100 protein-coding genes, 1 tRNA gene and 1 pseudogene (1 of these 102 only partly in view) are annotated in these 110,824 nt (G+C 70.5%); 41 read left to right on the forward strand and 61 right to left on the reverse strand.

Translation table 11 applies throughout. The features are described from left to right. Together AC07DC_RS29965 and AC07DC_RS29970 are read right to left on the reverse strand one after the other, a co-directional pair. On the reverse strand, positions 1-1,333 hold the 5' portion of the coding sequence (locus AC07DC_RS29965) for a 4-hydroxyphenylacetate 3-hydroxylase family protein (protein ID WP_478917610.1). The gene continues 125 nt to the left of window position 1, outside the view; 1,333 of the gene's 1,458 nt are visible here — the first part of the coding sequence; its start codon is at positions 1,331-1,333; the stop codon falls past the left edge of the window. 61 nt (positions 1,334-1,394) lie between these two features. Continuing rightward, the gene (locus AC07DC_RS29970; protein WP_478917611.1) at positions 1,395-2,360 is read right to left on the reverse strand and encodes an AraC family transcriptional regulator; all 966 of its coding nucleotides are present in this window, start codon (positions 2,358-2,360) and stop codon (positions 1,395-1,397) included. A 112-nt stretch (positions 2,361-2,472) separates the two neighbouring features. Between AC07DC_RS29970 and AC07DC_RS29975 the strand changes: the two genes are divergently transcribed. The 6 genes from AC07DC_RS29975 (at position 2,473) to AC07DC_RS30000 (ending at position 12,602) form a co-directional block, all read left to right on the forward strand. Further along, positions 2,473-3,390 (forward strand): SDR family oxidoreductase, encoded by a 918-nt coding sequence (locus tag AC07DC_RS29975; RefSeq protein ID WP_478917612.1) that lies wholly within the window; start codon positions 2,473-2,475, stop codon positions 3,388-3,390. 389 nt (positions 3,391-3,779) lie between these two features. Then, the gene (locus AC07DC_RS29980) at positions 3,780-5,765 is read left to right on the forward strand and encodes an alpha-1,4-glucan--maltose-1-phosphate maltosyltransferase (protein WP_478917613.1); all 1,986 of its coding nucleotides are present in this window, start codon (positions 3,780-3,782) and stop codon (positions 5,763-5,765) included. Next, positions 5,762-7,462: a maltose alpha-D-glucosyltransferase gene (treS, locus tag AC07DC_RS29985; protein WP_478917614.1), complete on the forward strand. Its 1,701-nt coding sequence runs from the start codon at positions 5,762-5,764 to the stop codon at positions 7,460-7,462. Before AC07DC_RS29980 ends, treS begins: the two co-directional genes overlap by 4 nt. 211 nt (positions 7,463-7,673) lie before the next feature. Beyond that, positions 7,674-9,134 carry a maltokinase N-terminal cap-like domain-containing protein gene (locus AC07DC_RS29990; RefSeq protein WP_478917615.1) on the forward strand — a complete coding sequence of 487 codons (1,461 nt, stop codon included), beginning with the start codon at positions 7,674-7,676 and terminating at the stop codon, positions 9,132-9,134. Further along, a complete protein-coding gene (gene glgB / locus AC07DC_RS29995) occupies positions 9,131-11,803 on the forward strand; it encodes a 1,4-alpha-glucan branching enzyme (RefSeq protein ID WP_478917616.1) in 2,673 nt (890 codons plus the stop codon). Before AC07DC_RS29990 ends, glgB begins: the two co-directional genes overlap by 4 nt. A gap of 103 nt (positions 11,804-11,906) precedes the next feature. Beyond that, positions 11,907-12,602 carry a helix-turn-helix domain-containing protein gene (locus AC07DC_RS30000; RefSeq protein WP_478917617.1) on the forward strand — a complete coding sequence of 232 codons (696 nt, stop codon included), beginning with the start codon at positions 11,907-11,909 and terminating at the stop codon, positions 12,600-12,602. On the opposite strand, the gene AC07DC_RS30005 is transcribed toward AC07DC_RS30000, so the two are convergent. After that, positions 12,599-13,975 (reverse strand): cation:dicarboxylate symporter family transporter, encoded by a 1,377-nt coding sequence (locus tag AC07DC_RS30005; RefSeq protein WP_478917727.1) that lies wholly within the window; start codon positions 13,973-13,975, stop codon positions 12,599-12,601. The genes AC07DC_RS30000 and AC07DC_RS30005 overlap by 4 nt on opposite strands. 127 nt (positions 13,976-14,102) lie before the next feature. Here AC07DC_RS30005 and AC07DC_RS30010 point away from each other — a divergent pair, with 127 nt between their 5' ends. From AC07DC_RS30010 to AC07DC_RS30020, 3 genes are all read left to right on the forward strand, one after another. Next, positions 14,103-15,725 (forward strand): sensor histidine kinase, encoded by a 1,623-nt coding sequence (locus AC07DC_RS30010; protein WP_478917618.1) that lies wholly within the window; start codon positions 14,103-14,105, stop codon positions 15,723-15,725. Beyond that, a complete protein-coding gene (locus tag AC07DC_RS30015; RefSeq protein WP_478917619.1) occupies positions 15,722-16,471 on the forward strand; it encodes a response regulator in 750 nt (249 codons plus the stop codon). Before AC07DC_RS30010 ends, AC07DC_RS30015 begins: the two co-directional genes overlap by 4 nt. Positions 16,472-16,596: 125 nt before the next feature. Then, on the forward strand, positions 16,597-17,622 hold the full coding sequence (locus AC07DC_RS30020; RefSeq protein WP_478917620.1) for a chitinase: 1,026 nt from the start codon (positions 16,597-16,599) through the stop codon (positions 17,620-17,622). A 67-nt stretch (positions 17,623-17,689) separates the two neighbouring features. On the opposite strand, the gene AC07DC_RS30025 is transcribed toward AC07DC_RS30020, so the two are convergent. Together AC07DC_RS30025 and AC07DC_RS30030 are read right to left on the reverse strand one after the other, a co-directional pair. After that, on the reverse strand, positions 17,690-18,175 hold the full coding sequence (locus tag AC07DC_RS30025) for a hypothetical protein (protein WP_478917621.1): 486 nt from the start codon (positions 18,173-18,175) through the stop codon (positions 17,690-17,692). 111 nt (positions 18,176-18,286) lie between these two features. Beyond that, a complete protein-coding gene (locus AC07DC_RS30030) occupies positions 18,287-19,570 on the reverse strand; it encodes a helix-turn-helix transcriptional regulator (RefSeq protein WP_478917622.1) in 1,284 nt (427 codons plus the stop codon). A 161-nt stretch (positions 19,571-19,731) separates the two neighbouring features. On the opposite strand from AC07DC_RS30030, the gene AC07DC_RS30035 reads away from it, so the two are divergent. After that, complete coding sequence (locus AC07DC_RS30035) at positions 19,732-20,655, forward strand: NADP-dependent oxidoreductase (protein ID WP_478917623.1); 924 nt, start codon at positions 19,732-19,734, stop codon at positions 20,653-20,655. A 35-nt stretch (positions 20,656-20,690) separates the two neighbouring features. On the opposite strand, the gene AC07DC_RS30040 is transcribed toward AC07DC_RS30035, so the two are convergent. Next, complete coding sequence (locus AC07DC_RS30040; protein WP_478917624.1) at positions 20,691-21,716, reverse strand: ATP-dependent 6-phosphofructokinase; 1,026 nt, start codon at positions 21,714-21,716, stop codon at positions 20,691-20,693. Positions 21,717-21,754: 38 nt separating this feature from the next. Further along, complete coding sequence (locus tag AC07DC_RS30045; protein ID WP_478917625.1) at positions 21,755-22,783, reverse strand: 2-hydroxyacid dehydrogenase; 1,029 nt, start codon at positions 22,781-22,783, stop codon at positions 21,755-21,757. 391 nt (positions 22,784-23,174) lie between these two features. On the opposite strand from AC07DC_RS30045, the gene pta reads away from it, so the two are divergent. The 3 genes from pta to pyk all read left to right on the forward strand — a co-directional run bounded on the left by pta (position 23,175) and on the right by pyk (position 27,938). Next, positions 23,175-25,262: a phosphate acetyltransferase gene (gene pta / locus AC07DC_RS30050; protein WP_478917626.1), complete on the forward strand. Its 2,088-nt coding sequence runs from the start codon at positions 23,175-23,177 to the stop codon at positions 25,260-25,262. Next, the gene (locus tag AC07DC_RS30055; protein WP_478917627.1) at positions 25,259-26,440 is read left to right on the forward strand and encodes an acetate kinase; all 1,182 of its coding nucleotides are present in this window, start codon (positions 25,259-25,261) and stop codon (positions 26,438-26,440) included. Before pta ends, AC07DC_RS30055 begins: the two co-directional genes overlap by 4 nt. Before the next feature lie 67 nt (positions 26,441-26,507). Further along, the gene (gene pyk / locus AC07DC_RS30060; RefSeq protein ID WP_478917628.1) at positions 26,508-27,938 is read left to right on the forward strand and encodes a pyruvate kinase; all 1,431 of its coding nucleotides are present in this window, start codon (positions 26,508-26,510) and stop codon (positions 27,936-27,938) included. Between the two features lie 104 nt (positions 27,939-28,042). On the opposite strand, the gene AC07DC_RS30065 is transcribed toward pyk, so the two are convergent. The 4 genes from AC07DC_RS30065 to AC07DC_RS30080 form a co-directional block, all read right to left on the reverse strand. Continuing rightward, entirely contained in the window at positions 28,043-29,302 is a 1,260-nt protein-coding gene (locus AC07DC_RS30065) for a hydrogenase expression protein HypF (protein ID WP_478917629.1), read from the reverse strand. Further along, a complete protein-coding gene (locus tag AC07DC_RS30070; RefSeq protein ID WP_478917630.1) occupies positions 29,302-29,874 on the reverse strand; it encodes a DUF6114 domain-containing protein in 573 nt (190 codons plus the stop codon). The genes AC07DC_RS30065 and AC07DC_RS30070 overlap by 1 nt, the downstream gene beginning before the upstream one ends. 91 nt (positions 29,875-29,965) lie before the next feature. Beyond that, the gene (locus AC07DC_RS30075) at positions 29,966-30,619 is read right to left on the reverse strand and encodes a DUF6230 family protein (RefSeq protein ID WP_478917631.1); all 654 of its coding nucleotides are present in this window, start codon (positions 30,617-30,619) and stop codon (positions 29,966-29,968) included. A 605-nt stretch (positions 30,620-31,224) separates the two neighbouring features. Continuing rightward, positions 31,225-32,199, reverse strand: a complete 975-nt coding sequence (locus tag AC07DC_RS30080; protein WP_478917632.1) for a co-chaperone YbbN — start codon at positions 32,197-32,199, stop codon at positions 31,225-31,227. 261 nt (positions 32,200-32,460) lie between these two features. On the opposite strand from AC07DC_RS30080, the gene AC07DC_RS30085 reads away from it, so the two are divergent. Then, positions 32,461-33,117: a TetR/AcrR family transcriptional regulator gene (locus tag AC07DC_RS30085; RefSeq protein WP_478917634.1), complete on the forward strand. Its 657-nt coding sequence runs from the start codon at positions 32,461-32,463 to the stop codon at positions 33,115-33,117. A 24-nt stretch (positions 33,118-33,141) separates the two neighbouring features. Here the strand turns inward: AC07DC_RS30085 and AC07DC_RS30090 are convergent, their stop codons facing one another. Together AC07DC_RS30090 and AC07DC_RS30095 are read right to left on the reverse strand one after the other, a co-directional pair. Continuing rightward, on the reverse strand, positions 33,142-34,146 hold the full coding sequence (locus tag AC07DC_RS30090) for an SDR family NAD(P)-dependent oxidoreductase (protein ID WP_478917635.1): 1,005 nt from the start codon (positions 34,144-34,146) through the stop codon (positions 33,142-33,144). After that, positions 34,143-35,273: a UDP-N-acetylglucosamine--N-acetylmuramyl-(pentapeptide) pyrophosphoryl-undecaprenol N-acetylglucosamine transferase gene (locus AC07DC_RS30095; protein ID WP_478917636.1), complete on the reverse strand. Its 1,131-nt coding sequence runs from the start codon at positions 35,271-35,273 to the stop codon at positions 34,143-34,145. Before AC07DC_RS30095 ends, AC07DC_RS30090 begins: the two co-directional genes overlap by 4 nt. A 64-nt stretch (positions 35,274-35,337) precedes the next feature. Between AC07DC_RS30095 and AC07DC_RS30100 the strand changes: the two genes are divergently transcribed. Beyond that, positions 35,338-36,036, forward strand: coding sequence for a response regulator transcription factor (locus tag AC07DC_RS30100; RefSeq protein ID WP_478917637.1), 699 nt, complete (start codon positions 35,338-35,340; stop codon positions 36,034-36,036). A gap of 14 nt (positions 36,037-36,050) precedes the next feature. Then, positions 36,051-37,460, forward strand: a complete 1,410-nt coding sequence (locus tag AC07DC_RS30105; RefSeq protein ID WP_478917638.1) for a sensor histidine kinase — start codon at positions 36,051-36,053, stop codon at positions 37,458-37,460. An 18-nt stretch (positions 37,461-37,478) separates the two neighbouring features. Here the strand turns inward: AC07DC_RS30105 and AC07DC_RS30110 are convergent, their stop codons facing one another. From AC07DC_RS30110 to murJ, 8 genes are all read right to left on the reverse strand, one after another. Continuing rightward, a complete protein-coding gene (locus tag AC07DC_RS30110; protein ID WP_478917639.1) occupies positions 37,479-37,670 on the reverse strand; it encodes a DUF397 domain-containing protein in 192 nt (63 codons plus the stop codon). Positions 37,671-37,783: 113 nt separating this feature from the next. After that, positions 37,784-39,484, reverse strand: a complete 1,701-nt coding sequence (locus tag AC07DC_RS30115) for an acyl-CoA mutase large subunit family protein (RefSeq protein WP_478917640.1) — start codon at positions 39,482-39,484, stop codon at positions 37,784-37,786. Positions 39,485-39,591: 107 nt separating this feature from the next. Next, positions 39,592-39,927, reverse strand: a complete 336-nt coding sequence (locus AC07DC_RS30120) for a DUF3817 domain-containing protein (protein WP_478917641.1) — start codon at positions 39,925-39,927, stop codon at positions 39,592-39,594. A gap of 69 nt (positions 39,928-39,996) precedes the next feature. After that, complete coding sequence (locus tag AC07DC_RS30125) at positions 39,997-40,509, reverse strand: MarR family winged helix-turn-helix transcriptional regulator (RefSeq protein WP_478917642.1); 513 nt, start codon at positions 40,507-40,509, stop codon at positions 39,997-39,999. Between the two features lie 112 nt (positions 40,510-40,621). Continuing rightward, the gene (locus tag AC07DC_RS30130) at positions 40,622-41,875 is read right to left on the reverse strand and encodes a L,D-transpeptidase (RefSeq protein ID WP_478917643.1); all 1,254 of its coding nucleotides are present in this window, start codon (positions 41,873-41,875) and stop codon (positions 40,622-40,624) included. A gap of 14 nt (positions 41,876-41,889) precedes the next feature. Then, positions 41,890-42,822 carry a hypothetical protein gene (locus AC07DC_RS30135; protein WP_478917644.1) on the reverse strand — a complete coding sequence of 311 codons (933 nt, stop codon included), beginning with the start codon at positions 42,820-42,822 and terminating at the stop codon, positions 41,890-41,892. Further along, a complete protein-coding gene (locus AC07DC_RS30140) occupies positions 42,815-43,324 on the reverse strand; it encodes a SigE family RNA polymerase sigma factor (protein WP_478917645.1) in 510 nt (169 codons plus the stop codon). The genes AC07DC_RS30135 and AC07DC_RS30140 overlap by 8 nt, the downstream gene beginning before the upstream one ends. Positions 43,325-43,413: 89 nt before the next feature. After that, the gene (gene murJ, locus AC07DC_RS30145) at positions 43,414-45,135 is read right to left on the reverse strand and encodes a murein biosynthesis integral membrane protein MurJ (RefSeq protein WP_478917728.1); all 1,722 of its coding nucleotides are present in this window, start codon (positions 45,133-45,135) and stop codon (positions 43,414-43,416) included. Positions 45,136-45,377: 242 nt separating this feature from the next. Here murJ and AC07DC_RS30150 point away from each other — a divergent pair, with 242 nt between their 5' ends. Next, complete coding sequence (locus AC07DC_RS30150; protein WP_478917646.1) at positions 45,378-46,562, forward strand: lipid II:glycine glycyltransferase FemX; 1,185 nt, start codon at positions 45,378-45,380, stop codon at positions 46,560-46,562. 168 nt (positions 46,563-46,730) lie between these two features. On the opposite strand, the gene AC07DC_RS30155 is transcribed toward AC07DC_RS30150, so the two are convergent. Beyond that, complete coding sequence (locus AC07DC_RS30155; RefSeq protein ID WP_478917647.1) at positions 46,731-48,029, reverse strand: MFS transporter; 1,299 nt, start codon at positions 48,027-48,029, stop codon at positions 46,731-46,733. A gap of 70 nt (positions 48,030-48,099) precedes the next feature. Here AC07DC_RS30155 and AC07DC_RS30160 point away from each other — a divergent pair, with 70 nt between their 5' ends. After that, positions 48,100-49,083 carry an ArsR/SmtB family transcription factor gene (locus AC07DC_RS30160; protein ID WP_478917648.1) on the forward strand — a complete coding sequence of 328 codons (984 nt, stop codon included), beginning with the start codon at positions 48,100-48,102 and terminating at the stop codon, positions 49,081-49,083. Between the two features lie 53 nt (positions 49,084-49,136). On the opposite strand, the gene AC07DC_RS30165 is transcribed toward AC07DC_RS30160, so the two are convergent. Together AC07DC_RS30165 and AC07DC_RS30170 are read right to left on the reverse strand one after the other, a co-directional pair. Further along, the gene (locus AC07DC_RS30165) at positions 49,137-49,430 is read right to left on the reverse strand and encodes an MTH1187 family thiamine-binding protein (protein ID WP_283464599.1); all 294 of its coding nucleotides are present in this window, start codon (positions 49,428-49,430) and stop codon (positions 49,137-49,139) included. Continuing rightward, positions 49,427-49,768 carry a DUF3817 domain-containing protein gene (locus tag AC07DC_RS30170; protein WP_478917649.1) on the reverse strand — a complete coding sequence of 114 codons (342 nt, stop codon included), beginning with the start codon at positions 49,766-49,768 and terminating at the stop codon, positions 49,427-49,429. Before AC07DC_RS30170 ends, AC07DC_RS30165 begins: the two co-directional genes overlap by 4 nt. Positions 49,769-49,952: 184 nt before the next feature. Between AC07DC_RS30170 and AC07DC_RS30175 the strand changes: the two genes are divergently transcribed. The 5 genes from AC07DC_RS30175 to AC07DC_RS30195 all read left to right on the forward strand — a co-directional run bounded on the left by AC07DC_RS30175 (position 49,953) and on the right by AC07DC_RS30195 (position 53,517). Continuing rightward, positions 49,953-50,762 (forward strand): DUF2127 domain-containing protein, encoded by an 810-nt coding sequence (locus AC07DC_RS30175; protein WP_478917729.1) that lies wholly within the window; start codon positions 49,953-49,955, stop codon positions 50,760-50,762. Between the two features lie 2 nt (positions 50,763-50,764). After that, positions 50,765-51,403 (forward strand): AIM24 family protein, encoded by a 639-nt coding sequence (locus tag AC07DC_RS30180; protein WP_478917650.1) that lies wholly within the window; start codon positions 50,765-50,767, stop codon positions 51,401-51,403. Next, positions 51,403-52,053 (forward strand): AIM24 family protein, encoded by a 651-nt coding sequence (locus tag AC07DC_RS30185; protein WP_138357144.1) that lies wholly within the window; start codon positions 51,403-51,405, stop codon positions 52,051-52,053. The genes AC07DC_RS30180 and AC07DC_RS30185 overlap by 1 nt, the downstream gene beginning before the upstream one ends. A gap of 5 nt (positions 52,054-52,058) precedes the next feature. Beyond that, the gene (locus AC07DC_RS30190) at positions 52,059-52,844 is read left to right on the forward strand and encodes an AIM24 family protein (protein ID WP_478917730.1); all 786 of its coding nucleotides are present in this window, start codon (positions 52,059-52,061) and stop codon (positions 52,842-52,844) included. 196 nt (positions 52,845-53,040) lie between these two features. Further along, complete coding sequence (locus AC07DC_RS30195) at positions 53,041-53,517, forward strand: MarR family winged helix-turn-helix transcriptional regulator (RefSeq protein WP_478917651.1); 477 nt, start codon at positions 53,041-53,043, stop codon at positions 53,515-53,517. 174 nt (positions 53,518-53,691) lie between these two features. On the opposite strand, the gene meaB is transcribed toward AC07DC_RS30195, so the two are convergent. Both meaB and AC07DC_RS30205 read right to left on the reverse strand, forming a co-directional pair. After that, positions 53,692-54,645: a methylmalonyl Co-A mutase-associated GTPase MeaB gene (gene meaB, locus AC07DC_RS30200; RefSeq protein ID WP_478917652.1), complete on the reverse strand. Its 954-nt coding sequence runs from the start codon at positions 54,643-54,645 to the stop codon at positions 53,692-53,694. 179 nt (positions 54,646-54,824) lie between these two features. Beyond that, positions 54,825-56,000 carry an acetyl-CoA C-acetyltransferase gene (locus tag AC07DC_RS30205; protein WP_478917731.1) on the reverse strand — a complete coding sequence of 392 codons (1,176 nt, stop codon included), beginning with the start codon at positions 55,998-56,000 and terminating at the stop codon, positions 54,825-54,827. Positions 56,001-56,163: 163 nt separating this feature from the next. On the opposite strand from AC07DC_RS30205, the gene mce reads away from it, so the two are divergent. The 7 genes from mce (at position 56,164) to AC07DC_RS30240 (ending at position 65,582) form a co-directional block, all read left to right on the forward strand. Further along, positions 56,164-56,592, forward strand: coding sequence for a methylmalonyl-CoA epimerase (gene mce, locus AC07DC_RS30210; protein ID WP_478917653.1), 429 nt, complete (start codon positions 56,164-56,166; stop codon positions 56,590-56,592). A gap of 177 nt (positions 56,593-56,769) precedes the next feature. Continuing rightward, the gene (scy, locus tag AC07DC_RS30215; RefSeq protein ID WP_478917654.1) at positions 56,770-60,321 is read left to right on the forward strand and encodes a polarized growth protein Scy; all 3,552 of its coding nucleotides are present in this window, start codon (positions 56,770-56,772) and stop codon (positions 60,319-60,321) included. Positions 60,322-60,424: 103 nt separating this feature from the next. Then, on the forward strand, positions 60,425-61,363 hold the full coding sequence (locus AC07DC_RS30220) for a coiled-coil domain-containing protein (RefSeq protein ID WP_138357149.1): 939 nt from the start codon (positions 60,425-60,427) through the stop codon (positions 61,361-61,363). A 115-nt stretch (positions 61,364-61,478) separates the two neighbouring features. Next, positions 61,479-62,498 (forward strand): ABC transporter ATP-binding protein, encoded by a 1,020-nt coding sequence (locus AC07DC_RS30225; RefSeq protein ID WP_478917655.1) that lies wholly within the window; start codon positions 61,479-61,481, stop codon positions 62,496-62,498. A gap of 2 nt (positions 62,499-62,500) precedes the next feature. Continuing rightward, the gene (locus tag AC07DC_RS30230; protein ID WP_478917656.1) at positions 62,501-63,274 is read left to right on the forward strand and encodes an ABC transporter permease; all 774 of its coding nucleotides are present in this window, start codon (positions 62,501-62,503) and stop codon (positions 63,272-63,274) included. Positions 63,275-63,393: 119 nt separating this feature from the next. After that, positions 63,394-64,692: an ATP-binding cassette domain-containing protein gene (locus tag AC07DC_RS30235; protein ID WP_478917657.1), complete on the forward strand. Its 1,299-nt coding sequence runs from the start codon at positions 63,394-63,396 to the stop codon at positions 64,690-64,692. Beyond that, entirely contained in the window at positions 64,689-65,582 is an 894-nt protein-coding gene (locus AC07DC_RS30240) for an ABC transporter permease (protein ID WP_478917658.1), read from the forward strand. The genes AC07DC_RS30235 and AC07DC_RS30240 overlap by 4 nt, the downstream gene beginning before the upstream one ends. 12 nt (positions 65,583-65,594) lie before the next feature. On the opposite strand, the gene AC07DC_RS30245 is transcribed toward AC07DC_RS30240, so the two are convergent. Beyond that, a complete protein-coding gene (locus AC07DC_RS30245; protein WP_138357356.1) occupies positions 65,595-65,921 on the reverse strand; it encodes an ATP/GTP-binding protein in 327 nt (108 codons plus the stop codon). A 184-nt stretch (positions 65,922-66,105) separates the two neighbouring features. Between AC07DC_RS30245 and AC07DC_RS30250 the strand changes: the two genes are divergently transcribed. Further along, complete coding sequence (locus AC07DC_RS30250) at positions 66,106-67,134, forward strand: LLM class flavin-dependent oxidoreductase (RefSeq protein ID WP_478917659.1); 1,029 nt, start codon at positions 66,106-66,108, stop codon at positions 67,132-67,134. 39 nt (positions 67,135-67,173) lie between these two features. On the opposite strand, the gene AC07DC_RS30255 is transcribed toward AC07DC_RS30250, so the two are convergent. After that, positions 67,174-67,566: an SCO5389 family protein gene (locus AC07DC_RS30255; RefSeq protein ID WP_138357354.1), complete on the reverse strand. Its 393-nt coding sequence runs from the start codon at positions 67,564-67,566 to the stop codon at positions 67,174-67,176. A 224-nt stretch (positions 67,567-67,790) separates the two neighbouring features. On the opposite strand from AC07DC_RS30255, the gene nucS reads away from it, so the two are divergent. Continuing rightward, positions 67,791-68,453: an endonuclease NucS gene (nucS, locus tag AC07DC_RS30260; RefSeq protein ID WP_478917660.1), complete on the forward strand. Its 663-nt coding sequence runs from the start codon at positions 67,791-67,793 to the stop codon at positions 68,451-68,453. Positions 68,454-68,496: 43 nt separating this feature from the next. On the opposite strand, the gene AC07DC_RS30265 is transcribed toward nucS, so the two are convergent. The 4 genes from AC07DC_RS30265 to AC07DC_RS30280 all read right to left on the reverse strand — a co-directional run bounded on the left by AC07DC_RS30265 (position 68,497) and on the right by AC07DC_RS30280 (position 73,365). Beyond that, positions 68,497-71,124 carry an ATP-binding protein gene (locus AC07DC_RS30265; protein ID WP_478917661.1) on the reverse strand — a complete coding sequence of 876 codons (2,628 nt, stop codon included), beginning with the start codon at positions 71,122-71,124 and terminating at the stop codon, positions 68,497-68,499. A gap of 171 nt (positions 71,125-71,295) precedes the next feature. Further along, the gene (locus AC07DC_RS30270; RefSeq protein WP_283464630.1) at positions 71,296-71,595 is read right to left on the reverse strand and encodes an STAS domain-containing protein; all 300 of its coding nucleotides are present in this window, start codon (positions 71,593-71,595) and stop codon (positions 71,296-71,298) included. Positions 71,596-71,725: 130 nt separating this feature from the next. Next, positions 71,726-72,574 (reverse strand): 3-hydroxyacyl-CoA dehydrogenase family protein, encoded by an 849-nt coding sequence (locus tag AC07DC_RS30275; RefSeq protein WP_478917662.1) that lies wholly within the window; start codon positions 72,572-72,574, stop codon positions 71,726-71,728. A gap of 80 nt (positions 72,575-72,654) precedes the next feature. Then, on the reverse strand, positions 72,655-73,365 hold the full coding sequence (locus tag AC07DC_RS30280) for a TetR/AcrR family transcriptional regulator (protein WP_478917663.1): 711 nt from the start codon (positions 73,363-73,365) through the stop codon (positions 72,655-72,657). Positions 73,366-73,444: 79 nt separating this feature from the next. Between AC07DC_RS30280 and AC07DC_RS30285 the strand changes: the two genes are divergently transcribed. From AC07DC_RS30285 to AC07DC_RS30310, 6 genes are all read left to right on the forward strand, one after another. After that, positions 73,445-74,230 (forward strand): ABC transporter ATP-binding protein, encoded by a 786-nt coding sequence (locus AC07DC_RS30285; protein ID WP_478917664.1) that lies wholly within the window; start codon positions 73,445-73,447, stop codon positions 74,228-74,230. A gap of 14 nt (positions 74,231-74,244) precedes the next feature. Further along, positions 74,245-75,042 (forward strand): ABC transporter permease, encoded by a 798-nt coding sequence (locus AC07DC_RS30290; RefSeq protein WP_478917665.1) that lies wholly within the window; start codon positions 74,245-74,247, stop codon positions 75,040-75,042. A gap of 14 nt (positions 75,043-75,056) precedes the next feature. Then, on the forward strand, positions 75,057-75,629 hold the full coding sequence (locus AC07DC_RS30295) for a cob(I)yrinic acid a,c-diamide adenosyltransferase (protein WP_478917666.1): 573 nt from the start codon (positions 75,057-75,059) through the stop codon (positions 75,627-75,629). Positions 75,630-75,771: 142 nt separating this feature from the next. Next, complete coding sequence (locus AC07DC_RS30300) at positions 75,772-76,986, forward strand: sensor histidine kinase (protein WP_478917667.1); 1,215 nt, start codon at positions 75,772-75,774, stop codon at positions 76,984-76,986. After that, positions 76,983-77,633 (forward strand): response regulator, encoded by a 651-nt coding sequence (locus AC07DC_RS30305; protein ID WP_478917668.1) that lies wholly within the window; start codon positions 76,983-76,985, stop codon positions 77,631-77,633. The genes AC07DC_RS30300 and AC07DC_RS30305 overlap by 4 nt, the downstream gene beginning before the upstream one ends. A gap of 150 nt (positions 77,634-77,783) precedes the next feature. Next, complete coding sequence (locus tag AC07DC_RS30310; RefSeq protein WP_478917669.1) at positions 77,784-79,805, forward strand: glycosyl hydrolase family 18 protein; 2,022 nt, start codon at positions 77,784-77,786, stop codon at positions 79,803-79,805. A 110-nt stretch (positions 79,806-79,915) separates the two neighbouring features. Here AC07DC_RS30310 and AC07DC_RS30315 read toward each other — a convergent pair whose 3' ends face one another. The 25 genes from AC07DC_RS30315 to AC07DC_RS30435 all read right to left on the reverse strand — a co-directional run bounded on the left by AC07DC_RS30315 (position 79,916) and on the right by AC07DC_RS30435 (position 106,007). After that, the gene (locus AC07DC_RS30315; protein ID WP_478917670.1) at positions 79,916-80,368 is read right to left on the reverse strand and encodes a DUF2550 domain-containing protein; all 453 of its coding nucleotides are present in this window, start codon (positions 80,366-80,368) and stop codon (positions 79,916-79,918) included. Positions 80,369-80,465: 97 nt separating this feature from the next. Beyond that, a complete protein-coding gene (locus AC07DC_RS30320) occupies positions 80,466-80,840 on the reverse strand; it encodes a F0F1 ATP synthase subunit epsilon (protein ID WP_187145018.1) in 375 nt (124 codons plus the stop codon). Positions 80,841-81,004: 164 nt separating this feature from the next. Then, entirely contained in the window at positions 81,005-82,447 is a 1,443-nt protein-coding gene (atpD, locus tag AC07DC_RS30325; RefSeq protein WP_478917671.1) for a F0F1 ATP synthase subunit beta, read from the reverse strand. 5 nt (positions 82,448-82,452) lie between these two features. Next, complete coding sequence (locus AC07DC_RS30330; RefSeq protein WP_478917672.1) at positions 82,453-83,379, reverse strand: F0F1 ATP synthase subunit gamma; 927 nt, start codon at positions 83,377-83,379, stop codon at positions 82,453-82,455. A 2-nt stretch (positions 83,380-83,381) separates the two neighbouring features. Then, a complete protein-coding gene (gene atpA, locus AC07DC_RS30335; protein WP_164293365.1) occupies positions 83,382-84,953 on the reverse strand; it encodes a F0F1 ATP synthase subunit alpha in 1,572 nt (523 codons plus the stop codon). Between the two features lie 123 nt (positions 84,954-85,076). After that, positions 85,077-85,892 carry a F0F1 ATP synthase subunit delta gene (locus AC07DC_RS30340; protein WP_478917673.1) on the reverse strand — a complete coding sequence of 272 codons (816 nt, stop codon included), beginning with the start codon at positions 85,890-85,892 and terminating at the stop codon, positions 85,077-85,079. Beyond that, positions 85,889-86,434, reverse strand: coding sequence for a F0F1 ATP synthase subunit B (locus tag AC07DC_RS30345; protein WP_478917674.1), 546 nt, complete (start codon positions 86,432-86,434; stop codon positions 85,889-85,891). Before AC07DC_RS30345 ends, AC07DC_RS30340 begins: the two co-directional genes overlap by 4 nt. A gap of 36 nt (positions 86,435-86,470) precedes the next feature. Next, entirely contained in the window at positions 86,471-86,713 is a 243-nt protein-coding gene (gene atpE, locus AC07DC_RS30350; protein WP_018563527.1) for an ATP synthase F0 subunit C, read from the reverse strand. Between the two features lie 75 nt (positions 86,714-86,788). Beyond that, complete coding sequence (gene atpB, locus AC07DC_RS30355; RefSeq protein WP_478917675.1) at positions 86,789-87,598, reverse strand: F0F1 ATP synthase subunit A; 810 nt, start codon at positions 87,596-87,598, stop codon at positions 86,789-86,791. Between the two features lie 222 nt (positions 87,599-87,820). Next, on the reverse strand, positions 87,821-88,234 hold the full coding sequence (locus AC07DC_RS30360; protein WP_478917676.1) for a hypothetical protein: 414 nt from the start codon (positions 88,232-88,234) through the stop codon (positions 87,821-87,823). Between the two features lie 261 nt (positions 88,235-88,495). Next, positions 88,496-89,800, reverse strand: coding sequence for an MraY family glycosyltransferase (locus tag AC07DC_RS30365; RefSeq protein ID WP_478917677.1), 1,305 nt, complete (start codon positions 89,798-89,800; stop codon positions 88,496-88,498). A gap of 160 nt (positions 89,801-89,960) precedes the next feature. After that, a complete protein-coding gene (locus AC07DC_RS30370) occupies positions 89,961-91,262 on the reverse strand; it encodes a serine hydroxymethyltransferase (RefSeq protein ID WP_478917678.1) in 1,302 nt (433 codons plus the stop codon). A gap of 108 nt (positions 91,263-91,370) precedes the next feature. Next, a complete protein-coding gene (locus tag AC07DC_RS30375; protein ID WP_478917679.1) occupies positions 91,371-92,009 on the reverse strand; it encodes an arsenate reductase/protein-tyrosine-phosphatase family protein in 639 nt (212 codons plus the stop codon). Next, positions 92,006-92,653 carry an L-threonylcarbamoyladenylate synthase gene (locus tag AC07DC_RS30380; protein ID WP_478917680.1) on the reverse strand — a complete coding sequence of 216 codons (648 nt, stop codon included), beginning with the start codon at positions 92,651-92,653 and terminating at the stop codon, positions 92,006-92,008. The genes AC07DC_RS30375 and AC07DC_RS30380 overlap by 4 nt, the downstream gene beginning before the upstream one ends. A 151-nt stretch (positions 92,654-92,804) precedes the next feature. Beyond that, complete coding sequence (gene prmC / locus AC07DC_RS30385) at positions 92,805-93,650, reverse strand: peptide chain release factor N(5)-glutamine methyltransferase (RefSeq protein WP_250977753.1); 846 nt, start codon at positions 93,648-93,650, stop codon at positions 92,805-92,807. Positions 93,651-93,706: 56 nt separating this feature from the next. Then, positions 93,707-94,795 (reverse strand): peptide chain release factor 1, encoded by a 1,089-nt coding sequence (gene prfA / locus AC07DC_RS30390; RefSeq protein ID WP_478917681.1) that lies wholly within the window; start codon positions 94,793-94,795, stop codon positions 93,707-93,709. A gap of 108 nt (positions 94,796-94,903) precedes the next feature. Next, the gene (gene rpmE / locus AC07DC_RS30395; RefSeq protein ID WP_138355974.1) at positions 94,904-95,131 is read right to left on the reverse strand and encodes a 50S ribosomal protein L31; all 228 of its coding nucleotides are present in this window, start codon (positions 95,129-95,131) and stop codon (positions 94,904-94,906) included. A 214-nt stretch (positions 95,132-95,345) separates the two neighbouring features. Continuing rightward, positions 95,346-96,473, reverse strand: a complete 1,128-nt coding sequence (locus tag AC07DC_RS30400) for an LCP family protein (RefSeq protein WP_478917682.1) — start codon at positions 96,471-96,473, stop codon at positions 95,346-95,348. A gap of 230 nt (positions 96,474-96,703) precedes the next feature. Next, a complete protein-coding gene (rho, locus tag AC07DC_RS30405) occupies positions 96,704-98,779 on the reverse strand; it encodes a transcription termination factor Rho (protein ID WP_478917683.1) in 2,076 nt (691 codons plus the stop codon). Between the two features lie 373 nt (positions 98,780-99,152). Further along, positions 99,153-100,076, reverse strand: a complete 924-nt coding sequence (thrB, locus tag AC07DC_RS30410; protein ID WP_478917684.1) for a homoserine kinase — start codon at positions 100,074-100,076, stop codon at positions 99,153-99,155. Positions 100,077-100,337: 261 nt separating this feature from the next. Next, a complete protein-coding gene (gene thrC / locus AC07DC_RS30415; RefSeq protein WP_478917686.1) occupies positions 100,338-101,429 on the reverse strand; it encodes a threonine synthase in 1,092 nt (363 codons plus the stop codon). A gap of 6 nt (positions 101,430-101,435) precedes the next feature. After that, the gene (locus tag AC07DC_RS30420; protein WP_478917687.1) at positions 101,436-102,728 is read right to left on the reverse strand and encodes a homoserine dehydrogenase; all 1,293 of its coding nucleotides are present in this window, start codon (positions 102,726-102,728) and stop codon (positions 101,436-101,438) included. Between the two features lie 112 nt (positions 102,729-102,840). Then, a complete protein-coding gene (lysA, locus tag AC07DC_RS30425) occupies positions 102,841-104,232 on the reverse strand; it encodes a diaminopimelate decarboxylase (RefSeq protein WP_478917688.1) in 1,392 nt (463 codons plus the stop codon). Between the two features lie 14 nt (positions 104,233-104,246). Further along, positions 104,247-105,365, reverse strand: a complete 1,119-nt coding sequence (nrtL, locus tag AC07DC_RS30430) for an ArgS-related anticodon-binding protein NrtL (RefSeq protein ID WP_478917690.1) — start codon at positions 105,363-105,365, stop codon at positions 104,247-104,249. Positions 105,366-105,557: 192 nt separating this feature from the next. Next, complete coding sequence (locus AC07DC_RS30435) at positions 105,558-106,007, reverse strand: response regulator (protein ID WP_478917732.1); 450 nt, start codon at positions 106,005-106,007, stop codon at positions 105,558-105,560. 232 nt (positions 106,008-106,239) lie between these two features. Here AC07DC_RS30435 and AC07DC_RS30440 point away from each other — a divergent pair. Then, a tRNA-Arg gene (locus AC07DC_RS30440) sits at positions 106,240-106,311 on the forward strand. Positions 106,312-106,542: 231 nt separating this feature from the next. Here the strand turns inward: AC07DC_RS30440 and AC07DC_RS30445 are convergent. From AC07DC_RS30445 to AC07DC_RS30460, 4 genes and pseudogenes are all read right to left on the reverse strand, one after another. Next, complete coding sequence (locus AC07DC_RS30445; protein ID WP_478917691.1) at positions 106,543-106,818, reverse strand: hypothetical protein; 276 nt, start codon at positions 106,816-106,818, stop codon at positions 106,543-106,545. A 10-nt stretch (positions 106,819-106,828) separates the two neighbouring features. Continuing rightward, the gene (locus AC07DC_RS30450) at positions 106,829-107,311 is read right to left on the reverse strand and encodes a hypothetical protein (RefSeq protein ID WP_478917692.1); all 483 of its coding nucleotides are present in this window, start codon (positions 107,309-107,311) and stop codon (positions 106,829-106,831) included. A gap of 19 nt (positions 107,312-107,330) precedes the next feature. Beyond that, positions 107,331-107,519 carry a helix-turn-helix transcriptional regulator gene (locus AC07DC_RS30455; RefSeq protein WP_478917693.1) on the reverse strand — a complete coding sequence of 63 codons (189 nt, stop codon included), beginning with the start codon at positions 107,517-107,519 and terminating at the stop codon, positions 107,331-107,333. After that, positions 107,516-108,218: pseudogene (locus AC07DC_RS30460) on the reverse strand (replication initiator); the annotation flags it as partial. The gene AC07DC_RS30455 and the pseudogene AC07DC_RS30460, both read right to left, overlap by 4 nt. Before the next feature lie 99 nt (positions 108,219-108,317). Between AC07DC_RS30460 and AC07DC_RS30465 the strand changes: the two are divergent. Both AC07DC_RS30465 and AC07DC_RS30470 read left to right on the forward strand, forming a co-directional pair. Further along, the gene (locus AC07DC_RS30465; RefSeq protein ID WP_478917695.1) at positions 108,318-108,875 is read left to right on the forward strand and encodes a GNAT family N-acetyltransferase; all 558 of its coding nucleotides are present in this window, start codon (positions 108,318-108,320) and stop codon (positions 108,873-108,875) included. A gap of 664 nt (positions 108,876-109,539) precedes the next feature. After that, positions 109,540-110,824, forward strand: a 1,285-nt coding sequence (locus tag AC07DC_RS30470) for an ice-binding family protein (protein ID WP_478917696.1), incomplete at its 3' end; no start/stop codon positions are given.

The following is a 110,824-nucleotide window of genomic DNA, read 5'->3' on the forward strand; positions in this document are numbered from 1 at the left end:
AGCGCTCGTACTGCTCGTGCCGTCCGGCGAACTCCGTACCGAGCGCGTCCCAGGCGAGCTTGAGCAGCTTGACGCGGTCCTGCGCCGGGTGTCCCGGCGAGCGGATGTACTTCGCGATGACGGGGCCGATCTCCGGGTGCAGCAGGTCCTGCGCGGAGGCGGGGAGCTGGATGACGCCGCCGCCGGCCAGCAGCTTGATCTCGCCGATCGCCCTGGGGTAGATGTCACCGGCCATGATCCGGTGGGCGTAGGAGATCTCCTTGTCGGGCATCACGCCGCCGCGTCCGCCGTCGACCTGCTGGAAACCGGCCTCTGCGGCCAGCACCATGGACCTGGCCTGGGCCACCCAGCCCATCAGCCGGCCGATCTGGGTCTGGACCGGCGGCAGCTGGTAGGTGTTGTTGGCCTTGGCGAGCAGGATCGCGACGCCGGTGAGGAACTCCAGCTTGGTCCAGAAGCGGGTGGCCGCCTGGTGGACGAAGTTGACGTACGCGGGGGTCTGCCACCACTGGCCGAAGCAGACGTCGACATTGCGGTACGCCAGGACGTTCTCCCACGGGACGAAGACGTCGTCGCAGACCAGCAGGGCGTCGTTCTCGTCGAAGCGCGAGGAGAGCGGGTTGTCGAAGACGCTGCGCGCTTGGGCCTCGTAGGAGGTGCGGGAGATGAACTTCAGGCCCGGGGTGTCGATCGGCACCGAGAAGCAGACCGCGTGCTCGACGTCCTGCGGGGCCAGCGGCTCGATGGTGCCGACGAGGACCTCGTTGCCGAAGACCGCCGCGGTGCCGATCATCTTGGCGCCGCGCACGACGATGCCGCCGTCGCGCTCCTCCACCACCCGGACGACGAGGTCGTCGCGCTCCTGCTCGGCCGCCGACTTCGTCCGGTCGATCTGCGGATTGGTGATGGTGAACGTCGGGTACAGATCGCCCTCCGACATCCGCCGGTGGTACGCCGCGACGTTCGGCGCGCCGTCGAACGTGTCCGTCGTGAAGAGCTGCGGCGCGGCCGCGAAACCCGCTATCCCGGAGGCCATGTAGTCGGGGGTGCGGCCCAGATAGCCGAAACTCGCCTCTGCCCAGACCTTGTGTGCCTTGCGGCGGGCGACCAGGTCCTCGTACGAACGGGGTATCAGGAAGGCGCGGTGGACGCCCCCTTCGGTGAGTACCGCGGAGTGCCCGGAGTCGTGCGACAGGTCGTAGAGCCCCGCGATGGAGTCGACGGTGTTGCGGAAGGCGGGGTGGCGGGTGATGTCCTTGACCCGCTCCCCGTCGATCCAGATCTCGCGTCCGTCTCGCAGCGAATCCTTGTACTCCTGGCCGGACCTGGTCACCGTGTCTCCTCAACGATCTTCGACGCGCCGTTGAAGAGACTGCCTCATACACGTGTGCTAATCAATGAACGTCCTGCCGGTCCCGTTTATGAACCGGCCAGTTGCCCCTGTATTCACCGGGCGTTGTCCCGAACCACTTGCGGAACGCCAGATGGAAGCCGACGGCGCTCTGGTAGCCGACCCGGGGCGGCACTGCGGCCTGCGGAACGGCCGTTTCGGTCAACAGCCGGGCGGCCTCCTGCATCCGACGACCGGTCAGATGCCGGGCCGGCGCCTCGCCGACCAGCTCCCGGAACGTGGCGGTGAACGCCGACCGCGACATGCCGACCTCGCGGGCCAGCGCCTCGATCGTCCACGGCTCCGAGAAGCGGGTGGAGACGATGACGAGCGCCCTGCTGATACCCGGGTGGCGCAGGGCGGGCAGCACCGCCGGGTTGTCGGACAGCTCGCGCAGCAGCGGGCGCAGCGCCAGCACGAAGGCCATCTCGAACGCCCGCAGGGTGACCAGTTGCGACCCCGGCTCGCCGCGCCGCTCGGCGGCGGCCAGCGAGGCCAGCGTGTCGCGCAGCAGCGGTTCCTTGTCGACCTGCGTCCGGTCCAGCACCAGGGACCACGGCAGCGCCCGGTACAGCGAGGTCGCGGCCGTCGCGTCGTAGTGCAGCCCGGCGCACAGGATGCGGCTCTGCTCGCCGGTGCCCTCCACGACGAGCACCCCGGACGTGCCGGGCTCGCGCTCCGGGAGCACCGCCCTGAGCGGGACGCCCTGCCTCCCGGGCAGATCCGACAGCCGGTGGGCGGTCCCGGTGGGGAAGACCGCCAAGTCCCCCTGGCGGAGCTGGATCGGTGGGCAGTCGCCCGCGCTGATCCAGCAGTCGCCCTCCACCATGTAGTGCAGGATCGCGCAGCTCTGCTCGGAGTCTCCCTCGATCGCCCAGGGCGCCCGCAGCGTCCAGAGGCTGTCGAACACGCCGGTCAGACGCAGCGGCCTGAGCAGTTCGCTGAGGAGGTCGTTCCCGCCAGATTCCATGGACGAACCCTTAATCCCCGTCCCGGTTTGCTTATTGCCGCCCCTGAGCGCCCCGTCCAGCCTGAGGTGAAGGCGGAATCGCTGATTCATTCTAGCGAAGGGCGACACACCGATGTCGGAGGAGATTCACCAGCGTTGCTTGGTCGTGGGAGCGACCGGCTTCCAGGGGGGCGCCGTGGCCCGGCTGCTCGCCGGACGCGGGCACCGGGTCCGGAGCCTGACACGGCGGCCGGCAGTAGCGCGCCCGGACATCGCGGGGGTCTCGTTCGTGGCCGGCGACCTGGGAAGTCGGGATGACGTGATGTGGGCGTTCAAGGGCGCCACGCACGCAGTGGTGACCATGCCATTGGAGTACGACCCGATACGTATTGAGACGTATGCGATCCACATCGCGGAGGCCGCTCTCGAATCCGGGGTGACCCGGATCGTGTACAACGCGAACACCCGCGTGCCGACGGACACCGCCGGAGTCGCCGCGTTCGAGACCCGCCGTCTCGCCGAGGCGGTGCTCGCCGACTGCGGGGTGCCGTTGGTCGTACTGCGACCGCCGGTGTACCTGGACAACCTCTTCAGTCCCTGGAACGGCCCTGCCCTGGTCGACGAGGGCGTGCTGGCCTACCCGCTCCCCACCCACCAGCGGGTCGCGTGGATCTCGCACGACGATCTGGCGGTCGCGGTGGCCGCCGCGCTCTTCAACGACGGCCTCGACGGCCGCGTCCTGGACATCGGCGGCGGACAGGCCGTCGACGGGAACGAGCTCGCCGACGCGTTCGCCGAGGGCCTCGGCCGGCCGGTCGAGTACCAGGCACTGCCGCCCGCCGCCTTCGAGGCCGCGCTGGCCAAGGCCATCGGCCCGAACGCGGCCGCCGGCGTCGCCGGGATCTACCACTACATGGCGGACGGCACGGACGAGCGGCTGATGGACGGCGACCCGCGGGAGGCGGAGCAGGCGCTGGGCATCAAGCTCACCTCCGTCGCCGACTGGGTGGCCACGCAGCCCTGGCAGACCTGGTCCAGCCGCCCCCTCTGACCGCCCCCCGACACGTTCACCGACCAGCCGCCCGGCCCCTCCCGTCCTGCGGGGCCGGGCGGCTTACGCCTTTGTACGCGAGGTCGATATCCAACTCCCCGCAAAGTACGCGCCAGTACCCCTTCACGGGAGCTTTTGACTGCCTTCCAATGGGAAGGCTCCCGGCAATGCGGAGTCTTCCGAACCCCTCGCGACTCCGCCATTCGCCCGACCCTCCAACCGAGTGAACGCGGACAGGAGCGGCCATGCACGCGAGAACACGTCCACAGGAGCAGATACAAAGAGCGGGAGCACGCAAGGAAGCCGCCCGCCGCGCCGCCGCCCGCCGGCGCAAGCAGCCTCCGGAGCATCCCCCTCCTGTCCATCCCCCAGCGCTCCCAGGTGAGGCAATGATCGGTCGCATCCCCGTCCTCGACGTCCGCCCGCTCGTGGACTGCGGCCGCCGGCCGGCCAAAGCGGTCGCCGGCGAGACCTTCCAGGTCACCGCCACGGTCTTCCGCGAAGGCCATGACGCGGTAGCCGCCAATGTCGTGCTGCGCGACCCGAACGGCCGCTCGGGACCCTGGACCCCCATGCGGGAACTGGCCCCCGGCACCGACCGGTGGGGCGCCGACATCACCCCGCCGGCGGAGGGCCGCTGGACGTACACGGTGGAGGCCTGGAGCGATCCGGTCACCACCTGGCGGCATGTCGCGGGCATCAAGATCCCGGCCGGTATGGACACCGCCCTGGTCCTCGCCGAGGGTGCCAGGCTGCACGAGCTGGCCGCCGCCGGAGTGCCCAAGAACGACGGCCGGGCCGCCGTACTGGCCGCCGTCGACCGGCTGCTCGACGAGAGCAGGACCGCGGCGGAGCGGCACGCCGCGGCAGTGACCCCCGAGGTCATCGCCGTCCTCGACCGGTTCCCGCTGCGGGAACTGGTCACCGCCTCCCGTCCGATGCCGCTGCAGGTCGAGCGCCGGCGGGCGCTCTTCGGCTCCTGGTACGAGCTGTTCCCGCGCTCCGAGGGCGCCGTCGTCAAGGAGGGCAGCCCGCCGCGGTCCGGCACCTTCCGCACCGCCGCCGAACGGCTGCCGGCCGTCGCCGCCATGGGATTCGACGTCCTGTACCTGCCGCCGATCCACCCGATCGGCACCGCCTTCCGCAAGGGCCCGGACAACAGCCTCGTCGCGGGCCCCGACGATGTCGGCTGCCCCTGGGCGATCGGCTCGCCGGAGGGCGGGCACGACGCCATCCACCCCGATCTGGGCACCATCGAGGACTTCGACTTCTTCGTGGCGCAGGCCCGCGACCTGCGGCTGGAGATCGCCCTCGACTTCGCCCTGCAGTGCTCCCCGGACCACCCCTGGGTCGACAAGCACCCGGAGTGGTTCGCCCACCGGCCCGACGGCACCATCGCCTACGCCGAGAACCCGCCGAAGAAGTACCAGGACATCTACCCCATCGCCTTCGACGCCGACATGCCGGGGATCGTGCACGAGACGCTGCGCGTCCTGCGGTACTGGATGGAGCACGGCGTACGGATCTTCCGGGTCGACAACCCGCACACCAAGCCGGTGGTCTTCTGGGAGAAGGTCATCGCCGACATCAACCGCACCGATCCCGACGTGATCTTCCTGGCCGAGGCGTTCACCCGGCCCGCGATGATGCACACCCTGGCGAAGATCGGCTTCCAGCAGTCGTACACGTACTTCACCTGGCGCACGGCCAAGGAGGAGCTGACCGACTATCTGACGGAGCTGTCCGGGGACGCGGCCAGTTACATGCGGCCGAATTTCTTTGTCAACACGCCGGACATCCTGCACGCGTACCTTCAGCACGGTGGCCGCCCCGCGTTCGAGGTGCGCGCCGTGCTGGCCGCGACGATGTCACCCACCTGGGGGGTCTACGCGGGCTTCGAGCTGTTCGAGGGCGACGCCGTGCGACACGGCGGCGAGGAGTACCTGCACTCCGAGAAGTACGAGCTGCGTCCCCGCGACTGGGCCGCGGCCGAGGCGGAAGGACGCTCGCTGGCCCCGTTCATCACGCAGCTCAACCGGTTGCGGCGCCGCCATCCGGCCCTGCAGCAGCTGCGTGAGCTGGCATTCCACCCCACGGACAACGACGCGGTGCTCGCGTACTCCAAGCGCAGCGGCGACGACGTCGTACTGGTGGTCGTCAACCTCGACGCGCACCACACCCAGGAGGCCACCGTCTCGTTGAACATGCCGGAACTCGGCCTGACCTGGCACGAGTCCGTCCCGGTGCGCGACGAGCTCACCGGCGAGACCTACCACTGGGGCAGGGAAAACTATGTGCGCCTCGAACCGGGCCGGACGCCCGCGCACATCGTTCACCTGCGACCGTCTCCTTCGATCGGAGGGTCACTCAGTTGATCGTCAACGAACCCGTTCCTGACACCTTCGAGGACACACCGGCAAAGGACCGAGATCCCGACTGGTTCAAGCGGGCGGTGTTCTACGAAGTCCTCGTGCGGTCCTTCCAGGACAGCAACGGCGATGGTGTCGGTGACCTGAAGGGCATCACCGCCAAGCTCGACTACCTGCAATGGCTCGGCGTGGACTGCCTGTGGCTGCCGCCCTTCTTCGCCTCGCCGCTGCGCGACGGCGGCTACGACGTCGCCGACTACACCGCCGTGCTCCCGGAATTCGGCGACCTCGCCGACTTCGTGGAGTTCGTGGACGCGGCACACCAGCGCGGCATGCGCGTGATCATCGACTTCGTCATGAACCACACCAGCGACCAGCACGAGTGGTTCCAGCAGTCCCGATCCGACCCGGACGGCCCGTACGGCGACTACTACACCTGGGCGGACGACGACAAGGAGTTCCAGGACGCACGGATCATCTTCGTCGACACCGAGACGTCCAACTGGACCTTCGACCCGGTGCGCAAGCAGTACTACTGGCACCGGTTCTTCTCCCACCAGCCGGATCTCAACTACGAGAACCCGCAGGTCCAGGAGGAGATCCTGGCCGCGCTGCGGTTCTGGCTCGACCTCGGGATCGACGGCTTCCGGCTCGACGCGGTGCCCTACCTCTACCAGCAGGAGGGCACCAACTGCGAGAACCTGCCGCAGACCCACCAGTTCCTGAAGCGGGTCCGCGCCGAGATCGACCTGCACTACCCGGACACCGTGCTGCTCGCCGAGGCCAACCAGTGGCCGGAGGACGTCGTCGACTACTTCGGCGACTTCCAGCGCGGCGGCGACGAGTGCCACATGGCGTTCCACTTCCCGGTGATGCCACGCATCTTCATGGCGGTGCGCCGCGAGTCCCGCTACCCCGTCTCGGAAATCCTGGCCAAGACCCCGGCCATCCCGCAGACCTGCCAGTGGGGCATCTTCCTGCGCAACCATGACGAGCTGACCCTCGAAATGGTCACCGACGAAGAGCGCGACTACATGTACGCGGAGTACGCCAAGGACCCGCGGATGCGGGCCAACATCGGCATCCGCCGCCGGCTCGCCCCACTGCTGGACAACGACCGCAACCAGATCGAACTCTTCACGGCACTGCTGCTGTCGCTGCCCGGCTCGCCGATCCTGTACTACGGCGACGAGATCGGCATGGGCGACAACATCTGGCTCGGCGACCGGGACGCGGTCCGCACCCCCATGCAGTGGACGCCCGACCGCAACGCGGGCTTCTCCTCGTGCGACCCCGGCCGGCTCTACCTACCGACCATCATGGATCCGGTCTACGGCTACCAGGTCACCAACGTCGAAGCGGCGATGAGCAGCCCGTCCTCGCTGCTGCACTGGACCCGCCGCATGATCGAGATCCGCAAGCAGAACCCGGCCTTCGGGCTCGGCTCCTACACGGAACTGCCCTCCAGCAACCCCGCTGTTCTGGCGTTCCTGCGGGAATACGGCGACGACCTCGTCCTGTGTGTGCACAACTTCTCCCGCTTCCCCCAGCCCACCGAGCTGGATCTGCGGACGTTCAGCGGCCGGCACCCTGTCGAGCTCATCGGCGGGGTGCGGTTCCCCGCCATCGGCCAACTGCCGTATCTGCTGACCCTGGCCGGCCACGGCTTCTACTGGTTCCGGCTGCGCCGCGACCCCGCGTAGCCCCCCAGCTGCCCCCGGGCCGCCAGGCTCTCCGGGCCGCGGGCCCGTCCGGAACATGCTCCGGGCGGGCCCGTACGGCGGTTTCCTGTCACCCGGCCGGGGCAGGCTCCCCGTGTCGCCGGACAGCCACCGCCCGTCATCCGGGAGGCTTACGCGCACTCCCCGCCGCACGCTCCGGGCAGGGTGCGCGATTCCCCGGGGAAAGGACGTCATGTCGGACAGCTCCTGGACCCGCACCTCTCCTACCACCGGCCGTTCACCGGCCACCGCCCCCGGGCTGCTGCACTCGCTCAGTCCACTGCTGCTGGAATGGCTGCCGCGGCAGCGCTGGTTCGCCGGCAAGGGCAGACCCATCACCGGCTTCGGCCTGGTGTCCGCGACCGAACTGCTGCCCGCGGGCGGCCGGCTGGGCACCCCCGGCCTGCTCCATCTGCTGCTCGACGTGGAGCAGACCGGCCGCCGCGCCGACTGCTACCAGCTACTGCTCGGCACCCGCACGCTGCTGCCGCCCTCGCTCGCACCGGCCGCCGTCGGCCAGGCGACCGGCGGACCGCTCGACGGTCTGACGATCTACGAAGGGCTGTACGACCCCCGGCTCACCGCGCTGCTGCTGGAACGTCTCCGCGCCCCGGGCCGCACCGGGCGGCTGCGCTTCCTCACCGAGCCATCGGCCACCGTCCCGGCCGGGCTGCAACCGCGGCTCTCCACCGCCGAGCAGTCGAACACCTCGATCATCTACGGCGACGAGTACATCCTCAAGGTGTTCCGTCGGGTCTCCCCCGGCGCCAACCCGGACCTCGAACTGTCCCTCGCCCTCGCCCGCAACGGATCGCGGCGGGTCGCGGCGCCGGCTGCCTGGTTCGAGGCGCTGGAACTGCCCGGACCGCCCGACACCCCGGACGGCATCGGCGCGGAACCCGCGACGCTCGGCGTCCTGCAGCGTTATCTGCCCGGCTCGGCCGACGGCTGGGAGTTGGCCCTGCGGGCCATGGACGACGGTGCGGAGTTCACCGCCGACGCCCGTGCCCTGGGCGCCGCCACCGCCGAGGTCCATTCCGCGCTGGCCCGCGCGCTGCCCACGAGTTCGCTGGACCGCCGCAGGATCCAGCTGATCGCGGCCACCATGGCGCAGCGGCTGGACACCGCCGCCGCCGAGGTCCCCGAGCTGCGCCCGTACCGCACCCGGCTGCGGGCGGCCTTCCACGACCTGTCCGAACTCGGCGCCACCGGGGCGCGGGTGGCCGCGCAGCGGATCCACGGTGACCTGCACCTCGGCCAGGCGCTGCGCACCACCGACCGGGAGTGGCTCCTGATCGACTTCGAGGGCGAGCCCTCGCGGCCGCTGGCGGAGCGCCGGCTGCCCGCGCCGCCGGTCCAGGACGTCGCGGGCATGTTGCGCTCCTTCGACTACGCCGCCCGGCACCGCGATCCGGCCGCACCGACGGCCGGCGCGTGGGCGGAGCGGCAGCGGGACGCGTTCTGCACGGGTTACGCGGTGACGTCGGGCACCGATCCGCGCGACCAACCCGTACTGATACGCGCCTACGAGACCGACAAGGCCGTCTACGAAGTCCTGTACGAGGCCCGGCACCGCCCCGCCTGGCTCCCCATCCCGATGTCAGCGATCGACCGTCTCGCTGCCAACCCCCCTCCGAGAAGGATCACACCGTGACCGAGCGTCAGCCGTCTCCCCTCACGTCGGGCGTGCCCGCCGCCGTGTCCCCCACCGCCGTACCTCCGGTGGAGAAGACGCCGGGCGAACCGCTCGGCCGGCCGCAGGATTCCGTGACGCCGGCCGCGCCGACGCCCGCGCCCAAGGCCGCCCCGGCGGCCGCGCCCGCCCCGGCCCCGGCTGCGGCGCCCGCTCCGGCCGTATCGGAAGCCGCCGCACGGGGATACGAGTCCGGGGTGAGCCGTCCGCCCGCCTCGGGGACCGCGCCCCGGCAGCCGGCGGACGCCGTGCCGCCGTCCCGTGTCGAGACCCGCGACCCCGGCGCCATCGCCGCCCCCCGGCCCGGCCCCCCGGCCGCCCCATCCGCTCCCGCGGCTCCCGTCGTGCCGGCCAGGCCGGTAGCGACCCCCGCCGCTCCGGCTCAGAACGCTGCTCCGGAGAACGCCGCTCCGGCCCAGGACCCCGCTCCGGCGCGGGTCGCAGTGCGCGGCGTACGGCCCGCCGACCCGCTGGAGGACGGCGAGCGCGGCAGGCTGCTGGACGGGGCGCACCACGATCCGCACGGCCTGCTCGGCGCCCATCCGGTGACCGGCGGAGTGCTGTTCCGGGTGCTGCGGCCGTATGCGCTGGGGGTGGCGGTCACCGCCAAGGGGCTGCGCGCGGAACTGCTGGACGAGGGGGACGGGCTGTTCGCCGGGGTGCTGCCGCTGCGGGAGATCCCGGAGTACGAGCTGCTGGTGCGGTACGAGGACGGTGAGCACGTCCTCCACGACCCGTACCGGTTCCTGCCCTCGCTCGGCGAGCTGGACCTGCACCTGATCGGCGAGGGCCGCCACGAGCAGCTGTGGCAGGCGCTCGGCGCCCGGCCGATGACGCACCAGGGCGTCACCGGCACCCGGTTCGCCGTGTGGGCGCCCAACGCCCGCGGGGTGCGGGTGGCGGGCGGCTTCAACTTCTGGGACGGCACCGGCTTCCCGATGCGCTCGCTCGGCTCCACCGGCGTGTGGGAGCTGTTCGTGCCGGGAGTCGGCGACGGGACGGCGTACAAGTTCGACATCGCCCGCCCGGACGGCGGTCGCACGCTCAAGGCCGACCCGATGGCGCGCAGCACCGAACTGCCGCCCGCGACGGCGTCGATCGTCACCTCCTCGCACCACACCTGGAACGACAGCGACTGGATGGCGCGCCGCGCGGCGGTCCCCGTCCACCAGGCGCCGTTCTCGGTCTACGAGGTGCATCTGACGTCCTGGCGGCCGGGTCTGAACTACCGCGAGCTGGCGGAGCAGCTTCCCCCGTACGTCGCCGACCTGGGCTTCACGCATGTCGAGCTGATGCCGGTGGCCGAGCACCCGTTCGGCGGCTCCTGGGGCTACCAGGTGACGTCGTACTACGCGCCGACCTCGCGGCTGGGCTCCCCCGACGACTTCAAGTTCCTCGTCGACGCGCTGCACCGGGCGGGCATCGGCGTGATCATGGACTGGGTGCCCGCGCACTTCCCGAAGGACGACTGGGCGCTGGCCAGGTTCGACGGCGTCCCGCTCTACGAGCACGGCGACCCCAGCCGCGCCGAGCACCCGGACTGGGGCACCCTGGAGTTCGACCTCGGCCGCACCGAGGTGCGGAACTTCATGGTGGCCAACGCCGTCTACTGGTGCGAGGAGTTCCACATCGACGGCCTGCGGGTCGACGCCGTGGCCTCGATGCTCTACCTGGACTACTCGCGTGAGCACGGCGAGTGGACGCCCAACCAGCACGGCGGCCGGGAGAACCTGGACGCGGTGGCGTTCCTGCAGGAGATGAACGCGACCGTCTACCGGCGCTGCCCGGGGGTCGTGACGATCGCCGAGGAGTCCACCGCCTGGGACGGCGTCACCCGCTCCACCGACTCCGGTGGTCTCGGCTTCGGCCTGAAGTGGAACATGGGCTGGATGCACGACTCGCTGGAGTACGTGGCGAAGGAGCCCGTCCACCGCAAGTACCACCACCACGAGATGACGTTCTCGATGGTCTACGCCTACTCCGAGAACTACGTGCTGCCGATCTCCCACGACGAGGTCGTGCACGGCAAGCGCTCGCTGGTCTCGAAGATGCCCGGCGACTGGTGGCAGCAGCGCGCCACCCACCGCGCGTACCTCGGCTTCATGTGGGCGCACCCGGGCAAGCAGCTGCTCTTCATGGGGCAGGAGTTCGCGCAGGGCGCGGAGTGGTCGCACGACCACGGGCCGGACTGGTGGCTGCTGGACGAGACGTACGCGGCGGCCGCCGACCACCGCGGGGTCCGCGATCTGGTCCGGGAGCTGAACCGCACCTACAACGCCACGCCCGCCCTGTGGCAGCGTGACACCGACCCGGGCGGCTTCGCCTGGATCGACGGCGGCGCGGCCGAGGACAACTCCTTCTCGTTCCTCCGCTACGACGCGGACGGCGAACCGCTGGTGTGCGTCAGCAACTTCTCGCCGGTGGTCCGCCAGAACTACCGGATCGGCGTTCCTGACCGGGCCTGGCAGGAGGTGCTCAACACCGACGACGCGCGCTTCGGCGGCAGCGGCACGGCCACCGGCAGCACCGGGCACCCGCTCAAGGCCGAGCCGGTGTCCTGGCACGGTCAGGAGCAGAGCATCACCCTGACCCTCCCGCCGCTGGCCACGGTCTGGTTGCGACCGGCCTGACCTCCGAACTCGTACGTTCCTCCGAACCGGTGGCGTATTCACGCGCCCCGGTTCGGCGGTCCGCACCATGGGGGTGCGGCACCGCCGCACCTACGCTGACCCCGTGCACCGACCCTCTTCTGATCCGCCCCGGCTGCCGTTCGACGCCTCAGCGATCAGACGGCTGCGTGCCCAGCTCGGGATGAACCACTCCCACATCGCCCATGCCATGTGGACCTCCTACGGCACCCCCGTCAGGCCCGAGACCATCGCTGCCTGGGAGCGCGGTGAACTCGTGCCGCGCGCCTCCGAGCTGCCCGCTCTGGCCGGCGCCCTGTGGTGCGACCCGTCCGATCTCATGAGCACGCCGACCACCTTGCTGGAACACCGCTGGGCCCGCGGTATCGCCCCTTCCGACCTGGCGCGGGCGGTCGGCATGCCGATCTCCGACTACGACCGCATGGAGGTCCAGGGCCGCTGGACCGGCAACGAGCGGCAGACCGCCGCACTGGCCGACGTACTCGGCCTGTCGCTGCCGGAACTCCTGACGGTCACCGGCGGCGACAAGCGGCTGGACGCGCTGCTGCGGGAAGCCGTGGCGACCCGCTGGCAGGCGTACATCAAGCCCGTCACCGCCCTGGTGCCGCTGCCGCGGCACCGGATAGAACCGGTGCTGCGCACCCTGCACTCCGAGTACCAGTCCGTGATGGTCGCGACCCTCAACTGGGGCAACGACGTACCCGCGTCGGGCGGCGCGGGCGGCCGGGCCTTCCTCGACACCGTCACCGAGCGCTTCTGGGCCGGACTGCAGAACCCCTAGGCCTGACCCGCTTGCACGGTTTCGTGCCCCCTGGGGGCGGGCAGCGCGTCGGCGGTGTCCTTGTCGGACGGGGAGCCGGCGTGGTCGTCCACGAGCGTGGACTCGTCGAAGGGCAGCTTCCCGGCGAAGACCTGGGTGGCGCGGTCCTTGTCGAACTCCTTGGTCCAGGTGCCGACGAGTACGGTCGCCACCGCGTTGCCCGCGAAGTTGGTGAGAGCGCGCGCCTCGCTCATGAAGCGGTCGATGCCGATGATGAGGCCGACACCGTCGACCAGCGCCGGCTGGTGCGACTGCAGACCGCCGGCCAGGGTGGCGATGCCCGCGCCGGTGACACCGGCCGCGCCCTTCGAGGCGATGATCATGAAGAGCAGCAGGGAGATCTGCTGGCTCACCGACAGCGGGTCGCCCATCGCCTCGGCGATGAACAGCGAGGACATCGTCAGATAGATGGCGGTGCCGTCGAGGTTGAACGAGTAGCCGGTCGGCACGGTGATCCCGACCACCGGGCGGCTGACGCCCAGGTGCTCCATCTTGGCGATCAGCCGCGGCAGCGCCGATTCGGACGACGAGGTCGACAGGATCAGCAGGAACTCACGGCCGAGGTACTTCAGCAGGTCGAAGAGGTTCACCCCGGCGACCAGCCGCAGCAGGGTGCCGAGCACCACGAACACGAAGAGCGCGCAGGTGACATAGAAGCCGATCATGATCACGGCCAGCGACTTCAGTGCGTCCGTGCCGGTCTCGCCGACCACCGCCGCCATCGCGCCGAACGCGCCCACCGGCGCCGCCCACATGATCATCGACAGCACCCGGAAGACGAGCTTCTGGATGTGCCCGACGCCCCGCAGCACCGGCTCCCCGGCCTTCCCGAGCGCCTGCACGGCGAAGCCGACCAGCAGTGCGACCAGCAGCGTCTGCAGCACCTGGCCCTCGGTGAAGGACGACACCATCGTCCTGGGGATGATGCCGAGCAGGAAGTCGACGGTCCCCTCGCTGCCCGCCGCCTGCTTGTGCCCGGCCGCCTTCGCCGCCGAGGTCAGATGCAGGGTGCTGCCGGGGTGCAGCACATTGCCGACCACCAGGCCGATGGCGAGCGCCACCGTCGACATCACCATGAAGTAGCCGAGCGCGAGCCCGCCCACGGCGCCGACCTTGGCGGCCTTACGGACCGATCCGATGCCGAGCACGATCGTGCAGAAGATGATCGGCGAGATCATCATCTTGATCAGGTTCACGAAGCCGGTGCCCAGCGGCTTGAACTCCTTGGCCACACCGGGCGCGGCCAGCCCCAGCACGATCCCGGCGAGGACCGCCGCGATCACTGCCAGATAGAGATAGTGCGTACGGTCCTTCTTGCGGATCTGCGGTGTCACATCGCGGCTCTGCGTTGTCACGTCTGCCTCCCGAGGTCTTCGTAACTTCGGTGACTATGCGCGGCCGCGTGACGGAGGTCACGTTTGCGTTCATTGAGTTCGCGGCGGGGCGTGCAGACTGTGGAGCATGCCGATAACCCGGCGCGCACCCTCGCGTCCCCGCAGCCTCGCCGGCCAGCTGTTCGCCATGCAGGTGGTGATCGTGGCCGTCGTGGTCGCGGGGTGCGCGGTGCTGGCCTACGTCCAGGCGCACAGCCGCGCCGAGGACGCGGCGGACGGCCGGGTGCGGGCGGCGGCCGCGTCGATCGCCGACTCCCCCACCGTCCGGCAGGCCGCCCTCGCGGCGCCCGGCACGGATCCGAGCACGGTGCTCCAGCCCTACGCGCAGCGGGTGGTCGCCGACGCCGGCGTGGACTTCGTGACGATCATGGCCACCGACGGCATCCGCTGGACGCACCCCGATCCGCGCCGGATCGGCGAGCCGTTCCTCGGCCACACCGCGCGCGCCGTGCGGGGCGAGACCTTCACCGAGACGTACACCGGCACGCTCGGCCCGTCGGTGCGGGTGGTGGCCCCGGTCCGCGACGGGTCCGGCGGCCGGGTCATCGCGCTGGTCAGCGTCGGCATCAAGGTGGACGCGATCAGCCATGAGGTGCGCGGGCAGCTGGCCGTACTCATCGGCGTCGCGGCCGCCGCGCTCGCCATCGGCGGCCTCGGCACGTACCTCGCCAACGCGCGGCTGCGCCGCCACACGCGCGGTATGGCCGCCACCGAGCTGAGCCGGATGTACGACTACCACCAGGCGACCCTGCACGCGGTGCGCGAGGGGTTGATCCTGCTCGGCGCCGACCGCCGGGTGCTGCTCTGCAACGACGCGGCCCGCGAGCTGCTCGGCCTCACCGGCGAGGTCGTCGGCGGCTACGTGGACGGCCTCGGGCTGCCCGCGTCCCTCACCGGCGCGCTGCTCGCCACCGAGCCACGGGTCGACGAGGTGCATCTGACCGCCGAACGGGTCGTGGTCGTCAACACCTCACCGGTGCTCGGCGGGGAGCGCCGCGGCACCGTCGTCACCCTGCGGGACCACACCGATCTGCAGGCGCTGACCGGCGAACTGGACTCGGTGCGGGGGTTCGCGGAGGCGCTGCGCTCCCAGGCCCACGAGGCCTCCAACCGGCTGCACACCGTGGTCTCGCTCATCGAACTGGGGCGCGCGGACGAGGCCGTGGACTTCGCGACCGCCGAACTGGAGCTGGCCCAGGCCCTCACCGACCAGGTCGTCGGCGCCGTCGGCGAACCGGTGCTCGCCGCGCTCCTGCTTTGCAAGGCGGCCGAGGCCAACGAGCGCGGGGTCGAGCTGACCGTCACCGAGGACAGCCGGATCGACGACGGCGTCCTGCCCGAAGGGTTCGCGGCGCGCGACCTGGTGACGATCCTGGGCAATCTGGTCGACAATGCCCTGGACGCGGCCGTCGAGGGCGCCGGTCGCCCGAAGGTCGCCGTCACCGCGCGGACCGAGGGGAACGAATTGCTGCTGAAGGTCACCGACACCGGCCGCGGCGTGGACCCCGAGGTGCTGCGCGAGGTGTTCCAGCGCGGCTGGACGACGAAGAGCGAGGGGCGCGGTCTCGGCCTGGCCCTGGTCGAGCAGGCCGCGCGGCGCGGCGGCGGCACGGTGGAGCTGGGACAGGACGACCGGGGCGGTGCGGTGTTCACCGTCCGCATGCCGCTGCTGAGGGAGGCACGGGCATGAGCGACACCGCGAACCTCGGCCAGGACCCCGCACACGGCGCCGGCACCAGCCGGGTCCTGGTGGTGGAGGACGATCCGATCGCCGCCGCCGCGCACCGGCTGTACGTCGAGCGGGTGGCCGGCTTCACGGTCGTCGGGACGGTGCACTCCGGCGGGGACGCGCTGCGCTTCTTCCGGCAGCACCCGGTGGACCTGGTACTGCTCGACCTCCATCTGCCGGACGGGCACGGTCTGCAGGTCGTCCAGGCGATGCGGGCGGCCGGTCACACCGCCGATGTCATCGCGGTGACCTCCGCCCGCGACCTGGGGGTGGTGCGGCAGGCGGTCTCCGCCGGCGTGGTGCAGTACCTGCTCAAGCCGTTCACGTTCCCCACGCTGCGCGACCGGCTCGACCGGTGGGCCCGGTTCCGCCGCGAGCTGGCCGGCGGCGAGGCGTCGGGGCAGGACGAGGTGGACCGCGCGCTGGCGTCGCTGCGCAGCCCGGAGTCGCCCGTGCTGCCGAAGGGGCTCAGCGCCCCGACGTTGGAGGCGATCACGGCCGCGCTGCGCGAGGCGGAGAGCGGGATCTCGGCCAACGCGGCCGCCGCCGCGGTCGGCGTCTCGCGGATCACCGCCCGGCGCTATCTGGAGCATCTGGTGGACACCGGACGCGCGGCGCGCAGCCCGCAGTACGGGCAGGTGGGCCGGCCGGAGCTCAGCTACCGCTGGTCCCCCGGACCCGGCCGGGACGGCCGCACCGGCGGCTGAGCGAGCACTCTTTCACGGCAATAGGAAACTTTCCTAACCAATCTCTTGTCGCGAGCATGCAGGACCACTAGCGTTCACGCAGCGTTCCCAGAGCCAACTCCCGTACACGCTAGGAGTTCTCCCCCATGCTCTTCTTCCCGCACTCCCGCCGCGGCCGCATAGCGCTGGCCGCGACCGCAGGGCTCGCCGCGGCGACAGCGCTCGGCGCGACCGCCCAGGCCACCCCCTCTCCCACGAAGTCCGCCCCGCAGGCCGTCGCCGCTCTCCCCAGCGGAATCGCCGCTCCGTACCTGTACCTCGGCTGGGGCACCCCGCCGTCCGCCACGTCCGTCATGTCGGCCACCGGCATCAAGCAGTTCACGATGGCCTTCATGCTCTCCGACGGCGGCTGCAACCCCAAGTGGGACGGGAGCCGCGGTCTCACCGGCGGCACCGACCAGTCGACGATCAACGCGATACGCAACGCGGGCGGCGACGTCACGGTCTCCTTCGGCGGCTGGAGCGGCAACAAGCTCGAAGAGAAGTGCACCTCGGCCTCCGCACTGGCCGGCGCCTACCAGAAGGTGATCACCGCCTACAAGCTGAAGTCCATCGACATCGACATCGAGGCTTCCGCGGTCGAGAACTCCACGGTCCGCAAGCGCACCGTGGACGCCCTCAAGACCATCAAGACCAACAACAGCGACGTGAAGGTCTACGTCACCTTCGGCACCACCCCCACAGGGCCAGACTCCAACGGCAAGGACCTGATCAAGAAGGGCGCCGCGGCCGGGCTGAACGCGGACGGCTGGGCGGTCATGCCGTTCGACTACGACCAGGGCGCCGTCGACATGGCCGCCACCACCAAGTCCGCGGTCGACGGCCTGAAGAGCGCCGTCGCCAGTGCCTACGGGCTCTCCTCGGACGCCGCCTACCGCAAGGTCGGCTTCTCCTCGATGAACGGCATCACCGACAGCGCCGGCGAGAAGGTCACCCTCGCCAACTTCAAGTCGATGGTCTCCTACGCGACCAGCCACCACCTGGCGCGCGTCAGCTTCTGGTCCGTCAACCGCGACCGCAAGTGCGGCTCGGGCAGCGACCCGGACTCCTGCAGCGGCATCAGCCAGAACGCCTGGGACTTCACCAAGGCGCTCGCCGTCTACACCGGCTGACCACTCCCGTTCCGCTCCTGAACTCCGCGCCCCGGCCCGCAGCCCCGAGCTGTCGCCCGGGGCGCGGTCATGCCGTGCCGGAGAGCGCGCCACGGAACCTCCGGCAGCCGCGCACCACCACGTGCGCGACGGCGGCCGCGGCCAGCGCGGGGACGAGCAGCATCGGAAGTCCCTGGCCGCCGGAGAAGAACTGCTCCACAGCGCCCTCGGAGGTGAAGGCGTCGACGGTGCCCAACTCCAGTACGAGCACCACCGCAGCGGCGGCGGAGGGCGCCGTCCACGGGGCGAACGCCCAGCCCGGCGGCAGGCAGACCAGCACCCCGCCGGCCAGACCACCCGAGACGGTGCCGAGCGCGCCGCCGACGATCGGTCCCAGGGCGAGATAGGTGTACTGCCCGTACTCGCTGAGTTCGAAGAGGGTGCCGCCCAGCGCGCCCCCGAGGAGACCCGCCGCCGAAAGGCAGAAGAAGAGCGTCCACCGCCAGCCGTCCGCTCCGTGGTGGGAACCGTGGCCGGAGCCGTAGCCGGGGACCTCGTCCGCTGTCGTCGCCACGCGGCGCGCCCTCCTTCATCCGCCCCCGCCGTCGAGTGGATCAGAGTGCACCGTGCGTGCCCGCCGGATCAAGTACTTGGTGCGTTCGGAGTACTTCTGCGGAATCGTGCGTCAAGCAGCCGTGATGTCCCCCGCGGAACGGGCCAGTGCGGCGGCCTCGCCGCGGGTGCCGACGTCGAGCTTGTTGAGGATGTTGGCGACATGGAACTTCACGGTGGACTCGCTGATGTGCAGGTCCTCGGCGATGGCCCGGTTGCGGTGCCCCTGAGCGAGGTGTTCGAGGACTTCCAGCTCGCGGGCGCCCAGCGCGGCGAGCGGGTGGGCGGCCGGCGCGGCGGGCGGGGCCAGCGGGACGGTGCCGGTGACGGTGGTGCCCCAGCCGGGCACGGCGTCGAGGACCAGTCGGCCGCCGAGCGCCCTGAGCCGGTCGGTGACACGGTGGACGGTCAGCGCCTCGGGGGCCAGTGACCCGGGGCCGTCGTCGCGGACGGTGACCCGCAGGACGTCGTCGTCGATCTGCCAGCCGGCGTGGATCCGGCGCAACTCGTCCTGCTCCAGCATGGCCAGCACGACCGCGCGGGTGGCGGCGCGGGCGGCGTGCGCCGTGTCGACGGGCAGTGTCCGCCCCGAGTCCGGTGCGCGCAGGTCGAGTTGGACCGGCCCGTAACGCACCAGCGGCTCCAGCTCGGCGGCGATCCGGGCGAACGCGGCGTCGGCGGGCTCCTCGTTGAGGTCCTGCTCGCGGTCGGCCGCCGAGCGCAGTTCGATCATCGCGGAGACGGCCAGGTCGGTGGCGGTGCGGCGGGCGGTGGCATCGTCCAGGTTCCTGGAGCGCAGAGTGCCGAGAAGCCCGGACAGGACCGCCGCCTGGGCCTCGCCGAGTTCGGCGATGACCCTGGCCCGCTCGCCTGCCGTGGCGCGGGACCGGGCGGCCATCTCGGGCGTCGCCTCGGCGGCCCGGTGGTCCAAGTGGACGCAGACCAGGTCCCACAGCCGCTGGACGACCCGGACGGCGGCCTCCGGCAGGGGCTGCGCGGGGGTGTCGACGAGGACCAGCAGCGCCCCGTTACTGCCCGCGGCGGCGGAGGCCGCCGCGAAGACCCGCCGGCCGGCGCCCGCCACGACGGCCTCGCCCTGCCACGGGCGGCCGACCGGAACGACGCCGGCCAGTCGGCTCAGCTCCGCGCTGGTGATCCGCTCGGCGACCTCGGCCGCACCCGACGTCTTCATCGGGTAGTGCGCGCAGTAACCGGTGAGCTTCGCCGCGGCCCGGTGCGGGATCAGGCCGTCCTGTGCCCCGGAGAGCGTCGGCAGGGTCTGGCCGAGCGGGGCCCGGATCACGTCCAGGGCCACCGTCAGGGAATGTTCCGGGTCGGACCAGGCGCTGGATTCCATAGCGTCAAAGGTACTGGGCACGGCGCGGGAACAGCCTGGCCTTTCGGACAGGTGGGACTGTCCGAAAGGCGGGGCGGGTTTCTCTTACACGGGGACCAGGCTGTGACCACGACGACGAGGCCTGCCACCGGCCGGCCCACCACTTTGAGGAGTGCGTTCCCATGACGAAGGCCATTGCGTTCGCGGCTTACGGCGACGCCGACGTTCTGCAGCCCACCGACATCGAGGTGCCCGCGCCCGGGCCGGGCCAGGTGCGTCTGACGGTGCACGCCGCCGGAGTGAACCCGCTCGACTACAAGATCCGCAGCGGTGCGGTGTCCGCCGTCTTCCCGGTGGAGCTGCCGCACGTACCCGGCCTGGAGGCGTCCGGCACCGTGGAGGCGGTCGGCGAGGGCGTCACCGGCCTGGCGGTCGGCGACGAGGTCTTCGGCCCGGTCGCCGGTGCCTACGCCGGGCAGCTGGTGGTCGACGCCGGCCGGCTGGCGGTCAAGCCCGCCTCGCTGTCCTGGGTGGAGGCCGCGGCGCTGCCCGTCGCCGCCGAGACCGCCTGGCGCACCCTGGAACTCCTGAACGTGACCGCGGGCGAGACCCTGCTGATCCATGCTGCGGCCGGTGGCGTCGGAACGCTGGCGGTGCAGTTCGCGGTGGCCCGCGGCGCCCGGGTCATCGGAACGGCGAGCGAGGCGAGTCACGAGTACCTGCGCTCGCTGGGCGCCACCCCCGTCACATACGGCGACGGCCTGGCCGAGCGGGTCCGCGCCGTGTCCGATGGTCCTGTCGACGCGGTCCTGGACGCGGCGGGCCGGGACGTGCTGGGCGTGTCGGTGGAGCTGGCCGGCGGCCCGGAGCGGGTGGTGACCATCGCCGACGCGATGCACGCCCCCGCCCACCAGGTGCGTTTCTCCGGCGGGGGTCCCGGCCAGGACCGCACGGAGGCGGCGCTGGCCGGCGCGCTGGCCCTGCACGCGGAGGGCTTGCTGCAGGTGCGCATCGCCCGCACGTACCCGCTGGCCGATGCCGCCGAGGCGCACCGTGCCAGCGAGCACGGTCACCACACCGGGAAGATCGTCCTGACCGTCGGCTGAACCGCGGTCCCGGCACCGGGCGGGGACCGGCCGGCTCAGAAGACCGACTCGGCCTCGTCCATCCGCTCGTCCGGGACCCGCTTCAGCTCCACGACCGCGTCCGCGAGCGGCACCATCTCGATCTGGGTGCCGCGCAGCGCGGTCATGTGCCCGAAGGCGCCCTTGTGGACGCCTTCGACGGCGTGCCAGCCGAAGCGGTTGGCCAGCACCCGGTCGTAGGCGGTGGGGACGCCGCCGCGCTGGACGTGGCCGAGGATGACGGGACGCGCCTCCTTGCCGAGGCGCCGCTCCAGTTCGACGGCGAGCCGGGTGCCGATCCCGGCGAACCGTTCGTGGCCGAACTTGTCGACCTCGCCGACGCCGTAGTCCATGGTGCCCTCGGCGGGGTGGGCTCCTTCGGCGACGCAGATGACGGCGAACTTCTTGCCGCGGGCGAAGCGCTCCTCGACCATCGCGACCAGGTCAGCGGGGTCGAACGGGCGCTCCGGGATGCAGATGCCGTGCGCGCCGCCGGCCATGCCGGACTCCAGCGCGATCCAGCCGGCGTGCCGGCCCATGACCTCGACGACCATGACGCGCTGGTGGGACTCGGCGGTGGTCTTCAGCCGGTCGATGGCCTCGGTGGCGACCATGACGGCGGTGTCGAAGCCGAAGGTGCGGTCGGTGGCCGAGATGTCGTTGTCGATGGTCTTCGGTACGCCGACGACCGGCATTCCGGCGTCGGAGAGCATCTTGGCGGCGGTCAGGGTTCCCTCGCCGCCGATCGGGATGAGGGCGTCGATGCCGTACTGGCGGCACAGTTCCTCGGCGTTGTCCGCGGCCTCGCGCAGTCGGCCGCGCTCCAGGCGCGCGGAGCCGAGGATGGTGCCGCCGCGGGCCAGGATGCCGCTGACCGAGTTGAGGCCGAGCGGGCGGTAGCGGCCTTCGAGCAGCCCGACGAAGCCGTCCTCGAAGCCGATGACCTCGTCGCCGTGCCCGGTGAGCGCGCGGTGCACGACCGATCGGATCACGGCGTTGAGGCCGGGGCAGTCGCCGCCTGCGGTGAGGACTCCGATACGCATGGGCTGGTCTCTCCTGGATGGTTACGGGGCCTGGGGTGTTACGGGGCGCCGGCCGGGCTCGTGGGGAGCTTCGGGGGCTTCGGCACCAAGGTGCCGGCATTGACGCGGCCGGCCAGGAAGTCGTCGACGTTGCGGACCGTGGCCGCGACGATCTGGTCGAGCGCGTCCACGGTGTAGTACGCCTGGTGCGAGGTGATCAGGACGTTGGAGAAGGTGAGCAGACGGGCGAGGGTGTCGTCGGTCATGATCTCCAACGATCTGTCGAAGAAGAAAACACCGGCCTCCTCCTCGTAGACGTCCAGGCCCACACCGTCGAGCCGGCCGGCCCGCAACGTCTCGACCAGGGCCGCGGAGTCGATGAGCCCGCCGCGGCTGGAGTTGATGAGGATCGCGTCGTCCTTCATCCGGGCCAGCGCCTGCGCGCCGACGAGGTGATGGGTGTCGGGGAGCAGCGGTACATGCAGGGTGATCAGGTCGGACTCGCTGAACAGCCGGTCCAGTTCGACATACTCCATGCCCAGCTCGACACAGGCTGGATCGGGTGCGATGTCCCAGCCCAGCAGCTTCATCCCGAAGCCGTGCGCGATGGTGGTGAACGCGGCGCCGATCCTGCCGGTGCCGACCACACCGACCGTACGGCCGTGGAAGTCGCGGCCGAGCAGGCCGTCGAGGCGGAAGTCGAAGTCGCGGGGGCGGGTGGCGGCGCGGACGATCCGGCGGTTGAGCGCGGTGGCCAGCGTCCAGGCGAATTCGGCCACCGAGTGCGGGGAGTAGTGGGCGACGCGCGAGACGCTGAGGCCGACGCGTTCGGCCGCGTCCAGGTCGATGTTGTTGAATCCGGTGGACCGCTGGGCGATCAGCTTGGTGCCGCCCTTGGCGAGCACCTCCAGGACGTCGGCGTCCAGCTGCGCGTTCACGCTGGTGCTGACGATCTCGTAACCTGCGGCGAGCGGCACGGTGTCGATGGTCAGGAAGGTCTCCAGGCAGCGCACCTGGTAGCGAGCGGCGAATTCCCGCTCCAGCAGGAGCCGCTCGTCCTTCTGCACCCCGGTCGCCAGGATCTCCACCGGCACTCCTCCCTCATCACCTTATTTCACCCTATGGGAACTGTGCAGGGATGCGTACCGCCCCGCGCCGCCCCGTGAGCGCGCTGCGGCGCCGAGCCGATTCGTACTTTCCCGCGCCGGGCTTGTGGAAGGGCAAAGCGTCTGCCCCATGCCACCGCCGGGGGCATTGTCCCCGGTGAGCGGGCCGATGGCATCGTGAGGCGGGCCGAAAGTCACCGCGGCGCGGGCCCGGTGTCGGCAAGCGACGGCACCGGCGTCGCGTTAGCGTCTTGGGGTAGGCACGAACCGGAAAGCGGCGGCGGGAATCGGCCGGATCGGGAAGCGGCGAGAACAGTAGTGATACAGCAGCGATGAAGAGCAACCCAGCGCGACGATGGATCGGAGAACGCGCGTGACGCGCAGCGTCTATGTAACGGGGATCGGCCGCGGCGACGGCCGCCAGGTGGTCGAGCTGGGGGTGATGGAGCTCCTGACCCGCCAGGTCGACCGGGTGGGGGTGTTCCGGCCCCTGATGCACGACGGACCCGACCGGCTGTTCGATCTGCTGCGCAGCCGGTACCGGCTGTCCCAGGACCCGTCCACGGTCTACGGCATGGGGTACGAGGCGGCGGCGGCCCTCCAGGCCGAGCAGGGGCGCGATGCACTCACCGCCCGGCTGGTGGACCGGTTCCACGAGGTCGCCCGAGAGTACGAGGCGGTGCTGATTCTCGGCTCCGACTTCGCAGAAACGAATCTTCCGGCGGAGCTGGGCATCAACGCCCGGCTCGCCAACGAATGCGGCGCCTCCGTGCTGCCGGTGGTCGGCGGCATCGACCAGACGGCCGAATCGGTGGTCGCCGAGGTCCGCAACGCCTACCTCGCCTACACCAACCTCGGCTGCGACGTCATCGCCGTGGTCGCCAACCGGGTGGGCTCGGCCGAGGCCGCCGAGGCCGGCCGGCGGCTCGCCCGCCGGCCCGAGGTGCCCGTCTACGTCATCCCGGAGGAGCCCGCGCTGTCGGCGCCCACCGTCGCCCAGATCGTCGAGGCGCTCGGCGCGGACGTCCTGCTCGGCGACGACGCCGGGCTCTCCCGCGACGCGCTGGACTTCGTCTTCGGCGGCGCGATGCTGCCGGCCTTCCTGCCCGCGCTGACCGCCGGCTGCCTGGTGGTCACCCCGGGGGACCGCGCCGACCTCATCATCGGCTCGCTCGCCGCGCACTCGGCCGGTGCCCCGCCGATCGCGGGCGTGCTGCTCACCCTCGACGAGCGGCCGGGTCCCGACATCCTGGCGCTGGCGGCGCGGCTCGCGCCCGGCACCCCCGTGATCGCCGTCGCGGCCGGCAGCTTTCCCACCGCCGCCGAGTTGTTCGCGCTGGACGGCAAGCTCGGCGCGGGCACCCCGCGCAAGGCGGAGACCGCCCTCGGACTCTTCGAAACCCACGTGGACACCGCCGAGTTGACGCAGCGGCTCTCCGTCGCGCGCAGCGAGCGCGTCACCCCGATGATGTTCGAGCACACCCTGATCGAACGGGCCCGCTCCGGGCGCCGCCGCATCGTCCTGCCGGAGGGCACCGAGGAGCGCATCCTGCGCGCCGCGGAGGTGCTGCTGCGGCGCGGGGTCTGCGACCTGATCCTGCTCGGCGACGAGGACGCGGTCCGCAAGAAGGCCGCCGATCTGGGCATCTCCCTCGACCAGACGGGCGCCACCGTCGTCGACCCGCAGACCTCACCGCTGCGGGAGCGGTTCGCCGAGCTGTACGCGAAGCTGCGCGCCCACAAGGGCGTCTCCTACGAGCTGGCCTACGACGTCGTCGCCGACGTCTCGTACTTCGGCACCCTGATGGTGCAGGAGGGCCTGGCCGACGGCATGGTGTCGGGCGCGGTGCACTCCACCGCGGCCACCATCCGCCCGGCCTTCGAGATCATCAAGACCGCGCCCGGCGCGGCGATCGTCAGCTCGGTGTTCTTCATGTGCCTGGCCGACAAGGTGCTCGTCTACGGCGACTGCGCGGTCAACCCGGACCCGGACGCCGAGCAGCTGGCGGACATCGCCGTCCAGGCCGCGGCCACCGCCGCCCAGTTCGGCGTGGAGCCGCGGATCGCGATGCTGTCGTACTCCACCGGCACCTCCGGTTCCGGCGCGGATGTCGACAAGGTCCGCAAGGCCACCGAGCTGGTGCGCGAGCGCCGCCCGGATCTGGCCGTCGACGGTCCGATCCAGTACGACGCGGCCGTCGAGCCGTCGGTCGCGGCCACCAAGCTGCCGGACTCGGCGGTGGCGGGCCAGGCCACCGTGCTGGTCTTCCCCGACCTCAACACCGGCAACAACACCTACAAGGCCGTCCAGCGGTCGGCCGGCGCGGTCGCCGTGGGACCGGTCCTGCAGGGCCTGCGCAAGCCGGTCAACGACCTGTCGCGCGGCGCCCTGGTCCAGGACATCGTGAACACGGTCGCCATCACCGCCATCCAGGCGCAGGGCGAAGGAGAGACCCAGTGAGCAACCCCGCCGGCCCGGCCGGCAGCCCCTCCCGCGTCCTCGTGCTCAATTGCGGCTCGTCCTCCGTCAAGTACCAGCTGCTGGACATGGCCGCCGGTCCCGGCGGGGACGCCCGGCTCGCCTCCGGGCTGGTCGAGCGGATCGGCGAGGGGGAGGTCGCCGACCACGACGCCGCGCTGCGCATCATCTCCGGCGAGCTGGGCGCGCAGGGCCTCGGCCTGGACTCCCCCGCGCTGGCGGCGGTCGGCCACCGCGTGGTGCACGGCGGTACCCGCTTCACGGAGCCGACCCTGATCACCGACGAGGTCGTCGCGGCGATCGAGAAGCTGGTGCCGCTCGCCCCGCTGCACAATCCGGCGAACATCACCGGCATCAAGGTCGCCCGCGAGCTGCGGCCCGACCTGCCGCAGGTCGCGGTCTTCGACACCGCGTTCCACTCGACGATCCCCGAGCACGCCGCCCGGTACGCGATCGACACCGCGACCGCCGACCGATTCGAGATCCGGCGCTACGGCTTCCACGGCACCTCGCACGCGTTCGTCTCGCGGGCCGCCGCGGAGCTGCTGGGCAGGGAATCGTCGCAGGTCAACGTCATCGTCCTGCATCTGGGGAACGGTGCGTCCGCCTCCGCCGTGGCGGGCGGGGTGTGCGTGGACACCTCGATGGGCCTGACCCCGCTGGAGGGTCTGGTGATGGGTACCCGTTCGGGGGATGTCGACCCGGCGGTAGTCTTCCACCTGGCGCGCGTAGGTGGAATGACGGTGGACGAGATCGACACCCTGCTCAACAAACGCAGCGGCCTGCTCGGCCTGTGCGGTGACAACGACATGCGCGAGATCGGACGCCGCATGGCCGAGGGCGACAAGGCCGCCCGGCTGGCGTTCGACATCTACATCCATCGCCTGCGCAAATACATCGGCGCGTACACCGCCGTCCTGGGCCGGGTGGACGCCATCGCCTTCACCGCCGGGGTCGGCGAGAACTCCGCCGCGGTGCGCGAGGCGGCCGTGCAGGGCCTGGAGACCCTCGGTATCGAGGTCGACGCCGTACGCAACGCCGTCCGCGGGCGGGCCGCGCGGCTCATCTCCACGGACACCAGCCGGGTCGCGGTGGCCGTGGTACCCACCGACGAAGAGCTCCAGATCGCCCGCGCCACCTACGCGCTCGCCAAACGTTGACCGCGCTTCATACCCACGACGCCCCAGGAATATTCCGGAGCGGAACAAACCCGATAGGATTGCGCCCATGCGCCGAGCAAAGATCGTTTGCACCCTGGGTCCCGCCGTTGACTCCTACGACCAGCTGAAGACGCTGGCCGAGGCCGGCATGAACGTGGCCCGTTTCAATTTCAGCCACGGAACACACGCCGAGCATGAGGAGCGCTACCAGCGCGTGCGCAAGGTGGCGGAGGAGACCGGCCGAGCCATCGGCGTCCTCGCCGACCTGCAGGGCCCCAAGATCCGGCTGGCCAAGTTCGCCGACGGACCCGTCGAGCTGGTCTCGGGTGACGAGTTCACCATCACCGCCGAGGAGGTCCCCGGCGACAAGACCATCTGCGGCACCACCTACAAGGGCCTGCCCGGCGATGTCAGCAAGGGCGACCCGATCCTGATCAACGACGGCAACGTCGCGCTGCGCGTCATCGAGGTCGACGGACCCCGGGTGCGCTGCCTGGTCGTCGAGGGCGGAGTGATCTCCGACCACAAGGGCATCAACCTTCCCGGCGCGGCCGTGAACGTCCCGGCACTGTCCGAGAAGGACATCGAGGACCTGCGCTTCGCGCTGGCGATGGGCGTCGACATGGTCGCCCTGTCGTTCGTCCGCGACGCCTCGGACGTCAAGGACGTCCACCGCGTCATGGACGAGGAGGGCCGCCGGGTTCCCGTCATCGCCAAGGTGGAGAAGCCGCAGGCGGTCGAGAACATGGAGGCCGTGGTCATGGCCTTCGACGCGGTCATGGTCGCCCGTGGCGACCTCGCCGTGGAGTATCCGCTGGAGAAGGTGCCGGTCGTCCAGAAGCGGCTCATCGAGCTGTGCCGCCGCAACGCCAAGCCGGTGATCGTCGCGACCCAGATGATGGAGTCGATGATCACCAACTCGCGCCCGACGCGCGCCGAGGCCTCCGACGTCGCCAACGCGATCCTCGACGGCGCGGACGCGGTCATGCTCTCCGCCGAGTCCTCCGTGGGCAAGTACCCGATCGACACGGTCAAGACGATGTCCCGCATCGTCGAGGCCGCCGAGGAGGAGCTGCTCAAGCGCGGCCTGCAGCCGCTGGCGCCCGGCAAGAAGCCGCGCACCCAGGGCGGCGCCGTCGCCCGCGCCGCGGCCGAGCTGGCCGACTTCCTGGACGCCAAGACGCTGGTCGCGTTCACCCAGTCCGGCGACACCGCCCGCCGGCTGGCCCGCTACCGCGTCCCGGCCCCCGTGCTGGCGTTCACCACCGACCCGTCGACCCGCAACCAGCTCGCGCTGACGTGGGGTGTCGAGACGTACGTGGTCCCGTACGTCGACAACACCGACGCCATGGTGGACGTCGTCGACTCCGAGATGCTCAAGCTCAAGGAGTACAACGCGGGTGACACCGTGATCATCACCGCCGGCTCGCCCCCCGGCGTCCCCGGCAACACCAACATGGTCCGGGTGCACCACCTGGGCGGCGACGCCCGCAAGTAGCCCCGCGGCACGCTGCTCCGCACCACGGCACCACGAAAAGCGCCGAGGGCGCCGACCCCACTGGGGTCGGCGCCCTCGGCGCTTGTGCGGCTCCCGGACGGGCTTTACGGGTACGTGCCCTGGGTGATCGTCGAGCGCATGTTGCTGATGTGGAGCGTGCCGCCGAACTGACCGGCCTGACGGATCTTGACGTTGGTGAAGACCGCCAGGGGCACGTTGATCGGGGGCGGGGTGTCAGGGCTGAAGGTGACCGGGATGAGGCCGAAGAGATTGCCCTTCAGCTCCTCGGTGTACATGGTCACCGTGCCGTTCTGAATCGTCGACGTCGTGCCGGGACCCTGGACGTGATAGAGGATCCCGTTCGCGTTGACGATCTGGTGCAGGTCCTTGATGTCCAGCGAGCTCGCGGTGAACTTCAGAACCTTCTTCACCACACCGCCGGCCGTCTTGACCTCGACGATGCCCTTGTAGTCCAGGCCCTTCAGCGTCAGCACGCTGGACTCCAGGTACCAGGGCTGGTCCGGCAGCGGCCCGGGGGTCTTCTCGTACTGGGCGTCGGCCAGGGCCTTGGCGTCGTGCGTCGGGCACGGGAACGGCGTCTTGCCGTCCGCTGTGCTCGGGGAGGCCGACGGCGTGGCGGTGGCGGACGTCTCGGCCTTGGTGACCGCGTCTGCCGCTGCCTTGACGGGCTTCTTCTCCGTCACGGCGGCCGGGGACGACGGCTTCGCCACCGGCGCCTTGGTGGGGGTGGTGCTCGGCGCCTTGGTCGGCGCCGTCGTGGGCGCGGTGGTCGGCGCGGTCGTCGGCGCCGTGGTGGGCGCGGTGGTGTTGTTCAGCCCGAGGACGTCCTTGATCGCGTCTCCGACGCCCAGCGGGTCCCACGGGTTGGTGGACTTCGTCGGGCTCGGCGTCGCCGTCGGGGTCGTGCTCGGCGTGGCCTTGGGCTCGCTCTTCGGCGCGGTCGTGGGCAGGCTCTTCGGCAGCGCCTTGACGGCGGTCTCCGGATCGACCGTGCTCGCGGACGGGCTGGGCGAGGAGCTCGGCTTCGTCGTCGGCGCGGAGCTCTCCGCCGCGGAGGGCTTCGTGGCCGGCTTCGTGGTGGTGGCATCCGGAGCCGGTGTGTCGGACTGCGAGACACACGGACCGGGAGCGTACGGGTTCTTCGGCATCTCGTCGGCGAGCGCGAGATGCGGTGTTATGCCCATGCCCATCAGCACCGCTGTGGGCATCGCGGCGATGGCTATCGCCTTGCCCGCGGGCATCTGCAGCTTGGTGAAGAGCGACTTTCTCGGCGCCGCGTGCCGCGGCACCAGTCTCGTACGGGGTCCGTCGCCGTGGGCCGGCAGAGCCTCGTCACCCCGCACTACGCCCTCCTATGGTCGTTGGTTGTCGCGTCGTCCGTTCCAGTGCCCGACGATGACGCGTGCTTCTCCAGCTGCGGTTCGTACGACTGCTGCGGTACCGCGGCGCCACCGTTGGCCGGCTCGCCGCCCGACAGCGCAGTGGCTGCGTCCGGCTCGGCCGTCACCGGAACGCCGGGCGCCCAGGCGACAGCGAGCGATCCGCCTATCAGTGCCAGCAGGAAGCCGATCAGGAACCCGCCGAAGTTGGACACCGGGATGGACACCAGTGCCAGCAGGATCGCGGCCACACCCGCGAAGATGCGCACGAGCGGCTGGAACCACATCGACAGGCCGAGCACCACCAGCAGGATGCCGATGACCAGCGAACTGGAACCGGTCGTCGTGGACATCCGCACGGTGAGCTGACCGAGGGTCATGTTCGCGTAGGGGAAGTACGCGATGGGGATACCACCCAGGAGGGTCAGCAGGCCCGCCCAGAACGGCCGCTGCCACCGCCAGTTGCGGAACGCCGTGTGGACGGTATGGAAGGCGTTTGGTTGGTGACCCTGCAGCCCTGGCGACTCGGCACTCATGGAACATCTCCCTGGGACTGACTTTTGCGCAAGAAAGTTGGAGAGGAACCGGGTGCGGGGCGCAATGCCCCGCACCCGACCCGTCAAGTGCCTAGTAGCACTCGTGGACGCCCGGCTTGACCGACATGCTGAGGCCCTTCAGCTTGAAGGTGCCCGCGCTGGTCGCCCAAGCGGTCTGCTTCACGTCGGTCAGGGTGGCCGTACGGGCCTCCTGCGCGAAGCTGTTCGGCAGAGCGGGCCCACCGTTGCCAGGCGTCGTCGCCGGGCCCTGGGCCTTGTTGGTCGACCCCGCCGCGACACCGATGTTGATGTCCTGGAACTCGGCGTCCGCATCGAGCTGGTTCAGGTCGATGTAGAGGTTGTCGGCCTCGACTCGCTGATCCTTGTTCGCGCCGTTGTCGCCCTTCATGCCCGCGTTGAGATTCAGCGAGACGCTGCCGAATCCGGGGACGGGAACGACGACGGACTGGCACATCTTGGTGATGTAGGCCTTCTTGAAGCCCGAGACGGCGACCGCCTCCGGGGCGCCCCCGCCGGAGTGGGCGTCAAGACCGCCGTACTGAACGAAGCCCTCACCGTCGAGACGCTCGGCGGAGACCTTGAAACTCTGGCCCGACACCGCGAACGACGCCGCGAGCGCGCCCTGGGCGAGCGCCATGCCGATCACTGCCGTGGCAGCAACGCTCGGCACCATGACAACGGCGAACCGCTTCCACTTGGTGCCGCCTCTAACGACCGACTCCATGACTTTCCTCCTGATCGGACGTACACATCCGGCCGGATATGGAGATCCGGGGCCGGGATGGGGAGAAGAGCTACGTCCTCGGGAAAGGGAGCGCCGTCATCGACGGCCGGCCCGCGGGTATGCGGACGGCACAGTCCGAATCATCAGCGATCACCCCCGAGCGACAACCACTGGCCACGCTCTCGCGCAACCTGCTGGACAGGCTCTGCTGGGTGGGCAGAGACCCCCCTGTCCGGAAGCGGCGGCAATGTGCGCCGTCCACTCCCACTCGGCGGGGACCCTCCCTCAGTGATTCCGAGGGTGCCCCCATCCGTGCCGACTGGCTGTCGGATGGTTGGGGGAACAGGACCGAGCTTGGCCGATGGTGGTCCATTCCCAGCCGCTGCACAAGAGGTCTCGTTACCAGCGAGTAACGGAAGGATGTCGAGAGCGCGATCATCAAACGTCGCGATCTCACGCAGCGTAGTTACGACGAGGGTGTGAATGTCCGACAAAGGAGAAGATTTCCGTAAGAAAAGGGGCCACTCTCTTACCGGAAGTAACAGCGACCGCACTTCATCACGATTGCGTAAAGTGCGGTCGCCGTATCGATGAATCAGCCGCGGTCAGAACAGCACGCGAGCCAGTGCGACACGCGCTGTAACCACCCGGGGGTCGTCGGTCCCGATGACGTCGAAGAGCTCCAGCAGTCGCAGCCGGGCCGCGTCCCGATCGTCACCGGCTGTGCGACGTACGGTCTCCACCAGTCGCCCGAAGGCGTCCTCGACATGTCCGCCGACGAGGTCGAGATCGGCCACGGCGAGCTGGGCCGCCACATCGGCGGGGTTGTCGGCGGCGGCCTTGCGCACCGCCTGCTGGTCGGTGCCCTGCACCCGCTGCAGCAGCTCGGCCTGGGCCAGGCCGAGCTTGGCCTCGGCGTTGGCCGGCTCGTCCGCCAGCACATTCCGGTACGCCTGGACGGCGCCGCCCAGATCGCCCGCGTCCAGCGCGTCGTGCGCGGCGGACAGTGCCAGCTCCTGCGGGGTGGCGGGCCGGGGCTCGGGGGCAGCGGCGGCGGCCGGAGCCGCGCCCGCCTGGACCGGAGCGCCGACGATGCCGAACCGCTGCTCGCCGACGGCGATCAGCTGGTCCAGCACCTCGCGGATCTGCTCGTCGGCCGCCGCGCCCTGGAAGAGCGGCATCGCCTGACCGGCGAGCACCGCGAAGACGGCCGGTACGCCCTGGGCGCCGAACTGCTGGAACAGCAGCTGGTTGGCGTAGACATCGGCGCGGGCGAGAAGGAACCGGCCGGCGTACTCGCCGACCAGTCGCTCCAGCGTCTCGTTGAGCTGCTTGCTCTGCTCGGCCTGTTCGGCCCAGAAGCTGATGACGACCGGGACCTCGGAGGAGCGCTGCAGGACGTCGCTCTCGAAGGTCTCCTCGGTGACATCGATGACGAGCTGGGAGGCGGCGGAAGGGGCGGGGGCGTCGGCGTCCTGCCGTTGCGCCCTGGCCTGCTCGGCCTTCGCCTTGGCCTCACCGGCCGCCTTCAGCGCGGCGAGGTCGACCACGCCGCTCATGGACATGTTCCGTGGCTGCATGAGGTCAATCCTCCCCCCTCGTCGTAAAAAAGTGTGAACGGCCCCGGCCCATCCGCTGGAACGCGGACCGCCGGGAGCCCCCACCGCTGTTCAAGAGTGTCCTTCTCGGCGTGGGTCCCCACCAACGCCAGTGATCATCGCTCTTTCGCTACGAGTCGTAGCGTAACTCCTCACTGTCCGGTCCCCGCAAGTCCCAATCCCGCCGAGGGGCGTGATCCCGGTCACTGGCGCGGCCGCGGGCGACCGGACGTACTGGCCGGTATGGTCCCAGCCATGCACAACGGCACCCCCCACGACACTCCAGCGAAGAAGACCGGCCGCCCCCGCAGTACCGACGCCGACCACGCGATCCTGGAAGCCACCCGGGACGCCCTGGTCGAACTGGGCTGGGGCCGGCTGACGATGGGCGATGTCGCCACCCGGGCCGGGGTCGCCAAGACCACCCTCTACCGCCGCTGGGCGGGCAAGAACGAACTGGTCGTCGACGCGGTCGCGGTGCTCTTCGACGAACTGGAGCTGCCCGACCGGGGATCCCTCCAGGCCGACATCGAGGACGTGGTGCAGCAGTTCGCGGCGCTGCTGGCGCTCCCCGAGGCCAGGACCGCCCTGATGGCCGTCGTCGCCGAGTCCACCCACGACGACGCCCTGCGGCTGCGGATCCGCGAGGCGATCGTGGACCGGCAGAAACGGCTCGTGGTCCTCGGCCGGCAGCGCGCCCAGGAGCGCGGCGAGCTCCCGCCGGACGGGCCGGAGGACGGGCCGGGCGGCACGGACGCCGCCACCCAGATCGACCTCATCTTCGACGTCATCGCGGGCGCCGTCGTGCACCGCACCCTGGTCAGCGGCGAACCGGTGGACGCGGCCTGGGCCCGGACCTTCACCACCCTGCTACTGGGCGGCCTGGCCGCGATCCGCTGACCCGGGCCCCCGCGCCGGGCGGCGCTACACCTGGTAGCGGTCCGCCGCGAAGAGGGTCAGGTTCTCCGCGACCCACTCCGAGGTGCGGCGCAGTCCCTCCTCCAGGGACACCTGCGGCTGCCATCCCGCCCACTGCCGGGCCCGCGAGTTGTCCGACAGCAGGCGCTGGACCTCGCTGCCCGGCGGGCGCAGCCGAGCCGGGTCCACCACGATCTGCGCGTCGCGGCCGGAGGCGGCGATCAGGGAGCGGGCCAGGTCGCCGATGGAGACCTCGTGTCCGGTGCCGAGGTTGACGACCTCGCCGAGCGCCCGGTCGCAGCCGGCCAGGGCCAGGAAGCCGGCGGCGGTGTCGGTGGCGTAGGTGAAGTCGCGGGTCGGCGCGAGGGATCCGAGGCGGATCTCCCGCGCGCCGGAGTGCAGTTGGGCGAGGATCGCCGGGATGACGGCGCGCGCGGACTGCCGGGGGCCGTAGGTGTTGAAGGGCCGGACGACCGTGACGGGTAGCTCGAAGGAGTGGAAGTACGAGAGCGCCGTCATGTCCGCGCCGATCTTCGAGGCGGAGTACGGGGACTGCGGCTGCAACGGGTGGCTCTCGCTGATCGGCACGGTCAGCGCGCTGCCGTAGACCTCGCTGGTGGAGGTGTGGACGAGCCGCCGCACTCCGTGCCGCAGGCAGGCCCCGGCGACGTTCTGGGTGCCGGCCACGTTCGTCTGCACGTAGGCCTCGGGGGCCTGGTAGCTGTACGGGATGCCGATCAGTGCCGCGAGGTGGAAGACGGTGTCGCAGCCCTCGACGGCGTCCATGACGCGGCCCGCGTCGCGCACGTCGCCCGCGACCATCTCGACGGGGCTGCCCGCCCGGAGATGGCGGGCGAGGTGGCCGCGCTCCCCGTACGGCTTGTAGTGCACCAGGGCGCGGACGTTCGCACCGCGCTCGACCAGCAGGTCCACCAGAGTGCTGCCGATGAAGCCTTCGGCGCCGGTCACCAGGACGGTACGGCCGGTCCAGTCATTGGTGTTCGTCGTCATGCGGCGTTCCTCACTTCGAGAGTCTTGGCGGCGAGCAGGTCGGCCGCCTGTGCGTGGGTACCGGGGTCGGCGGCGCCGCTCATCGCGGCGAGCCGGCGGGGATCACGCAGCAGCGGCTCGACCAGCGCCGCCAGCCGGTCGGCCGTCGCGTCGGCGTCGGGGAGCAGCACGGCGGCTCCGGCGTCGGACAGGACGCGGGCGTTGTGCGTCTGGTGGTCGCCGGGCGCGTGCGGATACGGGACCAGTACGGCGGGCACCCCGGTCGTGGCCAGCTCGGCGATGGTCGCCGATCCGGCCCGGCAGATCACCAGGTCGGCGGCCGCGTAGGCGAGATCCATCCGGTCCAGGTACGCGACGGCCTCGGCGACCGTGCTCCCGGCCAGCCGCGTCCTGGTCTCCGCGAGCGTGGCGGGGCCCGTCTTGATGAGCAGCCGCACGTCGTCCCGGTCCCGCCAGCGCCCGGCGAGTCCGACGGCCGCCTCCGTCAGCCGGGTTGCGCCCAGGCTGCCGCCGTTGACCAGGACCAGCCGGGCCCCGGCCGGAACGCCCAGTTCCGCGCGGGCCCGGCCGCGCAGCGCGGCCCGGTCCAGGCCGGCCAGCGGCCCGGACAGCGGCATGCCCACGGTCTGCGCGGTGCTGCCGGACGGCAGATGCGAGCGGCTGCGGTCGAAGGCCAGCGCGATGTGCGGGGTGAGCCGTGCCGCGAACCGGTTGGCGCGGCCCGGTACCGCGTTGGACTCGTGGACCAGGCTCGGGAGCCCGGCCAGCCGCGCCCCGAGGATCACCGGCGCGCTCGGATAGCCGCCCATCCCCACCGCGATCTGCGCGCCCTGCTCGCGCAGGATCGTCCGGCAGCGCACCGCCGAGCTCAGCAAGGCGGCGGGCAGCAGATAGCAGCGGGCGCCGAGCGCCCGGTCGAACGGGATCATGTTGACCGTGTGCAGCCGGTAGCCGGCTTCCGGTATCAGCCGGGTCTCCAGGCCGCGCTCGGTGCCGACGAAGGTGACGACCGCCCGTGGATCGGCCCGGCGCAGCGCGTCGGCGAGCGCCAGCCCTGGATAGATGTGCCCACCGGTACCGCCCGCCCCGATGACCACCGACAGTGGAATGTCCTGTGAGGTCCGCATGGCCGCAACGCTGACGGAACGGTCTAAGAGGGTTGTAAGAGCCCGGTTTGGGACCCTTGGGCCCATGGACACTGCACATCCGCCCGCCCGCATCCTGGTCGTGGACGACGAACCGGAGGTACGCGCCGCCGTCGAGGACGGCCTCACCGTCGAGGGCTACGCGGTGCGTGGCGCCGCCGACGGGCTCGCCGCGCTGTCGGAGGTGGCGGCCTGGCACCCGGACGCGATCGTGCTGGACGTGATGATGCCGGTGCTCGACGGGCTGGCGGTCTGCCGAAGGCTGCGCGGGCTGGGTGACCGTACGCCGGTCCTCGTCCTCACCGCGCTCGACTCGGTGAGCGAACGGGTCGACGGCCTGGACGCGGGCGCCGACGACTATCTCGTCAAGCCCTTCGCGCTGGACGAACTGCTGGCCCGGCTGCGGGCGTTGCTGCGCAGGGCCGCGTCGGGGGGCGGGGAGGAACCGGAGCTGTCGTACGCGGATCTGGTCGTCCAGCCCGCCACCCGCACCGGCAGCAGGGGCGGGCGCCCGCTGGAGTTCAGCCGGACCGAGTTCGCGCTGCTGGAGCTGCTCATGCGGCACCCGGGCCAGGCGCTGCCGCGCGAGGTGATCCTGGAGCGGGTCTGGGGCCATGACTTCGGCCCGGACTCCAACTCCCTGGCCGTCTACATCGGTTATCTGCGGCGCAAGCTGGAGGCGGGCGGTGAACCGCGGCTGGTGCAGACCGTGCACGGCGTCGGCTACCGGCTGGACCTGGGGTGACGGGGACCCGTGGGATGGCGCGCTGGCGCCGGAACCGGCCGCTGCGCACCCGGCTGGCGGTCGCGGCGTCCGCCGCCGTCGCCCTGGTCGCGGTCGGGGTCTGCGCGGCGGCGTTCATCGTCATCCGCTACGAGCTCGTCCACCAACTGGATCTGCATCTCACCCAGTCGGCGACGCTCGTCAAACAGCAGCACCGCGGCGAGAGCCCGCAGGTGGTGGCCGGCGAGTGCGTGTTCCTGTCGGCGCCCGCCTGCTCGCAGATCGTCCCGGCGGACCCGGCGGCCGATCCGCGCGACCCGTACCCGCTGCCGGTCTCGCCGGCGGTGCGGGAGGTCGCGGCGGGCCACCGCCCGGCCTACTTCAGCAACGTCACGCTCTCCGGGCACCCGGCGCGGATGTTCACCAGCGGCTTCGGCGGCGGCCGGGCGCTGCAGGTGGCGGTGCGCTCCGACACCGTCGAGCAGGGCGTCCGGCAGGCCGCCTGGCTGCTGGCGGGCGTCGGCGGCACGGGGGTGCTGCTGGCCGCGATCCTCGGCTACTGGGTCTCCCGCACGGGCCTGGCCCCGGTCGCCCGGCTGACGGCCACGGCGGAACGTATCGCCGCGACGCGGGACGCCCGGCACCGGATCGAGATCCCGGCCGGCCCGGCCCGCCGCCAGGACGAGGTGACCCGGCTCGCCACCGCGTTCAACACCATGCTCGGCGAGTTGGAGCAGTCCGTCGCCGCGCAGCGCCGGCTCGTCGCCGACGCGTCGCACGAGCTGCGCACCCCGCTCACCGCGCTACGGACCAACGCCGATCTGCTGGCCCGCGCCGACCGGCTCACCGGCGCGCAGCGGGACCGCGCCTCGGGCGCCCTGCAGCGGCAGTTGCGCGAGGTCACCCAGCTCGTCAACGACCTCATCGAGCTGGCACGGGACGAGGAACCGCTGCCACTGGTCGAGGACGTGGGCCTCGCCGACCTGGCGGAGCACGCCGTACGGGCCGCCCGCGGCCACTGGCCCGACGTGCCCTTCACCCTGGCCGCGGACCCGGCCACCACGGCGGCGCACGTCCCCGGCGTCCCTGCCCGGCTCAGCCGGCTGCTGACCAACCTCCTGGACAACGCGGCCAAGTTCAGCCCGCCGGGGGCACCGGTCGAGGTCGCCCTCACCCGGTCCGGCTCCGGCTCCGGGGCGGCGGTGGAGCTGACCGTCCGCGACCACGGGCCGGGGATCGCCCCGCAGGACGCCCCGTACGTCTTCGACCGCTTCTACCGCGCGGACTCCGCCCGCGCGCTGCCCGGTTCGGGCCTCGGCCTCGCCATGGCCCGGCAGATCGCCCACGCCCACGGCGCCACGATCACGGCAGAGCCCGCTCCGGGCGGCGGCGCCCTGTTCCGCGTGAGCTTCCCGGACCCGCCCGGGGGCACCTCCCAGCGGTAGCTGGGGGACGGAGAAGCCCTAGGCCGTGTCGGACTGGGCCGGGTCGGAGGCGCCGTCCGGCTCCTCCGCGAACGCGTCGAACTCCCCCGCCTTGACGCCCTTCACGAACGCCTCCCACTTGGCGGGACTGGTGACGGCCACGATCTCCGGCTCGTCCGTCTCGCGGATGTAGATCATCCCGTCGTCTCCGACGGTCGCCTCGAGTGCCACGGGCTGTGCCTTCCGGTGGTGCGGTACGAAGCGCCATCGTCACCCGCCCACCAGGGCGCACGCAACGGCGCGGGCCGTCGCGTGCGCCACCACTCCGAGGTACAGGAGGGGTCTCAGAAGCGGGCCGGCTCCGTGTACGTGCCCCATTCCTCGCGCAGGACACCGCAGATCTCGCCGAGGGTGGCCTCGGCGCGGGCCGCGGCGAGCATCGGGACGATCATGTTCGAGCCGTCCCGGGCCGCGGCGAGCATGGCGGCCAGCGCGGCCTGGACCGCACTGTCGTCGCGGGCGGCCTTGCGGGCCGCCAGGACGCGGACCTGCTCGCGCTCGACCTCGTGGCTGACGCGGAGGATCTCCAGGTCGCCGGTGACCGAGCCGTGGTGGCAGTTGACGCCGACGACGCGCTTCTCGCCCTTCTCCAGCGCGCGCTGGTACTGGAAGGCGGACTCGGCGGTCTCGCCGGTGAAGTACCCGTCCTCGATACCGCGCAGGATGCCGCTGGTGATGGGGCCGACGGAGTGCCGTCCGCTGGGGACCGCCTTCGCGCCGAGCGCCCTGATCTTGTCGAAGATCTTCTCGGCGTCGGCCTCGATCCGGTCGGTGAGGGCCTCGACGTACCAGGAGCCGCCGAGCGGGTCGGCGACGTTCGCGACGCCGGTCTCCTCCATCAGGACCTGCTGGGTGCGCAGCGCGATCTCCGCGGCCTGCTCGCTCGGCAGCGCGAGGGTCTCGTCGAGCGCGTTGGTGTGCAGGGAGTTGGTGCCGCCCAGGACCGCGGCCAGCGCCTCGACGGCGGTCCGCACGACGTTGTTGTAGGGCTGCTGGGCGGTGAGCGAGACACCCGCGGTCTGGGTGTGGAACCGCAGCCACTGCGCCTTGTCGGTCTTCGCGCCGTACTCATCGCGCATCCAGCGCGCCCAGATGCGGCGGGCGGCGCGGAACTTGGCGATCTCCTCGAAGAAGTCGAGGTGCGCGTCGAAGAAGAAGGAGAGCCCGGGGGCGAACGCGTCGACGTCCATCCCGCGCGACAGCCCCAGCTCCACGTACCCGAAGCCGTCGGCGAGGGTGTACGCGAGCTCCTGCGCGGCCGTGGAGCCGGCCTCGCGGATGTGGTAGCCGGAGACGGAGAGCGGCTTGTACGCGGGGATGCCCGTCGCGCAGTGCTCCATGAGGTCGCCGATGAGGCGCAGGTGGGGCTCGGGCGCGAAGAGCCACTCCTTCTGCGCGATGTACTCCTTGAAGATGTCGGTCTGCAGCGTGCCGTTGAGCAGGGCCGGGTCGACGCCCTGCCGCTCGGCGGCGACCAGGTACATGCAGAAGACCGGGACGGCCGGGCCGGAGATCGTCATCGACGTCGTGACGTCGCCGAGCGGGATGCCCGCGAAGAGCACCTCCATGTCGGCGGCCGAGTCGATGGCGACACCGCAGTGGCCGACCTCGCCCAGCGCCATGCTGTCGTCGGAGTCGCGGCCCATCAGGGTCGGCATGTCGAAGGCGACGGAGAGACCGCCGCCGCCGGCCTCCAGGATCATCTTGTAGCGCTCGTTGGTCTGCTCGGCGTTGCCGAACCCGGCGAACTGCCGGATCGTCCACGTCCGGCCCCGGTAGCCGGTCGGGTGCAGACCGCGGGTGAACGGGTACTCACCGGGCCAGCCGATCCGCTCGAAGCCGTCCACGGTGTCGCCGGGGGCGGGCCCGTACACGGGCTCGACCGGATCCCCGGAGAGCGTGGTGAAGTCCGCGTCCCGCTTGCGAGCCGCGTCGTACCGGGCCTGCCAGCGCTGGCGGCCCTCTTCGATGCCTTCGGCGTCCATACCCCCGAATTTACTAGGACGTCCTAGTAAATGTCGATGGCAAACCGCCCAACCCTTGCAGGAGGGGCGGTGCGATACGTCACGTGCAATGTGTCACACGCGGTACGTCATGCCTGAGCAGGCTCGCCCTCGGCGGCGATAAGCGGTGCGAGCTCGCGCGTCACCTTGCGCTCGACGAAGAAGGCGGCGGTCGGGACCGTGCCCGCCAGCAGCACCCACGCCAGCTTGCCCATCGGCCACTTCGCCTTGGAGCCCAGGTCGAAGGCGAAGACGAGATAGACCACGTAGAGCCAGCCGTGGGCGAACCCGACGGCGGTGACGAAGCCGGCCGCCCCGTTGACGTCGAGGAGGTATTTCGCGATCACGCCCACGGTGAGGAGGACCAGCAGGACACCGGTCACATAGGCCATCACGCGGTAGCGGGTCAGCGTGCCTTGTTTCATGACGTTGAGCGTAACCGTTGCGAATCCGGCGCCGTCACGCCCCTCCTCGCTGCGGTGCCCCTCCTCGCCTCAGTGCCCTTCCTCGAAGTCGCCCGCGGCTATCCGCAGCGGGCGCAGCAGCGCGAAGACCTCCGCGCACTCCTCGGAGTCGTAGACACCCAGGCCGAAGTCCATCGCCATCAGGTCCCGGGTGGCCGCGTCGACCACCTCGCGGCCCTTGTCGGTGATGGAGGCGAGGGTGCCGCGTCCGTCGTTCGGGTTGGGGCGCTTGGCGACCAGACCGGAGCCGACGAGGCGGTCCACGGTGTTGGTGACCGACGTGGGATGCACCATCAGCCGCTCGCCGATCTTCGACATCGGCAGCTCGCCGGCCTTGCTGAAGGTGAGCAGCACCAGCGCCTCGTACCGGGCGAAGGTCAGCCCGTACGGCTTGACGACGGCATCCACCTGGCCCAGCAGGATCTGCTGCGCCCGCATGATCGAAGTGATGGCGCCCATCGACGGAACGCGTCCCCAGCGCTGGGTCCACAGCTCGTCGGCGCGGGCGATGGGGTCGAAGGGCAGGCTCAGGGGCTTCGGCACGCCCATGAGCCTACCCGTCGGTCACATAGTGGGAGGGACTGTCTCGTCCATCGGAACCGGAGTCACTCGGACCGGTTCGGCACCGGGTTCCGGAACGGCTTCGCGGACAGGATCAGGACAGGGCGCTCAGCTTGGCCCACGCCTCGGGGGTGAGGTTCCAGTCGCCGTAGCCGTTGCCCTTGTCGACGGTGGCGCGGGTCGATCCGGAGACCTCGACGACATCACCGCGGACGGCCTTGTCGAAGAACCACTTGGCGTCCGCGTCCGACATCCCGACGCAACCGTGGCTGGTGTTCGCCTTGCCCATGTTGGCGTTGTTCCACGGAGCGGCGTGGACGAAGGTGCCCGAGGTCGTCAGGTGCACCGCCATCTTGACGTCCTTGTCGTAGAAGTCCGACGAGTCCTTGCTGGTGGCGATGCCCACCGAGGTGGACGTCATGTGGATCGTCGACTGCTTGCTCAGCACGACCATGCGGCCGTTCCACGTCGGGAAGTCCGCCTTGCCGGCCGAGATGTTGATGACCTTGACGGTCGTGCCGTCCTCGGTCACCGTCATCTTCTTGGCGCCGATGTCGACCTTGGAGACCCGGGCGGTGCCGATGGTGAAGGTGGAGGTGACATCGCGGCGCAGGTAGCGGCCGCCGCCGGTGTCGAGGCCGCTGAGCTTGGCCGTCATCGTGACCTTGGTGCCCTTGGTCCAGTACGCGGCGGGGCGCCAGTCGGCGCGCTGGGTGCCGGTCAGCGGGTCGGTGATCCAGCCCCAGCTGCCCTGCACGGCGGGCGTCGTCGTCACGGACAGCTGCTTCTCGACGGCCGCGCGGTTGGTGACCGGCTTGTCGAAGGCGATGGAGACCGGCTGGCCGACGCCGACCACCGCGTTGCCCACCGGGGTGACGGTGACGCCGTTGGTCTTGGCCGCGGTCAGCGTGGTGAAGGTGCTGGTCTGCTCCTTCTGAGCACCGGACTTGTCGGCCGCGGTGACCTTCACCGTGTACGCGGTGCCGGGGGTCATCGTGCGGTCGGACTGCCAGCTGTGCTTGGTGGCGTCCAGCTTGCCGGTGACCGCGACGGCCTCGACGCCGTCACTGCTCTTGGCCGCGGCGGTGACGGTCACCGCGCCGAGGGTGCCCTCGGTCAGCGACACCTTCACCGGGCTGCCGGGGTCGACCCCGGTCTTGCCGTTGGCGGGCGTCACGGTGATCGGCACGGCGGCCGGGGAATTGGCGTCCTTGCCGTTGCCGCCCTTGGCGGTGTCACTGCCACCGCCACCGCCGCCGCAGGCGGTCAGCGCGACGGCCAGCAGGGCCGGCACGGCCAGAGTACGTATACGGGCGAAAGGAAAGCGGGACGTACGTATGGGTTTCACGGTAAAAGTCCTCATCAGCAGCGGTCAGGAGAAGTCGGGGTGACGTAGTTCTGCGGAAACTTCGGATCGGGTGGCGGGTCCGTGGGAAGCCCGACCCCGGTGGCCGGTTCCGCACCGGCCGAGGTGCCGGTGCCCCCGGCGAGTCCGGAAGGTGAAGAGGGAGCGGTGCTGGGGGTGCCGACGACGGCCCCCGACGGGGAGGAGGGGGCGAGCCTGTCGAGGGACCGGGTCATGCACTGCAAGGGGCTCCCGTCGAGGAACGGCGGACTCGAGCCCGTGCCCGTCGGCGTGACCACCTGGAGGATCGTCATGAAACGGCCCTGGGCCGCCAGCCAGACCTGGCTCAGCTGACCGTCCCGCTTCTGGATCCCGTATCCGCGGAGCGCGGCCTTCATGTCCACACCATCCTTCCCGCTCCTATATGACTCCATAAGTCCACATTTACCCAGGAGGTTGCCTACACGGTCGAGCTCCGCGGCAGCCGCCGCCCCGTCGGGCAGAGCACGGATGACGTAGCGCGCGCTGCCGCTCTGCTTCCCCTGATACGAACGGACAGTCGCCGAGGCCGGATCGTACAGCGACGGGTCACACGTCAGGAGCGGGACCTTCCGCACAACCTCCGGCGCGACGGTCCTCCAGTGCCAGATGGAGTCCCAGGGCAGGGCGGTCGGCGGGAGCAGTTCGCCGGTCAGCCCCCCGGTCGGCAGCGGGTCGGGCGAGAGGGAGCCACCGACCGACGGGGTCTGCGCACCGGTCTCCAGCCGGGGCACGACCACCCAGGAAACGACGGCCAGCGCGGCCGCGGCCACCGCGGCCACCGCACCCACCCGGCGCCGGGCACGGCGGCGCTCCCCACGCCTGCGGACGTCCGCAGGACCGGCGAGGACGATCAGCGGCTCGGTGTCGCGGGCCAGGTCCCGCAGGCGGTCGTCGAGCGGGTCAGCCATGGAGGGGCACCTCCTCTTCCTCGGTCAGTCGGGCGCCCAGCGCCTTGCGTGCGCGGCTGAGCCGGGTACGTACCGCCGCGTTGGACACTCCGGTCTCCCGGGCGACCTCCTCGACCGGCAGGTCCATCAAGTGGTGCAGGACGACGGCCGTCCGCTGGTCCTCTCCGAGCTCGCGCAGGGCGGCGACCAGGGCGACCCGGTCGGGTGCCAGCGCGGGCGCGTCCGCCGGCACTCCGTACCTGAAGTGTGCCCGCACCCGGTTGCGCGTCTTGCGCCACGTGCTCACCGCCAGCCGCAGCGCCACCGTCCGCACCCACGGCGTCGGGTCGCCCTCGGCCGTGAGCTTCGCCCACCGCTGCCACGCACGCGCATACGCCTCCTGCACGGCGTCCTCGGCCTCGCCGAGATCGCCGGTCACCGCGTACACGGCGGCGACCAGGCGTTTCGCGGTGACCGCGTAGAACTCGTCGAAGTCGTCCTGCGGCGTCGCGTTCGGGCTCACACCCACCTCGGAGGTGCATGTGTCGTACGGATGTTCAATGTCCCTCCCGCTACCTACACGCTCGGCCGGCCCGAAAGGTGACAACGAAATCAGTAAAACTTTCCGCCGCCCGGCAGCCGCCGCAGGACCGGGGCGGCCAGGGATCGCACCTCGGTCAGCCGCAACGGTCCTGACAGCACCAGCACGGAGCAGCCGAGGGCGGCGGCGCCGACCAGCAGCCCGGCGCAGTCCCCCGCGAAGCCCGTGCCGAGCAGCCGCTCGCTGACCTGGGCGATCCCGTACGCGGCGGCCGCGCCCGGCAGGCACGCGGCGGCCAGCCGGACATGCATGCCCAGCACGTTGGGCCGCCACTGCAGCCGCCGGCGCAGCACCCACGTTGTGCACGCCAGCCCGGCGCAGCAGGCGATCGCGTAACCGCCCGCCATGCCGGCCACGGCCCAGCGGGCGGGCAGCACCGCGTACGAGACGAGGGCGAGCGAGGCGTTGACGGCCGCGATGACCACGTTGAGGAAGAAGGGCGTACGGGTGTCGCCGAGCGCGTAGAAACCGCGGGCCAGCAGGTACTGGCCGGCGAAGGCGGGCAGGCCGAGGGCGAACGCCGTCAGGATCCAGGCGATGGCCTGCGCGTCCGCGTCGGTGGTGCGGCCGTGCTGGAAGACGACACCGGTGATCTGCGGGCCGAGCGCCAGGAAGGCCAGGACCGCCGGCACGATCGCGGCGGCCGAGCCGCGCAGCCCGTACGAGAGGTCGGCGCCGATCCGCGCGTGGTCGCCCTCGGTGGCGGCCCGGCTCATCCGCGGCAGCAGGGCGGTGACGAGGGAGACGGTGATGATCCCCTGTGGCACGACCCACAGCAGGTAGGCGTTGCTGTAGGCGGCGAAGCCGACACCCACCGCGCTGCCCCCGGCCAGCGCGTGCGCACCGGCCGAGGTCGCGAGCCGGGTGACGACCCAGTACGCGATCTGGTTGACGAAGACCAGCAGCAGCGTCCACCCGGCAGCCCGCATGGGCTGCATGAGTCCGGAGCCGCGCCAGTCGAAGCGGGGCCGCCAGCGGAATCCGGCGCCGCGCAGCGCCGGGACCAGCGCCAGGGCCTGGACGGCGATGCCCGCGGTGGAGCCCAGCCCGAGGAGCAGCGCGTTGCCGCCGCTCATGGTGCCTGCGGCGGTCGTGTCGTGCGCGACCGCGAGGTACAGCCCGAAGACCGCGATGACGACGACGTTGTTGAGGACCGGCGACCACATCATGGCGCCGAACCGGTCGCGGGCGGTGAGGATCTGGCCGAGCAGGGTGAAGACGCCGTAGAAGAGGATCTGCGGCAGGCAGTAGCGGGCGAGCGCGATCGTGAGGTCGCGCTGCGCGCTGGTGAAGTCCGGCCCGTACGCGCTGACCAGCCAGGGGGCGGCGAGCGCGGCGGCGGCCGTGATCACCAGCAGCGCGGCCAGGCAGACGGTGAGCAGCCGGTCGGTGTAGGCGGCGCCGCCGTCGCTGTGCTCCTTGGCGGCGCGCACCAGCTGGGGGACGAAGACCGAGTTCAGCGCCCCGCCGATGAGCATGATGTAAAGGATGTTCGGGACGGTGTTCGCGACGCTGAACGCGTCACCGAGCAGCGTCGTGCCGAGCGCGGCCGTGATGATGCCGCTGCGCACGAAGCCGGTGGCGCGCGAGGCGAGCGAGCCCAGCGCCATGACGCTCCCGCTGCGTTTGAGCGAGGCCGCGGTGTCGGTGTCGGTTGAGCCGGTGGGGGTGACCGGAGCGGGAGGGGCTACGGCCTCCGGCGGGCAGGGCCCGCCGAAGGGGGCTCTCCGCACCCCGTCCGGGCCGCCGGGATCGTCGGTCCCCGCGTCATTGCCCACTGCTGATGTCACCCGTTGTGCTCCCCGGCCGGGCGCGGCCGGCCGCCGCGCAGTCGCCGAAGTCTGCCTGTCGCGGTGCCTCTTGGGAAACCGGTGGGCGCTGTCGCGAACATCTCTGTCACATCGGGGGTGGGTGGGGCGTGAGACAGGTGAGCGGGCCGCCAGGCCCACCGCACCGTGGAGGACGAGCCTTGACGATGACCACCCACCAGGACTCCGCCCGCAGCGTCTTCCCCGGCCCGGCGCCGCAGATCAGGCTGCGTCCCGTCACCGAGGACGAGCACCTCGCGTTCGTGCGGCGGCGCGGACCGCGCGCGGTCAGTTTCCTGCAGAGCCCGTCCTGGGCCCGGGTCAAACCCGGCTGGTCCGCCGAGAGTCTGGGCTGGTTCGACGACACCGGGGCGATGGTGGGCTCGGCGCTCGCGCTCTACCGGCAGCTGCCCGGCACCCGGAGATCCTTTGTGTACCTCCCGGAGGGCCCGGTGCTGGACTGGTCGGCGCCGGACCTGGAGCGGTGGCTGGAACCGCTGCTGGACCATCTGCGCGGCACCGGCGCCTTCGCCGTACGGATGGGGCCGCCGCTGCCGTACCGGCGGTGGTCGGCGCGCACCCTCAAGGAGGCGGTGGCGCCCGGCCGCCGGATGGGCGACGTCCTGCCGGACCTGGTGGACCCGCTGGGCGCCGCGGTCGCGGACCGGCTGCGTGAGGCGGGCTGGCGGCGCGGCGGCGAGGACGGCTACAACGGGGACGCCCAGCCCCGGCTGGTCTTCGAGATGTCCCTGGCCGGCCGCGGCCTGGACGACCTGTGGACCGGGCTGAACCAGGAGTGGCGGCGGAACATCAAGAAGGCCGCCAAGTCGGGGGTGGAGACCGGCATCGGAGGCGTGGAGGAGATGACGGCCTTCCATGAACTGCTGGGCGTCACCGAGCGGCGCGACGGCTTCCGGCTGGGGCGCGACCTGGCCTACTACCTGCGCCAGTACGAGGTGCTGAACGCGGAACGGCCGGGCTCCATGCGGCTCTACACGGCCCGCCACGGCGGCGAGATCCTCGCCGCGCACACCCTGCTCGTCTCGCCGGACGGCTCCCGGGTCTGGTACCAGACGGGCGCCTCCGCCGACCACCGCCGCGAGGTGCGGCCGAGCAACGCGCTGCAGTGGCGGATGATCTGCGACGCGCACGCGCTGGGCGCGTCCGTGTACGACATGCGGGGCGTACCGGACAGCCTGGACCCGGACACGCGCTCGTTCGGCCTGCTGCGCTGGAAGCTCGGCACCGGTGGCGATGCGGTCGAGACGCTCGGCGAGTGGGAACTACCACTGCAGGGCGCGGTCAACAAGACCCTGCACCGGGCGATGCACGCCTACCTGGCGCGACGTTGAACCGTGCGGCACTGAAACGCACAGCGCTGAACGTAGGGCGCCGGACCGTACGGCGCCGCTGAACGTACGGCGCCGGACCGTACGGCGCGGAACCGGCCGGAAGGGAACCGGCCGGTGCTCACGGGGGATGTTTACGCGCGTCGACCAGCGGCAAAGGTGTGGGGTCCGTCAGACCGCCTCCACGGCGCCGCGGCCGGTCGCCGCCACGGACCGCAGTACCAGCAGGGTGCTCACCGTGCCGAGCATCCCGGCCCCGGCGATCACCGCGAACGGCGGAGCCACCTCGGCGATCGCGCCGCCGACCGCCATGCCGAGGCCCTGGAGCGTCATCATGCCCGCGCCCAGCAGCGACATCGCCTGCCCGCGCATCTCCTCCGGCACCGCCTCGACGAACCACTTGTCCATGCCGAGCGCGTAGGCCGAGCACAACCCCACCACCAGCATGATGCCGATGGCCACCACGAGCGGAGGGTGGAAGGCGAACAGCGCCATCGGCACCAGGGCGAGGCCCGCCAGCGGCATCGCGATCCAGGTGCGGGCGGCCGGCGACAGCAGCGTGCCGGCCGCCAGCTCGCTGACCACCGTCCCGGCCGGCATCGCCGCCAGCAGCAGGCCGACCCCGGCGGAACCGGCGCCTGCCGCGGCGGCAAACGGGGTCGCCAGCCCCTCGGCCACCGCGAAGAACATCGGCGGCACCCACCACCACAGCAGCAGCGCCCGGATCCGGCGGTGGCTCAGCAACTGGCGGGCGCCGAGCAGCGACTGCCGCATCATCGAGCCGCTGCCGGTGACCCGCGCGGGCCGGTTCAGGGTGCCGAAGCGCAGCAGCGCGGCCGAGCAGAGGAACGTCCCCACAGCCACGGTGAGCGCGGCGCGCGGCGACAGCACCACCAGCACCAGGCCGCCGATCCCGAACCCGACGATCTGCGCGCTCTGCGAGACGATCCTGAGCAGCGAACGCCCCAGGACGTAGACATCGCCCTCCAGGATGTCGGCGAGGCTCGCGGCCCGCGTTCCCTGGAAGAGCGGCGTGATCATCGCGAGGACCGCGCGCAGCAGGAAGAGCAGCGCCAGCGGCGTGAACGGAAGCGCCAGAACGCCGACGCAGGCCGCGCAGAGCAGGTCGCACGTCACGAGTACCCGGCGGGCCGGGTACCGGTCGGAGACCCCCGACAGCAGCACGCCGCTGAGCGCGTACGGCAGCATGCCGAGCGCGAAGATCAGCGACGTCAGCAACGGTGACCCCGTCCGTTGGAACACCAGTACCGCCAGCGCGACCTCGGCGAAGAAGCTGCCGAACATGGACAGTACGTGCGCGACGAAGATCGGCCGGAACTCACGGACCGCGAATACCGTGCGATATCCGACGGGCTGCGGCGCGACGGGATCGGCCGTCGCCCCCGCTGTCCCGTCGCATGTCGGCTCGTCACTTTTCTGAAGTCCCGAGTCTGAGTTTTCCGTTGTCATGGACGCAGCCTGGCGGACATCGGGACATGGCTTCTACTGTTTCGGCTGAAAACGAAACTTGGGAGATGTCATGCCGTTCCACATGCACTTCCTGGCCGACGATCTGCTGTCCTCGCGGTTCGCGATCTCACCGCTCTGGGAGACCCAGGAGGCCATCCGCACCCTCCGGACACCCGCGCGCCAGGGGTGTCATCTGCCGTGGCTGCGCCAGGTCCGGTCGGTGGCCCGCGGGCTCGATCTCACTCCGTTCCAGCTGGTGATGCCGCGGCGCGGCCACAACCCCGATTTCCTGTGCCCGCCGCCCGACGGGGTCTTCGCGACGATCGACGAGGAACTGGCGCGGGTCCGCGGCACCGATCCGGCCGTGGCCCGCGCCGACCTGGCCAGGGCGCTGGCGGTCACCCCGGGCGCCGCCGACAGCGCGTGCGGCCGGGCGCTGCTCGCCGACCCGGCGCGGACGGTGGACGAGCTCGCGGAGCTGATGGCCCGGGTCTGGGACACGCTCCTCGCCCCGTTCTGGCCCCGGATGCGCTCCGTGCTGGAGGCCGATGTGGCCTTCCACTCCCGGCGGCTGGCCGACGGCGGCCCCGAGCGGCTCTTCGCCGATCTGCACCCCAAGGTCAGCTGGTCGGACGGCACGCTCACGGTGGACCGGCCAGCCGACCACGTCAGGGCGCTGGGGGGCGACGGCCTGCTGCTGGTACCCAGTGTCTTCGTCCGGCCGGACGTGGTGAGCGGCTTCGACCCGCCCTGGCAGGCCACGCTGGTCTATCCGGCGCGCGGCACCGCCACCTTGTGGACCGTGCCGGGGCCCGCGCCCGCCGAGGCGCTGATCCGGCTGCTGGGACCCAACCGGGCGGCGATCCTCACCAACCTCGACTCGCCCGCGACCACCAGCGCGCTGGCCCGCCGGCACGACCTGGCGCTGTCGTCCGTCTCCGCCCATCTGTCCGTACTGCGCGACTCGGGCCTGCTCACCTCGCACCGCTACGGCCACCGGGTGCTGTACGAAAGGACCCCGCTCGGGCTCACGCTCGCCACGGGCGGGGCGTAGCGGGCTCTTCGTCGGGCAGGGCCCTCGTCAGGGGGCTACGGGGCGAGAGGGCGTTACGGGGCGAGGTACCGCTCGACGGTCTCGACCTTCGACGTCATCCCGTCCGTCACGCCCGGCCGGATGTCGGCCTTCAGCACGAGGGAGACCCGCGGGGCGCGGGCCTCGACGGCGGCGACGGCGCGCTTGACGACGTCCATCACCTCGTCCCACTCACCCTCGATGGAGGTGAACATCGCATCGGTGCGGTTCGGGAGACCGGACTCCCGGACGACGCGGACGGCGTCGGCGACGTACTCGCCCACGTCCTCGCCGACACCCAGCGGGGAGACCGAGAAGGCGACGATCACGCGACGACGCCTTCCTGGCGGGCGCGGGCCGCGATGATCTCCGACTCGGCCTCGCGGCGCAGCATGCGCTCGGCGAAGAAGCCGCCGGTGGGCAGCACGGACAGCACCGCGTAGAGCGCGGCACGGCCGAAGGTCCACTTCGCCCGGTTCCAGGCGAACGCCCACAGGACCACATAGAGGACGAACAGCACCCCGTGGACCATGCCCATGACCGGGACGGCGTTGAAGTCGGTGGTGCGCTTGAGGATCGAGCAGACCAGCAGCAGCAGGAAGGAGACCGCCTCGGGGGCGGAGACCAGGCGGAGCCGGCGCAGGGCGGAGGCGGTCTTGATGTCCACAGATTCCTCATCATCGACGGGGGCGATTCTTGTGAACGTGATCACAAGGCCCGTCCATTATCGCCGCCGTCTCCCCCTGGCCCGCCCCGGGGGTCGAGAACCGGAGGGAGGGCGATAGCGTCCCCCTCCACGTAGAACACGCGAAAGACACCGACGGACGACGACAACCGGGGGAATGGCACCGATGAAGTTCGACTGGGACCGGCGCCACTGCTCGCGCCGGGGCCACATCACCTACGCGCCGGACGAGACCCACCTGCGCGAGCGGCTGCACGCCACCACGGCCGTCGGCGAGGTCTGGCGCTGCCTGCGCTGCGGCGACTTCGCGCTCGGCGAGCCGCACGGCTCGGGCCCGGCCGACCGGGCGCCCGAGGTACCGCGCGGGCGGGCGCTGCGCGATCTGTTCATCCTGCGCTTCCTGGCGGCCGAGCGGATGGTGCGCGGGGTCTTCATCGTGCTCGCCGCGTGGGCGGTGTGGAAGTTCAGCAACTCCCAGGACTCCGTCCGCAAGCTCTTCGAGGACCAGCTCTCGGTCTTCGGCCCGGTCGCGAGGCACTTCCACTACGACCTCGAGCACTCACCGGTCGTGGACACCATCCGCAAGACCTTCGACTACAAGCACTCGACGCTGGTGATCGTCGCCGTCGCGCTGCTCGTGTACGCGCTCATCGAGATCGTCGAGGCGTTCGGGCTCTGGTGGGGCAAGCGCTGGGCGGAGTACCTGACGGTCGTCGCGACCGCCGCCTTCCTGCCGCTGGAGATCTACGAGCTGACCGAGAAGGTCAGCTGGGTCAAGATCGCGACGCTGACGCTCAACATCCTCGCGGTGCTGTGGATCGCGCTGTCCAAGCGGCTGTTCGGGCTGCGCGGCGGAGTCGAGGCCTTCGAGGCCGAGCGGCGCGGCGCGTCACTGCTGGAGGTCGAGGTGGCCGCCGGAGAAGAGCCGGTTCATCCGAAGCCGGTGACGGCTCCCGTACGGACGGATAGTTTCTGACCGTGGCCATGTTCCGATTGCAGGGCAGCAAGGTACTCGCCGTGGAGATGACCGGCGATGCCGTCAAGGCGAAGAACGGCGCGATGGTGGCCTACGACGGCCAGATGGCGTTCAAAAAGATGTCGGGGGGCGGTGAGGGGATCCGCGGCATGGTGACCCGCCGGCTCACCGGCGAATCCATGGAGGTCATGGAGGTGAAGGGGCACGGCACGTGCTATTTCGCCGACCGTGCGAGTGAGATCAACCTGGTGCGGCTGAACGGCGAGAAGCTCTACGTCGAGGCCAGCAACCTGCTGGCGACCGACCCCGCGCTGCGCACCGGCACCACCTTCACCGGGCTGCGCGGCGCGAGCCAGGGCAACGGCCTGTTCACCACGACCGTCGAGGGCGTCGGCCAGGCCGCGATCACCTCGGACGGTCCGGCGATCGTGCTGCGGGTCTCGGCGGGCATGCCGCTGCAGGTCGACCCCGGCGCCTACGTGGCGCACACCGGCAACCTGCAGCAGCACTTCCAGACCGGCATCAGCTGGCGGACGGTGATGGGCGAGGGGTCCGGGGAGAGCTTCCAGATCCGTTTCGAGGGCGAGGGGCTGGTCTACGTGCAGCCCAGCGAGCGCAACACGATCGGGGGACAGCTCTAGTGCCGTTCACCAAGATCAATTCCAAGATGGTCGAGGCGCAGATCCTCCCCGGCCAGCGGCTGTTCAGCCAGCGCGGCGCGATGCTCGCCTACCGCGGCGAGGTCTCCTTCACACCGAACATCCAGGGCGGCCAGGGCGGTATCGCCTCGATGATCGGCCGGCGGGTCGCCAACGAGGCGACGCCGCTGATGACCGTCGAAGGCCAGGGCTCGGTGATGTTCGGGCACGGCGGCCACCACATCCACACCATCGATCTCAGCGGCGAGACGCTCTATGTCGAGGCGGACCGGCTGCTGGCCTTCGACGGGACGCTGCAGCAGTCCACGATGTTCATGGGCTCGCAGGGCGGTGTCATGGGCGTGATCCGCGGCCAGGTCACCGGCCAGGGGCTCTTCACCACCACCCTGCAGGGCAAGGGTTCGGTCGCCGTCATGGCGCACGGCGGCGTCATCGAGCTGCCGATCACCCACCAGGGCCCGGTGCACGTCGACCCGCAGGCGTACGTCGCGCACCGCGGCGACGTACGCAACAAGCTGTCCACGGCGCTGGGCTGGCGGGACATGGTGGGGCGGGGCTCGGGCGAGGCGTTCCAGCTGGAACTGTCGGGCCAGGGCACGGTGTACGTACAGGCGTCGGAGGACAAGCTGTGAGCGCGATGGCCGGTGGGCCCGTCATTCATGATCCGCACACGCTGCCGGTCGACGACAACGTCAACCCGTACGCGTTCAGCGTCGAGCTCAAGGGGCAGTGGTTCCTGCAGAAGGGGAAGATGATCGCCTATTACGGGCAGATCGACTTCCACGGCATCGGCCACGGCCGGCTCGACCGGCTGGTCGCCGCCAACTTCCACTCGCCGATGCACGCCGCGGACTGGGTGGTCGCCGAGGGCCAGGGCAAGCTGCTGCTCGCGGACCGGGCGTACGACATCAACTCGTTCGACCTGGAGGACGGCAACCTGACGATCCGCTCGGGCAACCTGCTGGCCTTCCAGCCCGGCCTGGCGCTCAAGCAGTCGATCATCCCCGGCTTCCTCACCCTGATCGGGACCGGCAAGTTCGTCGCCGCCTCGAACGGGGCGGTGCACTTCGTGGAGCCGCCGATCCGGGTGGACCCGCAGGCGCTGGTCGGCTGGGCGGACTGCCCCTCCCCCTGCCACCACTACGACCACGGCTACATGCGCGGCGTCCTCGGCGGCCTGCGGGCGCTCACCGGGATCGGCGGGACGTCGGGCGAGGAGCACCAGTTCGAGTTCGTCGGAGCGGGACAGGTGCTGCTGCAGTCCACCGAGGTCCTGATGCCGGAGACGGCGACCGGGGGCGTACCGGCCTCCGCGGGGCCCGGCGTGCCGGGCGCGGGCGTGCCCGGCCAGCAGGGACAGCAGGGACAGGTGCCACGGCTGCCGGGGCAGCTGGGCGATCTCCAGCGGCGCTTCGGGCTGTGAGGGGTGTGCTCGTTCGGGCCGCTCGCGGCCCGAACGGCGCGACCGTCCGGGCTGTGAACGGCGCGACCGTCCGGGCTGTGAACGGTGCGACCGTCCGGCCGCGAGCGGAGTGACCGGAGGGTAACAATGCCGGGCTGTGACCGGTTGACTACGGGGCCCGTTCATACGGGTTTCAACTACCTGTAGAATTTCTCCCATGGAGACTGAGAACGGCACCAAGTGGCTCACCGAGGACGAGCAATGCGCATGGCGCACCCATCTCGACGTCAGCCGACTGCTGATGCACCAGCTGGAACGTGACCTGCAGCCGTTCGGCCTCACCAACAACGACTACGAGATCCTGGTCAATCTCTCGGAGTCCGACGACCGGCGCATGCGGATGAGCGATCTCGCACGCGTCACTCTTCAGTCCAAGAGCCGGCTCTCCCACCAGATCACCCGGATGGAGACCACCGGCCTGGTCCGGCGGGAGAACTGCGAGTCCGACCGCCGGGGGCTGTACGCCGTGCTCACCGAGCTCGGCTGGGACACGATGCGCAAGGTCGCGCCTCATCACGTGGCATCGGTCCGGGAGAACTTCATCGACCTGCTGCCGGCGGAGAACCTGGCGGCGCTGCACAAGGCGCTGCTGCCGATCGCCGAGCATCTGCGCGCGGCGCGCGGCCGGGCGTAATTCCCTGCCGGAGGCGGGGGTCGTTGGTGCGGTCGGGGCCGGGCTCTCCGGCGTGGGGGTCCGAAATCGTATATTTACGTGCCTGGCGGCCCACAAATACACGGCAGCATTTCGGACCCCCACGCCTGCGATCCCGGCCCCCGCGTTGGAACCGGGCGGCCGCTTGGGACCGTGCTACGCCTGCGTGACGCTCTTGATCAGCTCGTCCGCCGCGCCGTACGGGTCGAGTTCGCCCGCCATGATCCGTTCGGCGAGGGCGTCCAGCCGCCTGTCGCCGTGCAGGTCGCCGATCCGCTCGCGCAGCGCGGTGACCGCGATGTTCTCCACCTCGTTGGCGGCCCGGCGCCGGCGGCGGGCGTCCAGGACGCCGTGCTCCTCCATCCAGGCGCGGTGCTTCTCCAGGGCCTCGACGACCTCGTCGATGCCCTCGCTGCGGGCCGCGATCGTCTTGATGATCGGCGGACGCCAGTCCCCCGGGCCGCGCGACTCGCCCAGCCCGAGCATGTGGTTCAGCTCGCGCGCGGTGGAGTCGGCGCCGTCCCGGTCGGCCTTGTTGACCACGTAGACATCACCGATCTCCAGGATCCCGGCCTTCGCGGCCTGGATCCCGTCACCCATGCCCGGCGCGAGCAGCACCACGCAGGTGTCCGCCTGGGCGGCGATCTCCACCTCGGACTGCCCGACGCCGACCGTCTCGACGAGGATCACCTCGCAGCCGGCCGCGTCGAGCACCCGGATCGCCTGCGGCGCCGACCAGGCCAGCCCCCCGAGGTGGCCCCGGGTCGCCATCGAGCGGATGTAGACGCCGGGGTCGGAGGCGTGCTCCGACATCCGCACCCGGTCACCGAGCAGGGCTCCGCCGGAGAACGGCGAGGACGGATCCACCGCCAGCACCCCGACCCGCTTGCCGCGCTTGCGGTACGCGGTGACCAGTGCGGACGTCGACGTGGACTTGCCCACGCCCGGCGAGCCCGTCAGACCGACCACGTACGCGCCGCCGGAGAGCGGCGCGAGCGCGGACATCACCTCACGCAGCTGCGGGGACGCCCCCTCCACCAGCGAGATCAGCCGGGCCACGGCCCGCGGCCTGCCCTCCCGCGCCTGCTCGACCAGCGTGGCGACGTCCATCGCTTCGCGCTCCTCATTTTTCGGGGCTCGGTTCGCCTCCGGGGCGCTCCAGCCGCTGTCGACAGTCGACCGTGCTCGGTCGCTCGTTCCTCGCGACCTCCGCGCGCTCTCCTTTTCGACAGCGACGCGCCCCTTCGGCTCACTCGCCGGAGGGTGGTGCCAGTTGCGCCGTTGTTCGACTACTTGCCGGGGACCCGGATGATCAGGGCGTCGCCCTGGCCGCCTCCGCCGCAGAGCGCAGCTGCGCCCGTTCCGCCGCCGCGCCGCTTGAGCTCCAGCGCGAGGTGCAGGACGACCCGCGCCCCGGACATCCCGATCGGGTGACCCAGGGCGATCGCACCACCGTTGACGTTCACCTTTTCAGGTGTCACGCCGAGGTCCTTCATCGACTGCACGGCGACCGCGGCGAACGCCTCGTTGATCTCGATCAGGTCCAGATCCTGCACGGTCAGACCGTCCTTGGCCAGCGCGTGCGCGATGGCGTTGGAGGGCTGGGACTGCAGCGAGTTGTCCGGGCCCGCGACGTTGCCGTGCGCGCCGATCTCGGCGATCCACTCCAGGCCCAGCTCCTCGGCCTTCGCCTTGCTCATGACGACCACCGCGGCGGCGCCGTCGGAGATCTGCGAGGAGGTGCCGGCGGTGATCGTGCCGTCCTTGGTGAAGGCGGGACGGAGTTTGGCGAGCGATTCCGTGGTGGTCTCGGCGCGGATCCCCTCGTCCTGGCTGAAGATCACCGGCTCGCCCTTGCGCTGCGGGATCTCGACGGGGGTGATCTCGGCCTCGAACAGGCCGTTCTTCTGCGCGGCCGCGGCGCGCTGGTGGGACTGGGCCGCGATCTCGTCCTGGGCCGCACGCCCGATGCCGAGGCGGGTGTTGTGCTTCTCGGTCGACTCCCCCATCGGAATGTTCTCGAAGGAGTCGGTGAGGCCGTCGTACGCCATCGAGTCGAGCATTTCGATCGCGCCGTACTTGAAGCCCTCGCGGGACTTCGGCAGCAGGTGCGGGGCGTTGGTCATCGACTCCTGGCCGCCGGCGACGACGATGTCGAACTCGCCGGCGCGGATCAGCTGGTCGGCGAGGGCGATCGCGTCGAGGCCGGAGAGGCAGACCTTGTTGATCGTCAGGGCCGGGACGTTCATCGGGATGCCGCCCTTGACGGCGGCCTGGCGGGCCGGGATCTGGCCGGCGCCGGCCTGCAGTACCTGGCCCATGATGACGTACTGCACCTGGTCGCCGCCGATCCCGGCGCGGTCGAGTGCCGCCTTGATCGCGACACCGCCGAGGTCGGCGCCGCTAAAGGATCGCAAGGATCCGAGCAGCCTTCCCATCGGAGTTCTGGCACCTGCGACGATCACGGACGTACGTGGCTGGCTCATGGTGCGGCCCCTTCAGCAGAGGAAGAGAGAAGTTAACGAGGGTTACCGTCAATGTACTGAGCGGTAAGCGCGCGGTCATCGGGCGGAACGTGTGATCGCGCGCACGTTGCGTTACCGGGTCCGGTAGCGGTGCACTGTTCCCATGCTGACTCGCATCGACCACATCGGTATCGCGTGCTTCGATCTCGACGCCACTGTCGAGTTCTACCGCGCCACGTACGGCTTCGAGGTCCACCACTCCGAGGTGAACGAGGAGCAGGGTGTCCGGGAGGCCATGCTCAAGATCAACGAGACCTCCGACGGCGGCGCCTCCTATCTCCAGCTGCTGGAACCGACCCGCGAGGACTCCGCGGTGGGTAAATGGCTGGCCAAGAACGGCGAGGGCGTCCACCACATCGCCTTCGGTACCGCGGATGTGGACGCCGACGCCGCGGACATCGCCGGGAAGGGCGTCCGGGTGCTCTACGAAGAGCCGCGGATCGGCTCCATGGGGTCACGGATCACGTTCCTGCACCCCAAGGACTGCCATGGTGTCCTCACCGAGCTGGTCACCGCCGCCAAGGACCACTGACCCCAGCCCCCCTTGGGCCGGTAGAGTGGCCCAGCCGACCGGGGTGGGCGTGGGGTACCGGCCCGCTCCACGGCGTGGATCAGACACACTTCTCCATAGGGCTCTGCTCAAACAGGGCTCCGGAGAGTCTCACCCGGTTGGCGGGTGAGAACGCCAGGGGACGGATGGGACCGCGGAGTGCGGGGCAACGACCGCTACGAGGCCGACGATCACCTCTCGCTGTTCGAAGCCGAGATGGAGCGGCTTCGCACCGAGCGGGGTAAGGCCGTCGAGCACGCCGACGACCTGGGCTACCAGGTCGAGGTTTTGCGCGCCAAACTTCACGAGGCACGCCGCAATCTGGCCTCCCGTCCCGCCTACGACAACATCGGCCACCAGGCCGACCAGCTGCTGCGCAACGCCCAGATCCAGGCGGACCAGCTGCGGACCGACGCTGAGCGAGAGCTGCGCGAGGCGCGGGCCGCCACCCAGCGCCTGCTGCAGGAACAGGCCGAGCGGCAGTCCCGCTTCGAGGCCGAATGGCACGCCGAGGCGGTGGCCAGGCGCCGCCAGCTCGACGAGGAGCTGGGCGAGCGCCGGGCCACCGTCGAGACCCATGTCAACGAGAACGTGGCCTGGGCCGAGCAACTGCGGGCCCGCAGCGAGTCCCAGGCCCGCCGGCTGCTGGACGAGACCCGCGCCGAGTCCGAGGCGGCGCTCGCCGCCGCCCGCGCCGAGGCGACGCGGATCGCCGAGCAGACCCGCGAGCGGCTCACCGCCGAGGCGGAGTCCGCGAAGTCCGAGGCCGAGCAGCTGCTGCGGCGCGCCAGGACCGACGCGGAACGGCTGCTCAACGCCGCCTCCAACCAGGCGCAGGAAGCCAGCAGCCAGGCCGAGCAGCTGCGGACGTCCACCCTCAGCGAGTCCGACGCGGCCCGCCAGGAGGCCACCGAGCTGACCCGGCTCGCCCAGGAGCGGATGCGCGAGGCCGACGACTCGCTGCGCGAGGCCCGTGCGGAGGCCGAGCGGCTGCGCGAGGAGGCCAACGCGGCCGCCACGAAGCGGCTGTCCACCGCCGAGGCCGAGAACGAGCAGCGCACCCGTACCGCCCGCGCCGAGATCGCCCGCATGGTGACGGAGGCGACCAAGGAGTCGGAGGCCGCCAAGGCCGAGGCCGAGCAGGTCCGCGCCGACGCGATCGCCGACGCGGAGCGGGTCCGCGCCGAGGCCCAGGAGAGGGCCAGGTCCGCCGCGTCCGAGGATGCCGCGGCGCAGCTGGCGCAGGCCGCCAGGAGCGCCGAGGAGGTGCTGACGAAGGCGTCCCAGGACGCCCAGTCCACCACCAGGGCCGCCGCCGAGGAGGCCGAACGCATCCGCGGCGAGGCCGAGGCGGAGGCCGAGCGGCTGCGCGGCCAGGCCGAGGCGTCCGCTCAGGAGCTGCGGGGCGCCGCGCAGGACGACACCGAGGAGTACCGGGCCAAGACCGTCGAGCTGCAGGAGGAGGCGCGCAGGCTGCGCGGCGAGGCCGAGCAGCTGCGGGCCGACGCGGTCGCCGAGGGCGAGCGGATCCGCGGCGAGGCCCGCCGTGAGGCCGTCCAGCAGATCGAGGAGGCCGCCAGGACCGCCGAGGGCCTGCTGGCCAAGGCGAAGGCGGACGGCGACGAGATGCGCCAGGGCGCGTCCACCGAGGCCGACCGGATGCGGGCCGACTCCACCGAGCGTGCCTCCCTGCTGAACAAGAAGGCCGAGGAGGCCCTGGAGCGGGCCCGCGCCGAGGCCGAGACGCTGCGCGGCGAGGCCGAGCAGCAGGCCGGCCAGGTCAAGGAGGACGCCGAGGCGGACGCGCTGCGCCAGCGCGGCGAGGCCGAGCAGACCGCGCTGCGGCTGCGCGCCGAGGCCGAAGCGGAGCTGGTGCGGCTGCGCGAAGAGGCCGAGCAGCGCGTCACCACCGCCGAGCAGGCGCTGCGCGACGCCCGCGGCGAGGCGGAACGGCTGCGCCGCGAGGCCGCCGACGAGGCGGAGCGGCTGCGGAACGAGACCGCCGAGCGGGTCCGGGTCCTGCAGGAGCAGGCCGAGGCCGAAACGGTACGGCTGCGCGACGAGGCCGCGGCCGACGCGTCGCAGACCCGTGCCGAGGCCGAGACGATCGCGGTGCGGCTGCGTACCGAGGCCGCGACCGAGGCCGAACAGCTGCGCGCCGAGGCGCAGGAGACCGCGGACCGGCTGCGCGCGGAGGCCGCCGCGGCCGCCGAGCGGACCGGCACCGAGGCCGCCGAGGCGCTGGCCGCCGCCCAGGAGGAGGCGGCCCGCCGCCGCCGCGAGGCCGAGGAGCTGCTCGAAGCCGCGCGCGGCGAGGCCGATCAGGAACGGGCCCAGGCCCGCCGGGAGAGCGAGGAGTTGCTCGCGTCGGCCCGCACCCGGGTCCAGGAGGCCGGGGTCGAGGCCGACCGACTGGTCGCCGAGGCAGAATCGCGTGCCACCGAACTGGTCGCCGCCGCCGAGCAGACCGCCCAGCAGGTCCGCGACGCCGTCGCACATCTGCACGAGCAGGCCGACGAGGAGATCGCCGGACTGCGCTCCGCCGCCGAGCACGCCGCCGACCGGCTGCGTACCGAGGCCCAGGGCGAGGCCGACCGGCTGCACGCGGACGCGAACTCCGAACGGGAACGGGCCGCCGAGGACGCCGCGCGGATCCGCCGCGACGCCAAGGACGAGACGGACGCCGCCAAGTCGCTGGCGGAGCGCACCGTTTCCGAGGCGATCGAGGAATCCGAGCAGCTGCGCACGGAGTCCCGTGACGACGCCAACCGCCGCCGTACCGAGGCAGCGGGCCAGGCCGACCAGCTGATCACCAAGGCCCGCGAGGAGGCCGAACGCCTCGGCATCCTCGCCAAGGACGCGCTGGACACCGCCGAACGCGAGTCGGAGGCGACCCGCGCGGAGGCCGACCGGATCCGCGACGAGGCCCGCGAGGACGCCAACCGCCGCCGCAGCGAGGCCGCCGAGCAGGCCGATGAACTGATCGCCAAGGCGCAGGCCGAGGCGGTACGGATCGGGGCGGCCGCCGAGGAGCAGTCCGACACCATGGTCGGCGCCGCCCGCACCGAGGCCGAGCGGATCTTCGCCGAGGCGACGTTGGAGTGCAACGGCCTGGTGGAGCGGGCCCGTACGGACGCGGACACCCTGCTCGGCGAGGCGCGCCGGGACGCCACGTCGATAAGAGAGCGCACCGAAGAGCTCCGCACGCGCGTCGAGTCCGAGGTCGAAGAGCTGCACGAGCGGGCCCGCAAGGAGTCCTCCGAGCAGATGCGGACGGCCGGCGAGCGCGTCGACAAGCTGGTGGCCGCCGCCACCGAGCAGCTCACCGAGGCCGAGGAGAAGGCCGAGGAGCTCAAGTCCATGGCCTCGTCCGAGGCGAGCAAGGTACGGATCGCCGCCGTGAAGAAGGCCGAGGGGCTGCTCAAGGAAGCGGAGCAGAAGAAGGCCGACGCGGAGCGCGAAGCGGAGCGGGTCAAGGGGGAGGCCCGGGCCGAGGCGGAGCGTACCGTCACCGAGGGGAAGCGCGAGTTGGAGATTCTGGTGCGCCGCCGACAGGACATCAATGCCGAGATCTCCCGTGTCCAGGACGTCCTGGAGGCGTTGGAGTCATTCGAGACCCCTGGAGCCGGGAAGAACGCGGTGACCGCCGGTGCGGGGGCCGGAACCACCCGTTCGGGGGGCAAGCGCAACGACGATGCTCCACTCGATTGAGCGGACATTCTCCATACCTAATAGGCAATGGCTCGGTGACACGCCGTCCGGGCCCCTAGGATTCCCTCTATCACCTCACCCGGTCTGAATTGACAGGAACCCCATGAGTGACACCTCCTCCCCCTTCGGCTTCGAACTCGTTCGGCGCGGATATGACCGCGGTCAGGTGGACGACCGCATCACCAAGCTCGTCGCCGACCGTGATAGCGCACTGACCCGGATCACCGCGCTGGAGAAGCGCATCGAGGAGCTCCACCTCGAGACCCAGAATGCGCAGGCGCAGGTCAACGACGCTGAGCCGTCGTACGCCGGCCTCGGCGCCCGCGTCGAGAAGATCCTCCGCCTCGCCGAGGAGGAGGCGAAGGACCTTCGTGAGGAGGCCCGTCGCGCCGCCGAGCAGCACCGCGAGCTCGCGGAGTCCGCCGCCAACCAGGTGCGCAACGACGCCGAGACCTTCGCCGCGGACCGCAAGTCCAAGGCCGAGGACGAGGGCGCCCGGATCGTCGACAAGGCGAAGTCCGACTCCACGCAGCTGCGTGGCGAGGCCCAGAAGGACGCCCAGGCCAAGCGCGAGGAGGCCGACGCCCTCTTCGAGGAGACCCGCGCCAAGGCCGCCCAGGCCGCAGCCGACTTCGAGACCAACCTGGCCAAGCGCCGCGAGCAGTCCGAGCGTGACCTGGCTTCGCGTCAGGCCAAGGCCGAGAAGCGCCTGGCGGAGATCGAGCACCGCGCCGAGCAGCTCCGCCTGGAGGCCGAGAAGCTCCGTACCGACGCCGAGCGCCGCGCCCGTCAGACGGTGGAGACGGCCCAGCGGCAGTCCGAGGACATCGTCGCGGACGCGAACGCGAAGGCCGACCGGATCCGCAGCGAGTCCGAGCGCGAGCTGGCGGCGCTCACCAACCGCCGCGACAGCATCAACGCCCAGCTGACCAACGTCCGCGAGATGCTGGCCACCCTCACCGGCGCGGCGGTGGCCGCGGCCACCGGCCCGGCCGACGAGGAGCCGATCTCCCGCGGCGTCCCGGCGCAGCAGAGCCGGTAACACCTGAAAGCGGGCACACCCCACCCCGCTGATCCCCCATCACCAGAAGCCCCCGTCCTCCTCGGATGGGGGTTTTTGGCGTGACGGACGCCAATGCGGACATTACATTTGACAAATGATCGAACTGCAGGGGCTCACGAAGCGGTACGGGGACAAGACCGCTGTCGACCACCTCACGTTCACCGTGCGCCCCGGCGTGGTGACGGGCTTCCTCGGGCCGAACGGCGCGGGCAAGTCCACGACCATGCGGATGATGCTTGACCTGGACAACCCGACCGCCGGCACCGTCCGCATCGACGGCAAGCACTACCGGGACCTGAACGAGCCGTTCAAGTACATCGGCGCCCTCCTGGACGCGAAGGCGATCCACGGCGGCCGCACCGCCTACAACCACCTGCTGTGCCTCGCGCAGTCCAACCGCATTCCGACCGCCCGGGTCGACGAGGTGCTGGAGACCGTGGGGCTGTCCTCGGTCGCCAACAAGCGGTCCAAGGGGTTCTCGCTGGGTATGGGGCAGCGGCTCGGCATCGCGGGCGCCCTGCTCGGCGACCCCGAGATCCTGATGTTCGACGAGCCGGTCAACGGGCTCGACCCCGAGGGGATCCACTGGATCCGCAATCTGATGAAGGATCTGGCCGCCCAGGGTCGTACGGTCTTCGTCTCCAGCCATCTGATGAGCGAGATGGCGCTGACCGCCGAGCATCTGGTCGTCATCGGCCAGGGCCGGCTGCTCGCGGACACGTCGATGGCCGACTTCATCGCGACGAACTCCCGCTCCTACGTCCGGGTCAGGACCCCTGATCCGGAGCGGCTGCGGGACGCGCTGGCCGCCGCGCAGATCACCCCTGTGGTCACCGGCGACGGCTCCTTCGAGATCGAGGGCGGCGATCCCGCGCGGATCGGCGAGCTGGCCGCGAAGCACCAGCTGACCCTGCACGAGCTGAGCCCGCAACGGGCCTCACTGGAAGAAGCGTTCATGCAGCTCACTGCGGACTCGGTGGAATACCACGCGGGCGGGCACCTCGCCGCCGACCCGGCCGGTGTGGTACCCGTCACGGGCGCCGCCGCCCCGCAGTGGGGCGCCGGCTGGTCTGCCGGCGCCGACAACGCTCCCCGTACCGGAAAGGAGTCCTGACCATGGCGGCTCCCGGCGCGGTCCTGCAGTCGGAATGGACCAAGATCAGGACGGTACGGTCCACGGTGTGGACCCTGGCGCTGGCGTTCATCGTCACCGTCGGGATCAGCGCACTGATCTGTCTCGTGTTCAACAACACCTTCGACAGCTTGGACGAGAACGAACGGCGCACCTTCGACCCGACGAACGCCAGCTTCTTCAGCATGCAGTTCGGCCAGCTCGCACTGATCGTCTTCGGTGTGCTCGTGATCTCCTCGGAGTACAGCACCGGCATGATCCGTACGTCGCTCGCGGCGGTACCGCAGCGAGCCGCGTTCTACATCTCCAAGGTCGCCGTGGCCGGCGTGCTCGCGCTGGTGGTCGGGATGGTCACCAGCTTCATCACGTTCTTCCTCGGCCAGGCGCTGCTCGGCAGCCATGGTGCGGCGATCGGCGACCCGGGAGTCCTGCGGGCGGTCTTCGGCGCCGGCCTCTACATGACGCTGCTGGTGCTGTTCTGCGTCGGCGTCGCGACGATGCTGCGCAGCCCGATGCTGGGTCTCGGCCTCCTGATGCCGTTCTTCTTCCTCATCTCACCGATCCTGTCGGCGGTGCCGAAGGTGAAGACCGTGGCGAAGTACTTCCCGGACCGCGCCGGCCAGCAGATCATGACCGTCGTGCAGTCGAGCGACAACGCGGCGCCGTACGGCCCCTGGGCCGGGATCGGGATCATGGCGGCATGGGTCGCCGCCGCCCTCATCGGCGGATACGTCGTCCTGAAGAACCGCGACGCGTAAGCGGTACCGGCGCTACCGGCAGGGGTACCGGACGTACACCCCTGCTGGAACCGTTCATGCCCCTGTACCCTCCTAAACCTCACGGGGGCACGTGCCCCGGTTGAAGGCGAGGGGCAAGCATGATCGAGGCAACGGGCCTCACCAAGCGCTATGGCGCGAAGACGGCTGTGTACAACCTGTCGTTCCAGGTCCGATCGGGTGCCGTGACCGGCTTCCTCGGACCGAACGGCTCCGGCAAGTCCACCACCATGCGGATGATCCTGGGCCTGGACGATCCGTCGGCGGGTCACGTCACCATCGGCGGCCAGCCCTACCGGCAGCTGACGAACGCCCCCCGCAGAGTCGGCGCACTCCTCGACGCCAAGGCCGTGCACGGCGGCCGCAGCGCTCGCCAGCACCTGCTGTGCCTGGCGCAGTTGTCCGGTATCCCGGCCCGCCGGGTGGACGAAGTGCTGGGCGTCGTCGGGCTGCAGGACGTCGCGTCGCGCCGCTCCAAGGGCTTCTCCCTCGGCATGGGCCAGCGGCTCGGCATAGCCGGCGCCCTGCTCGGCGACCCCGAGGTGCTGCTCTTCGACGAACCGGTGAACGGCCTGGACCCCGAGGGCATCCTCTGGGTCCGCAACCTCATGCGGAAGCTCGCGTCCGAGGGCCGCACGGTCTTCGTGTCGAGCCACCTGATGAGCGAGATGGCGCTGACCGCCGACCACTTGATCGTGATCGGACGCGGGCAGCTGCTCGCCGACATGAGCGTCAAGGACTTCATCTCCCGCAACTCGACCGCCCACGCCACGGTCCGCACCCCCGACGACGCCGGGATGCGCGAGAAGCTGTCGAAGGCGCTCAGCGAGGCCGGCGGCCACGTGCAGCCCGAGCAGGACGGCGCCCTGCGCGTCACCGGCCTGGAGCTGCCGCGGATCAGCGACCTCGCCCACGAGATCGACGTACGCCTCTGGGAGCTCTCGCCGCACCAGGCCTCGTTGGAAGAGGCGTACATGCGGATGACCAATGGCGCGGTGGACTACCGCTCCACGCAGGACCTGCGCCAGGGACTGCAGCAGCCCGCCCCGCACCCGCAGCCGGGTTACCAGCAGGGCGGCTACCCGCCGCAGGGCCAGTACCCACAGGGCGGCTACCCGCCGGCCGGTTACCAGCAGCAGGCGCCCGCCGGCTGGGGCCAGCCGCCCACGCAGCAGGCCCAGCAACAGCTGTACACGCAGCCGCCGGCGCAGCCCGCCCAGCCCTACGCCCAGCCGTACGGCCAGCAGCCCGCGGGACCGCCGCCGCAGCCGTACGCGGCGACCCCCGCCGTGCCCGCGCAGCCGCCGGCCGCTCCGGTCGCGCCGACGGCGCCGCCCGCTCCGCCCGTGACTCCCCCCGCTCCCAGCCTCAACAAGTCCGACAGCGAGGACGCCCGATGACCGCCCCCGTCCCCGCCCCCGGCGCCCCCTACGCGTACGCCCAGCAGTACACGTCCCCGATCCCGGTGCAGACCACCACGCTCGCGCACGCCCTGAAGTCCGAGTGGACGAAGATCCGCACGGTGCGCTCCACGGTGTGGACGATCAGCGTGATGCTCGCCGTCGTCATCGGCATCGGCATGCTGGTGACCCTGGCGATGAGCCACAGCGACTACGTCGGGGCGCCGCTGCTCAGCGGCGGCCTGTTCGGGCTGATGCTCGGCCAGCTCGCGGTGATCACGCTCGGCGTCCTGGTGGTGACCTCCGAGTACAGCACCGGCATGATCCGCACGACGTTCACCGCCTGCCCGAGCCGTTCGCGCGTGCTCACGGCCAAGGCGATCGTCTTCTTCGGCCTGTCGTTCGTGACGACGACCGCGGCCTGCGGGATCACCGCGCTCATCAACTCCGCGGCCCTGTCGGACCAGAAGGTCCCGTCCTCCGCCCTCGACGACTCCGCCATGCAGGGCTCGATCGAGGCCGGCAAGGTCGTCGCCCACGGCGGCCAGTGGCTGGGAGCCACCGTCGGCGCCGGTCTGTTCGTGGCGCTGCTCGGCCTGCTCTCGCTGGCCGTCGGCACCCTGCTGCGGCACTCGGCGGGCGCGATCACGGCCATGATGGGCGTGGTGCTGCTGCCGCTGATCCTCGCGCTGTTCATGTTCGCGGAGAGCATGCACTCGCTGCGCGACTTCCTGATCAAGTACTCGGCGCTCAACGGGCTGGCGTCGATGTACCGGATCCCGATGGACGGCGGCACCAGTACCGGCTGGCCGGGCCTGGGCCTGCTCGCGATCATCACCGCGCTCGCCCTGGCCGGCGCCTACGCCGTACTGGCCAAGCGCGACGTCTGACGGCGCTTCTTTCTAGTAGCGCGGCGCGTTACGGGACCGCTGCACCCTCGTGGTGCGGCGGTCCTTCGCGTTCCAGCACGCCCGGTGCCAGTGCCGGCGGTCGTCGACGCCACCGCCGTACTCCGGCCAGGCCACCAAGTGGCCGACTGCGGGCGGGATCTCCTGGTCGCAACCGGGGCACCGGTAACTCTTGCCCGCGGCACTTCCGGCGATTGGTCTGACGGACCACTCCTCACCCTGCCAGGTCTCGGTACGCTCAGGACCACGGCCGGAACCCGATTCCCCGGGACGATCGGCGGGGCTGTCACCACCGCGCGGGTGGTTTCGACGCGGCGACATGGGACACCTCGCGGTTCGGTCGGATCGGGGCAGCTCGTCCCAGAATACGCGGCGGGTCACCAGGCGGGCGTACCGCCGATTACGCCCTGGTCCGCACCCGTTGCCGAAAATCATGAAATCGCTGCGGGAGGCCGTGCCTTTGGCACGTGTCAAGCGTTAGTGCCTGTAGAGGAGGGAGTGACCAATGCGTGTTGGGACTTTTGTTCTCGCGGCTCAGTTCCCCGGTCAGGGCCAGGGGGAAGTGCTGCACCGGGCGGTGCGATCGGCGGAGCTCGCCGAGTCCGCGGGGCTGGACGCCGTATGGCTGGCCGAACACCACTTCGTTCCGTACGGCGTCTGTCCGTCCGCGGTGACGCTCGCGGCGTTCCTGCTGGGCCGTACCAGCAGGATCGGGGTCGGCACGGCGGTGAGCGTGTTGCCGACCGCCCATCCGGTGGCGCTCGGCGAGCAGGCGGCACTGCTGCACATAGCCTCCGGCGGCCGGTTCACCCTCGGCGTCGGCCGCGGCGGCCCCTGGGTGGATCTGGAGGTCTTCGGCGGCGGTCTCGAAGCGTACGAGCACGGCTTCCCGGAATCACTCGACCTGCTGACGCGCTGGCTGCGCGAGCCCAGCGTCGGGGCGGACGGGCCGCGCTACTCGTTCCGCGAAGTGCCCGTCGTACCGCGCCCCGACGAGCTCGACGAGCCGGGGCCGCCGGTCGTGGTCGCCTGCACCTCCCCGAACTCCGTCCGGTTGGCCGCGGAGCGCGGCCTGCCGATGCTGCTCGGCATGCACTGCGGCGACGAGGAGAAGGCCGGGATGGTCGAGCTCTGGCAGCTCACGGCGCGGGCCACGGGGCTCTCCCCCGAGGTCATCGCGGCAGCCGGCGCCGAACATGTGTCGGCGGGCGTCGTCCAGATCGCGGACAGCCGCGCGGACGCGGTCGAGGCGCTGGTGAAGGCGATGCCCGGCTGGCTGCAACGCGGGCTCGCCGCACATCAGACCGTGGACGGCAGCGCCCGCGCGATGCGGAACCCGCTCAGCTACACGGAGTTGCTCTGCGATCTGCATCCGGTGGGTACGGCGCAGCACTGCGCCGACCGGCTGGCGGCCACCTCCGAGCGGACCGGGATCACCCGCTTCGCGCTCCTGGTGGAGGGTTCGGGAGATCTGGCCGTCACCGAGGAGAACGTCGTGCGACTGGGCAGCGACGTGCTCCCGCAATTGGCCTGAACCGGAGGCGGGAGCACGTGAACCGCTGCCACATGAGAATCAGCAGTCCCTGAACTCCGGTGACTGGTTGAGCAGTTGGGAGCGAACGGACGTAAACTTCCCGTAACTCCCGTCAACGGCCGGGTCGAGCGGGAAAACCGCTACCCGGTGGCAGTTCTGGAACGCGAGTCGGACCCCGAAATGGCGCTGCAGGGCACCGCGTATCGCGTCACTCGCCAGCGCGCGCAGCAGCTGACCACGCGCCTGCTCGTCCGGCGGCGGCACCTGGTTGTCGGCAAAGGAACCACCGTCAACCTTCAGTTGCGCCACCAGTGAACTGATCATCTCCCATGCGTACGGCAGGGAGGTCCGGACGCAGTCGACGAATTCCTTCTCGTCGACCTCGCCTCGCTCGGCCTGTTCGAGGAGGGCCGGTGAGACGTCGAGCGACATGGGTACTCCTCTCGTGACCCCGCGACGTGCGGAGCCAGACGGACATGGACCGGAAACCGGCCGAGCTTCTCCCGCACGACGGCTTCCACATACAACGGTAGGCGGCACGGTCCTGGCGCACCAGGAGGTAGCGCCCACAACCGGCCAATTTTCAACAGTCGCCCGGACCCTCCTCTTGAGGGCGAATCGCGCGCGGGGCGGGGCGTCGAGTAGCGTTGCCGACCATGCGCCTCGTCATTGCCCGCTGCTCCGTGGACTACGCGGGCAAGCTCTCCGCCCACCTTCCGTCGGCGACCCGTTTGCTCCTTGTGAAGGCTGACGGTTCGGTCTCCATCCACGCCGATGACCGCGCCTACAAGCCGCTCAACTGGATGTCCCCGCCGTGCACCCTCAAGGTGGGCGACGACGGTGTCTGGACCGTGGTGAACAAGGCCGGTGAGCAGCTGATCATCACCATCGAGGAGGTCCTCCACGACTCCTCGCACGAACTCGGGATCGACCCCGGCCTCATCAAGGACGGCGTCGAGGCCCACCTCCAGGAGCTGCTCGCGGACCGCATGGAAGTGCTGGGTGCGGGCTGGACCCTCATCCGGCGCGAGTACATGACGGCGATCGGCCCGGTCGACATCCTGTGCCGGGACGCCGAGGGCGCGACGGTCGCGGTCGAGCTCAAGCGCCGCGGCGACATCGACGGCGTCGAGCAGCTCACCCGCTACCTCGAACTCCTCAACCGCGACCCGCACCTCGCCCCGGTGAAGGGCGTCTTCGCCGCCCAGGAAATCAAGCCCCAGGCCCGCGTCCTGGCCACCGACCGCGGCATCGGCTGCGTCGTCCTCGACTACGACGCAATGCGCGGCATCGAGGACGACAAACTCCGCCTGTTCTGATCGCAGGCCGTTCCGCTCACGAGCGGATACGGGTAGGCCCCTGCTACCCCCCGGTGCCGCCGGTGGTGGTGCCGGTCGTCGTGCCGCCGTCAGTGCCGCCGGTGGTGGTTCCGGTCGAAGTGCCGCCGGTCGTGGTACCGGTCGAGGTACCGCCGGTGGTGGTGCCGGTCGTCGTGCCGCTGTCAGCACCGCCGGTGGTGGTTCCGGTCGAGGTACCGCCGGTGGTGGTGCCGGTCGAGGTGCCCGTCGACGTACCGCCGGAGGTGCCCGTCGAGGTGCCCGTGGACGTACCGCCGGAAGTGCCCGTCGACGTTCCGGTTGAGGTACCGCCGGACGTGCCCGTCGATGTTCCTCCCCCAGCGGTCCCCCCGGCACTGCCGGACGTTCCGCCGGATGTTCCGGTGGAGGCGGATCCGCTGGTTCCGCCGGAGCCAGGCGTGCTGGGCTTGACCGTGCCCGGTCGGCCCGACGTCGCGGGCGCGCCGCCCGGGGTCGTCGGGGCGGTGCCCGTTGTGGGGGTGCCCGGCTTCGGGGAGGTGCTGCCGTCCGTGGTCTGCTGGTCTGCCGGGAGGCCGGCGTTCTGGTCGTCCGGCTGGGCGGACTCGACGGGCTTCACATTGTTCGGCACATTGCGGTTCTCGCTGTTGCCGGCCGAGGTGCCGAGCGTGACGACCGTGCCGACGACCGCCGCCAGGACGGCGCCCGCGCCCGCGGCGAGGAGGTTGCGGCGGGAGTTGCCGAAGACGGTCCGTGCAGTCCTGCGGGCCGGCGGGCCGGCCGCGGCGAGCCGCTTGCTGATGACCGTGACGGGAGGTTCGTGGGAATCGCCGCCGGAACCGGCCGGCAGCGCGAGGTGCAAGTCCGGGCCCGCGCCGGGTATCTCCACTCCGAGGCCGGGCACGGTGAGGGCCCCGGAGCCGGTGGAGCGGTCGTTGACGAGCGCGAGGGTCCGTCTGCCCACCAGGGTGCCCTGGCGGTCGGCGAGCGCCCCGCGCAGGGCTATGGAGGCTTCCAGTTCGGCCCGGGCCCGGTCGAGATTGCCGGTGCAGAGCGCGAGGACTCCCAACTCGTGATGGAAGTACGCCTCTTCGGCCACTTCGCCGGCCAGCCGGGCCGATTCCTGACCGATCCGCAGCGCCCGCTCCCAGGCGCTCCAGTGCAGCGCGCCGGCGAACGCGGGGGCCGCGGTGCGGGCGAGGAGGACGGCGTTGCTGGGGTGGCCGGCGTCGCGGCAGGCGGCCATCGCGGCGAGGATCGCCTCGGCCTCGGTGGCGGCCCGCGCGGGGGCGACCGAGGGGTGTCCCGCCCACCAGGTGTAGTGCTGGGCCGCGGCGAGCGCGCGGGCGGCGTCCTCGGCTTCCGTGGCCAGTCCCACGGACAGCTGCTGGCGTACGCCGGCGGCGAGCCGGTAGTGCGAGGCGACGGGGACGGCGAGGCCGCAGGAGGCCATCTCGCCGAGCGCGGCGTCACCGTGGGTGTCGCCCACGAGCGCGGGCAGGTGCGAGGGGTGCGGGCATTCGCCGTCGAGGGCGACGGCGAAGTCCAGCGCCAGCTGGGCCGCCTCGCTCAGCCGGGACGCGAGCAGTTCGGCGGGCGCGGCGCTCTCGGCGAGCGAGGGCAGCGGTATGCGGCCGGCGGGCTCGGCGTCGAACGGGCCGTCCGAGTCGGGGCCCGAGGTCCAGACGGAGTCGTCCCACTCCCGCTCCGCGTCGATCGGGTTGCGCAGGACGTCGCGCTGCCGCAGCAGCGCACCGGCCTGGAAGAAGCGCAGTGGCAGGCCCTCGGACTCGAACCAGAGGTCGGCAGCCCAGGCGGCCTCCTCCTCGTCGAGCGGGCGCTCCACGACGTGCTCCAGCAGGGCCAGGCACGCGACGCGGGTGAGGCCGGGCAGGAAGACCTCTTCGATCAGCGAGTCGGACGCGGGGGCGGCAACGTCCGGGGTCGCGGTGATCAGGAAGGCGCACTCCGGCACGGCGTTCAGCAGCTCTTCGAGCGCGGCGCCGCCGAATTCCAGGTCGTCCAGGACGACGATCGCGCCGACGTCGCTCAGCAGCTCCAGCAGCCGCGGGCGGTCGGGGCGGTACCCGTCGGCCTCGTAGACGAGGGTGAAGAGGTCCTGCAGCAGGTCCGCGGAGGTGCGGCGGTAGCCGGACAGCCGCAGTATCCCGTCGGGCGCGAGATCGGCACAGGCGGCCGCGACGACGTCCAGCAGCGAGCTGCGGCCGGCGCCGGAGGGGCCGGTGACCCGGACCGAGCGGCCGCGGGCGAGCAGCCGGACGAGCCGCTCCCGCTCCTCGTCACGCTCCAGCAGGGGCAGCTCGGGCGCGCGCGGGCCCGGGGGCAGCTGCGGACGGCGGGCCTCGGCGTGCCGCTGCCGGTCCTGCGGGGTGCGGCGCACCGGGGTGCGCCGCTCCTCCGGCGGGCACTGCGCGACCTCGCTGCCGTCCACCGGATTGACGGTGAGCAGGAAGTCGCCCGCGACCACCTGGACGACCCGGGCGGGGCCGGGGCGACCCGCGTCCGTATCGGGCCACAGGGTCTCGCCGCCGAAGACGGGGGCGGGTTCGCGCTGCGGGCGCGTGACGCGCGCCAGCGCCTTGGTCTGGTCGGCGGCGCCGGCCTCGGGCTCTGGCGTCGCGAGATCGTCTGGTCGACCGGAGTGTGGGTCCATTGTTTCCGCCCCCCATATGCGTCGCGTACGGGGTCGTGTCGGACCACCGTAGTCCGCGTGTCGGACCGGTCCGGTTCCCCTGCCTCGACCCGCCGTGTGGCGGGCCGGAAACCGAACTCTAAAGCCCCGGACAGTATTGCCGAAGGGCAGGGGCATTGCGCTGCCCTTACATCACCTTTCAGCCTCGATCGCCAGGATTCTGTGCAGTCGTGTGGCTACGAGCAGCCGCTGCATCTGCGGCGGCACGCCCCGCAGCACGAGCCGTCGGTTGACCCGGCCCGCCCTTCGGTGCGCTCCCATGATCACGCCCAGTCCCGCGGCGTCCCACGAATCCAATGCTGTCAGGTCCAGCACAAGATCGCCGCGACCGGAGTCCACGGCGGTGTGCAGGACGGTGCGGGCGTCCGCCGCGCTGCGGACGTCGAGACGGCCTCCGACGACCAGCTCGGCATGGTCGCCCTGGATATGCATAAATCGCTCCCGGTGGAGTGATGGTGTGATGGGATCCGCGATGACTCACCACAACTGACGGTTCGTCGCATATAAACGTTGCCGTCTGTGAGCGAACCGATACGGAATTCACTCGTGGGAGTGAAGCGGCTTAGTACGTGTAGAAGCCCTGTCCGCTCTTGCGGCCCAGGTCGCCGGCGTCGACCATGCGACGCATGATCTCGGGGGCGGCGAACTTCTCGTCCTGCGTCTCCGCGTAGATGTTGCCGGTGGCGTGCAGCAGGATGTCGACGCCGGTCATGTCCGCGGTGGTCAGGGGCCCCATCGCGTGGCCGAAGCCGAGCTTGCAGGCGATGTCGATGTCCTCGGCCGACGCGACCCCGGACTCGTAGAGCTTGGCCGCCTCGACGACGAGCGCCGAGATCAGCCGGGTGGTGACAAAGCCCGCCACGTCACGGTTGACGACGATGCAGGTCTTGCCGATCTCCTCGGCGAAGGCCTTGGCCGCGGCCAGCGTCTCGTCACTGGTCTTGTAGCCGCGCACGAGTTCGCACAGCTGCATCAGCGGCACCGGCGAGAAGAAGTGGGTGCCGACGACGCGTTCCGGGCGCTCCGTGACGGCCGCGATCTTGGTGATCGGGATGGCGGAGGTGTTGGAGGCGAGGATGGCGTCCTGGCGGGCGATCTTGTCGAGCGCCCGGAAGATCTCCTGCTTGACCTCGATCTTCTCGAAGACCGCCTCGACGACGATGTCGGCGTCGGCGACGGCTTCCAGCTCGGTGGTGGTGGTGATCCGGGCGACTGCCGCCTCGGCGTCCTCGGCGGTCATTCTGCCCTTGGCGACGAACTTCCCGTACGACGCCCGGATGCCGCCCAGACCGCGGGCGAGCGCCTCGTCCGTGACGTCACGCAGCACCACGTCGTAACCGGCTGCCGCCGATACCTGGGCGATGCCGGAGCCCATGAGACCGGCTCCGATGACGGCGAGCTTCTTCGCCACGACACACACCTTTACGTTCGGGGATTCTGGCCGGACCTTAACGCCCGCTCACACCCCGGCGCAGTAGGAAGAGAGGCGGGTCACTCTGTGTCTTTCGTCGCATAGTTGAGGGTCTCGTCGCTCAGCAGGGCTTCCATGGCGTCCAGTTTGACCAGAACCACCCGCGAGACCTGGTTGGGCTCGCCGCCCTCGGCCATCGCGCGGCCGATGGTGCGCATCACGGTGTTCTGCAGCCAGGCGATCTGACCGGCAACCAGTTCGGGCATCAGATCGCCCCGGTCCGCGCCGGTTTCCAGCTCCAGGGTGCGCGTCAGGTCGTCCTGCGCGAGGTTCTGCATCCGCCAGACCTTGGCCATCAGGACGGGCGAGGAGTGGCAGATCCGCATGAAACCGGCATAGCCCGGAATAAGGCCGAGCGCGGGCGAGACCATGACCAGCTCGTCGCGGAGCGCGCGGATGACGGCCCCCGCCGCGGACTCGCCTGGCCGCCGGCCCCGCACGATGCCGGAGAGCCGTTCCACGACCTCGTCATGGCGGTCGAAGAACAGGTCGGCCTTGTCCGGGAAGTAGTTGTAGACGGTGTTGACCGACACGTCGGCCGCGTCGGCGATCTCGGCGATCGTCACCTCGTCGAAACCGCGCTCGAGGAAGAGCCCGGTGGCCACGTCGGAGATGTACTGCCGGGTCCGCCGCTTCTTGCGCTCCCGCAGCCCCTCGGCCCGCCCTTCTGCCGACCCCTCGGTCAGTCCCCCGGTCCGCCGCTCGCCGGCCCGCGCTGTCCCGTCGTCCATGCCCACATCCTAGCTTCGGTGGCGCTATGGCAATTTTGGAGTCATTGCAATTTTTCCATCACTCTGATTTTCTGGGGCCATGCCGACCCCGATCATCAGGACCGCCGGGCTCACCCGGACCTTCCAGACCAAGCGCGGACCCGTCGAGGCCGTCCGCGGCATCGATCTCACCGTCGAACGCGGCGAGATCATCGGCTTCCTCGGGCCCAACGGCGCGGGCAAGACCACGACCCTGCGGATGCTCACCACACTCCTGGCGCCCACCGGCGGCAGCGCCACCGTCGCCGGACGCGATCTCGCCCGCGACCCCTCGGGGGTCCGCGAGCGGATCGGCTACGTCGCCCAGTCCGGCGGCGTCGACCCGGCGATCTCGGTCCGCGAGGAGCTCGTCACCCAGGGCCGGATGTACCGGCTGGCCAAGGACGAGGCCGCCGCCCGCGCCACGGAACTCGCCGGCCAACTCGGCCTCGACGGACTGCTCGACCGCAAGTGCGCGGCCCTGTCCGGCGGCCAGCGCCGCCGGCTGGACCTCGCCATGGGCCTCACCCACGGACCCGAGATCCTCTTCCTCGACGAGCCGACCACCGGACTCGACCCGGGCAGCCGCGCCGACCTGTGGGACCTGGTGCGCACCATCCGCGCCGAGCACGGCACCACGGTCTTCCTCACCACCCACTACCTCGACGAGGCGGACGCGCTCGCCGACCGGCTGGTCGTCGTCGACCATGGCCGGATCGTCGCCGAGGGCACCCCGCAGGCCCTCAAGGCCGAGTACGCCGGCGCGCCCGGCGCGACGCTGCAGGACGCCTTCCTCGCCATCACCGGGCGCAGCGCGCCCCAGGACACCACGCCCGTCGCCGTCTGATCCGGAGCCCCGCCATGTCGTCCACCACCGTCACCGCACCTGCCGCCGCTTCCCGTCGCTCGCACCTGTTGTCCGACACCGCACTGATCTTCAACCGCTACCTCCGACAGACCGTGCGCTCCCGCCTCGGGCTGGTCTTCGGGCTTCTCATGCCGCTGCTCTATCTGTTCTTCTTCGGGCCGCTGCTCCGGGACCTTCCGCTCGGCGGCGAGGGCGACGCCTGGCAGACCCTGGTACCGGGCCTGATGATCCAACTCGGCCTGTTCAGCGCCGCGTTCTGCGGATTCGCCATCCTGATCGAGAAGCAGAACGGCATCGTCGAGCGGATGCGGGTCACGCCGGTCAGCCGGCTCGCCCTGTTGCTGGGGCGCACGCTGAAGGACGTGCTGCTGCTGCTCGTCCAGTCGCTGGTCCTGGTGCTGGCCGCGGTGGCGCTGGGCCTGCGGACCCCGGTCCTGGGCGCGGTCGTCGGCTTCCTGTTCACCGGGGTGCTGACGATCTCGCTGGCCTCGCTGTCGTACGCCTTCGCGATGCGCGTCGACACCCCGCAGGAGTTCGCCCCGGTCATCAACGCCGTCAACATGCCCGCGATGCTGCTCTCCGGGCTGCTGCTCCCGATGTCGCTGGCCCCCCAGTGGCTGAACGTCGTCTCGCACTTCGTGCCGTTCCGCTATCTGGTGGACGCCGTCAGGGCCGCCTTCGTCGGCGACTACTGGACGGGGACGGTCGGCGTGGGCGCGCTGGTCGCCGTCGGTTTCGCGGCGGTGTCCGTGACGGTGGGCACACGGGTCTTCACCAGGGCCGGTGCGTGACTACGCTCGGTCGTATGGTCAATCTGACGCGCATCTACACCCGCACCGGGGACACCGGCACGACCGCCCTCGGCGACATGAGCCGCACCGCCAAGACCGATGTCCGGATCTCGGCCTACGCGGACACCAACGAGGCGAACGCCGCCATCGGGGTGGCCATCGCGCTGGGCTCGCTGCCTGCGGAGGTGTCCGCGGTCCTCACCCGAGTGCAGAACGATCTCTTCGATGTCGGCGCCGACCTCGCCACACCGGTGGCCGAGAACCCGGAGTACCCGCCGCTGCGCGTCGAGCAGTCGTACATCGACAAGCTGGAGGCCGACTGCGACCGCTTCCTGGAGGACCTGGAGAAGCTCCGCAGCTTCATCCTGCCCGGCGGGACGCCGGGGGCGGCCCTGCTGCACGCCGCCTGCACGGTGGTGCGGCGTGCGGAGCGCTCGACCTGGGTGGCGCTGGAGCAGCACGGCGAGATCATGAACGCGCTCACCGCGACGTACCTCAACCGGCTCTCGGACCTGCTGTTCATCCTGGCGCGGACGGCCAACAAGGAGCAGGGCGACATCTTGTGGGTGCCGGGCGGCGAACGCTGACCGCCGCGGAGGACGGCGGGATCGAGGGCGCCGGAGGGTGAGGGCCCAGCCGCGGACCGGGTCCGCGGCTGCATCCTTCGATGTACCGGCCTCCGCCCGGCAGACGACGCCCGGACCCCCTGCGGCGTGCTGTGATGGACGCATGTCGCTCGCCGCCCTCCCCCGCCCGCACCGGGACGATGTGCGGATCGCCGCCGCCGGCCTGCTCGGCGGCCTGGTGATGTGGTCGTTCGGCCTCTACACGTATTCGGGCCGGGCGGCGCATGTCCCGGCCTGGGTGACGCTGGTGCCGCTGACGGTGATGGCCGGCTGCGAACTGCTGCGCCGGGTCGCGCCGCCCCGGGCGATCATCATCGGCGTCATCGCCCTGACCGCCGACATGATCCTCGGATCCCTGCTGGTCACGGTGTTGATGTTCACCGACATCGTCTACGCGTCCGTGCTCTACGGGCCGAAGCGCATGACGCGCTCCGTGCCCGTCGTGAGCGTCATCGTCACGGCGGCGATCACCATCACCCTCGCGCTGACCCAGCGCAACGCGCAGGCGCTGTCGGGCGGCCTGATCTGTGCGCTGATCTCGGTGGCTCCGGCCTGGAGCGGGATCATCGTCCGCCAGCACCGCGACACCGCGGACGCGGCGACGCTGCAGGCCGAGCAGACCTCCCTGCTGGCCGAGTTGGACCGGCGCCAGGCGGTGACGGCGGAGCGCGCCCGGATGGCGCGGGAGTTGCACGACATGGTCGCCAACCATCTCTCCGCGATCGCCATCCACTCCACCGCCGCGCTGTCGATCGACAGGCGCGAGGGCCCGGCCCGTGACGCGCTGGGGGTGATCCGGGAGAACAGCGTCCAGGGGCTCTCCGAGATGCGCCGGCTGATCGGGCTGCTCCGGGACACCGAGGGGGACGCGGCGCCGGCCGCCGCGCCCACGTTGGGGGCGTTGGACGCGCTGCTGGAGCACGCGCGTGCCGGCGGCGCCGAGAGCGGGCAGACGTTCGCGCTGCGGGACGACCGCCCGCCCAACGCTCCGCCCCTGGCGACGCCCGTCGAGCTGGCGGCGTACCGGATCGTGCAGGAGTCGCTCACCAACGCGCTCAAACACGCGGCGCCCGGCGAAGTCCTCGTCGTCCTGGAGCAGGACGAACGGGCCCTGATCGTCGCCGTCAGCAGCCCGTTCGGCGACCGGGACGGGCCGCGGGCGCCCGGCTCCGGATCGGGGCTGATCGGGATGCGGGAGCGGTCCGAGCTGCTCGGCGGCTCCTTCGAGGCGGGCCTGGAGCAGGCGGCGGACGGCGACGGCAAGGTGTGGCGGGTGCGGGCGGTACTGCCCGTCGACGGCGGGGGAAGAGACCGATGATCCGTGTGGTGGTCGCCGAGGACCAGAGTGCCGTGCGCGCCGGGCTGGTGATGATCCTGCGTTCCGCCCCCGACATCGAGGTGGTCGGCGAGGCCGCCGATGGCGAGGAAGCGGTGCTGCTCGCCCGCGAACTGCGGCCGGACGTGGTGCTGATGGACATCCAGATGCCGCGCCTCGACGGCGTCGAGGCGACCCGGCGGGTGGTCGCCGAGCAACTCGCGGACGTTCTGGTGCTGACCACCTTCGACCTGGACGAGTACGTCTTCGGAGCGCTGCGCGCGGGCGCCGCCGGCTTCCTGCTCAAGGACACCGACGCGGATCGGCTGCTGGAGGGGGTGCGGCTGGTGGCGCGCGGCGACGGGATGATCGCCCCGGCGGTCACCCGCCGGCTCATCGGGGCGTTCGCCGGGCAGCCGGCGAAGCGGACCGCCGACCCCGCCGTTCTGGACGTACTGACGCCGCGCGAGCGCGAGGTGCTGGCGTGTCTCGGCAGCGGCCGCTCGAACGCCGAGATCGCGGTGCGGCTGGAGATGGCCGAGGCGACGACGAAGACGCACGTCAGCCGGATCCTGGCGAAGCTGGAGATGCGCAGCCGGGTCCAAGCGGCCGTACTGGCACAGGAGTTGGGTATGGTCCAGACCTCTTGACCTATGGTCCAGACCTTTCTACTCTCACCATCACAACAGATGGTGAGCGGACCATGACAATCACGCGATGAACAACCGTCGGAATGACTGTCGGGCGTGCTCTCCGGGCGGCGCAGGTTCCCCCCTTCCCCCCAACCTCGAGGAGCACCCTTGAGAACAGGAACCGCACAGCTCTTCCGGCGCAGACTGGCCGCGGTCGCCACCGCGCTGCTGCTCCCGCTGGCCGCGATCGTGGGTCTGGCCACCCAGGCGAGCGCGGCCGCGGCCGCCACCGCGACCTACGCCAAATCGTCCGACTGGGGCACCGGCTTCGGAGCCGGCTGGACCATCAAGAACACCGGCACGACGACCATCACCTCCTGGACCGTCGAATGGGACTACCCGACCGGCACCTCGGTCACCTCCTTCTGGGACGCGACCGTCACCCACTCCGTCAACCACTGGACCGCCAAGAACGCGGGCTGGAACGGCACTCTCGCCCCCGGCGCCAGCGCGAGCTTCGGCTTCAACGGGGCCGGCTCCGGCAGCCCGAGCGGCTGCAAGGTCAACGGCGGTTCCTGTGACGGCGGTACGGTGCCCGGCGACAACCCGCCCTCCGCCCCCGGCGCCCCCACCGCCAGCGGCATCACCAACACCTCCGCCACCCTCTCCTGGACGGCGGCCACCGACGACAAGGGCGTCAAGAACTACGACGTCATCCGCGACGGCAACACCGTGGCGACCGTCACCGGCCTCACCTACACCAACACCGGTCTGACCGCGGGCACCGACTACGTCTACACCGTCAAGGCCCGCGACACCATCGACCAGACCGGCCCGGCCAGCAACGCGACCATCGTCCACACCACGGGTGGCGGCGGCGGCGACCCCGGCGGCACGTACGCCAAGGTCGGCTACTTCGTGCAGTGGGGCATCTACGGCCGCGGTTACACCGTCAAGTCCCTCGTCAGCACGGGCGCGGCGGCCAGGCTCACGCACATCAACTACGCCTTCTCCAACATCGACCCGACCAACCTGACCTGCATGAACGGCGTCACCAAGGCCACCACCAGCAACCCTCAGGACCCCAACCAGGGTGACGGCGCGGGCGACTCCTGGGCCGACTACGAGAAGGGCTTCAGCGCCGGCGAGTCCGTCAACGGGACCACCGACACCTGGGACCAGCCGCTGGCCGGCAACTTCAACCAGATCAAGCAGCTCAAGGCCAAGTACCCGAACCTCAAGGTCAACATCTCGATCGGCGGCTGGACCTACAGCAAGTACTTCTCGGACGCCGCCAGGACCGCGGCCTCCCGGCAGAAGTTCGTGCAGTCCTGCCTCGACATGTACCTCAAGGGCAATCTGCCCTTGAGCAACGGACGCGGCGGTCCCGGCTCCGCGGCCGGCGTCTTCGACGGCGTGGACATCGACTGGGAGTGGCCAGGCTCGCCCGACGGCCACCCGGGCAACCACTACGCCGCCGCCGACAAGGCCAACCTGACCGCGCTGCTCGCCGAGTTCCGCACCCAGATGACCGCCCTCACCGCGACCACCGGCAAGAAGTACCTGCTCACCGCGTTCACTCCGGCCGACCCGGCCAAGGTCGACCTCGGCTGGGACATCAGCGCCAACGGCATCTTCAAGTCGATGGACTTCGCCAACGTCCAGGGGTACGACTTCCACGGCTCCGGCAGCGACAACAGCTGGGAACCGAACCGCACCGGCCACCAGGCCAACCTCTACGCCGACACCCAGGACCCCTACACCACTCACTTCAGCGTCGAGGGCGCCGTCAACAAGTACCTCGGCGCCGGGGTCAACCCGCGCCAGCTCACCGTCGGCCTCGCCTTCTACGGGCGCGGCTGGCAGCAGGTCACCGACGGTGGCGTGCACGGTGAATGGCAGGCGGCCAACGGGGCCGCGCCCGGCCAGTTCCCCGAGGAGTCCGGCACCCGCGGCTACAGCAACCTGATCGCCTCGGTCGGCGGCCTCACCGTCTACCACGACGAACAGTCCGTGGCGACGTATGGCTACACCGGCGCCAACGGCCAGTGGTGGAGCTTCGACGACACCTGGTCGATCGGCAAGAAGAGCGCCTGGATCAAGTCCAAGAACCTGCTCGGGGCGATGATCTGGGAGATGTCCGGTGACACCGGCACGCTGATGTCCTCCGTGGACAGCGGGCTCAAGTAGAAGCCCCCCGGCCGGGGAGGACACGCCGCCCGTCGCCCCCGGCCGGGGACAGACAGAAGCCCTCGACTGCCGCGCGCGGCAGTCGAGGGCTTCCTACGTATGACGAGGCTCTACGCCACATTCACCCGCTGGCCGGGAGGCGCTGCCTCCAGCCAGGCCAGGAAGCCCGTCAGGGCGTCCTCGCTCATCGCCAGCTCCAGCCGGGTGCCGCGGTGCGCGCACAGCAGCACGGTGGCGTCGGAGAGCAGTGCCAGCTCCTCCTGGCCCTGCGGGGGCCGGCGGCTGAGCACCTCGATCGCCGGACGGTCCAGCACGCGGCGCGGCCGGGGCGAGTAGGAGAAGACCCGGAACCACTCGACGCGGTCGCCGCTGTAGCGGGCCACCCCGTACACCCAGCCCTTGCCGGTGGACTCGACCTCTTCCCCGTCGGCCGGGGCCGGTCGCAGACTGCAGTCGAAGGTGCCGCCGGGGCGCTGGATCAGCCGCCGGCGGAGCCCGAAGACGAACAGTCCCAGCAGCAGCGCCGCCACAATCCCGCCGCACACCTGAAAAGCGAGGATCACGCCCACCGACCTCCTCGCCTAGGAATGGCTACTGCCCTTACTGTGCCGGAGCCGCGGACCGCCCCATGGGCTGTCCGCGGCATCCAGGTGTATCCGCTCAGTGACCGCTCGAAACGGCGGCCAGCCGGACCTCGGCGCGCCTTTCGGCGGCAGCGTCGGTGTCGGCCTTGGAACGCTCCAGAGCCCGCTCGGCGCGCGCGACATCGATCTCGTCGGCGAGCTCCGCGATCTCGGCGAGCACCGAGAGCTTGTTGTCGGCGAAGGAGAGGAATCCACCGTGCACGGCGGCGACAACGGTGCCACCGTCGCTCGTACGGATCGTCACAGGACCGGACAGCAGCACACCAAGCAGCGGCTGGTGGCCCGGCATGACGCCGATGTCACCGGACGGGGTGCGCGCGATGACCATGGTGGCTTCGCCGGACCAGACACTGCGGTCCGCTGCGACCAGCTCGACGTGCAGCTCAGCCAAGACGGCTCCTCGGTTCGGCACCCACCGCTTCCGGCGGGTGTTGGGTCAAAGAATAGTGGAGGTTTCCCCGGCGTTACCGCCAAGGACCCGCTCCCGCGGGTGCGCGGAGGGTGAAAGGTGCTGTCCTACGCACCGTCCACCCCCCGCGCGATGTGCCGCCGGGCTCAGCTGACGCCGAGCTCCTTGGCGTTGCGCACCAGGTCCTCGATACCGCCGCACATGAAGAACGCCTGCTCGGGGAAGTGGTCGTAGTCACCGTCGGCGATGGCGTTGAACGCCGTGATCGACTCGTCGAGCGAGACGTCGGAGCCGTCGACACCGGTGAACTGCTTCGCCACGTGGGTGTTCTGCGACAGGAAGCGCTCGATCCGACGGGCGCGGAAGACGGTGAGCTTGTCTTCTTCACCCAGCTCGTCGATGCCGAGGATCGCGATGATGTCCTGGAGGTCCTTGTACTTCTGCAGGATCCCCTTGACGCGCATGGCGCAGTCGTAGTGGTCCTGCGCGATGTAACGCGGGTCCAGGATGCGGGACGTCGAGTCCAGCGGGTCGACCGCCGGGTAGATGCCCTTCTCCGAGATCGGACGCGACAGAACGGTCGTCGCGTCCAGGTGGGCGAAGGTCGTCGCCGGGGCCGGGTCGGTCAGGTCGTCCGCGGGAACGTAGATCGCCTGCATCGAGGTGATCGAGTGACCGCGGGTCGACGTGATGCGCTCCTGCAGGATGCCCATCTCGTCGGCCAGGTTCGGCTGGTAACCCACCGCGGACGGCATACGGCCGAGCAGGGTGGACACCTCCGAGCCCGCCTGGGTGTAACGGAAGATGTTGTCGATGAAGAAGAGCACGTCCTGGCCCTGAACATCGCGGAAGTACTCCGCCATGGTCAGACCGGCAAGCGCCACGCGAAGACGGGTGCCCGGGGGCTCGTCCATCTGGCCGAAGACCAGCGCGGTCTTGTCGATGACGCCGGACTCGGTCATCTCCTCGATGAGGTCGTTGCCCTCACGGGTACGCTCACCGACACCCGCGAACACCGACACACCGTCGTGGTTGTTGGCGACGCGGTAGATCATTTCCTGGATCAGCACGGTCTTGCCGACACCGGCACCACCGAACAGACCGATCTTGCCGCCCTTGACGTACGGGGTCAGCAGGTCGATGACCTTGACGCCGGTCTCGAACATCTCGGTCTTGGACTCGAGCTGGTCGAAGGACGGGGCCTTGCGGTGGATCGGCCAGCGCTCCGTGATCTCGACCGTGGACGGGTCCACGTTCAGGATCTCACCGAGGGTGTTGAAAACCTTGCCCTTGGTGACGTCGCCGACGGGGACGGTGATGCCCGAGCCCGTGTTGATCACCGGGGACTGGCGGACCAGACCGTCGGTGGGCTGCATCGAGATGGTGCGGACCAGGCCGTCACCCAGGTGCTGGGCGACTTCCAGGGTCAGCGTCTTCAGCTTGCCGTCCTCGGCCGGGTCGGCGACCGTGACGTGCAGAGCGTTGTAGATCTCCGGCATCGCGTCGACGGGGAATTCCACGTCGACGACCGGGCCGATGACCCGAGCGACGCGGCCAGTAGCCGTGGCCGTTTCAACAGTGGTGGTCATAGTGGTTAGTCACTCCCCGCGCTAGCGTCGGCGAGGGCGCTCGCGCCACCGACGATCTCGCTGATTTCCTGGGTGATTTCGGCCTGGCGGGCCGCGTTGGCAAGCCGGGAGAGCTTCTTGACGAGGTCTCCGGCGTTGTCGGTCGCCGACTTCATCGCGCGACGGCGGGCAGCGTGCTCGGAAGCCGCGGCCTGCAGAAGCGCGTTGTAGATCCGGCTCTCGACGTACCGCGGCAGCAGGGCGTCGAGGACGCCCTCAGCCGACGGCTCGAAGTCGTACAGCGGCAGGATCTCTCCCTTGCCGTGCGACTCCTCCTGCGCCTTCAGCGCTTCCGCGTCGAGGCTGAGCGGCAGCAGACGGTTCTCCACCGGCGACTGCAGCATCATCGAGACGAACTCGGTGAACACGATGTGGAGCTCGTCCACACCGCCCTCGGCCGTGTCCTGCAGCACCGACGCGATCAGCGGTGCGGCGATCGCCTTGGCGTCCCCGTAGGACGGCTGGTCGGTGAAGCCCGTCCAGGACTCCACGACCTTCCGCTCACGGAAGTTGTAGTACGCGACGGCCTTGCGGCCGACGAGGTACGAGTCGACCTCCTTGCCCTCCGAGCGAAGCCGCTCGGTGAGCCGGTCCGCAGCCTTGATCGCGTTGGACGAGTACCCGCCCGCCAGGCCGCGGTCGCTCGTGATGAGCAGAACCGCGACCCGGGTGGGCGACTCGACCTCGGTGGTCAGGGCGTGCTTGGTGTTGGAGCCCGTGGCGACCGCGGTCACCGCGCGGGTGAGCTCGGTCGCGTACGGACCCGATGCCGCCACCTGACGCTGCGCCTTGACGATGCGCGAGGCGGCGATCATCTCCATCGCCTTGGTGATCTTCTTGGTCGCGGTTACCGACTTGATGCGACGCTTGTAGACCCTGAGCTGGGCTCCCATGCTCAGCCCTCACCCAGGAGCTTGCCGTCCGACGTCTCAAACTGCTGCTTGAAGGTGGCAACGGACTCGGCAAGCGCCTGCAGCGTGTCGTCGGACATCTTCGCGCCCTCGACGATGCTGTTCATCAGGCCCTTGTGCTCGCGGCCCATGTAGTCGAGGAGCTCCCGCTCGAAGCGGCGGATGTCCTCGACCGGGACGTCGTCCATCTTGCCGGTGGTGCCGGCCCAGATGGAGACGACCTGGTCCTCGACCGAGTACGGAGCGTACTGGCCCTGCTTCAGCAGCTCGACCATCCGCTTGCCGCGCTCCAGCTGCGCCTTCGAGGCCGCGTCCAGGTCGGAACCGAAGGCGGCGAACGCCTCCAGCTCGCGGTACTGGGCGAGGTCGACACGGAGTCGGCCGGACACCTGGCGCATGGCCTTGTGCTGCGCGCTGCCGCCGACTCGCGAGACCGAGATACCGACGTTCAGCGCCGGGCGCTGGCCCGCGTTGAACAGGTCGGACTCCAGGAAGCACTGGCCGTCGGTGATGGAGATGACGTTGGTCGGAATGAACGCCGACACGTCGTTCGCCTTGGTCTCGACGATCGGCAGACCGGTCATCGAACCGGCACCCATGGCGTCCGAGAGCTTCGCGCAACGCTCGAGGAGACGGGAGTGCAGGTAGAAGACGTCACCCGGGTACGCCTCGCGGCCCGGCGGGCGGCGGAGCAGCAGGGAGACGGCGCGGTAGGCGTCGGCCTGCTTCGACAGGTCGTCGAAGACGATCAGGACGTGCTTGCCCTGGTACATCCAGTGCTGGCCGATGGCCGAGCCGGTGTACGGGGCGAGGTACTTGAAGCCGGCCGGGTCGGACGCCGGAGCCGCGACGATCGTCGTGTACTCGAGAGCGCCCGCCTCCTCCAGCGCACCGCGCACGGACGCGATGGTGGAGCCCTTCTGGCCGATGGCGACGTAGATGCAGCGGACCTGCTTCTTCGGGTCGCCGGAACGCCAGTTGTCGCGCTGGTTGATGATCGTGTCGACAGCCAGCGCGGTCTTGCCGGTCTGGCGGTCGCCGATGATCAGCTGACGCTGGCCACGGCCGATCGGCACCATCGCGTCGACGGCCTTGAGGCCGGTCTGCATCGGCTCGTGCACCGACTTACGCACCATGACGCCGGGAGCCTGCAGCTCCAGGGCGCGCCGGGCGTCCGTCTCGATCTCGCCGAGGCCGTCGATCGGGTTGCCGAGCGGGTCGACGACCCGGCCCAGGTAACCCTCGCCGACTGCGACGGACAGGACCTCTCCGGTGCGTCGCACCGGCTGGCCCTCCTCGATACCGCTGAACTCGCCGAGGACGATCGCGCCGATCTCGCGCTCTTCGAGGTTCAGCGCGAGACCGAGGGTCCCGTCCTCGAACTTCAGCAGTTCGTTCGCCATGGCCGAGGGAAGACCCTCGACCTTCGCGATGCCGTCACCGGCCTCGCTGACCGTGCCGACCTCCTCGCGCGAGGCGGCGTCCGGCTGGTACGACTGGACAAAGGTCTCCAGCGCGTCCCGGATCTCCTCCGGCCGGATCGTGAGCTCCGCCATCTGGGTTCCCTGCTCTCCTTGTTGGGCCCGAAGTTTCATGCGGGTGCCTGGGGGTCGTCCCCCGGCAGGCACCGCGCTACGGCCCAACTCGGGCCGCGGTCATGCTCTTGAGTTGGTGGCTTCTCAGCCGGCCATCCGCCGCGACGCCTCTTCGAGGCGGTCGGCGATGGTGCCGTTGATGATCTCGTCACCGACACGCACCTGGATCCCGCCGAGGACCGTGGGGTCCACGTCGAGGTTGAGGTGCACCTGCCGGCCGTACAGCTTGGCCAGCGCGGCGCCGAGGCGCTGCTTCTGCTGGTCGGTCAGCGGAACGGCCGAGACCACCACCGCGACCATCCGATTACGGCGGGCGGCTGCCAGCTTGGACAGGGCTTCGAGCCCTGCTTCCAGGCTACGTCCCCGCGGGTGGGTGACAAGCCGGCCGACCAGCCGCTCGGTGACCGGGTTGACCCGGCCGTCGAGCAGCGAGCGCAGCAGGCCGGCCTTGGCCGGGGTCGTGGCGACCTTGTCGGTCAGTGCGGCCCGCAGCTCGCTGCTGCCGGAGACGATCCGGCCGAAGCGGAACAGCTCGTCCTCGACGTCGTCGAGAGCGCCGGTGCGCTGGGCGGCGACCAGGTCGGCGGCGTAGGAAAGCTCCTCCACCGCGTCGGTCAGGTCACGCGACCGGGACCAGCGGGAGCGGACCAGGCCCGACACGAGGTCGAGGGTCTCTCCGCCGATCTGGCTGCCGAGCAGCTGCTCGGCCAGTCCCGCCTTGGCCTCGCCGGTCTTCGCCGGGTCGGTCAGGGCGCGCCGCAGCGATCCCTCGCGGTCGAGCAGCCCCGTGACGGAGGCCAGCTCTTCCCCGAGCTTCGCCGCGTCGACGGACGTGTTGTCCGTCAGCGCGTCGAGCTGCTCGCGTCCGGCGGCCAGTGCCTCGCGGCTCGCGCCGTTCATCGCGTGGCCTCGGCCTTCTCCTCGAGCTCGTCGAGGAAACGGTCGATGGTGCGGCTCTGCCGGGCGCTGTCCTCGAGGGACTCACCGACGAGCTTGCCGGCCAGGTCGGTGGCGAGCTTGCCCACGTCCTGGCGCAGCGACTGCGCGGCGGACTTGCGGTCGGCCGCGATCTGCGCGTGGCCGGCCGCGACGATGTCCTCGCGCTGCCGCTGGCCCTCTGCGCGCATCTCGGCGATGAGCGCGGCACCCTGCTCCTGCGCCTCCTGGCGCAGTCGCGCGGCTTCGTGCCGGGCCTCGGAGAGCTGCTCGCGGTACTGCTCGAGCGTCTGCTGCGCCTCAGCCTGGGTGGCCTCGGCCTTCTCCATGCCGCCTTCGATGGCCTCGCGGCGCTCGTCCAGAACCTTGTTGATGTTCGGGAGGAGCTTCTTGGCGAGGAAGCCGAAGACGATGGCGAAGGCGATCAGGCCGATGATGAGCTCGGGGATCGGCGGGATGAGGGGGTTTTCCGCCTCCTCGGCCGCCATCTGTACCAGGGCGATCACATCAGTGCCTTCCGTCGAAAGGGGCTAGTGCCGTAATCAGCTGGTCGGGTAGACGAACGGCATGACCAGACCGATGAGGGCGAGTGCCTCACAGAAGGCGAAGCCGAGAATCTGGTTGGCGCGGATCAGGCCGGCAGCCTCAGGCTGACGAGCGAGGGCCTGGGTACCGTTACCGAAGATGATGCCGATGCCGACGCCGGGGCCGATCGCGGCGAGGCCATAGCCGATGGAGCCCAGGTTGCCCAGGATCTGAGTAGCGGCGAGGTTCACAGCGGACATGCTGTTTCTTCCTTCTCTTTCACGGACCGATGGGGGTTGGCCACCGGACATCTTTTGGCGGGAGGCGCGGGTGCGTCAGTGGTGTTCGGCTAGCGCGCCCTGGACGTACGAGGTGGCCAGGAGCACGAAGACGTACGCCTGAACGGCCTGGATGAAGAGCTCGAAAGCGGTCATGACGATCGTCATGACGAACGAGACGCCCGCGTACGCGATGCCGATCCCGTTGAGCAGGTACCAGCTGGCGATCGTGAACAGCAGCAGCAGGGTGTGGCCCGCGAACATGTTCGCGAAGAGCCGGACCGCGTGCGTGAACGGACGGACCAGCACGTTCGAGAAGAACTCGATCGTCATCGACAGCGGCAGGACCTTGCCCAGCGTCGGGTCGTAGCCGGTGATGTTCTTCAGGCCGCCCATGAAGCCGTGCTTCTTGAACGTCAGGTACATCCACAGCACGTACACGATCGCGGCCAGGCCGACCGGGAAGGCGATGATCGCCGTCACCGGGAACTGGGCGATGGGGATGATCGACCAGAGGTTCATGACCCAGACGACGAAGAACAGCGAGACCATCAGGGGGACGTACTTCTCGCCCTCCCGCTTGCCCAGCGTCTCGTAGACGATTCCGCGGCGGACGAAGTCGTAGCCCGCCTCGCCCACCATCTGGAGCTTGCCGGGGACCAGCTTCGGCTTGTTGAAGGCCGCCCAGAAGAACCCGACGATGAGCACGGTGCTCAGCAGAGCCAGCAGCATCGGCTTGTTGAAGTCAAAACTGCCGATGCTGAAGATCGGCTCGAAAAGGAAGGAGTGCAGGCCGGGAGCCGGGAAGCCGCACCCGTCGAAGATGTGGCAGTTGGTCTCGAAGGCGAGAACCTGGTCAGCACTCACCGCGAGCTCCTTCAGCGTGGCGCATGGGTACGGCAACCTCGATGTGTCGGCGCGGCGTACAGCCACGGAACGGCACTGGACTGGTCTGGCAGAAATGGGGGCGGCTCATCGGCTTGACGCCGAGAGACTGTGCAGGCAGCTCCGCCACCCGCGCCAGCTGTGCCGCAGTTGAGACCGGACGATAGCAAATGAGCGGGGACGTCTTTACACCGGCCCTACGATTCACGACGTGGACCCGGCGGAGTCGGGCTCGACGTACAGGATCTTCGCCTTCATATGGGCTCGGGCCTGTGCGGCGATCCAGACAAGGGTGGTACCGAGGAGCGCGAAGGCGAAGGCTCGCAGGTTGAACAGCGAGGTGTTCTTGAACACCGCGAGGACCACCGCGAGCAGCAGAATCTGGGTCGTGTACAGCGCCAGCCCCATCATCTGGAACAGCGCCGGGTACGACTTCGCCACTCGCTGCAGCACCAACAGGCCGATCGACATGAACGCGATCACCACGAACGTGCCGAAAGCGGCGCCGAGCGCTCCCTTGCCACCGGCGACCACGCTGCTGACAACGACGGCGATGACACCGGCGGCGGCAGAGGGGACAGCACAGTTGAGGAACATTCGGACGTCGTTGGACTGCATGGTGGCAGCTCCTCCGGCGGGAGTTGGGGGAAAGCGGCTGGTCGTCGGAGACGAGCGTAGACCCGGACCGAGGACGTGCCTCACGCCGGAAGACCGTCGCACTAGGGTCTTTCGGCTTGTTTCCCGGGTTTCGTGAACGGTATCACAAAGTATTTGATCCGGTCTTTACCTTGTTCGTGTGCTGCCTGTCACACGGACGGAGTAGTCGGCGTGTCATTCCGCTGACGTCCAACTCGGCGTCTGCTAGAGGCGAACAGCTGCTTACCTGCGGCTGTCGACCGGGCGTCGGTCGGGCAGCCGGGAGCGGTCGCCGATGGCTGTCGAGCCATGGACGCCGGCGGCCGCGCCGGAGCTGATCAGCTGCTCGGCGGCGAGCTGCGCGGCCTGCGTCGCCCGGCGCTTGCGGCGGTAGCGGGGCGGTACGAACGACTCGGCCCAGCGCGGTGCGCGCGGCCGGAACCGCGGCAGCAGCAGCACGACCAGGCCGACCGCGCTGAGGACCATGATCACCAACACGATCCACAGGCTGGAGGAGTTGAGCGAGAAGGCGACCGCGCCGAACGCGATCAGCGCCGACCAGAAGTACATGATCAGCACCGCCCGGCTGTGCGAGTGCCCGATCTCCAGCAGCCGGTGGTGCAGGTGGCCGCGGTCGGCCGCGAACGGCGACTGCCCGTTCCAGGTGCGGCGCACGATGGCCAGCACCAGGTCGGCGGCCGGGATCGCGATCAGGGTGAGCGGCAGCAGCAGCGGCATGTAGACCGGCACCATGAAGTGCACGGTCTCCCGGGTCGACCCCGTCATGTCGGTGATCGCGTCCGGGTCGACCTGGCCGGTGATGGAGATCGCGGACGAGGCGAGGACCAGGCCGATCAGCATCGAGCCGGAGTCGCCCATGAAGATCCGGGCCGGGTGGAGGTTGTGCGGGAGGAAGCCCAGGCACATCCCGATGAGGATCGCACTGAAGAGCGTCGCGGGGGCGGCGGCCTCGACTCCGTAGCCGTACCACATGCGGTACGCGTACATGAAGAACGCGATGGCGGCGATGGCGACCATGCCGGACGCCAGGCCGTCCAGACCGTCGACGAAGTTGACGGCGTTGATGGTGATCACGACCAGCGCGACGGTGAGCAGCGTGGACTGGATCGGCGACAGCGAGACCGTGCCCACACCGGGGACCGGCAGCCACAGGATCGTCAGACCCTGCAGCACCATGACGCCCGCGGCGATCATCTGGGCGCCGAGCTTGATCAGGGCGTCCACGCCCCACTTGTCGTCCAGCACGCCCAGCAGCCAGATCAGGCCCGCCCCGGAGAGCAGCGCGCGCGGCTCGTTGGAGAGTTCGAAGACGCTGCTGAGGTTCCACAGATGGGAGGAGACCAGCAGGCCCGCGCAGAGGCCGCCGAACATCGCGATTCCACCGAGCCTGGGTGTCGGCTCCCGGTGCACGTCCCGCTCACGGATCTCCGGCATGGCGCCGGCCGCGATGGCGAACTTCCGCACCGGGCCCGTCAGGAGGTACGTGACGGCGGCGGTCACACACAGCGTCAGCAGATACTCGCGCACAGGGCTGCCTCCGGCAGGGTCGGCCGGACGAAGCGGTGCTTCATGGGCGTCGGGCAGGTCCTCACAGCGTCACACCTTAGTGGCGTCCTACTCCCAGCTGCGAACATCTGCAAAGACTCACAGGGACCGGCCCGTGGTTCCAGCGCCCCGGGACGGCCCGTCACGCCGGGTACGGCGGGAAGCCTCCGACGAGTTCCGCGACCTCGGCGGCGAGCCCCTGCTCCTCGCGCAGCGCTCGGGCGATCAAGGGCGCGACCTGCGACATCTCCGGTTCCGTCATGCCCTGGGTGGTCACCGCGGCGGTACCGATCCGGATCCCGGACCCGATGTCGGACGGCTGCGGGTCGTACGGCAGCGCGTACTTGTCGAGGACGATTCCGGCGGCGGCGCAGCGCCCTCTGGCCTGGACTCCGGTGACACCCAGCGGAGTGACATCGGCGGTGATCAGATGGGTGTCGGTACCGCCGGTGGTGATCACCAGCCCCTCGGCGGCGAGCGCGTCGGCCAGCAGCCGCGCGTTGGCGACGACCTGGTGGGCGTAGACGGAGTACGCCGGGGTCGCGGCCTCCGCGAAGGCCGCCGCCTTCGCGGCGATGGAGTGCAGATGCGGGCCGCCCTGCGAGAACGGGAAGACCGCCCGGTCGATGCGCTGCGCGAGATCGGCGCCGCACAGGATCAGCCCGCCGCGCGGTCCGCGCAGCACCTTGTGGGTGGTGGCGCACACCACGTCCGCGTACGGCACCGGGCTGGGCGCGGCACCTCCCGCCACCAGGCCCAGGGTGTGCGCGGCGTCCACGATCAGATACGCGTCGACCTCGTCGGCGATCTCCCGGAACACCCGGTAGTCGATGTGCCGTGGGTAGGCGATGGCACCGCACACGATCGCCTTGGGGCGGTGCTCCAGGGCCAGCGACCGCACCTGGTCGTAGTCGATCAGACCGCCGCCGTCCGGGGACCCGGGCGGCGTCACCCCGTAGCCCACGAAGCGGAACCAGCGGCCGGAGAAGTTCGCCTGCGAGCCGTGCGTGAGGTGGCCGCCGTGCGGCAGCGCCATCGCGAGCACCTTGTCACCGGGGACCAGCAGCGCCGCGTACGCGGCCAGTACGGCGGAGGAGCCGGAGTACGGCTGCACATTGGCGTGCGCGGCGCCGAAAAGGCCGGTGGCGCGCTCCACGGCCAGCCGCTCCGCGACGTCGACCAGCTCGCACCCGGAGTGGTGGCGGCGGGACGGATAGCCCTCGGCGTACTTGTTGGCGAGGGGCGAGCCGAGCGCGGCCAGGACGGCCGACGAGGTGAAGTTCTCCCCCGCGATCAGCTGCAGCGTCGTGCTCTGCCGCTGCAGTTCGGCGAGGAGCGCTCCCGCCAGCTCGGGGTCCTGCCGACGCAGCGCGTCAAAATCCGGTTGCCACGTCTGGGCGGCGGGCCGCAGCGAGGTCATGGAGGGGGTTTCGGCGACCGGCATGGCAGGACTCCCGCAGGAGGGTCGGGTAACTGCACCCAACTGTAGGGGCGCTGCTGCCACGGCGCCCGGCGAGCGTGGCAGCACGCGCCGGATCCAGCCGCGCCCGGTCTACCGGGGGGTCGGGGTGCGGATTCCGGTCAGCGCGGTGACGACCGGGTCGAGGGAGCTGTGGATCTCCTCGCCGATGTTGCGGAAGAAGCCGATGGGGGCGCCGTAGGGGTCGTAGACCTCGTCGGCCTCGGCGCTGGGGGCCAGCAGCCAGCCGCGCAGCGCCGCGGCGGCACGGACCAGCGCGCGGGCGCGCTCGGTCACGCTGCCCTCGGGGAGGGTCGCCGGGTCTATGGCCCGCACCAGCCGGGTGAACTCCTTCAGCGTGAAGGTGCGCAGCCCGGCGGCGTGCCCCATCGAGATGACCTGCGCGCGGTGGTCGCGGGTCGCGGTGAGCACCAGGTCGGCGTCGATGACGTGGTCGTCGAGCAGTTCACGGCCGATGAATCCGGACGCGTCGGCGCCGTACTCGGTGAGGACGGCGGCGGCGTGCGCTTCCATGGGCGCGCCTTCGTGCCCCCAGGTGCCGGCGGACTCGACGAGGATGCCGTCGGCACCGTCGCCGAGGCGCAGCGTCAGCTCGTGGCGGGTCAGCCGCTCGGCGATCGGCGAGCGGCAGACATTGCCGGTGCAGACGTGGAGGATGCGGAAGCGGTCATCGCGCTGACCCGGTATGCCACGCCTTTCGGGCGCGGTCAATTGCGCTCCTCCAGGTCGGGTACGACCTCTCGGAGCTGGTCGGCGCTGATCGCGCCGGCCCGCAGCAGCACCGGGATCTTGCCGGTCACGTCGACGATGGACGACGGGACCGTGGCGGGCGTCGGCCCGGCGTCCAGGTACACCGCGACGGAGTCGCCCAGCATCTCCTGCGCGGCGTCACAGTCCTCGGGGGAACGGTGACCGGTCAGATTGGCGCTGGACACGGCGAGCGGCCCGGTGGCGGTCAGCAGTTCGATCGCGACGGGGTGCAGCGGCATCCGGACCGCGACGGTGCCGCGGGTGTCGCCGAGGTCCCAGCTCAGGGACGGCTGGTGCTTGGCGACGAGGGTGAGCGCGCCGGGCCAGAAGGCGTCGACGAGCTCCCAGGCCTGCTCGGAGAAGTCCGTGACCAGGCCGTGCAGCGTGTTCGGGGAGCCGACCAGCACCGGTGAGGGCATGTTGCGACCGCGGCCCTTGGCCTCCAGCAGATCACCGACTGCCTGCGCGTCGAACGCGTCCGCGCCGATGCCGTACAGGGTGTCGGTGGGCAGCACGACGAGCTCACCGCGCTTGATGGCGGACGTCGCCTCGCGCAGTCCGGCGGCGCGGTCGGTCGCATCCGAGCAGTCGTAACGCCGTGCCATTAGCTGACCTCCAGGCTGTGCGCCGCTGCGGCGCCGTGCGTGCAGTTGACCCGCGTCATCATGGCGTCGCCTTGCGGGCAGTCGTGCTGTTTTCTCCCGGGGGACGACCCCCGTACCCCCGGCAACAGGCCCCCGGCGCGAGCCACGGTCATCATGGCGTCGCCTTGCGGGCAGTCGTGAAGCGGGGCCGGTTGTTCAGGTCGGGGTGGTCGGCGGCGTCGGCCCAGCCGGCGTCCTCCTTGAAGATCCACGGAACCTGACCACCCTGGGAGTCGGCGTGCTCGATCACGACGACGCCGCCCGGCCGCAGCAGGCGGTGCGCGGTGCGCTCGATGCCGCGGATGGTGTCGAGGCCGTCCTCACCCGAGAAGAGGGCCAATTCGGGGTCGTGGTCACGCGCCTCGGGCTGCACGTACTCCCACTCGGTGAGCGGGATGTACGGCGGATTGCTGATGACGAGGTCCACCTGGCCGTTGAGCTCGGGGAACGCGGTGAGCGCGTCGCCGTGCTCCAGCTGGACCTTGCTTCCTTCGATGTTCTTGCGCGCCCATTCCAGGGCCGCCTCCGACAGCTCCACGGCGTGCACGCGCGACCGCGGCACCTCCTGGGCCAGCGCCAGCGCGATGGCGCCGGAACCGGTGCAGAGGTCGACGATCAGCGGCTCCGCCACGTCCATGGCCCGGACGGCGTCTATCGCCCAGCCGACGACCGACTCCGTCTCCGGGCGGGGCACGAAGACGCCGGGCCCGACCTGCAGCTCCAGATACCGGAAGAAGGCGCGTCCGGTGATGTGCTGCAGCGGCTCACGGGCCTCGCGGCGGGCGACCGCCTCCCAGTAGCGCGCGTCGAACTCGGAGTCGGCGACCGAGTGCAGCTCGCCGCGCTTGACGCCGTGCACGTACGCGGCCAGTTCCTCCGCGTCGAAACGCGGGGACGGCACGCCGGCGTCGGCCAGCCGCTGGGCGGCCTGCGCCACCTCGGCGAGCAGCACGTTCACTGATTGCCCTCCTGTTAGCTCGCGCTGTGGCTGGTCAGCCGGCGCTTCGACCGGTGTCAGCCGGCGTCGCCGGCCGCGGCCAGCTTGGCGGCGGAGTCGGCATCGACACACGCCTGGATCATCGCGTCGAGGTCCCCGTCGAGGACCTGGTCCAAGTTGTACGCCTTGAAGCCGACGCGGTGGTCCGAGATGCGATTCTCGGGGTAGTTGTACGTCCGGATCCGCTCGGACCGGTCCACCGTGCGGACCTGGCTGCGGCGCGCGTCGGAGGCTTCCTGATCGGCTTCCTCCTGCGCGGCGGCCAGCAGCCTGGAACGCAGGATACGCATCGCCGACTCCTTGTTCTGGAGCTGGCTCTTCTCGTTCTGGCAGGAGACGACCAGACCGGACGGCAGGTGCGTGATGCGCACCGCGGAGTCGGTGGTGTTGACGGACTGGCCGCCGGGGCCCGACGAGCGGTACACGTCGATGCGCAGGTCGTTCGGGCCGATCTCGACCTCGACGTCCTCGGCCTCGGGCGTGACGAGCACGCCGGCCGCGGAGGTGTGGATCCGGCCCTGCGACTCGGTGGCGGGCACCCGCTGTACGCGGTGCACGCCGCCCTCGTACTTCAGCCGCGCCCAGACGCCCTGGCCGGGCTCGGTGGCACCGTTGCCGCCCTTGGTCTTCACCGCGACCTGGACGTCCTTGTAGCCGCCGAGGTCGGACTCGTTCGCCTCGATGATCTCGGTCTTCCAGCCGACGCGCTCGGCGTACCGCAGGTACATCCGCAGCAGGTCGCCGGCGAACAGCGCGGACTCCTCGCCGCCCTCTCCGGCCTTGACCTCGAGGATGACGTCCTTCTCGTCGTGCGGGTCCCGGGGTACGAGCAGCAGCCGCAGCTTCTCGGTCAACTCGGCGCGCTGCTTGTCCAGCACCTTGAGCTCGGCCGCGAAGTCGGGATCGTCCTGCGCGAACTCGCGGGCGGTCTCGATGTCCTCGCCGGTCTGCTTCCAGGCGCGGTAGGTGCCGATGATGGGCGTCAGTTCGGCGTAGCGCTTGTTGAGCTTGCGGGCGTTCGCCTGATCCGCGTGGACCGCGGGATCGGAGAGCCGCTTCTCGAGGTCGACGTGCTCGCCGATCAGTTCCTCGACTGCCTCGAACATTGCTGTGCCTCTCCTGAACAACCCTGGACTGCTATCGGTACCGGACGACAAAGCGCCGGTCCGGTCCCCCGAAGTGTCGGGAGACCGAGAACCGGCGCTTTCGGGTCGCTACTTCTGGGCGGACCCGGCGGCCTTCTTGCCGAAGCGGGCCTCGAAGCGGGCCACGCGGCCACCGGTGTCGAGGATCTTCTGCTTGCCCGTGTAGAACGGGTGGCACGCGGAGCAGACGTCGGCGCGAATGACGCCGCTCTTCTCGGTGCTGCGGGTCGTGAACGACGCGCCACAGGTGCAGGTGACCTGGGTCTCGACGTACTCGGGGTGGATTTCGCGCTTCAAGGGATGCTCCTAGGTTCGGGAGGGCGCCGGGTCGTGGAGCGGGTTTGCGTCACGTGAACCGGGGCCAGCGGTCCAGTCTGCCAGGACCGGCCGCATCTCCCAAAACGAGCGACGGCCGGATTTCATTCCCGGTGCCCCCGCGAGGCCCGCAAAGGGCCCGGGAAGGGCCCAGGACCCGTGCGGGAGCCCGTGACGGGGCGCCGGGGACCGGTTTTCAGGAACTGACTCCGACGACGCCCTTGGCGTCGGTCTCGTCGGCGGCGGAGCCCTTGGTGGCGGCGGCCGGTATCGGCAGGTCCGCCTTGAGCGCCTGCCAGACCAGCGCGGCCTGTGCGTCCATCGGCTCGACGCGGTTCGCGTCGCTCTTGGCGTACTGCACCGGCAGCGTCACCATGTCGATGTTCTGGGACTTGAGGCCCTTGAGGCTCTCCGCCAGGCCCTTCAGGCCGCTGATCGAGGCCAGGTCCGAGTCGGTCGTGATGGCCTTGGTGGCCCGGTCGGCGACCTTGTAGAGCTGCGTGGGGCTGGAGAGCACGCCCAGGCCGTTCACCCGGTCCATGAGCGCCTTCATGAACGCCTGCTGCAGCTGTATTCGGCCCAGGTCGCTGCCGTCGGCGACGCCGTGCCGGGTGCGGACCAGGCCGAGCGACTGCTCGCCGTCGAGCGTGTGGGTGCCGGCCGCCAGGTCCAGGTGGCTGGAGGTGTCGTGGATCGCCTTGGTGGTGGTGACGGGAACCCCGCCCAGGGCGTCGATCAGGCCCTTGAAGCCGGTGAAGTCGACCTCGATGTAGTGGTCCATGCGGATCCCGGTCATGGACTCGACGGTCTTGACCGCGCAGGCCGGGCCACCGACCGAGTACGACTCGTTGAACATCACCTTGTGCACCTCGGGAGAGGTGCCGCCGCCGGTCTTGGCGCACTCCGGGCGGGTGATGAGGGTGTCGCGCGGGATGCTCACCACGCTGGCCTTCTTGTGGCCCTCGTAGAGGTGCACGATCATCGCGGTGTCGGAGCGGGCGCTGCCCTCGTCGGTGCCGTACTTGTCGTTCACACCGGCGCGGGAGTCGGAACCGAGGACGAGTATGTCCTCCGAGCCGTTGTCGACCTCGCTGGGCCGGTCGTCACCGAGCGCCTGGTTGATGTTGACGCCCTTGATGTTCCCGCTGAACTTGAAGTACAGGTATCCGGCGCCGGCGCCGCCCACCACGACCAGTCCCGCCACGGCCCAGACGGCTATTCGCAGCAGGCGGCGGCGCGGGGCCGTCCGCCGGCGGCGGCCGGAGGCGCGCGTTCCGGCGCGCCCGCCGTTCGTCCCCCGCGTATCGCTCGTGTCGTCCGCCATGGCCCCTCAGTCCTCGTCCGTCGTCGGTGTGGCTGCTACCCCCAGCTGTGTCGCTCAGGCGTGGCTTGTCTTGAATGTCAGACGGTGAATCGCCTGACGTGGTTCCTGGCGAGTGTGCACGCCGAAAATAAGAACGGGCTCTCAGGTGCCCCTTTCGGGGAGCCTGAGAGCCCGTTCTCCGCTTCCTGAGGCCCCCTCTGTGACATACGTCTCAGCGGGGCCCGAACCCGTCAGTCGTTGCTGTTGCCCGGGGTCGTCTTCGCGATCTGCATCAGGAACTCGGCGTTCGACTTCGTCTGCTTCATCTTGTCCAGCAGCAGTTCGATCGCCTGCTGGGAGTCGAGCGCGTGCAGCACCCGGCGGAGCTTCCAGACGATCGCGAGCTCGTCGCGGTCGAGCAGGATCTCTTCCTTGCGGGTACCGGACGGGTCGACGTCCACCGCGGGGAAGATGCGCTTGTCGGCGAGCTTGCGGTCGAGCTTGAGCTCCATGTTGCCGGTGCCCTTGAACTCCTCGAAGATCACCTCGTCCATGCGCGAGCCGGTCTCGACCAGCGCGGTGGCCAGGATGGTCAGCGAGCCGCCGTCCTCGATGTTGCGCGCAGCACCGAAGAAGCGCTTCGGCGGGTAGAGCGCGGTCGAGTCGACACCACCGGACAGGATGCGGCCGGAGGCCGGCGCCGCGAGGTTGTACGCGCGGCCCAGGCGGGTGATCGAGTCCAGCAGGACGACCACGTCGTGACCCAGCTCGACGAGACGCTTGGCGCGCTCGATGGCCAGCTCGGCGACGGTGGTGTGGTCCTCGGCCGGGCGGTCGAAGGTCGAGGAGATGACCTCGCCCTTCACCGACCGCTGCATGTCGGTGACCTCTTCCGGACGCTCGTCGACCAGGACGACCATCAGGTGGCACTCGGGGTTGTTGACGGTGATCGCGTTGGCGATCGCCTGCATGATCATGGTCTTACCGGTCTTCGGCGGGGCCACGATCAGACCACGCTGGCCCTTGCCGATCGGCGCGACCAGATCGATGATCCGGGTCGTCAGCACACCCGGGTCGGTCTCCAGTCGGAGCCGGTCCTGCGGGTACAGCGGGGTCAGCTTCTGGAACTCGGGACGGCCGCGGCCGGAGTCCGCCGCCATGCCGTTCGCCGAGTCCAGCCGGACCAGCGCGTTGAACTTCTCGCGGCGCTCGCCGTCCTTGGGCTGGCGGACGGCGCCGGTGACGTGGTCACCCTTGCGCAGGCCGTTCTTGCGGACCTGGGCGAGCGAGACGTACACGTCGTTCGGACCCGGCAGGTAGCCGGACGTCCTGATGAACGCGTAGTTGTCGAGAATGTCCAGGATGCCCGCGACGGGGATCAGGACGTCGTCGTCGTTGACCGTCGGCTCGTTGCCGAACTGCTGCTGCTCCTCGCGGCGGTTGCTGCCCCGCCCGCGGCGGTCGCGGTAACGGCCCCGACGGCGGCCGCGGCCATCGCCGAACTCGTCGTCGTCCTGCGCGTTCTGGCCCTGACCCTGGTCGCGGCCCTGACCGCCCTGGCCCTGGTTCTGGCCGCCCTGGCTCTGACCCTGCGGGCTCTGACCGCCCTGGCCCTGGCCGCCCTGGCCGCCGCCGCGGTTCTGGCGGTTGCCGCCGTCCGCGCCACCGCCGGTACCGGCCGCGCCGTTCTCGTCGCCACGGTTGTTGCGGCGCTCGCGCTGCCGCTCCTGCCGCTCGCGGCGGTCGTTCTGCCGGTCACCACGCTGGCCGCGCTGCCGGTCCTGGCGCTCCTCGCCGGACGCGGACTTGCCGTCGGTGGCGGGCTTGCCCTCCACGACGTCGGCAACGGCCTCGGCGCGCTCGCCGGCCCGCTCGTTCCTGGCAGCCTTGGGCTGCTCACCGGCGGGCTGGCCGGGAATTTCGATCTGCTTCGCCTCGGACGGCGCGGCGGCGGCCGGAGCCGCGGCAGCGGGCTCGGAGCTCTCCACCGTGCGGGCCCGGGAGGTCGCCCGGCGCTTCGGCTTCTCGGCAACGGCCTCGGCAGTCGCCGTACCGGCGACCGCGGCGGCCTTGGGAGCACTGGAGGCAGCGCCCTTACCGGCCTGCGTCTCCTTGATCGTCTCGATCAGCTGGCTCTTGCGCATCCGCGCGGTGCCCTTGATACCGAGACCGGAGGCAAGCTGCTGCAGCTCTGCCAGGACCATGCCGTCGAGGCCGGTCCCCGACCGGCGGCGCTTGGGGGCAGCACCGGTGGCAGGCGCGGCAGCGGCGTCCGGAGCGGGCGCGGCGTCTGCACGCACGCCCATCAGATCGGTGGTGTCGCTCACGAAGGGTCCTTCCCTGGAGCGGACGTCGGCCTGTCTGGCTCGGCGACCGGTTGTGCTGTCCGGATCTGGGCGTTTCCGCTGCTCAGAGCCGGGGCGATGGTCCGCCTTGTGGCGGCAGAAATACATACATGGTTCCGGCGCGAAGGGTAAAGGAGATAGTTCGCGCCGACTCCGGAGCGTGCTCGCCACTGCTTAGGCAGGGTGCTGAGGCAGGGTGGGAGGCTCCCGGAAGAGTGGCGGTCCCCAGAAGGGACACAGATCACTTCTGCGTGCACTTCGGCACCATTCATATGCATGGTCCGTCGAGTGCAGGCTTGACATTAACACTACCGGATCCAACAAACATTCCCCCTCTCTCCAACCGGCAATCGTGTCACTGCTCCACTGTCAGAGGCAGTACACAGGCCCCTGCCGCGTCGAGGGCCAGACGGTTGGCCGCCCATCCCTCGCCCGCGAGCCGGGAGACTTTGTCCGCGGCGCCCTCCTCGGTGAGCGCGAGGACCGTGGGCCCCGCTCCCGAGATGACTGAAGGGACGCCGTCAGCACGCAGCCGGTTCACCAGAGCCACACTTTCGGGCATGGCGGGAGCGCGGTAGTCCTGGTGCAGCCGGTCCTCGGTGGCGGGCAGCAGCAGCTCTGGGCGGCGGGTGAGCGCCTCCACCAGCAGCGCGGCACGGCCCGCGTTGACCGCGGCGTCCACATGCGGGACGGTGCGCGGCAGAAGTCCGCGGGCGACCTCGGTCAACACCGCCTTGGCCGGCACGAAGACCACCGGGACGACGGAGGCCGCCGGATCCATCCGGATCGCGTGGGCGGCACCGGATTCGGTCCAGGCGAGGGTGAAGCCGCCGAGCAGACAGGCGGCGACGTTGTCGGGGTGGCCCTCGATCTCGGTGGCCAGTTCCAGCAGTGCGGCATCGTCGAGACGCTCCGGGCCGCCTATCGTCACCGCGCGGGCGGCCATGATCCCGGCACAGATCGCGGCGGACGAGGAGCCCAGGCCGCGGCCGTGCGGGATGCGGTTGGCGCAGACCACCTCGAGGCCGCGGGGCTGTCCGCCGAGCAGGTCGAAGGCGGTCCGCATCGAGCGCACGACCAGGTGCTTCTCGTCGCGGGCCAGGTTCTCGGCGCCCTCGCCCGCGATGTCGACATGCAGCCCGGAGTCGGCGACCCGGACCACGACATCGTCGTAAAGGCCCAGCGCCAGGCCGAAGGCGTCAAAGCCGGGGCCGAGGTTGGCGCTGGTCGCGGGGACGCGCACTCGGACAGCGGCGGCGCGGAACGCGGGACCGGCCATCGTTCGACGATTCTCCTTGTGCTGGTGCTTGTTCTTGTGCAGAAGTGCGGTTCTGCCCCGGAATGCCGAGCCATCGGCGGAGTACGGCGGGGCTGTGGTGTGGCAGGAGCGGCAATGCCTGTGGCATGAGCCGGATCGGCGCGCTACGGCGCCGGTGGGGCCAGCCTATCGAAGGAAGGTTCTGCTGCGACATAGGGCGCACGAACAGCGCGTGATGCGTGTCGCGAGCTTCTTCGTGCGCCCCTTCGCCACGGCGCCGCGTCAGACCAGCCCGAGCTTCTCGGCTGCGGCGTCGGCGTCGACCTCGACGGTGACCGGCTGGGGCGCTCCGGCGACCGCCCAGTCCGGGTCCTTGAGGCCATTGCCGGTGACCGTGCAGACGATCCGCTGGCCGGGATCGACCTTGCCCTCTTCGAGCGCCTTGAGCAGACCCGCGACCGAAGCGGCCGATGCGGGCTCCACGAAGACGCCCTCCTTGGCGGCCAACAGCCGGTAGGCGGACAGGATCTGACGGTCGGTCACCGCTTCGATCAGACCGCCGGACTCGTCCCGCGCCTCCTCGGCGAACTGCCAGGAGGCCGGGTTGCCGATCCGGATCGCGGTCGCGATGGTCTGCGGGCTGCGCACCGGAGCGCCGTTGACGATCGGCGCCGAACCGGACGCCTGGAAGCCCCACATGCGCGGCTTGCGGGTGGAGACACCGTCCGCCGCGTACTCGCGGTAGCCGCGCCAGTACGCGGTGATGTTGCCCGCGTTGCCCACCGGAAGCAGGTGAATGTCGGGCGCGTCGCCGAGCGCGTCGACGATTTCGAACGCCGCGGTCTTCTGGCCCTCGATACGTACCGGGTTGACCGAATTGACCAGCGCCACGGGGTACTTCTCCGACAGTCCGCGGGCCAGCTCCAGGCAGTCGTCGAAGTTGCCGTCGACCTGCAGGATCTTCGCGCCGTGGATCAGCGCCTGGCCCATCTTGCCGAGCGCGATCTTGCCCTGCGGCACCAGAACGGCGCAGACCATTCCGGCGCGCACCGCGTAGGCGGCCGCCGAGGCGGAGGTGTTGCCGGTGGACGCGCAGATGACGGCCTTGGCGCCCTCCTCCTTGGCCCGGGTGATCGCCATGGTCATCCCGCGGTCCTTGAAGGAGCCGGTGGGGTTGGCGCCCTCGACCTTGAGGTAGACGTCGCAGCCGGTCAGCTCTGAGAGCAGCTGGGCGGGAACGAGCGGTGTGCCACCCTCCAGGAGCGTGACGACCGGGGAGTCCGCCGAGACCGGCAGCCGGCTGCGGTACTCCTCGATGATGCCGCGCCACTGGTGGGTGCCGGACATTCGGGGATGGTCGGTGACAGCGTTCATAGTGGGTTACTCCCCTTCCACGCGCATGATGCTGGCGACGCCGCGTACGGTGTCGAGCTTCCGCAGCGCTCCGACGGTCGCCGAGAGGGCGGCGTCGGGCGCACGGTGAGTGACGACGACGAGGGACGCTTCGCCGTCCTTGCCCTGCTGGCGGACCGTGTCGATCGACACGTCGTGTTCCGCGAAAACAGTGGCGACCTGGGCGAGAACGCCAGGTTTGTCCGCCACGTCAAGGCTGATGTGGTAGCGGGTGACCACATCGCCCATCGGGCTCACCGGCAGTTGCGTGTACGCGGACTCGCCGGCGCCTGTGGTGCCTGCCAGTTTGTTGCGGCAGGCGGCCACGAGGTCGCCGAGTACGGCGGAGGCGGTGGGTGCGCCGCCCGCGCCGGGACCGTAGAACATGAGCTGACCCGCGGCCTCCGCCTCGACGAAGACCGCGTTGTACGCCTCACGGACACTCGCCAGCGGGTGGCTGAGCGGGATCATCGCCGGGTGGACCCGGGCGGTGACGGACCTGCCGTCGGCGGTGCGCTCGCAGATGGCCAGCAGCTTGACCGTGCAGCCCATCCGCTTGGCGGACGCGATATCGGCGGCGGTGACCTCGGTCAGGCCCTCGCGATACACATCGTCCATGGTCACGCGGGTGTGGAAGGCGATCCCGGCCAGGATCGCGGCCTTCGCGGCGGCGTCGAAGCCCTCCACGTCGGCGGTCGGGTCGGCCTCGGCGTAGCCGAGCGCGGTGGCCTCGTCGAGCGCCTCGGAGTAGCCGGCGCCGCTGGAGTCCATCCGGTCCAGGATGAAGTTGGTCGTGCCGTTGACGATGCCCATCACCCGGTTGATCTTGTCGCCGGCCAGCGACTCGCGCAGCGGGCGGATCAGCGGGATGGCACCGGCCACGGCGGCCTCGTAGTAGAGGTCGACCTTGTGCGCGAGGGCGGCGGCATGCAGCGTCGCACCGTCCGCGGCGAGCAGCGCCTTGTTGGCGCTGACCACGGACGCACCGTGCTCGAAGGCCGTGGTGATCAGCGTGCGGACCGGCTCGATGCCGCCGATCACCTCGATGACGACGTCGATGTCGCCCCGTTTGACCAGGGCGGTGGCGTCGGTGGTGAGCAGCTCGGCGGGCACGCCTGCGCGCACCCGGTTCGGGCGTCGCACCGCGATTCCGGCCAGCTCGACCGGGGCTCCGATCCGCGCGGCGAGATCGGCGCCCTGCGTCGTCATGATGCGCGTCACCTCTGAGCCGACCACACCACAGCCCAGCAGCGCCACCTTCAGCGGACGCGTACGCATCATCCGACCTCGTTTCTCACAGCTCTCGGGGTGGGACCAGTCTCACGCACCGGACGCGAGAATCCATCTCCTGTCCGGTGTGTGAGACCAGCCCCGCTATTTTTGAGATTTCACGTCAGCCGACGTCGAGACGCAGGAGATCGTCCTCCGTCTCACGTCGCACGATCACCCGCGCTCCGCCATCATTCACGGCCACCACCGGCGGCCGCAGAGCATGGTTGTAATTGCTCGCCATGGAACGGCAGTACGCCCCGGTCGCCGGAACGGCGAGCAGATCGCCGGGCGCGAGATCGGCGGGCAGGAACGCGTCCTTCACGACGATGTCGCCGGACTCGCAGTGCTTGCCGACGACCCGCGCGAGCATCGGCTCGGCCGTGGACGTCCTGGACACCAGGGAGACGCTGTACTCGGCGTCGTACAGCGCGGTGCGGATGTTGTCGGACATTCCGCCGTCCACGCTCACATACGTCCGCAGCCCCTCCAGTGGCTTCACGGTGCCCACCTCGTACAGCGTGAACGCCGTCGGGCCGACGATCGCCCGGCCCGGCTCCACCGACAGCCGCGGCACGCCCAGGCCGTTCGCCTCGCACTCACGGGTGACGATCTCCCGCAGCGACCTGGCGATGTCGTGCGGCTCGGCCGGGTCGTCCTCCGAGGTGTACGCGATGCCGAGGCCACCACCCAGGTCGATCTCGGGCAGCTCCACGCCGTGCTCGTCGCGGACCTCGGCGAGCAGGGCCACCACGCGGCGCGCCGCGACCTCGAAGCCGGCCATGTCGAAGATCTGCGAACCGATGTGGGAGTGGATGCCGACCAAATCCAGCGCATCGAGCTTCAGGACCCGGCGCACCGCCTCGGCCGCCTGCCCGCCGGCGAGCGCCAGCCCGAACTTCTGGTCCTCGTGCGCTGTCGCGATGAACTCGTGCGTGTGCGCCTCGACACCGACGGTGACCCGGATCTGCACCCGCTGGCGCTTCCCCAGCCGCTCGGCGATGTGCGCGACCCGGACGATCTCCTGGAACGAGTCCAGAACGATCCGCCCGACACCCACCTCGATGGCGCGCTCGATCTCCTCCAGCGACTTGTTGTTGCCGTGCAGCGCGATGCGGTCGGCCGGCATGCCCGCCGACAGCGCCACCGCCAGCTCACCGCCGGAACACACGTCGAGGTTGAGCCCCTCCTCGAACAGCCACTTCACCACCGCCCGGGACAGGAACGCCTTCCCCGCGTAGAACACGTCCGCTTCCTCGCCGAACGCGTCGCGCCAGGCGTGGCAGCGGGCCCGGAAGTCCTCCTCGTCGAGGAAGTAGGCGGGCGTGCCGAACTCCTCGGCGAGATCGCGTACGTCCAGCCCGCCGACCTCGGCCGCGCCGTCCGCGTTGCGGGTGACCGTACGGGCCCACACCCGCGGGTCGAGGACGTTCAGGTCTGCGGGGGGTGCGGTGTAGTGCCCCTCGGGCATGACATCGGCGTAGCGGGGCCCGGCGGGGTGGGCGGATCTACTCACGGGACTCTGTCTCCTCAGAGGTGTTCTGGCGCGCTGATGCCGAGCAGGTTCAGGCCGCCCGCGAGCACCGTGCCGGTCGCTTCGGCGAGCGACAGCCGGACACGGTGGGCGGCCAAGGGTTTCTCGTCGCCGCGCGGCAGCGGCGGGCACTCGTCGTGGAAGCGGAGGAAAGCGTCGGCGAGCCGCTCCAGGTGGCGGGCGACCCGATCGGGGGCGCGGTGCCGGGCAGCGGTCTCGATGACACGGGGATAGTCGGCGATCAGGCCGAGGAGGTCCGTCTCCGCGGGATGGTGAAACGTACCGTCCGAAGCGTCGGAGGAGGGTTGGATGCCCAGATCGTGGGCGTTGCGGAGCAGCGCGCGGGTGCGGGCGTGGGCGTACCGGACCCGGAAGAGCGGATTCGCGGCGCGCTGCGAGAGGAGAACGGCCGGGTCCAGCGACGGCGTGTCGTCGGCCGGGGGGCGGAGCAGCGCCCAGCGGGCGGCGTCGGGGCCGAGGCGCTCGCAGAGCTGGGTGCGGGTGAGGCCGGCGGGACGGACGACGACGGGTTCGGGGGGGCCGGGGTGGGCGGGGTCGGGGACTTCGGCGTCGCTCGGGTCGGCGGCTTCGGTTTGGCCGGCCGCTGCGGTGTCGGTTGAGTCGGCCGCTCCGGTGTCGATCACTCGCACCCCGGCACCTGCTGGGACCCCGGCGCCGCAGGCGCGCAGCAGCCGCTCCAGCACCTCCGCGGTGACCGCCGCGCGCGGCTCGCCGTCATGGACGGGTGTCACGTACGTGCCGGCGAGGGCGTCGCTGTGGCCGTACGCCGCCCCCTGCTCCAGCACCTTGCGCACGACGTCCCCGTACGCCGCCGCATCGAGCGTGATGTTCAGGAAACCGGGCCCCGCGATCACCACCTGCGCGATGCCGGGTTCCGTCGCCAGCCGCTTGCGCAGCACCTCCGCGACCTCCCGCGGCGGGCACCCAGCGGCGCCCGCGAGCTGCAGCGCGACATTGGTCGCGTAGTCGCCGCACCCGGGGCGGGGCGGGCGCTGCACGCTGATCCGGTCCGGCACCTTCACCCGCAGCTCATCGGCCGCGACGGCGCGGCGGACCGTGCTCAGCACAGCACGGGAGAGCTCGGCAGGGGTCACACGGAAAGGGTAGGCGAGGAGAGGGGTACCCATGCGACCGGGTTTCGGCGCCCTCCACCCTTCCGCGAGGGGTGGGAGCGGCGAGCGGGGCGGCGAGCGAGGCAGCTGACAGGCCGGTGCGCAGGGCTTGCGGGCGGGGCCAAGATCACCCTGGTCGGAACCCCGGGAGCAGCCTGCGCGGCAACCTCGGTCTCAGCCGCAACCGGTGCCCGGCGCCGCTGCCGCCTGGTCCTCGGTGGGCGCGCCGGCGGACGGCTCGACGCCCGTGGCACCCGATCCGCTGTGAGCCAGCCGCCGCACCATGTTCACCAGATCGGAGGGCTCGAACGGCTTCCCCAGGAACGCGTCCACCCCGGCCGCCACGCCGCGCTCGACCTCGAGCTGCGTGCACGCGCTGACGATCGCGATCCGTATGTCCCGCGTCCGCGCGTCCGCCCGCAACCGGGCCGCCGTACGCAGCCCGTCGAGCCGTGGCATCACCACATCGAGCGTGATCACATCGGGCCGCACCCGGTGCACGATGTCCAGGCACTCGACACCATCGGCCGCGGTCACGACCTCGAAGCCCTCCAGCTCGAGATTGACCCTGATCAGCTGCCGGATGACCTTGTTGTCGTCGACGACAAGGACCCGGCCGGACATGCCCGGCACATCTCGAAGAGTAGGCGGGGCCATCGCGATCCGTCCGCGTTTTGCCCACTTCTTCCCCGTGAGAGGGAGCTTTCCGAACCCGCTCCCGCCCACCGCACCCCATGCGCTAAAGCCCTCTCCCCACCACCCCCGCCCCCTCCGGGCCAACACCCCAAAACCCTGTACCCAGGCACCATGCACAAGCTGGTAGGGTTTCACCCGTCACCGCTACAGCGGACGACACGCCCCCGTAGCTCAGGGGATAGAGCATCGGCCTCCGGAGCCGGGTGCGCAGGTTCGAATCCTGCCGGGGGCACCTTGTAAGAGGTGTCCGAGGACCCCGTAACCAGCGGAAACGCTGGGGACGGGGTCTTCGCGTATCTACCGTCATATGCAGCCGAACGCCCCTCTGTGCAGCCCTATGTCGGATGCTGCGGCGTATTCGCGGGATGGATCTTGCGACGTTTTCGCAGGTCAACACCCGGAAATGACGAAGGCCCCCGGAAGACTCCAGGGGCCAGGCTACGACGTTCATCTCACCTGTCACTCACTCATACTCACGCAACAGATCCTCGATCCGACGGTTGGCCACCTCCTGCCGCCCGTCGATGCACTTGGCGTACCGGCTCAGCAGCACCTCGACACTGTTGCCCGCGCGTTCGGCGACCTCCGTGGCGTCCACCCCGGCGTTGAGCCACGTCGACAGCGCCGAGTGCCGCAAGGCGTACGGGACATCTGCGAGCGGCGACGCGACCGCGGCCGGCGACAGGGCCAGGAGCCGAGCCTCCCGCCACACCCGGGAGTACGTAGAAGCGCCGACCACTCCCCCGCGCTCATTGGTGAACAGCCGCCCATCCTTGGCCGCGCCGAACGTCTCCAGGTGCTCGCGATAGATGTCCACAAGCTGTGGAGGAATCGGCACGGGCCGGACCTCTTCCACGGGCCGGTTCTTCAATCCACCGGTCGTCGTGCGTGAGCGCCTTGCGCAGAAGCTCATCGGACGGCCGGCCAGGGCGGTCGGCCAGGTGCGCCATGGTCACGACGACCAGGGATTCGTTCATCTCGTCGCGCGTGTTGGGAGCGGCATGCGGCCACTTCATGGCGAGGTAGCGCAGAGCGAAGGCGTACCAGGTCACCGACGCGGTCTTTTCGACCAGGGAACCGGGAAGGCCGATCTCGGTGTCGAACTCCTCGCCGTCGCGGGTCGCGCGTAGCAAGTTCGAACGGAATTGGTCCGCCAGAGCCTTGGTTCTACGCGTCTGAGAGAACGGATTACCGGCGACCATCCAGCGGACTTCATCTGCCGGATCGACCACACGCGTACGTCCGTTGACTTCATGCGGCAGCCCTTTCCAGCTTGTTGAGCCACGCAGTGAAGTCGGAACGCCACACGCGAAGTTCACCGTTGGGGAGCTTGAAGGCGGCAGGCCCGTGTCCGAGTTCGCGCCAGCGATAGAACGTCCGACGCGACACCTTTCCCAGTTCGTCAAGGATCTGCGGAACGGTCATCAGCTCATCTCTCATGCCGCCTCCCCCATCGAGTCACGGAGATCCGCCAGAGCCTCGCGAGCGGTTTCGCGGTTGATGCGCAGGTCCCGGGCGACGCTGGCAGCGAGGAGGGATTCACCGGGGGTGTGGCCTTGGCCGGCGTACTGCCAGTCGGCCATGACGAGCACGGTCGGATCGTGGGTGATGTCGGGCAGGCCGAGGGCTTCGCGTTGTTCGGCGGCGCGGTAGTCGGCTCGGACCTGGCGCAGGGCGCCGAGGGTGGTGGAGTAGCGGCGGGACTTGGACGAGAAGTGCCCCCGGAAGCCGAGCATGTGCGCCCACGCTCAGAGCCGCCGCTCGGGATAGATCGAGTCCAGGTCCCAGCAGGGCCGGGATCAGCCGCTGAGCGTGATCGGGCACGCCGTGCCGGTCGAGTTCGTGCAGCTCCCCGATGCGCCGGTCCAGGGTGCCCGTGGTCTCGGCGGCTTTGGTGGCGTACTTCGCCACGTAGGAAGCGACAGCCTTTCCACTCACGTCCTCTCCGGCGCCGAATGCCTAGATGGGCCGGATGTCGAGCTGGGTGCCCCATCGCAGTACCCAGGGATCCGGGTGTCCGGCGTCGGGCTCGGCCGGCACGGTGATGGTGGTGTACCGGTGCACGGCCGCAGTCCGGATGCAGTCGGTCATCGACACCAGCGGTCTGCCGACCGAGAGCCGGACCAGGCACCACCTGGGGCGTCAGCCGGCGAAGGCCCAGCCAACCCAACCGCAAACTGGCTCCGCGCCTTTGGAAATCACTTCCGCTTGGGATGTTCGATCCGTAGCGTGCAGTCCGTGCACACCAGCTACCAGCGTCTCGTTGCCTCCGACGTCGACTTCCTGGCCAGTTTTCTGATCGACGAGCCATGGCCGTTTCACGGACCCGTAGCGCTCGACCGCGACACCGTGCGGCGGCGGGTCGTCGACGGCTTCTACGACGGTGACGAAAGCCGGACCTTCTGGATCATCGTCGGCGGCGACAGAGTCGGCTTGATTCGTCTGTTCGATCTGGCCGACGTGCCCGAAGGTGGCACGCCCCTGTTCGACCTCAGGGTCGGCGCAGCCCACCGGAGTCGAGGTCTCGGCGGGCAGGCCCTCGCCTGGCTGACTGGGTACCTGTTCACTGAGTTCCCCGACCTCCAGCGGATCGAAGGCACTACCCGCCAGGACAACCGCGCAATGCGCCGTACGTTCCTGTCCAGCGGGTATGCCAAGGAAGCGCACTACCGGCAAGCTTGGCCAGACGAGCAGGGGCACGTCCACGACGCAGTCGGATACGCGATCCTGCGCCGCGACTGGCTCTCCGGCACAACGACCCTGCCCGACTGGAACGACGAGGAACCCGCCACCTGAGTGCCAGTCGGCGCAGCCTTCGGGAGCTGGCAGCCCCACGGTCCGGCGGTGCGCGGTGGGAGTTTCTCTACTAGATCAAGGCGCCTCGCTGCGCTCGCCGCTGGCCCGTAGCCGGGCCTCCAGGTCTGCAAGGCAGTCTTCTCTCAGAGAGATCAGGGCCGCGCACAGCGCGCCGGGCGGCGCGACGGTAGTCGGATCCGCCGGGGCCGAACAGGTTTTTCGCAAAGGCAGTTGCATTCCCCTGTACAGAATCTCCGTATGCCGCAAATTATTTGAGGGTCCGCCAGATAGGTGAAAAGCACGTTCGGGAACATAACGATATGTCACTCTCATGGGCCTTTCTTCTGATTTACCTCTTATGCTTCTATTGCCGCCATCAGTGAATGAGTGACGGCCCATCACCTCCTCCGGCAGGAATGCACCCTGCTGTCAGGTCTGGCCAGAGCTCACACGGTGCTCGGAATGCCCACGCCGGCGCGACCGAGCTCAACGGCGACAGGAAAGGTCATGTCCCATGGCAGTGGCTGCCAGTCCGTCCAACCCAGCATTCGGGGGGCGTTGTCGTACTCAACTCAAGGGAACCGTCCGCTGGCTGATGCCGGGAATAGTGTTGCTGACGGCGACCACTCTGGTCACGAACGTCGCGTACGCTGCGGAAGCCCCTGTGACCTTGGGTACCGACACCAGTTACGCGGTTCTGGCCGGTTCGACGGTCACCAACACGGGCCCCAGTGTCATCAACGGTGACCTAGGCCTCAGCCCCGGCTCTTCGGTGACGGGCTTCCCGCCCGGACTCGTCAACGGCGCACAGCACGTGGGCGACGCCGTAGCCCTGCAAGCCCAGTCCGACCTGGTCATCGCCTACAACGACGCAGCCGGCCGGGCACCCACGGCCCTTGTCTCGGGCGATCTCGTCGGAAGCACGCTGTCGCCCGGCGTCTACAAGTCTTCGGGACCCCTGGGACTCACCGGCACCGTCACTCTTGACGCCCACGGCGACTCGAGCGCCGTCTTCATCTTCCAGATCGCCGAGACCCTGATCACGGGTTCGGCGAGCAACGTCAGTCTCGTGAACGGAACACAGGCCTGCAACGTGTTCTGGCAGGTGGGCAGTTCCGCCACCCTCGGAACCCATTCCTTCTTCAAGGGCAACGTCCTGGCCCTGACCTCCATCGCCGCCCAGACCGGAACGGCGATCGAAGGCCGTGTGCTGGCGCGCAACGGCGCGGTCACGCTGGACGACAACACCATTACGCGGGCGGCCTGCACGGTCGGCCCGCCCGGCCCGCCCGGCACCACGGGCCCGACCGGCCCTCCCGGCCCGACCGGTCCGACCGGCGCCACCGGTCCGACCGGCGCCCCCGGCGCCGCCGGTGACGCCGGCACTCCTGGCGCCCCCGGCGCCCCCGGTCCGAACGGGGCCCCCGGCGCCAACGGCGCTACCGGCCCGAACGGAGCCCCCGGCACGGCCGGCACTCCCGGTGCCCCCGGACCCGCCGGCGCTCCCGGCACCCCTGGTGCAAACGGTGCCCCCGGAACTCCCGGTGCAGCTGGCCCGAACGGAGCCCCTGGCACACCGGGCACGCCCGGCGAGAACGGTGCCCCCGGAACTCCCGGTGCAGCTGGCCCGAACGGTGCGCCTGGCGCCCCCGGTGAGAACGGTGCCCCCGGAACTCCCGGTGCCCCCGGCCCGAACGGAGCCCCTGGCACACCGGGCACGCCCGGCGAGAACGGTGCCCCCGGAACTCCCGGTGCAGCTGGCCCGAACGGTGCGCCTGGCGCCCCCGGTGAGAACGGTGCCCCCGGAACTCCCGGTGCCCCCGGCCCGAATGGGGCACCCGGCACACCCGGTGCGAACGGTGCGCCTGGCGCCCCCGGTGAGAACGGTGCCCCCGGAACTCCCGGTGCCCCCGGCCCGAATGGGGCACCCGGCACACCCGGTGCGAACG

Source organism: Streptomyces sp. NPDC045021, from assembly GCF_056432645.1.

Coding starts and splice junctions, on each gene's coding strand:
- AC07DC_RS30330 (WP_478917672.1), bottom strand. CDS start 83,379: ATGGGAGCCCAGCTCAGGGTCTACAAGCGTCGCATCAAGTCGGTAACC.
- AC07DC_RS30435 (WP_478917732.1), bottom strand. CDS start 106,007: ATGTCCGGCCGGGTCCTTGTCGTCGACGACAACAAGGTCATCCGGCAG.
- AC07DC_RS30135 (WP_478917644.1), bottom strand. CDS start 42,822: ATGGCTGACCCGCTCGACGACCGCCTGCGGGACCTGGCCCGCGACACC.
- AC07DC_RS30300 (WP_478917667.1), top strand. CDS start 75,772: ATGTCGCTCGCCGCCCTCCCCCGCCCGCACCGGGACGATGTGCGGATC.
- atpD (WP_478917671.1), bottom strand. CDS start 82,447: ATGACCACCACTGTTGAAACGGCCACGGCTACTGGCCGCGTCGCTCGG.
- AC07DC_RS30290 (WP_478917665.1), top strand. CDS start 74,245: ATGTCGTCCACCACCGTCACCGCACCTGCCGCCGCTTCCCGTCGCTCG.
- AC07DC_RS30370 (WP_478917678.1), bottom strand. CDS start 91,262: ATGCCGGTCGCCGAAACCCCCTCCATGACCTCGCTGCGGCCCGCCGCC.
- AC07DC_RS30295 (WP_478917666.1), top strand. CDS start 75,057: ATGGTCAATCTGACGCGCATCTACACCCGCACCGGGGACACCGGCACG.
- AC07DC_RS29980 (WP_478917613.1), top strand. CDS start 3,780: ATGATCGGTCGCATCCCCGTCCTCGACGTCCGCCCGCTCGTGGACTGC.
- AC07DC_RS30240 (WP_478917658.1), top strand. CDS start 64,689: ATGACCGCCCCCGTCCCCGCCCCCGGCGCCCCCTACGCGTACGCCCAG.
- AC07DC_RS30035 (WP_478917623.1), top strand. CDS start 19,732: ATGACGAAGGCCATTGCGTTCGCGGCTTACGGCGACGCCGACGTTCTG.
- thrC (WP_478917686.1), bottom strand. CDS start 101,429: ATGAACGCTGTCACCGACCATCCCCGAATGTCCGGCACCCACCAGTGG.
- AC07DC_RS30250 (WP_478917659.1), top strand. CDS start 66,106: ATGCGTGTTGGGACTTTTGTTCTCGCGGCTCAGTTCCCCGGTCAGGGC.
- AC07DC_RS30020 (WP_478917620.1), top strand. CDS start 16,597: ATGCTCTTCTTCCCGCACTCCCGCCGCGGCCGCATAGCGCTGGCCGCG.
- AC07DC_RS30095 (WP_478917636.1), bottom strand. CDS start 35,273: ATGCGGACCTCACAGGACATTCCACTGTCGGTGGTCATCGGGGCGGGC.
- AC07DC_RS30220 (WP_138357149.1), top strand. CDS start 60,425: ATGAGTGACACCTCCTCCCCCTTCGGCTTCGAACTCGTTCGGCGCGGA.
- AC07DC_RS30340 (WP_478917673.1), bottom strand. CDS start 85,892: ATGAACGGCGCGAGCCGCGAGGCACTGGCCGCCGGACGCGAGCAGCTC.
- meaB (WP_478917652.1), bottom strand. CDS start 54,645: ATGGACGTCGCCACGCTGGTCGAGCAGGCGCGGGAGGGCAGGCCGCGG.
- nucS (WP_478917660.1), top strand. CDS start 67,791: ATGCGCCTCGTCATTGCCCGCTGCTCCGTGGACTACGCGGGCAAGCTC.
- AC07DC_RS30150 (WP_478917646.1), top strand. CDS start 45,378: ATGACCACCCACCAGGACTCCGCCCGCAGCGTCTTCCCCGGCCCGGCG.
- AC07DC_RS30285 (WP_478917664.1), top strand. CDS start 73,445: ATGCCGACCCCGATCATCAGGACCGCCGGGCTCACCCGGACCTTCCAG.
- atpE (WP_018563527.1), bottom strand. CDS start 86,713: ATGTCCGCTGTGAACCTCGCCGCTACTCAGATCCTGGGCAACCTGGGC.
- AC07DC_RS30195 (WP_478917651.1), top strand. CDS start 53,041: ATGGAGACTGAGAACGGCACCAAGTGGCTCACCGAGGACGAGCAATGC.
- AC07DC_RS30090 (WP_478917635.1), bottom strand. CDS start 34,146: ATGACGACGAACACCAATGACTGGACCGGCCGTACCGTCCTGGTGACC.
- AC07DC_RS30010 (WP_478917618.1), top strand. CDS start 14,103: ATGCCGATAACCCGGCGCGCACCCTCGCGTCCCCGCAGCCTCGCCGGC.
- AC07DC_RS30190 (WP_478917730.1), top strand. CDS start 52,059: ATGGCCGGTGGGCCCGTCATTCATGATCCGCACACGCTGCCGGTCGAC.
- AC07DC_RS30280 (WP_478917663.1), bottom strand. CDS start 73,365: ATGGACGACGGGACAGCGCGGGCCGGCGAGCGGCGGACCGGGGGACTG.
- pyk (WP_478917628.1), top strand. CDS start 26,508: ATGCGCCGAGCAAAGATCGTTTGCACCCTGGGTCCCGCCGTTGACTCC.
- AC07DC_RS30040 (WP_478917624.1), bottom strand. CDS start 21,716: ATGCGTATCGGAGTCCTCACCGCAGGCGGCGACTGCCCCGGCCTCAAC.
- AC07DC_RS30030 (WP_478917622.1), bottom strand. CDS start 19,570: ATGGAATCCAGCGCCTGGTCCGACCCGGAACATTCCCTGACGGTGGCC.
- AC07DC_RS30105 (WP_478917638.1), top strand. CDS start 36,051: ATGGCGCGCTGGCGCCGGAACCGGCCGCTGCGCACCCGGCTGGCGGTC.
- AC07DC_RS30225 (WP_478917655.1), top strand. CDS start 61,479: ATGATCGAACTGCAGGGGCTCACGAAGCGGTACGGGGACAAGACCGCT.
- AC07DC_RS30245 (WP_138357356.1), bottom strand. CDS start 65,921: ATGTCGCCGCGTCGAAACCACCCGCGCGGTGGTGACAGCCCCGCCGAT.
- AC07DC_RS30100 (WP_478917637.1), top strand. CDS start 35,338: ATGGACACTGCACATCCGCCCGCCCGCATCCTGGTCGTGGACGACGAA.
- prfA (WP_478917681.1), bottom strand. CDS start 94,795: ATGTTCGAGGCAGTCGAGGAACTGATCGGCGAGCACGTCGACCTCGAG.
- AC07DC_RS30255 (WP_138357354.1), bottom strand. CDS start 67,566: ATGTCGCTCGACGTCTCACCGGCCCTCCTCGAACAGGCCGAGCGAGGC.
- AC07DC_RS30265 (WP_478917661.1), bottom strand. CDS start 71,124: ATGGACCCACACTCCGGTCGACCAGACGATCTCGCGACGCCAGAGCCC.
- AC07DC_RS29975 (WP_478917612.1), top strand. CDS start 2,473: ATGTCGGAGGAGATTCACCAGCGTTGCTTGGTCGTGGGAGCGACCGGC.
- AC07DC_RS30270 (WP_283464630.1), bottom strand. CDS start 71,595: ATGCATATCCAGGGCGACCATGCCGAGCTGGTCGTCGGAGGCCGTCTC.
- AC07DC_RS30230 (WP_478917656.1), top strand. CDS start 62,501: ATGGCGGCTCCCGGCGCGGTCCTGCAGTCGGAATGGACCAAGATCAGG.
- AC07DC_RS30115 (WP_478917640.1), bottom strand. CDS start 39,484: ATGGACGCCGAAGGCATCGAAGAGGGCCGCCAGCGCTGGCAGGCCCGG.
- AC07DC_RS30160 (WP_478917648.1), top strand. CDS start 48,100: ATGCCGTTCCACATGCACTTCCTGGCCGACGATCTGCTGTCCTCGCGG.
- atpA (WP_164293365.1), bottom strand. CDS start 84,953: ATGGCGGAGCTCACGATCCGGCCGGAGGAGATCCGGGACGCGCTGGAG.
- AC07DC_RS30070 (WP_478917630.1), bottom strand. CDS start 29,874: ATGAGTGCCGAGTCGCCAGGGCTGCAGGGTCACCAACCAAACGCCTTC.
- AC07DC_RS30305 (WP_478917668.1), top strand. CDS start 76,983: ATGATCCGTGTGGTGGTCGCCGAGGACCAGAGTGCCGTGCGCGCCGGG.
- AC07DC_RS30235 (WP_478917657.1), top strand. CDS start 63,394: ATGATCGAGGCAACGGGCCTCACCAAGCGCTATGGCGCGAAGACGGCT.
- thrB (WP_478917684.1), bottom strand. CDS start 100,076: ATGGCCGGTCCCGCGTTCCGCGCCGCCGCTGTCCGAGTGCGCGTCCCC.
- AC07DC_RS29990 (WP_478917615.1), top strand. CDS start 7,674: ATGTCGGACAGCTCCTGGACCCGCACCTCTCCTACCACCGGCCGTTCA.
- AC07DC_RS30455 (WP_478917693.1), bottom strand. CDS start 107,519: ATGAGAGATGAGCTGATGACCGTTCCGCAGATCCTTGACGAACTGGGA.
- AC07DC_RS30120 (WP_478917641.1), bottom strand. CDS start 39,927: ATGAAACAAGGCACGCTGACCCGCTACCGCGTGATGGCCTATGTGACC.
- AC07DC_RS30400 (WP_478917682.1), bottom strand. CDS start 96,473: ATGGCGGACGACACGAGCGATACGCGGGGGACGAACGGCGGGCGCGCC.
- AC07DC_RS30075 (WP_478917631.1), bottom strand. CDS start 30,619: ATGGAGTCGGTCGTTAGAGGCGGCACCAAGTGGAAGCGGTTCGCCGTT.
- AC07DC_RS30360 (WP_478917676.1), bottom strand. CDS start 88,234: ATGCAGTCCAACGACGTCCGAATGTTCCTCAACTGTGCTGTCCCCTCT.
- AC07DC_RS30380 (WP_478917680.1), bottom strand. CDS start 92,653: ATGGCACGGCGTTACGACTGCTCGGATGCGACCGACCGCGCCGCCGGA.
- AC07DC_RS30175 (WP_478917729.1), top strand. CDS start 49,953: ATGAAGTTCGACTGGGACCGGCGCCACTGCTCGCGCCGGGGCCACATC.
- AC07DC_RS30155 (WP_478917647.1), bottom strand. CDS start 48,029: ATGACAACGGAAAACTCAGACTCGGGACTTCAGAAAAGTGACGAGCCG.
- AC07DC_RS29970 (WP_478917611.1), bottom strand. CDS start 2,360: ATGGAATCTGGCGGGAACGACCTCCTCAGCGAACTGCTCAGGCCGCTG.
- AC07DC_RS30080 (WP_478917632.1), bottom strand. CDS start 32,199: ATGCAGCCACGGAACATGTCCATGAGCGGCGTGGTCGACCTCGCCGCG.
- AC07DC_RS30420 (WP_478917687.1), bottom strand. CDS start 102,728: ATGATGCGTACGCGTCCGCTGAAGGTGGCGCTGCTGGGCTGTGGTGTG.
- AC07DC_RS30015 (WP_478917619.1), top strand. CDS start 15,722: ATGAGCGACACCGCGAACCTCGGCCAGGACCCCGCACACGGCGCCGGC.
- mce (WP_478917653.1), top strand. CDS start 56,164: ATGCTGACTCGCATCGACCACATCGGTATCGCGTGCTTCGATCTCGAC.
- AC07DC_RS30085 (WP_478917634.1), top strand. CDS start 32,461: ATGGTCCCAGCCATGCACAACGGCACCCCCCACGACACTCCAGCGAAG.